The organism is Gracilimonas mengyeensis, from assembly GCF_900182705.1.
Taxonomy (GTDB): domain Bacteria; phylum Bacteroidota; class Rhodothermia; order Balneolales; family Balneolaceae; genus Gracilimonas; species Gracilimonas mengyeensis.
In genome coordinates, this window is sequence record NZ_FXTP01000001.1 from 460,352 (window position 1) to 575,694 (window position 115,343).

Below are 115,343 nucleotides of genomic sequence, written 5' to 3' on the forward strand. Positions count from 1 at the left end.
CTTCAGGATTATTACGTCCCAGCGCTGATACATTTACGGCATCACTTTTATACTCGCCAAAACTTTGCAGTACTTCAGCTATTTCGGCATCGTCGTTGATGGGATACTCGTTATTACCGCTGATGAAATACTTCTGGGCATCTTCGGTTGTCAGATATTCCAGAAAACGTACGGCATTTTGTTTGTTGGGTGAATTTTTGAGAATGCCTGCCCCGCTGATGTTGATGTGGGCACCACGCTCATCTTCGCCCTGATTTGGAAATACGAACTCAACCTGAGAGGCTGCTTCCTGATCCGCTTCATCACCCCCGGTGATCATAACGGCCAGGTAATAGTGGTTCGCAATAGCTACATCACAAACGCCGGCTGCTACCGCCCGGATTTGATCCCGGTCGCCGCCTTGAGGATCGCGGGCAAAGTTATTTACCAGTCCTGTTGCCCATTCTTCGGTAGCTTCGGCACCAATGGTTTCAACCATAGACGCTATCAGCGACTGATTGTAAATGTTATTAGAAGAACGCACACACACGCGGCCTTCAAATCGGGGCTCGGCCAGGTCTTCGTAATTCAATTCCTCATGGTTTTCCACTGCATCAGGATTTACAACCAGCCCTCTTACGCGCTTGGAGAGGCCAATCCAAAGTCCATCGGGATGACGAAATTCGGAAGGAACTCTTTCATTGATCACATCCGATTCAAAGGATTGTAAGATATCGGCTTCCTCAGCACGCCAGAGCCGGCCGGCATCCACGGTTATCAAAATATCAGCCGGAGAATTAATGCCTTCACTCCGTACTCGCTCAATCAGTTCATCGGAACCGCCTTCAATCAGATTGACTTCGATACCGGTTTTCTCAGTAAACTCATCATATAGTTGCTGATCCGTATCATAATGTCGGGCTGAATAGACATTCACCTCTTCCTGGCTGGAACAAGACATGAACAGCATCGCTACTGCAAATAGTGATAAAAGTGTGGACTTCATAAGTAATTTTGGGTTGATGAATATTGATAAACTAATTCGCCGTAAATTAAAGCTTAATTTAGATACATTCTAAATTAATTAATGAGCTTTAACATGCAGATTGTGCTCTCTCAATATCCAAACATATAGTTTCCGTCTTTTATTCAATCATTTATGATTTTCCGGATCCAGCCAGCGTAAAGTTTCCCATTGATACATGCCCGAATCATGTCCGTCACCCCAGGTAATCTTAATTGCATGATTACCCACCTGTTCAATATTTCTAATTTCTATGCGCATGGGGTTTTCCTCAAAAAAAGCTTCCGGTTCAAATTCTCCCATACTGCCATGTCCGCCCCTGCAGGTTACACAAGGGCAGTTTTTCCGCAGACCGGGAAGTGGAAATATCGAAGTATGTCCATCCTCCCATGAAATTTCCAGAACCTGATCTTTATTGCTAACTTCAATACCGGTTGGCGTAGTTGATGCGTCCATCTTACCTTAATTGTTAATAATGACTATAAATCCAACTAAAATTAATCAATGCTCTGGATAATTGTTTCTGCTTTTGCTGTTGCCTCTGTAAGTATCTGGCTGGCCTATAAGCGACTGTTATACCTCGATCAAATTACACCCCGCAATCTTTCTATTACCTTAATTGGGGTGTTACTGGTGTTCTTTGCACTTCAGTGGATGCACAGGGTCGGATATTTTCCCGAACACATAGCCGGAGCATTTATGGCCAATGTGTACGCATCCATTTTTGGTTTCTTTGCCGGAGCGGCCTGGCAACAATTCAATCAGAAGAAAGACAGTGGTAAAATCATTTATGTGAACCGCTCATTTTGGACGGATATGTTCCCTACCCTGGTTGCCATTGGCATTATTCTTTTTGGGATACAACGCACTTCTCTACTATCTGATCTACCCGTTACTCCTATTCGAATGACCTCCGGGTTATCTATCATCGCTATTGGCGCTTACAGCTTTACCATTCGATTGGTTCCTGAACTCAGAGAGGAAGGTCTCATACTGCTTGATCGCAAAATTAGCTGGGATGATTTTTTCACCTATTCGTGGTTTTCGGAAGAAGTGGTTGAAATCGAGTATAAGCTGAATGGAAATATCAAAAGCTTCAAAACCCTGATCCCTGAAGAAGATCAGCTTTTTGTAGAGAAGTTTTTAGCCAAAAAAGTGAAAGACAAACTCGAAAAAGAAGAATTCGACGAGTACGAAGAGTTGGATACATAGTGTTAGGGTGATATGGTGATATGGTGATATGGTGATATAGTGATATGGTGGTTGGGTGATATGGTGAACCAAAGACTGATTTTTTTGTAAGGAATTTGGTTTTCAACGCTCTTACTTTTATGAATCACAACTAAAAATCGTTACCATGAAATTTGAAGAGTGGGTACAGCTGGTTCCATTTGAAATCAAGAATGATGTAATTTGGAACATCGAAGCATATCAATTAGGGTTATTTATTTCGGATATTTGCTGGAAGGATTCCGAAAGTATAATGTCTAAAAGAAGGTTTTCTTTAGCGGATCAACTATATCGCTCGGTTGGTTCAATAAGTGCGAACATAACAGAGGGGTATTCCAGACTTTCTAACAAAGAAAAAGCCAGGTTCTGTGAAATTGCCCTTGGATCTGCCCGTGAAGCACGGGACTGGTATTTTAAAAGCAGACATATCCTAGGTGTTCAAATAGCAAACGAGAGAATCAGTATGCTTACATCCATAGCAAAATTACTACAAACTATGATTTCCAATCACAGAATTAGAAATCACTAAATCACTATATCACCCAATCACCATATCACTAAATCACTCCTCTCCCATCAAACGGTCATACTCCACCATAATGCAGCGGTTTTTGACATATGGTAACTCGTGCTCCTCTGCTATTTCCTCAGCCTCTTCGGATGAAACATCCAACTGAGTCCAAATCACCGGCTTTTGCCCTGTTTTTTCCTGCCATGCTTGTACATCGCGAACCGCATCCGCCGAATACTTCGAATTACGAAACACATTTACGATATCGATAGATATATTTTCAGAAATATCGTTCAAATTGTCGAAGCTTTTCTCATTATAAATGTTGTCCGCTTCAGGATTTACGGGGATTACACGGTAGCCTCTTTTTTGCAAATATTGAGCGGCGTAGTTACTGGTACGATACACATTTGGCGAGCAACCAATCATAGCAATGGTTTTTGCGCCTTTTAAAATTTCTCGAAGGTCTTTGTTATCGTTAATCATGCCAATAGTTCTTTACAATCCTCAAAAGTGATGAATATTACTTATATTTAGGGACAATATATTCACAATTAAAACAATATCTATAGTGTCGAAAGTAAAAGACGGTGACACCGTAAAAGTCCATTACACAGGAAAATTAGAAGACGGATCTGTATTTGACTCTTCTGAATCAAGAGATCCATTGGAAGTAACGCTGGGTGAAGGAAAATTGATACCCGGTTTTGAAAAGGCCGTAGTTGGTTTAGAAGTTGGGGATAAAACCACTGCAAATATCCCATCTGAAGAAGCTTATGGAGAGCGCAGGGACGACCTGGAAGTAACTGTTGAGCGTGATCAGCTCCCTGAAGACATTGAGCCAGAAGTTGGAATGCAACTTCAATTGAACCAACCAAACGGACAACCTGTACCCGTACAGGTAACTAAAGTGGAAGAAGAAAACATCATTATTGATGCTAATCATCCACTTGCAGGCAAAGACCTGACGTTTGATATCGAACTGATTGAAATTGTAAACTAATTTCGATTCTCGATAAGTAATTTATGATGGAGCCTCTCGCAAGAAAGGCTCCATTTTTTTTATCTCTTTGGCCTAAATCAACATTTGGTAGTTTTACCTTACTCTTCATCACGTAAACTTCCCTGCTTGGGCGGGGATTAAGGGGTGGGTAAATGGCGCCAATGGTTATTCTGTAACCTTCAGGAATTTTCTGATTTAGAACCTTCCATAACTTTAACAATTAAATACCAACACCCCTACATGGCCGATTTTTCCCAACAAGGCATAATTTCCATTACTTGCCCCAAGCGCATCACCCCTTACCTGAAAAAAGAACTCACGGATCTTGGTTTTCCTATTGAGAAAGAACGATTAGCCGGAGTTGAAACCAAGGGGTCGCTTAACGACTGTATGTTGTTGAACTTGTCACTCCGCACTGCTCACCGCGTACATTTCCGGCTTAAGGATTGCCGGCCTAAAGATGCAGATCAACTCTACAAAGAGCTGATCAAAATTCCGTGGGAAGATTATATTGATAAACATGGCTACGTGAGCGTGCAGTCTTTTATCAAGAACAAGACGGTAACCAACACCCAGTTTGCCAACCTTAAGGTGAAAGATGCCATTGTAGACCGCATCCGCAAAAAAACCGGCTCCCGCCCTGACTCCGGTCCAAACCTGAATAAAACCGTTGTGTTTATATTCTGGAAAAATGACCGAGCCCAGATTTATCTGGATACCTCTGGAGAATCTATTTCACGGCGTGGATATCGTACGGAAAGTCATACGGCCCCCATGCAGGAAACACTGGCCGCCGCCCTCATCATGGCCAGCAAATGGAAACCGGGGCAACATTTTATCAATCCCATGTGCGGAACCGGCACCATTGCCATTGAAGCGGCTCTGCAAGCGCTAAATAAAGCACCAGGACTGCTAAGACCTAACTATGGTATCAAGCATATCCTTGGCTTTGATGAAGAGCGCTGGAGTGATTTACGCTCTGATTTGAAGAACAAAGCCAACAAAGATTTTGAAGGCCGAATCATTGCCACCGATTATGATGTAAGGGCCGTGAATGCCACCCGGAAGAATGCCAGAACAGCTGGCCTCGATCACCTGATTGAAACCCGAAAATGCGATTTTAGCGAAACAAACATCCCGGAAGGCGATCCCGGCGTCATCATGCTAAATCCTCCTTATGGAGATCGTATAGGAAATGAGAAAGAACTGGAGCCGCTTTACGAAGGCATCGGTGATTATTTTAAGCAAGAAGCTACCGGCTGGTGGGGCTACGTGTTTACCGGGAATTTTGATCTGGCCAAAAAAATCGGGCTGCGGACCAATCAGCGCATTGAATTCTATAACTCTACCATTGATGCCCGATTGCTGGAATATGAGCTTTACTGATCAGTATCACTGATTTTTTGGATTGAGGGATTTCGCAGATTTTTCTTTTCCAGATTCTACTAAAGATACATAGGAAGGTCTTGGGGATTTGAATAAAGTAAGAGATCAAACCAAGATTCAAAAGTCAAACACATTCACAAAGTATCCAACCTTTTCAAGGTAAATAACCATATAAAATAAGACGAGGGCTTAAAAATCTTATAGGTCTAGTGCGGTCAAAACCACAACGAAATCTGTGAAATCCTTTAATCCCTTAATCAGTGACCCTAATCTGTGATCCTGTTCTTCGCCTCAATCCATTTACTCATAAAGCGGGTGCTGGCGGCGGTGTGATGCATCAGCATCTGCCCCGTAAAATTTTCTCTTCTATGAGAATCCAGCCTTTCCCTGATCTCCCCTAATTTCCTTATCAACTTATTACCCAACTCCCGTTTATCATATAACTGATTGATGATAGGTACCCCCCTTTCCTGAGCCACTTGCCATTTCATCTCATCCCGGTATAAATCGACTGCAGCTTGGGCAAACTCTTCCGGTTTCTCTCGGATTTCACCAGGCCAAGGAAAATCATTATGCATGGCTTCGGCTCCAATTGCTGTAGTTACAGATGGCGTACCACATTGCATGGCTTCTATAAGTTTGCCTTTGAGTCCTGCCCCGAAGCGCAAGGGTGCCAATAACACCCGCGCATTTTCGACTACTTCTTTGGCATCATCGGCCCTTCCTTTTACCAGAAATCCATCTCGTTCATTATGCAATTGTTCTACTTTTTGCGATGGATAGGCTCCGTAAATATGCAACTCAGCCTGGGGAAGTTCTTTTCGAATAAGCGGCCAAATCTCCTCTTTCAGATACAAGACCGCATTCCAGTTTGGCTCATGCAAGAAGTTACCAATAGAAATAAAGCATTGTCTTTTATCGCAAGGCTCCCAATTAGTTATGATATTCTCCTGAATATTATCTAACATAAAAGGTAGGTGGATAAGAAGAGCGTCATCCACATGAAATGCCTTTTTTAGAATCTTTATTTCATAGGACGAAATCATCAAAGAAAGATCGCTTCGGTAGATGCTGGCGATTTCCCGTTTTGCAATATCCAGGCTTTTTAAGTCAACCTCCTCTCCCTTTTTCCAGCTTTGATGACGAGCCTCCCGCAGACAATGTAGGTCCTCGGTATCCAATATCCGCAAGGCCTCCGGACATTGTTCTGCCACCCGCCATCCAAATTGCTCTTCCGTCATGAACCTGTCAAACAATACGATATCCGGACCTAACTCTGATACAAAATTATCAAAAGAAGCATCGTTTAACTTGATGCGTTTTGGGGTGATGCCCTTTTCCTGAAGGTTCACGGCAAAGCGACTTTCAGCTGCGGCACTCGCAAAAGTGATGTTCCACTCACGTTGCTGAAATTGCTCCATAAGCTGCATCATTCGGCTGCCGGCCGCAGAGGAGCCTGGCTCAGGCCAAACTTTACCAATAATCAGTACGTTCAAAATCTGTTTTCTTGAAAAATTAAAAACTGATTGAAGCTAAACCGATGAATACTACTTTCCAAAAGGAATGGTTACCCCCAGCCATGGAATTCCGATATAATCCATTTCATCTGTCGTACGGATTAGACCATAATCAATTGCAAAATTTTCGCCACCTGCCCGAATAGCTACAGACAAGATCCCATAATTCTCATTTCCTGCAGAGAAAATGTAATTCTCTGTAACCAAGGACATTTTTCTAGTCATCCGCAGCATCCCACCGAGACTAATATAGGGAGTCCGGGACCATTCTCCATCTGCAAAACCGTATCCCAAACCAAGGGAAAAGTTCTTATCGATATTACCGACAGTCATAATTCCATATCCATATCCGAAGCCACCCGTTTCTAATCCAATAACTTCCCCAAATAAACCTCCCGCAGCAATATGCAGATTGTCTTTTGCAAAAGGAATTGAAACTTTGGGCTGTACCCATATCGGAAATGATTCAGCCCCAATCAAAATCAGAGGAACGAAACCAACTCCCAATGATATATTCTCGGTTAAACCCGCATTAATGTTGTTAAAGAAAACCCAGGTATTTTGGAAATAATAAGATCCTTTCTCCTGTCTGATAGCATTTGTACCAAACAGATATCTGGTTGGATGAGGGTTTTCAAACCAATAGCCATCTGATTTGTTCTTGCCGGATTCATATTCTTCCATCTTGCTTATGTTGCTGCGCTGAATGGTGATTTCACCGAATTCTTTCGTTTTCAGCACTATTTCCAAAGCATTATCATCTACAATAGATCCCACAAAATGATTTCCGTCATTGGTAGTAATCCGATACATGGTGGAATCCTGGGCAAAACCTTCAACAGGCATCAACATGATTCCGGAAATAAGCAGTAAAATCCCAGTAAGACATTGTTTTATTTTCATTCAGTACCTCGTTAGTAATTTTTTGATTTTTGTTATCTCTCTGTACTCAATTATCCCCGAAATACACAGAGTGGTTTTATTCAGAAGTAAATCTATTCACATGGATTTATGATGGGTTCCTGCTGCTCAAAGCGTATATCCTCACCGGTCTTTGGAAATGAAACCAACCGGTAAGGTCGACTAATTGCTTGGGTGGTCATACAATTTGATCCCGGCTGTACTTCCGCATATTCTACTACTAAGCCTGTCGTATCTTTGCGGACCTGGAACCCATCAATATCAAAACCTCCCGAATTTTTAGACTCAAGCATTACTAAAATTACCATCTGCTCTTCAAAATCTATTTCTGGTATTTCCGGCATTGGACTCCTACCTGTGTGAACAGCCTCCCATGCGGAACGAAATTCTGCACTCGAACTAATCACTTTCTCTATTATTCCTTCTTGCGGATGATTAGAGTATTGGCCTGATTCAATCATATTTACACTTAACTGATCCTCTGTATTATCCTCAGCTACGTGTGTGCAACCCAAAGTCGTGCAAATCATCCCGGATAAAAACACCACAATTTGAAAATATCTCATACCAATTAATCCCTCTTATTTTCCAATTGACTCATCTTGAACAACATTCAATACTAAAATTTATTTCTTGCGGATTAAAGTAAGACCATCACGGATTGGTAGCAACACTTGTTCTACTCTTTCATCTTCCAGCACAAACCGGTTAAATTGATGCAAGGCTTCTGCTTTATAATCTTGGGGCTCCAATACGGTTCCATCCCACAGCACATTATCCGTAACGATCAGCCCGCCCTGTTTCAATAGAGGCAGGCTGTGTTCGTAATAGTGCTGGTAACTCAATTTATCGGCATCTATAAAAACCAGATCGAAATCCCCTTCAAGTTCTTGTACTATCTCCTGAGCATTCCCTTTCAAAAGGGTGATTTTTTTAGCGGTGTCATACTTGGCAAAATGCTTTTCGGCCAAATCCTGGTAACGAATATTCATTTCCAGGGTGATTACCTCCCCATCATCTGGCAAAGCCTCAGCCATAGCCACTGCTGAGTAGCCGGTAAAGGTGCCTATCTCCAAAATTCGCTTCGCTCCACTTATGTTAATAAGCATTTTAAGCAGCTGAGCCACCAGGTTACCACTAAGCATGTCGATATAGTCTAATTCTTCATCGGACGAGGCTACCAGCTCTTGAATGGACGCAGATTCCGGGCTGGTCATTTCAAGCGCATAGTTTTCAATTTGCCAATTGGTGATGTGAACGAAAGGTTTGTCTCTGTGCTTTTTCATGATAGATTGAAAGATAAGAGGCTTTCCCCTATCATCACCAAAAAAGATTTCATTTTGTCATTTATTCCCGCCAACGAATCCCGTTTTTTTATTTGGTTCTTTGACCGCTACACGCGCTGGGCATTAAAGCGCCGCTTTAAACAGCTCTGGATAAAACAGGAATATGAACCGGGACCGACCGACCGAACCGTATATTTTCTGAATCACAATTTGTGGTGGGATGGACTAATACCCCTCTACCTAAACAGGGAACTCTTCCAACAAAATGCCCGGGCTATTATGGAAGATAAACAGATGCAGCAGTACACTTTTTTCAGCAAAATCGGGGCCTTCTCTATCAATCTTGAAAATCCGCGGGCTGCCGTAACCTCACTTCGATATGCGCTGAAATCCATGGATCGGGAGCAAGCCAGTTTATTCATTTACCCAGAAGGAACCATCACTCCGCCCTCCGAAAAACGTCCCGATTTTAAACCGGGTTTGGCCTGGTTGTACCAGCAAACAAAAGAGGTAGATTTTGTTCCCATCGCCATTTATTCTCAAAATTTGCGCAGCAGCAAATCCGAATTACATATTTCCATCGGTAAAAAAGTTAATCACGATAAACTAATGTCTAAAAGCAAGTTAACGGGTTTACTTGAAGAAGACATTCACCAACTCTTGCTTCAAACCCGAAAAACAGCCGGATTTGAGGACGAAGGATTCTCCCATCAGTTTTAGAATTACCACGTCCACGGGTACATCAAGGCCGATTTTTGCACCCAATGCGGTTTCTGATGCACCTGCCTTAAGCGCATATGAACCAAAGGCCAGAACAGTTTATTGTAGATATTTTTTGGGTAAATATATTCTGAAATACCATGCGCACCATACACTTGCCCATTATACCTTAACACACCATTACCCAAAAAACGTTGGTAAAAAGGACCGTCATCAATCTTATCTTTAGATTGAATATTTACAGATACTTCACCGGAATTTAGTTCGATTTTTCGTGCAGAACGTAATCCGAAAGTATTTAGGGTAAAATATTCCAGTTTCACCTCATCAAATCGCTGCAGCACGGACTGATTTTTCTCATCAATAAGCCAAGCCTCAAATTGTTCGCCATCGTGTTTTTGCATCAGGTAGTACACCAGCGTTAATCCCTCAAAATGGTAGCGTCCCCAATACCAATCCCGGAAGCTTTCTTTCATCGGTTCATTACCAGTGTTATGATCGTGATATCCTTTCCCGCCAAATGCCAACTCTTCCCTACCCTCTTTTCCATCCACTAAAAAGCTCGCTTCAAAATCCAATGATGGCAGCAGCAAATTCCATCGATGCAAGTCAGAACTTTTACTCTTAATTAACTCACTGGATGGGCGGACGGCTTTGGCAGAAATCGCACCGTTTATGCTGTGGCCGGAAGCAAGCTTTTGGTTCAAGATCAGTTCGAGTTCCACTTCATTCTCTTCAAGCTTATAACGGAGCTCGTCCTTACCCAGCTTCAGACATAACGATTGCTCTTGCCAATCAAAATCACGCGCGGAGTATTCAAGGAAACTATAGTAGATGGTTTCACTGTTTTTATACACCGAAACACTAACCGCAGGATGCTCTGAGCCTGTCAGCTCGCGCTCATCGGTCTCCAGCTTTTTTATTTTTTGCGTTGAGAAAGGATTTTCATGATAGAAAATAATCACAAAACCATACTGTCCGTCTTTACTCAATCCATCCACATACCACCATTCGTATCCATCGTGGGTTTTGTTGGCATCGGGTTTTAAGTGTGCAAAATCTGTAGAAATATTCATATCCAAATAAACTAATACTGTGGGTGAACGGCAACGCCGGGCTACCTATCTTTCGTTCAATGGAATACCTGTTATTAATTATTTTAGCGTATCTCGTCTTTACAAGCCTTGTGTTAATCCGCAATTGGTTTGATTTCCGGGGAATAAACGATTTGGAATCAGCTCAGTCTTCCGAAGCCGATAGCCCGCTGGTTAGCATTTGTATTCCGGCACGAAATGAAGAGGTTGTGATAAAACGATGCGTCACTTCAGCGCTGTTACAAAATTACCCCAATATTGAAGTATTGGTATTGGACGACAATTCTACCGATCAAACTTCGAACATCTTGGCAAATATTGCCGCCCACAATACTGGTCTTAAACACCTTTCCGGAGAACCAAAGCCTGAAGGGTGGTTTGGTAAGCCCTGGGCTTGTCACCAGCTAAGTGAGCAAGCCCAAGGCGAATACCTGGTATTCATTGATGCCGATACCTGGCTGGAAAAAGAAACCATCTCTAATACCGTTAACGCCCTGCAATCAACAGACGCTTTAACCATATGGCCCCAGCAGCACTTTGGCAGTTTTTGGGAAAGGATGCAGATCCCTCTTATTTATCACGCCCTTTTCACGCTGTTACCAGCCAAATACGTTGAATGCAAACCGCGTTGGCTCCCCAAAAAACTCTACCCTCTTATGAAAGAAAACTTTGCGGCTGCTTGCGGGCAGTTTGTAGCTTTTAGCAAGCAGTCTTATAAAAAGATAGGCGGACACAAACAGGTTAGAGATGAAATTGTGGAGGATGTGGCCCTTGCGAGAAATCTTAGAGGAAAAGATTGCACACTAACCATGTATCACGGAGTAAATGCCGTACATTGCCGGATGTACCGCTCTCACAAAGAGCTGTTTGAAGGACTTCGGAAGAATTTCTTTGCCGGTTTTGGCAAACGCCCGCTTCCCTTTATCGCGATGGCTTTGCTGAGTCTTTTTGTGTTTGTACTGCCCTTCTTCCTCGTTTTCTCAGGCATTCCTTTTGTAAGACAATTAGCTCTGTTTTCAATTTTCATCATTTGGCTGCAGCGTTGGCTATTAGACTTTCGGTTTGGCTGGAACCCTCTTATCTCCTTCTTGCATCCGGTATCAGTATTCTGGTATCAGGTTTTGGGAGCCACCTGCCTGAGCGACTACTTTAAAGGTCGCCCGGCTAAGTGGAAAGGAAGGGACGTTTAAGGCAGCTTAAGCAGTAATTTTGGAGCTCTTAAGGCAGACCTCAGAAAAAGATTAGAAAATTTTATGAAAGCGCACACAAAACGTTTTCATTTTTGCGGATTGAGTGACATATTTCAGCGTATGAAACTATTGATTGAGAAATATCTGAAGTATCTGCGGGTGGAACGTAATGCTTCGGAACATACTATCATCTCGTATCGCAATGATCTGGAATCATTTCTCGATTTTACGGCTCATTACGAGGATACTTCTGCTGAGCAGATTGATATCACACAAATAAACAGGCTTTCCATACGCCTCTGGTTGGGAGACTTATCAGAAAAAGGACTTGCAAAAACTACGATAGCCCGCAAAGTAGCGGCTCTACGATCTTTTTTTAAATATTGCTTTAAACGCGGCCATATTGATAAAAACCCGGCTCACTTACTGGTAGTCCCCAAAAAGGAGAAAACACTTCCAAAAACAGCTACTGTTCAGGATATCGAGCGCATGCTGGATATCGTGGACACTGAAACTGTTCGCGGATTACAAGACCGGGCTATCCTGGAGCTCTTTTATGGAACCGGGATGCGTCTTAGTGAGTTAACCGGCTTAAACCTTAATGACATCAACCTTAAACAAAAACAGGTAACCGTAAAAGGAAAAGGAAATAAACAACGTATCATCCCCTTAGGTAGAACTGCAATTAGCATACTGGAGGATTTCATTAAAAAGCGGCAGAAACTATTTGGGAAAAAAACCGATGAGGACGCTAAAAAAGCTTTATTCCTTGCTGCCGGCGGCCAGCGAATATATGGACGAGCCGTCCGTTACATGGTTGACAAATATTTATCAAAAACCAGCGAAGTCACCCAAAAAAGCCCGCACGTATTGCGGCATAGCTTTGCTACCCACATGCTTGATAACGGGGCCGACATTCGCATCATCAAAGAGTTTCTTGGGCACGCCAATCTCGCAGCTACCCAGGTGTACACGCATACCAGCATGGAACGCCTTAAGAATGTGTATGAACAGGCACATCCAAGAGCAAAAAATTAATAACTAAAAATCACACTACGATAAGGAGTATATCATCATGAAAACAACATTCACAGCACGTCATTTCGAAGCAAGCACTGACCTTCAAAACTTCTGCAGAGACAGTGTTGAGAAACTCGAACAATTTTATGACCGCATTGTAATGTGTGATATAATTTTACAACCCACGCCTTCTGACGATAACCCACAACAGGCGGAGTTGATAGTTAAGGTGCCCCGTAAAATTCTAACTGCTAAAGAATCCGGCACTACCTATGAACAGGCCATGCATAACGCCATTGATGTTATCACCCGGCAACTGAAGCGTTACAAACAAAAAATGCACGCAACCAATTAATTTATAATTAAACATCTATGCCATTTTCCCCACAGGAGCCAATTCCCCGCAAACAAACCATTACCGTAGCGTACCTGGTTGAGAAATTGCGGGATCGGGTAAATTTAAATATTGAAGCCTGCGTGGCCGAAAACTGCAGTGGCGACAGAGATATCGTCGAGGCAGACTTACACCGGCCAGGACTGGCTCTTGCGGGGTATATTAAATTATTTACTTACCAGCGCATACAAATTATAGGGAATACCGAAACCCAGTTTTTGAGCAACATGGGTAAGGACAAACAGCTGGAGGCCTTTCGTAATGTTACCAAATTTGATATTCCCGTAATCTTTCTCACTAACAACAACGAACTGCCCTCCTATCTTTTACAAGAAGCGGCTGATGCAGGCATACCGGTTTATTCAACCGCGCTTGAAACCACGCATTTTATGTACATTTTGCGGGATTTTTTGGAAGACCAATTTGCTTTTCAAACCATGGTGCATGGTTCTATGGTTGATGTGTACGGAATTGGGATTTTAGTGGCGGGTAAATCCGGCATTGGTAAAAGTGAAGTAGCACTGGACCTGGTAGAACGCGGACACCGCCTGGTAGCTGACGATGTGGTAATGCTTACCAAGAAAAACAACATATTGATGTCGTCGGCTACGGAGATCAGTAAACATTTTATGGAAATTCGCGGACTGGGTATCATTGATGTGATGTCCATGTTTGGCATCCGCGGGGTACGCTATCAAAAGCGGCTCGAAGTCGTATTGGAGCTCACTCTTTGGGATGAAACCCGTGAAGTTGAGCGTACAGGCCTTGATCACGATTCAGTTAACATATTGGGCCTGGACATTCCGTTGATTCACCTCCCCATCACCCCTGGTAAAAATATTACCGTAATTGCGGAAGTGATTGCTATGAATTACTTACTGAAGCACTATGGATACGATCCTGCCCAGGCTTTTCAGGAACGCATCAAGTCTAATATCAGTGAGAAAACCAAAGGAAGAGACATGACACCTAAGCGGGCTATCGAATATTTTGAAGGAGATATGGAATAAAACCTCCTCAGAAATCCTCTGGGTTAGAATTTAGCCTGTTTTTTTGAATGTAAACATATGGTTACTATCTTTATCCAGTTTTAAACTAAGTTAGTATATGTCTATAGAGAACCACTATTACTACGATGAGGAAAACTGTGAATTTGTTCCCATACAGTATAATCAGCTGGAACAAGTAGTTTACAACCTTTCTATATGGATTTTAGCAGGTGTGATTCTTACCGGAATTGGTATTATCATGCTCTCCACTTATGTGGGCACACCGGCTGAACTGGCGCTCAAAGCTGAAAATGAAGCGCTTTACAGCCAATTGGAATCCACCAAATCATCTTTAAATGAATTAGATTCCCAGATTACTGAAATTGCTCAAAAAGACAACGAAATGTATCGTTCGTTGCTGGGGATGGAAAAGATATCGTACGACGAAAGAAAAGCCGGGATTGGCGGTTCCGATCCTTATGCTGAATTTGACGTTCACAGCCAACCCACTTCTGAACTTTTAAAATGGACGGCTAACAAGGTGGATAACCTGGAACGTCGTATTGGAATTCAGCAGCTTAGTTTTGAAGAAATTAAAAGTCACTACAACGCCAATAAAGAGAAAATGAGTCATATTCCGGCTATCAAGCCTACAGCCGGACTCTTACTAAGTGGCTTTGGTGTTCGTTACCATCCTATTCTAAAATATAACCGCCAGCATAACGGACTTGATTTCAGGGCTGATGTTGGAGATGCTGTTTTCACTACCGGTGACGGTAAGATTAAATTTGCAGGCCGTAAAGGTACTCTTGGCTTGGTCGTAATCGTTGATCATGGATTTGGTTACGAAACTTTATATGCTCACCTGTCGGGTTTTGCCAAAGGCATTAAAAAAGGCGCTACTGTAAATCGCGGCCAACAAATTGGCATGGCAGGCGACTCCGGGCTTTCCGAAGGTCCTCACCTCCATTATGAAGTGCACCAAAACGGAAATCCTATCAATCCGATTTATTATCTGTTTGCAGATACCTCTCCGGAAGAATATGCTATGTTTAAAGAGATTTCCGAGAACAACAAGAATTCTCTGGATTAAGAATTAACAGATCCTTTTACGAATTTTAAGCCCGGTTACTTAAAACCGGGCTTTTTTTATGGCATTGTACCCCGTTTTTCACTTTCTTTCCTGCTTTGTTAAACATTTCCTCTAATCCACTGCTATGAAATATCTTACCTCCCTTCTATGCTTCACTTTTGTACTAATGATTTCAAATTCTGCCCTGGGCCAATCCGTACTTACGGCGTCCATCACTGAAAATGCAGAAAACCTGATTACAAACGCTACAAGTAGTGATACGGGCTGGCAGCGCCTGACTTACATGGGAGATAAATTTGGACCACGGCTTAGTGGATCAGAAAACCTTGAAAATGCCATTGATTGGATTGCTTCTGAAATGAAGGCAGATGGTTTCGATAAAGTCTGGAAGCAGCCCGTTATGGTGCCCCATTGGGTACGAGGAGAAGAATCTGCAACCCTCTTATCACCCCGCAAAAAAGACCTTCCGATGCTGAGTATGGGAGGAAGTGTGGCAACAACTGGTGATGGCATAACAGCTGAAGTAATCGTGGTAAAGAGTTTTGATGGACTGGAACAGGTTAAGGACCAGGTTGAGGGGAAAATTGTGCTTTATAACGCCGCATTTACTTCCTACGGGCAGACCGTGCAATATCGCATGCGTGGGGCTATCGAAGCCGCCAGACACGGTGCAGTAGCCAGCCTGATCCGCTCAGTAGGACCTTTCTCTATGCAGACCCCACATACCGGAACGATGTCGTATAATGAAGACATCCCAAAAATCCCGCATGCAGCAATCACTTTGGAAGATGCCACGATGATTCAGCGCATGTATGATCGTGGTGAGACCATTGAAGTAAATCTTAAGCTAAATGCTGAAACATTGCCAGACGCCCAATCTCACAACCTGATCGCAGAGTACCGAGGCAGTGAACATCCGGAAGAAATTATCGTAATGGGCGGGCATATTGATTCCTGGGATGTAGGCACTGGAATGATGGATGACGGCGGCGGATGTGTAGCTGCCTGGGAAGCCGTACGTTTGATGAAAGAGCTCGGCATCCGGCCTAAACGTACCATACGGATTGTGTTATGGACGAATGAGGAAAACGGATTACGTGGAGCAGAGGAATATCACCGATGGGTTAAGGAGGAAGAACAATCCCTGGAAAACCATGTGCTGGCGATAGAATCGGACGGTGGAGTATTTGACCCGGTTGGTTTTGGCTTTTCCGGAAGTGAACAAGCATTTGAAGTACTTTCAGAAATAGGTTCACTGTTGGAGCCTATTGAATCCGGAGATGTCCGCAAAGGCGGAGGTGGTGCTGACATCGGGCCATTAATGCGGGATGGCGTACCAGGAATGGGGCTTATCGTGGATGGAAATTACTTTTGGTACCATCATACTCCGGCCGATACGATTGACAAGCTCAGCAAAGAAGAATTCGACCAATGCGTCGCCACCATGGCTGTATTTGCCTACCTGGTTGCGGATTTGGAAGAGACGTTACCACGTTAAGTAAAACCTGCAAATAGTAGAAGATTGGTTTTTTATTTAACCTGTGTTCCAAATAAGAATGAGGTTAAAAATAGGCTAGTCATTGCCCTCAGAAATCGGGAACGAAGCGATCCCCCAAACAACACTCAGATGTTTAATCCGGAAGATTGCCACAGGCTGTGCTCCCTTCGGTCACCGCTGCCTTCGCAATGACGGTTTTTTATATCAAACTCATTATTTAAGAGTTCTTTTCAAGAAAAGTCTTCTCCAGTTGTTCACCGGCTTTGATGGATTGCTTGAGCCATTCTAACCTGAGTTCATCTTTCTCTTCTTCGGAAAGATGCCAGTCAATAGCATCTGATTTTCGCATACGTCGGGTTAGATTATAGAGACATACTGCTGCACTCACAGAAATGTTGAAGCTTTCACTAAACCCAAACATGGGAATTTTCACAAATCCATCAGCCAGCTCTTTGGCCCGCTCGCTGATTCCATCCAATTCTGTTCCAAACACCAAGGCGGTTTTCTGCTGAATGGGCAAGTCGTTTAGGTTGTAATCGTCCTCGTGTGGGGTTGTGGCAATTACCTGGTATCCACTCTCCTTCAAATTCTGGATACAAGCTTCCGTGTTGTCGGTGCCCTCAGCATTATACCGATGCAAACTCAACCACTGATCAGCACCAATGGTAACCTGACTTGAGGCATCAAAGGTATTTTGGTTTTCGATGATATGAGCATCTTGTATACCAAAACCATCGCAACTGCGGAGTACCGCGCTGGCATTGTGCGACTGATAAATATCCTCTACAACCACTGTAAGATGACGAGTACGCTGTGCCAATACTTCATTCATCTTCTCCCACCGAGCTTCAGTGATAAAGTCTTTTAAATACTCAATTAACGCAGTTCTATCGGATGATGACATGTGGCTAAAATAAAAAAAGTCCTGCAAGCATAAAGCATGCAGGACTCAAAGATTAAATCGTTAGACTATTCGCACCTGAATACGAATCCTTTTTTGCGTATGGTTTCAATATAATCCACATCGCTGTGTTCACGTATTTTCTTTCTCAGGTAACTGATATACACGTTGATATAGTTGGTTTGGGTGTCAAAATGAATATCCCAAACTTTCTCAGCCAATTCTTCCTGAGTGATCACACGGTTTTTATTCTTCAGAAAATAAACCAAGAGGTTAAACTCGTTGTTGGTCAGCTGTACCTCTTCCCCATTGATGGTAAACCTGCGCTTCAGCAAATCAACCCGAAGCTCACCGCAGCTAAGCATTTGGTCACCAGCTTTCTCAGATCTCCGTTTGATGGCATCGAGACGGGCAATTAATTCTTCGGTGTTAAAAGGCTTTGTGAGATAGTCATCGGCACCCACTTTTAGCATTTTGACCTTCACATCAGTTTCTTGTTCTCCAGAAAGGATAAGTACCGGTGTGCTCACATTCTTATCGCGAATATTTTTGCAAACTTCGTAACCGTCCCCGTCTGGCAGACCAAGGTCGAGTATTATCATGTCAAAATCGTTTTCTACAGCACTTGACTCCCCCTCCTTTGCATTATCAATGGTAGTTACGGAATTACCGTTGTGTTCGAGTACTGCTTTCACCAATGTACGAACAGAAGGATCGTCTTCAATAACAAGTATTTTCATCGCCTGTTTATGGGTTTTGAGTGTAATAAAATGTGAGTGCTTAACATCTATGAACCGCTATTCAAATATTTTATTAAAACAACTTAACAAAGATTGCGGCTAAAAGTATAACAAAATTCATCAGGATTCAACGTATCCTGTTTTCTGTAACCACTTGTATGCTTTGGTTATATAGACCGAAGATAATTTGTGTGTAGCTTCTACGAGCTTAAAGTTTGCGTTAAACCCCTCTTCTTTAAGAAGTTCAATACATTCCTTTTGTGGTTCGGGATACACACTGGTATCGTCTTCACCATGAAGCGCTAAAATATTCAGGTGTTTTGCTTGTTTTCTGCGTCCTTCAAAGGCCTCGGTCTTAATTCGTCCACCTATCACAATTAAGTCTTTAACCTTCTTCCAGCGTGAAAAAGCAAAATAACCGCCAAGATATCCCCCCATGGAATATCCAAAAATGCACATCCGGCTAATCTGTACGGTATCGGTCAAATCATCCAAAATTCCTTCTATAAAACCGGAAGCAACTTCCATCGACTTTAAGAATTGTTCCTGATTGCCATCGTACAAATACCAGGAACGGCCCCATTGAGAAACATTTCTTTTTCCTTTTCGATCATAAATGGGATAAGGAGCTTGAATAAATAAATGGTAGGCCTTAATTGTCTTCAGCTTTTTAACCTTTTTTTCAAAAAACTCAATGTTCTGGTTAAAACCGTGCAAATATAAAATAAGCGGTTTTTCACCCTTATCCCCAGTTTCAATCAATTTGTACGGTACTTCGATCTCAAACGAAGCCTTTCCTGAAACGAGCACATCTTGCATAGAAGGAATGAATTGAGAGAGCAGTTGCTGAACTGTTTTTATTATAGCCTATGGCGGTGAAAATAGTATGTTTAAATATACTTTCCCACTGCTTAACAGAAATAATGCATATTATTTGCAATAAAAAAGGCATCCCCTGTTTAAGAGGATGCCTCAATTTGATTAGGCGTTCGACCTTTATTCTTCTTCGTCGTTACCCAACAATACTTTTCTGGAGAGACGAAGTTTATTGCCGGGCTCAATTTTGAGCAACTTAACTTCAATCTCATCACCCACGCTCATGTAGTCTTCTACATTTTTAACGTGCTTGTTGTCAATCTCAGAGATGTGCAACAGTCCATCACGACCGGGAGCAATCTCAACAAAGGCTCCGAAGTCTTTAATGGTTTTAACAGTACCTTTGTACACAGCGCCTTCTTCCAACTGACCCGTAATCGCTTTGATACGATCCTGAGCATCTTTGGCTTTATCCAGGCTGTCTGCGGAAATGGTAATCTGTCCTTTACCCTGGTCATCTTCTTCGATCCAGATTTCAGTATCTGTTTCTTTCTGGAGGGTTTGAATCACTTTACCGCCAGGTCCAATCACCGCACCAATGGTATCGCCGTCAATTTCCATCTTAATAAACTGCGGAGCGTACTCAGAAAGTTGCTCACGAGGTGTGGAAATAGTTTCAGCCATTTTACCAAGAATGTGCATACGGCCTACTCTGGCTTGCTCAAGGGCTTCTTCCATAACATCAAAAGAGATACCCTGAACTTTCATATCCATCTGGCAGGCAGTGATACCATCAGCGGTACCAGCTGTTTTGAAGTCCATGTCGCCCATGAAGTCTTCTTCGCCACGGATATCAGAAAGTACCACCTGGTCATTCTCTCCAACAATCATACCCATTGCAATACCTGCAACTGGTTTCTTGAGGGGAACACCAGCATCCATCAGTGCCATTGAACCACCGCAAACGGAGGCCATGGAAGAGGAACCGTTGGATTCGGTAATATCAGAAATCACACGGATAACGTATCCGAACTCATCAAAAGTCGGCATCATCATGCGGAGCGAGCGCTCAGCAAGGTGACCGTGACCAATTTCACGACGCCCGGGTCCTCTAAGGAATCCGGCTTCACCTACAGAGTATGGTGGGAAGTTGTAGTGCAGGAAGAACTGCTTGGCTTCTTCGTCGAAAAGCGTATCAACAGCCTGCTCATCCTTCTTGGTACCTAAGGTTACAGATACCAGAGCCTGGGTTTCGCCACGGGTGAAAATAGCAGAACCATGGGTACGGGCCAAGTAACCGGCCTGTGTCCAGATATCGCGAATATCTTCAGGAGCACGACCGTCAATGCGGCGTTTTTTCTCCAGAATCATGTTGCGAAGTTCTTCTTTCTCAACCGAACTCAGAATATCTTTGATGAGATCGAGCTCTTCTTCGTGCTCTTCTTCGAGTTCAGCAATTACGCTGTCTTTGGCTTCCTGCAGCTTGGCACTGTATTCTTCTTTGCCAAGACCAATATTTACTACTTCTTTAATTTTGTCGGTAGCCAGCTCACGAACTTTGTTTTCCAGCTCTTCAGGATTTTCTTCCGGAGTGAATTCCCGTTTTTCACGGCCAAATTCTTCTCTCAGTTCTTCCTGGAATTCACACAAGGTGATGATAGAACGGTGTGCCGCTTTAATAGCACCCAGCATATCGCCTTCAGAAATTTCATCCATTTCTCCTTCCATCATCAATACGGAGTCAGCTGTACCGCCAACAATCATATCGATGTCGCTTTCTTCCAATTCGGAAAGCGTTGGGTTGATAACATACTCGCCATCAACACGGCCAACTCGAACTTCGGCCATCGGGCCATCAAAAGGAACGTCAGACATGTGGAGGGCTGCAGAGGCACCAAATCCACCTAATACGTCTCCGTCGTTTTCTCCGTCAGAAGAAACAACGTAAGAGATGATCTGAGTTTCGCACAAATATCCTTTAGGGAAAAGCGGACGCAAACTGCGGTCAATTAAACGGCTTGAGAGTACTTCCTTCTCAGAAGGACGTCCCTCACGCTTCATGAAACCACCGGGGAAACGTCCACCGGCTGAAAAACTTTCTCTGTGATCAACAACTAAAGGGAAAAAATTCTGTCCTGGCTTGGGCTCTTTGGCACTCACTGCGGTACACAGTACCTGAGTGTCTCCCATTCTTACTACAACAGCGCCATCGGCTTGCTTGGCAATCCGGCCTGTTTCTACGGATAGCACCTTACCCGGTGCAAATTCTACACTTCTAATATCTTCTTTCATTATGTCTTGCTTTGTCTTTATTGATTTGCCTACCCTGCCGGCAACGGATAGGAAGAAATAGCGGCAGGATTAAGTGAAAAAGGCCCCACGATGGAGCCTTTTTATAGAATAAACTTACTTACGGATACCGAGTTCTTTGATAAGTTCTCTGTACTTCTCGATATCGTTTTTCATCAGGTAGTTCAGCAACCTTCTTCTTTTACCAACCATTTTCAGCAGGCCACGGCGAGATGCGTGATCTTGCTCATTTTCTTTCAGGTGGTCAGTCAGGTCGTTAATTCTTTTGGTCAGAAGGGCGATTTGTCCTTCGGTGGAACCCGTATCGGTTTCACTTTTACCAAACTTCTTAAATATTTCTTTTTTTTCTTCTGCGGTTATGCTCATTGCAATGGTTTAATTAGTACTTATATAAATCGATTTATAGTTTTGAAAGATAAAGGTTTTTAACCAATTGGACAATCATTCATTGCAATAAATATACGGCGGTTTTTTCCTACTTATACCAATAAAGGCCATTAATAAAAAGTAGCAGCTTCTTATAAGCACGAATGGGAGAAATTCCGTAACGATTGTTTTTTGAACTTAGAGTGCTTTTCAACATTTTGAAGAAACTATACTCGGGGAATTAGAGCGGGTACCTACCCCATTACACTTAATAAGTGCATACGCTATGAGTAAAACAGGATTGTTAATTCGGGAAGATCAACATGGACAGTCGCCAGCTGCCTATTCTGAAGTCTTTGACAGGTCACATTCTCCCGTTAGCTTCTCTCCCATACAAAAAAAGGAAAACAAAACGGGATTGCCCGATCAGTTAAAGTCAGGGATTGAACAGTTATCCGGTTATTCTTTGGATGACGTGAAGGTTCATTTCAATTCCAATAAACCAGCCCAGCTAAATGCTCATGCGTATGCTCAGGTAACGGATATCCATGTGGCCCCGGGACAAAATCGACACCTGCCCCATGAAGCCTGGCATGTGGTACAGCAAAAACAAGGCCGCGTACAGCCCACTATGCAGATGCCGGGAGGTGTAAAGGTCAATGATGATAAGAGCCTGGAGAAAGAAGCGGATTTTATGGGTGCTAAGGCATTGAGCACAGGAACACACCCGGTAAACTCTTTCCAAACTATTCAGAATTATAACTCAAATGCTTCCTCTGTACAGCAGTTTAAAACCGTAGTGCAACTTGGCTCAGATCCCATCGATGAAAGAGAAGGAATTCCTTTTAAATATGGACTAATTAAGGGAACCTATAGGCCTGCAGATAACACCGCAGACATGCATGTAGAACATAAATCTGCGGATGTTGCCTTTTCGCCTGTAGATGTATACAAGGCATTCACTTTTGTTTATGGTAAGATGGAAAGTACCCGAAGAAGAACGGATGTAAATGGAACTTTGATGTGGAATCCACAGGGAGCCGCTGTAATAAAAATGGTTGCTGAACTAATTGGGGAAGCATTAGGAGACCCTGAATTGGTTGGCTTGGCTCGCGAACTTAAGCGTGAAAGAAAAGCAGGACCTCCGCCTGCAACATCCCGGGATGAGGATGTGATATCACCCGATATAGTACCTGAACATCTACAGTATTTAGGTGCGGCCCGTGGAGCTGAAGGCATAGATATGCAGACGGTAATTCCCGGCAAAAATACAGCCAAAAATATAGAATCTAACATGTTGGAAAATAGTGAAAGAGGCAGAGCAAGATTTCAAAATTACGCCGAAGCGATGACAGAAAGCCTGCCTGTTTCTCTAAGAATCAGAATTTCACAAGCTCAATTGGGTAAATTAATTGAAACAATGGGAAGACTATGATTGGTAAAACTGCACCTGTTAAACAACAAAGTAAATTACCTAAAAGTAACGCAGATCGTAGCACATCAGTAAAAAGCTCAGTATCGTTCAAAATAAACGATAATCGCACATTTTCGACTGCCCAGCTTAAACAAATAAACATGCTTCAGGGCAGCCAGAGAGAAGCTACAATCCAACGTGCCGAACGCAAGACTTCCATATATAACCGAGAGCCTCAAACAAACAATTTTCATAAAGGAATGGAGATTGTGGACTCCACCAGTCCTGAAGCCTACGTACATATTTCAAGGGATGCCGCCCCTGGTGAACATACTGTTAACATTCAGGCAAACCCTCAATATTTCAATGCACTTCAGGAACCGACCAAGCGATCGCATGTTGAGCAAGCCGCTCCAGGTACCCATTTAGATCTTGCCAATTATACTTTGGGCAAGAATGCTCACGTAACGCTTGAGGGCCGGTATGCCTACGTCATGACCCAGCTTGCCGGTGGGTTTGCAGACCTCGCCGGCATCAAAAGTGGTCCGCCGGTAGTAGGTGATTTTGCTAATCTGAATTTTGGATCCTATGAAGACCATGGAGAAGTTCAAAAGTCAGAAAAGGATATTTTCACCTATATATCAAACTATGCCGAAGATGCTGCAGATATTGTAGGAAATAGAGAGGAACGGTTTGAAGGAGAGAAGGCAGAACTACTGAAGCAAATCAATGATGTAGAAAGTGAAACAGCATCTTTTACAGACCGGCTTATTCAAGGTAGTGCACTCAAAGATTTGGACGATGGAAACTTTGTTCATTATGGAGGAGAACCCTGGGACCCCATCATTCCGGAAGACCTTCAATAGAAACAAGTTTGGGACCTGATGTTAACTTTCCATTAATTTCACCTATTCTTCATATACCATTTGTAAACCGGTCCATAGATAGTTTATTTATTCAATAATCAGAGAAAAGAATACATTACTTAGATTTCATGGGTAAGAAGAAATGGTACGAATCTCTTTTTGAGAATTACGCCAAACAATACGATCAGGAAAACTTTACGCAAGGCACGCAGGGCGAGTGTGATTTTATTGAAGAAGAACTAAACCATGATACCTCCCTTTCTATACTGGATGTAGGTTGCGGCACCGGACGCCATACCATTGAACTAACCAAACGTGGCTATAAAGTGACCGGTGTTGATTTGTCCGAGTCACAACTCGAACATGCCAGAGAAAAAGCAACTCAAGCAAATCTTCAGATAGAATTCCAGCAAATGGATGCCCGAAAGTTGGAATTTACCGATCAATTTGATCTGGCCATCATGCTTTGCGAAGGTGGCTTCCCGCTCATGGAAACCGATGAAATGAATTACCAGATTCTGCAAAATGTAACCCAGGCACTTAAAAGTCCCGGAAAGTTCATCTTTACCACTTTGAACGGCCTCTTCCCCATTTGTCATTCGGTCGAAGAATTCTGTGCTTCACAGAGCACAGATGGCAATGCCACTTACTCGAATAATACCTTCGATCTGATGACCTTTAGAGATCATAACGTCACGGAAGTGGTGGATGACAATGGAAATAAAAAAAGGCTGGAATGTAATGAACGGTACTACATTCCTTCCGAAATTACCTGGCTGCTAAAATCCCTGGGCTATCACACAATCGATATTTATGGTGCAGAACTGGGAGCTTTTTCCCGCAATGACCGGCTCACACCTGAAGATTTTGAAATGCTGGTGATTGCTGAAAAATAATTCATAGTGCTAAATCATAAGCTCAAAACCTTATGTATTAAATAACGTCAGTTCGATATAAAACCCGTCATCATAAGCCGTTAATTTTGCCTAAAACCGGAGCAATATCATTGAAGAGATGACAGAATTTGTAATGGGAGTCATTGCGGGACCAGACCCGTGATCTCCTTACTACCGGCAACGCTGGGCAATAACGAGATAATGATGTAAACTACACCATGTATCCCGGTTCTGTGATTCCGTTGCGCTACATCTTGATCGGGATGACAGGCCTATTTTCGTGCCGTTCTTATATCGAACTCACGTTAAATAGGTTTTTTAAGAAACCAAGAATAACCATAAAATAATTGGATTCAGACCAGTCTCAGGTGAATTCAAATGAACGATATACAAATCATAAATTGGTTGCTTGACGGGGATATTTCTATACAATATCAGGTTTACCGGGATTTGTTAGGCGATGACAGAAAGGATCTGCAAAACCGGATTAGCGAGCAAGGCTGGGCCCGGCAGTTTTTATCCAAACGTAATCCAAATGGTTATTGGGGAGCTGGATTCTATCAACCCAAATGGATTTCAACCCACTACACCCTTCTTGACCTTCGTTATTTGAATCTCTCCCGTAACTATGAAAAGGTAAAAGAGACGATCGATTTGGTATTGGATACGGGTAAAGCTGATGATGGAGGTATTAAACTGGGACCTTCTACTGCCCACCGTAGTGATGTTTGCGTAAATGGCATGTTTTTGAATTATGCTTCCTATTTCAAAAGCTCAGAAAACAAATTGCACTCCATTGTTGACAGTATTCTGAATGAAATGATGCCGGATGGCGGCTTCAACTGCAGAACCACACGAAGTGGTGCTACACACAGCTCGTTACATACTACCATCTCTGTACTTGAAGGATTCGTTGAGTTTCAGAAATCAGGATCCCAGTATCGTAAAGTAGAAATTAAAAAAGCCAGAAAAAGTGCAGAGGAATTTATTCTGCTTCACAGGTTATACCTCTCTGACCACACCGGAGAAATCATCCACAAAAACTTTTTAAAATTGTCCTACCCAAGCAGGTGGAGGTATGATATTCTGCGGGCATTGGATTACTTCCGATATGCAGGCAGCAATTGGGATGAAAGAATGGAAAATGCCTTGAACGTAATTGATAAGAAAAGAAACAAAAATAACACATGGAATTTGCAGGCTGCTCATCCTGGAAAAGTGCATTTCCTCATGGAAAAAGCAGGTAAACCCAGCCGATGGAATACGCTAAGAGCTTTGCGTGTGCTATCACATTTCAAAAAGGGCAAGAAAACTCTCAACCATCAAAACTAAAATTATGAAACATCAAATTTACTGCCTGATTCTAACGGGCTTATTTCTGATCAGTATACAAGGAGTGACCTTTTCACAGGACCTACCTGAAGCATCGATTGATGAAATTAAGTCTGAGATTTTAAGGGCTTTTGATAAAAGCATTGAGGCAGGTGAGAAACTGGATGCTAGTGCTATTTCGGCTACTACTAATGATTATTATCAAGCTGGGTTTATCGACAACGGATTGTACTACTCCTCATTTGATGATTTGATGGTGAATTTTAAAAGAGGGATAAGTGGATTACAATCACAACGGATAAATGTTGATACCAAAAAAGTAACGGTACTTTCCAGCAACAAAGCTCTGCTAACGGCTGACGGAGATTTCTCGGCAAAATTAGCGGATGGACGGACTATAACCGGACGCTTTGCCTGGACTTTTGTATATGCTTTAATGGATGATGAATGGAAAGTGATCCATTCCCACATGTCAAACCCAAGAATTTAGATTAAGCTATTATGTGAATTCTTGAAAAGTATTTGTAGCCATTATAATTGACGTGCAGATTTACTTACCTTCAATGCAATCATGCATTGTTCAACAGGAAAAAACCAATACCCGACCAAATTCTTAGCAGAAACCGCGCTGATTGAGATCCACATTGAACGAAATTTCCCACCGGATCAAGGACCTCAGGATGTTTACAAGTGTGAGTTTTGCGGAGACTGGCATCTGACAAGTAAATCTCCAAGCCGAAATGAGCGATTGCAAAAAATGATCGATTCCGGCGAAATGCGTTTAAAACAACAGGCAAAACATTGGGAATAAACGGCTGACTGAAAGATGCTAATTCAGTAAATCCAAACTCCGCTGCTTATCCTCTCCTAATTGAGCTTTCAATGCTTCAATTCCATCAAACTTTTTCTCGTCTCTGATGCGATCTACAAAGCGAACCTGGATAGTATCCCCATAAATTTCCTGATCGAAATCGAAGATATTGACTTCCAGCGTTCGAATAGGGTCGTCAAAAGTTGGGCGGACACCAATGTTCATCATCCCACCAAACCACTCGTCTTTAACGCGAACCTTAACGGCATATACGCCATTTTTGGGAACCACTTTATTCTTATGCTCAGGCTTTAGATTAGCCGTGGGATAACCAATGGTTCGGCCCCGTTCATCCCCATGCATCACAATGCCGTTTAGCAGATACATGCGCCCCAAATATTCGGCGGCCTGTTTCACATCTCCCTCTTCAGCCAGTGTTTTGCGGATCATGGTACTGCTAATGGTCACATCTCCCATTTCCTGTTTGGAGACTACATAGGAATCAAAATCAAGTTCAGAACCAAGGCGTTCAATGGTCTCAATAGTCCCCTCACGGTCACGACCAAAATGATGATCGTAGCCGATCACAAACTCACTGACCCCGATCTTATCGTAAATCACATCCCGGATAAATTCTTCGGAACTGAGCAGTGAGAAATCACGGTCAAAAGGGATCACCAGCAGGATATCGATCCCCAGATCTTCCAGCACTTCGCAGCGTTCTTCGAGCGTAGTCAGTAGTTTGATGCCACCTTGTCCGGGATTTATAATTTCTCTGGGATGTGGGTTAAAGGTGACCACAACGCTTCGGGCATCCCGCTTCCGGGCTTTATCAACTACCGTCTCCATTAGTTTGCGATGCCCCAGGTGTACGCCGTCAAACGTACCCACCGTTACTACGGTATTTGGTTCTCGTGTGATATTTTTTAACTCAACTAACTTTCCCATATCTCCTTTAGTTGATCAGCCATTTCATGCGGATGTAAAGCGTCTTCAACCAAAAAATGACCAATAGACGTTCGTTCCAATCCACTTAAAAATCCTTTTGAATCCAGGGCTTCTCCTAAATCTCTCGCTAAAGAGCGGATATAAGTCCCTTTACTGCAAACAATCTTCAGAGTCAGTACAGGAGGGTCGTATTTTATAATTTCATGATTGTGAAACGTAACCTGCCGGGGTAAACGCACCACTTCTTCCCCTTTCCGAGCCAGCTCGTACAGTTTCTTCCCTCCGTATTTTAGAGCAGAATACATGGGCGGAATTTGTTCGACCGTACCGGTAAATTCTTCATCCAGCACCTGCTCTATTTTTTCCGGGGTGATATGCTCCCAGCCGGCTTCTTCGTTCACCTCTCCTTCGGCATCATAAGTAGTTGTAGCTTTGCCAAAGGTGATCTCTCCTACATAAGTTTTTGGCAAATCCTGAATCATGGAGATGGATTTGGTTGCCTTGCCACAGCATAGAATTAGCATGCCCGTAGCCAAGGGATCCAGCGTACCGGCATGCCCCGTTTTCTTAACCCGGATTCGTTTTCGCAAAAACTTCACCACATCAAAACTGGACCATTCCAGAGGTTTGTCAATCAGAAAGATGGCACCCTTGGTTAAATCGGTGTCTTTATCGGGCAGGTTATGCTTGCCGTAAACGGGTATTTCATCCAGCGGAAGTGCTCTGGCCATCAGTTGCTACTGTCTTGATCTTCAGAATCTTTTTCTGGGATATCTACCTTTTTGAAAAGCTGTTCAATCCGGTTCACATACTCTGCGGTATCATCCTGGTAAAAGTGAAGTTCAGGAATTTTACGAACCTGGTTTTTGATTTTGGAAGCCAGTTCATAACGAATCTCATCGATATGCTCGTTGATAAACTGATATACCGGCATGTCATCCCGGCCCGGAGCAAAAACACTTAAATACACTCTGGCTATTGACAGGTCATCAGTCATTTTTACACTGGTAACCGTTACAAAGGTCCCGTCAGGCTGATATGATTGCTGAATGATTTGGCCAAGATCTTTTTTTATGACTGCGGCCAATCTTTTTGGTCTGAAACCCATAGTACGTTTGATTTGGGATTCTAATTATCCACTAAATAATAAAACCTGTCTGGTTTGATTGCTCATTAGCATGAACAAAATACATGCAAACCGGACAGGCTTTTAATTGTTTGCTTACCCTGCGGAATCTTCGAGGGTTCGTTTCTCTTCAATGATCTTGTAACTCTCAATCTGGTCACCAACTTTGATATCGTTGTAACCCTGAATGCTAATACCACATTCGTAACCGGAGCTTACTTCTCTCACATCGTCTTTGAAACGTTTGAGGGCATCAATCTCTCCATCATAAATCACTACGCCATCGCGTACCAATCGGATTGGATTGTTTCGCTCTACCTTACCTTCGGTTACATAACAACCGGCAATGGTACCCACTTTGGATACTTTGAAAGTTTCGCGTACATCCACAACACCCATCATTTCTTCTTTCAATTCGGGTGACAGAAGTCCCTCAAGGGCATCGCGCACTTCATCAACGGCATCGTAGATAACGCTGAATAGTCGAATATCGATTTCTTCGCTTTCAGCCAGTTTTCGAGCCTGTGATGTCGGCCGTACCTGGAAACCAATGATAATAGCATCCGAGGCCGAAGCCAGCAATACATCCGATTCGGAAATTGCACCGGCACCGGTGTGAATGATGTTTACAGCTACCTCGTCGGTACTCAGTTTCTGGAGTGAACCGGAAAGGGCCTCGATTGAGCCATCCACGTCGGCTTTGATAATAATATTGAGCTCGGAAACTTCACCAAGTGCGAGACGCCGGGAAATATCATCCAACGACATATGCTTGGTTTTGCGCATGGCCTGCTCGCGGCGGATTTGCATCCTTTCGTTGGCAATATCTTTGGCCAGTTTTTCATCTTCTGCTACAATCAGTTTGTCGCCCGCCTGTGGCATGTCATCAAAACCCATTAGCTGTACGGGAGTTGAGGGCCCGGCCTCTTGTACTCGCTGACCATGCTCGTTTTCCATAGCACGAACGCGACCAAAACATGGACCGGCCACAAATGGATCTCCCACTTTAAGCGTACCACCCTGCACCAGGATGTTGGATACAATACCTTTTCCTTTATCAAGTCGGGCTTCCAGTACCACACCGTCTGCACGACGATTTGGATTGGCTTTGAGTTCCATCAGCTCGGCTTCAATCAATACTTTCTCGAGCAAGTCTTCAATTCCTTGTCCGGTATGGGCCGATACTTCAGCGTACTGCACCTTTCCGCCGTATTCCTCAACAATCACATCATGCTCGGCAAGCTGTGACTTGATACGATCGGGATTAACACCTTCTTTATCCATCTTGTTGATGGCAACCACAATCGGTACTCCGGCAGCCTTGGCGTGATTAATCGCCTCAATGGTTTGAGGCATCACGGAATCATCACCGGCAACAACCAGAATTACAATATCGGTAGCCTGTGCACCACGCGAACGCATAGCGGTAAAGGCCTCGTGACCCGGCGTATCCAGGAAGGTGATTTTTTGATTGCTGTGTACTACTTCATAAGCACCTACGTGCTGAGTAATACCTCCGGCCTCGCCGGCAGCTACTTTCTCTTCACGGATGTAATCAAGTAATGATGTTTTACCGTGATCAACGTGACCCATTACGGTAATAATAGGAGCGCGGTCTTCAAGATCTTCTTCATCATCCTCGGGAACGGTAAGGTCTTCATCCATTTCCTCGGCATCAATAAATTTCACTTCTTTGCCATATTCCTCGGCAACCAATTCAATGGTTCCCGCATCAAGGCGCTGGTTGATGGTGATCATCAAACCAATACTCATACAAACGGAGATAATGTCATTAACTCCAACATCCAGCAGGTCAGCCAATTCGTTGGCAGTGATGAACTCGGTAGTCTCGATAATATCGGACTCGAGCTCTTCCATCTCCTGCTGCTTTTGGAGTTCCTCCTCGCGTTCCTCGCGACGTTCCCGACGGCGTTTCTGGCGCTTACTACCCACCGTTTTAGAAGATTTCATCTTCTTGAGGGTCTCGCGCATCATTTTATCAACATCCGTCTCATCAACTTCAGAGCGACGCGACTTTTTCTTCTTGCGCTTTCTGGTCTTATTGTTGCTATCGGATTTCGACGAGTCGTCGTCCTTGCGATCTTTTCTGCGTTTACGTTTTTTGCGAGGTTTGCGATCTGCAATGTCGCTGGTGAAGGAAGCTTTACCTAAAACTTTGGTTCCTTTCAGTTTTCCTGCAGAACCACGGATGACATCATCGTCATCTTCTTCGTCTTCCTTCTTGTCAGATTTTTTAGTCTTCTTTTTCTCTGCTTTCTCTTCGTCATCAGATTTTGACTTAGACTCAGCCTTCTCTTTTTCTTCTTTCTTAGCCTCGGCTTTTTTCTTTTCTTCCTCAGCCTTCTTTTTCTTCTCTTCTTCAGCTTTAGCTGCTTCCTGTTTGGCCTTCTCAGCTTCTTTAGCTTCTTTTTCTTTCGCTTCCGCCTCGGCTTTAGCTTTTGCTTCTTCAGCCTCTTTGGCCTTCTGCTCTTCTTCTTTAGCCTTCTTTTCAGCCGCTTTAGCCTTTTCTTCTTCAGCTTTTGCTTCTGCTTCGTCTTCGGCAGGGGTTTCTTTTTCCTCTTCCGATTTGTCTGCAGTAGTTTCTTCTGGCTGCCCTTCCTCTTCCTGAGGCTCAAGAGTTGCTTCCGGGGAATCGTCCTCTGGTTCCAGATCCGTTTCCTCATCCTCCGGCTCTAAGCCCATGGAATCTTCGATAGGCTCCAGCACATTATCCAATGTAACGCTTTCGTTGCGCTGGCTTTTAATTTGATTGCGACGGTTTTCATATTCCTCACGAGCACGTTCGTGGTCCTCGCTTTTGGCTTTATCGTCCCCATATTCAGCACTCAAAACTCCGTACATTTCGGAGGTGATTTTGAAATTAGGGCGATTAGCCGCATCAAAACCATTTTCGTTCAACGTATCCACTATAGACTGTGTGGCTACATTAAATTCAGATGCAACTTTAAATAAGGGCTTAGGTCTTTTAGACGTCATAAATGGGTTTTAAAATGTGAGCTTATAAACTAAGAATTTTTAAGTGGAATTGCCCTCTACTGTTCGTCTTCAAATTCGTAGGCAATTACACTCATAATTTTCTCAGCAAGCTCGGGATCTATTTCTTCGTTCGTTCTGCTTACTAATTCTTCTTCACTCAGTTCCAATACGGCACGGGCGGTATCGCAACCAATGTCGTGCAGCAACTGAATGACATCTTCGCCAAAGTCGATGGCAAATTCGTCAATATCAATATCATCTTCTTCTTCAACTTCGCGATAAACATCAATTTCTACACCTGCCAGCTTGGATGCAAGGCGAATATTTACTCCACCTTTACCAATGGCTTTTGAAACTTCATCGGCAGGAACAAGCACATTCGCTTGCTTAGCTTCCGGATTGAGTTCCACCTTCAATACTTCAGCAGGCTGCAGAGCCCGCTTAATGAATTCGATGGGATCATCGGTGTAGTTGATTACGTCAATATTTTCGTTTTGCAGCTCTCGTACAATGGCATGAATTCGAATTCCTTTCATCCCCACACAAGCACCAACGGGGTCAACGCGCTCATCGTGCGACAATACTGCTACTTTAGAACGGTCACCCGGAGAGCGTGCAATTCGGACTAATTCAATAATACCGTCAAATACTTCCGGAATCTCATTTTCAAACAATCGCTCCAGGAACAATTCAGAAGTTCTGGAGATGATAACCGTTGGGTTACCATTGCGCATACGCACTTCCGTAACAACCGCGCGGATGGTATCGCCTTTGCGGTAACGGTCTTTGTAAATCTGTTCGCTTTTTGGCAACAACAACTCCACCCCGTTGTGATTCACCAGGATATCTTTGTTGTTGCGCACCTGGTACACATCACCAAGAATGATCTCTCCGATACGATCGGAGTAATCTTCGTAAATATTGTCTTTTTCAATTTCACGGATGCGCTGAGCCAGTTGTTGCCGGGCCATCGTTACAGCACGTCTGCCGAAATCGGTAATAGCTACTTCCTGAGCAAGCTCATCATATAATTCCACATCAGGATCCACTTTTTGCGCATCCTCCAAGCTGATTTCAGCTACAGGATCGGTCAGCTCATCAGACGGCACTACCTCACGTACGTGCAAGATCTGAATCTCTCCCCGATCGGCGTTGAGAATTACCTCAAAAGCGTCATCCGATTCATACTTCTTCCGGATCATAGTGCGAAATACATCTTCCAGGATCGAAAGCAGCATATCGCGCTCAATGCCCTTTTCATGGGCAATCTCGGCAAAGGAAGAGATAATCTGTTTGGATAGTTCGTTTTGCATCAGTTTGGCTTGCTTAAATTACGGGGATAATTTTTGTTTCTACAATCTTGTCAAACGGTATCAGTGTTTCCACTTCTTCCTCATCAGTGATTTCTACCGCTTCTTCTGTCACTCCGGTGATCACCCCGTCAATTTTGAGGTATTCACCTTCATCACTCTTGTATTTAACCGTAGCGACACGGCCTTCATTTTGGGGATATTGCCGGCGATCACTGAGCGGACGACCTAAACCTGGTGAAGAAACATTCAAACGATATTTCTTATCAAACAGATCGTGAGCTTCTATCAATAAACCAAGCTCTTTGCTGATTTCAGAATAGATATCAACGTTCACTCCACCCTTTTCACTGTCCAGAAGTATCCATACTTCTGGGATGCCGCTTCCGGTTTTCAACTCAACATCCACCAAAAACAAATCTTGGCCTTCTGCCAGCGGTATCGCTAAGTCTTTAATATTTTTTATTATATCAATGCTCATTTTTCCCAAATTCAGGTACAAAAAAAAGCGAGTGCCTTTCGACGCTCACTGCCTTCCAAAGGTAGCTCTATTTCGTCTAAATTTCAATGAAACAAACAGATTGAAGATAGATTCATTTTTGGTTTACTGGTTTTTGGACTAAATTTGGGTGCTATCAAGCAATCATTTATCCTCTTATTTATATGTATTCCCCCATGCGATTAGTTTTACTTAGTCTTATTATTTTAGCCAGCATTATATCCATTACTTCCTGTGCAAAAGAAAAATCCCAAACAAAAGAACCTCAAACCACTACCCGTCAACTCGACTATACCCGTGAGGTTACTTTTCTAAATGACAGCTCGGAGCCCATATCTACCGTTCGGGTGGCCGTAGCCGATGAGCCGGAAGAAAGAAATCAAGGCCTGATGGATGTAACCGAACTCCCCTCGGATGCCGGAATGCTTTTCATCTTCTCAGAAGAACAGGAACTTAGCTTTTACATGGCCAATACCCCTTTGCCATTGGATATTATTTACGTGAACAACGATAGTACCATTGTTCGGATTCATCACAGTACATCCCCTTTCAGCAGCAAGCAGCTTCGGTCCGGGCAGCCCGCTCGTTATGTAGTAGAAACCAATGGCGGATATTGTGTATCCAATGATATTAGAGAAGGCCAAAAAATACGCTTTTAACTTCTGGAGATAAGTTTAATAGCCACAAAAACTCCTAATATCAGGTTTGTAACCTGTAATCATATACCTTGGATATTAGACTGGGATGCACTCCTTTGGTTATTTTATTATAATAAGGAATGAATCTACTCAGATCTCTTCTTCTTATGTCCTTGATTGGGCTCTCCTACCCAACATCTGGACAAACAATATCTGGTCAGATTATTAATCAAGAAACGGGTTCTCCTCTTCCCTATGCCTCTATACTTCTGAAAAATACAAATGCAGGGACGGCGTCAAATAGTGACGGTGATTTTAGTTTAGAAACGGCCTCAAAAGCGGATACACTTGTTGTAAGCTATTTAGGCTTTGAAACCAAAGAAGTACCGCTCACTGGAAATTATATTCCGCTTACCATTTCTCTTAAACCGTCTGTAGTGGGTGAATCGGAAATAAATGTAACCGATGACTTCGAAATAGAACTGGTTGAAAAAGCCATCCAAAAAGTTAATGATAGTGATGAAGGCCGCGCTTTTGGGAGAGCCTTTTACCGACAGTTGACGAAGTCAGGGGCAGTGTACACTGAATTTGTTGAAACTTTTTACGATGCGGAAATCTCGCCAAACCACATTGAACGGTGGAAAGTTGATGAAGGTCGCTATGCGGTTATCCCCTACGATAGCCTGCGTTATACTATGTATCATCGTAACCTATCCATTTTTTCCCGGATTGAGCTTGTAGACCAACAGCCTTACCGCAATAGTATTATCTGGCCTCTGCGGGATGATACCCGGCAGTATTATAATTTCTATCTGGAAAGAAGCTACCCTGGCACGTCTGAAAATATCCTGGAGATATCTTTTGAGAAAAAAGACAACCTCCCAAAACCTGGATTTGAAGGAACATTGATAATGACCGATAGCACCCATCAGCTTCTTGAGCTCTCTGTTTATATCAACGACCCAAATTTCAATCCTATCAGTCCACTGGCCAAAAAGGCAGAAGTAAAAAATACCACCCTGGAAATTGTGTTTACAAGAACCTCAGTAAATAATGGACAACCATTTCCCAATAGAATTAGCGTAAACCTTGCGTACGATTACCTTAAGAAGAAAGGCCTTTTCGGGAAAACCGACTTCGAGAAAAGAATTGAGACACAGTCCATCTTATATTTTTATGACTATGAGCTTGATGGATTGTCTCAATATCTGACAGATGGCTATTTTGATGAAAACTCTGATATATCTGATTATAGGCGTATAGAAAAAACCGGCTATAACCCGCAATTCTGGGTTGATAATGCAGTTATAAAACGCACTCCGGTGCAACAGGAAGTCATTAACTCTTTTGAAGAGTATGGCTCTTTTGGGAAGATGTTCAATCAAAAGAAATAAGTGTTCTCCATCTCCTTCTTATCCAGATCATTAGTAAAATTCACTAAATCTGTATGGTAAGTGAATTCAGTGAATCACTTTTACAATTTTCATTTGATTTACCTCAGTTTTTAGCGTTAATTCCAATTAATCAAAAGCATTGATTAAATAGGAGTCACAAACAATAATGCTAAGCTAACCAACATGATGAGATCTGCTACCCTGTCTATACTTTTCTTTAGTTGTTTTCTTTTATCCCCTTTCTCAACCCTTACAGCCCAAAAATCTGACGAACATCCTTTGCCCTTCATTAGTGTTGACGGCAATCGTTTTGTAGATGAGAATGGGTATGAATTCCGCTTTCGGGGCGTATCTTCTTCTGATCCGGGTAAACTCAAAGAACAAGGCAAATGGACCTTGGAATACTTTGAGGCCATCAAAAGCTATAACGCCAATGTAGTTCGCTTCCCGGTTCACCCCAGCGCCTGGCGAGAACGCGGACAAGAAAACTACCTTAAATTATTGGATCAGGGCATTGAATGGGCTGGAAAACTCGGCATGTATGTAATTATTGACTGGCACTCCATCGGCAATCTTCGCACCGAAGTGTATCAGTCCGAAATGTACAACACCACCAAAACCGAAAGTTTTAGGTTTTGGCGAACTATTGCCGCACGGTATAAAGAAAATCCGGTCGTAGCTTTTTATGAGACCTTTAATGAGCCTACAACTTACCATGGACAGCTTGGGACATTGACTTGGGCAGAGATGAAGAAACTGCATGAAGAAATGATTGGTATCATTTATGCTCACGACAAAACGGTTATTCCTTTGGTTAGCGGCCTTAACTGGTCTTATGATTTATCTCCGGTAGTGGAAAATCCCATTAAATATCCCGGCGTGGCGTATGTGACGCATCCCTATCCCCAAAAAAGAGAACAACCCTGGGAAGAAAAATGGCAGGACGACTGGGGCTTTGTAGCCGAAACCTACCCCGTAGTAGCTACCGAACTTGGATTTATGAGTGAAGATGGTCCGGGCGCACACGTACCCGTTATTGGTGATGAAACCTACGGCAACGCTATCATTGATTTCTTTGAAGAACGCGGCATCTCCTGGGTAGCCTGGGTATTTGACCCGCAATGGTCGCCCCAGATGTTCAAAAACTGGGAGTACGAACCCACCATGCAGGGCAAATTCTTTAAAGAAAAAATGGGTGAATTGAATAAATAGGCGTAACTATGATTCGTGTGATGACGATGATGGACTGTGATAAGACTTACATCACAAAAAATCTTAATAATCACATGTATCACAGTTAAAAATTTATAAACACTCAATAAAAGACACTAAGAATAAAAGTTTACTTCAACTTTGGAAAAGTCCTCCCTTGAGGGAGGTGCCGGTTTTTAACTTGTTAAAAACTGCGGAGGGTGTTAGTGCCAGTGGCAACTATTAGAATATATCATAACCCATTACTATAACATCCATCCCGGCTAAAGCCCTCCGATTACTCGGAGCTTCAAAGAAAGAATTTCCCAAGTGACTAATCTGATTTGCCTGAAACATTATCAAGTATCTAAAACCAACCAACCATGAAGCCACTTAAAGCAATATTTCTCTTTTCATTCGCTCTATTGCTATCAGCCTGTTCATCCAACCCGGAGTCATTGACCATTCAGAAAGGTGATTACCTTGGTACCCGCGGGTTTGATGTCATTTTCTTTAACAACAATTATGCAGAAGGCAAGCAAGGAGGTATTGAACTGATTATCCACGACGACCGCATTGCCACCAATGGCGATTTGCGCCTGGAGCCCTCCCCCGGTCAATGGGCTCCCGTGCCTAAACTGCTTCGCCGCGATGCAGATAAGGAGGACGAATTATTGACTGCCAGACTGGTGTATCCTGATTCTTCCAAAAATGCCAAAGGCTTCAACCCCATTTACTATCCCAACCTTAATTTCTTTTATGACGTTAATATTGAGCCGGGCGAAGGCTCGTCTGTGATCATTTCGGTGGATCTGGATGAGCCGCTGCCGGAAGAATGGATTGGCAAAGTAGGCTTTAACCTTGAATTGTTCCCAGAGAAACTTTTTGGCAAGGGCTATTACATGGATAACACAGCTGGCACCTTTCCTCGTCAACCCGTGGGTGAAATGGAACCTGATGCCGAGGGGGAATTGCAGGCCAAGGCTATGGCTACTGGACAAAAACTCGTAGTAGCTCCTGAAGAAAAACTCGAACAAATCACGATTGAAAACCTTCAGGGCGAATTGACGCTGTTGGATGGACGCTTTATCCATAACAATGGCTGGTTCATCGTGCGCAGTTTGGTTGAAAGCGGCGCTACCGAGGATGCAATCCGATGGAAAATCACCCCAAAAATTGATACCGAATGGCAACGAGACCCGGTAGTGCAAGTATCGCAGCTGGGCTATCATCCCGCCCAAAAGAAAACGGCCATTTTTGAAATGGATACCCTGCACAGCCCCAGTAATACCGCGGAGTTGGTTAAGGTGAAACCGGATGGTACGGACGAAGTGGTGCTCAACAAAAACCTGGATGAATGGGGACAATTCCTCCGCTACACATACGATATTTTTGATTTTTCTGAGGTGGAAGAACCGGGTATTTACTACGTGCAATCCGGCGATATGAAAAGTCATCCCTTTCGCATTGATGCTTCCATTTATGATGATAAAACCTGGCAAAGCACGCTGGAGTACTTTCTGCCTGTTCAAATGTGTCACATGCGCATCAACGAAAAATACCGAGCCTGGCATGGCGTCTGTCACCTGGACGATGCACTGATGGCTCCCGCCGACACCAACCATTTTGACGGATATCTCCAAGGACCCTCTACCCTCACTGATTATGAAGATTTTGAACCTGTTCCTGGGTTAAATACAGGTGGCTGGCACGATGCCGGGGATTACGACCTTCGGGTAGAATCGCAAGCGGGAACCGTGCAGAAACTCGCATATATCTACGAAGAATTTGGACTGGATTATGATCAAACCATGATTGACCAGGAAGGACGTATCGTGGAAATTCACCAGCCTGATGGGCAACCGGATGTGCTTCAACAAATTGAACATGGGCTGCTTAGTATTTTAGGTGGATATGATAATCTGGGCCGGCTCTATCGCGGTATCATCAGCAACAAAAAAAGGCAGTATGTGCACTTGGGTGATGCGGCCACCATGACCGATAATGAAGTGTATGACGGCCGACAGGAAGGCCCACAGATGGACGACCGCTGGGTGTTTACCGAAGACAATCCCTGGAGGGCCTTAGGAGTTGTTTCCGGCCTGGCCGCAGCTGGTCGTGTGTTGGGTGATTACGATACAGACTTGGCTGAACGTAGTCTTACCGCAGCTACTGAAATCTTTGAGGAATACACCAATCCGGAAGAATCTTTGTATGGCCCCGGCATCAGCGCAGCTTCCGAATTATATCTGTCAACAGGTGATCAAAAATACTTGGATCATTTGCTGACAAGTCGCCAGGCCGTACTTGAAAGTGCAGATCAAACCGGCTGGTCTGTAAGCCGTGTGGTTTCTGAAATTGGCGATGAAGATTTTCAAGCGCAATTCCGGGATTCCTTAACCGTATATGCTAAGACTGTAACGGAAGCGATGAGCAAAAATCCCTACAATGTGCCCTATGATCCCGCTATTTGGGGAGCCGGCTGGACCATTGAGGAGCATGCGGTCAAGCAATTCTACTTGTTTGATAACTTCCCGGAGCTTTTCCCTAAAGAGAATTTCATCAACCCCCTGCAGTATGTGCTGGGTGTGCATCAGGGAGAAAACACGATGTCTTATGTTTCTGGTGTGGGTTACGACTCTCCCACTACTGCCTATGGTACAAACCGTGCCGATTGGTCATACATTCCGGGCGGAGTGATATCAGGCACCGGTTTAATTCGCCCTAATTTCCCGGAACTAAAACACTGGCCATTTTTCTGGCAGCAAACCGAATACGTAATTGGCGGAGCCGCCACCAATTTCATGTTTCTAAGCCTGGCAGCAGATGATGTACTGAATAATTGAAGTGAGTATGTTTTGAACCATGATTATAAGGATTTACCAGGATTTCCAAGATGATTAGTCACACTCTACAGCCTTACTAATCTTTATAATTTTGGTTCAATCCCTGTCAAACAAACGTTCAAAACCGTGGTATGGTCGCAAAGGAATAAGTTCGAATGAAATCAATCCTTCTTTTACCAAAGGCAAGGTGCCAAGCTTATCCCTGGCCTCTTCTTCGTCTTTGCATTCAAGAATTAATACCGCCTCCGGTTTATCATCCCGGAAATACATCTCACGAATGATCCCTTCTTTATATAATTCCCATCCCTGTCGGGCTTCATCCCTGAGGTGAGGTACAAAATCACGTTTGGTAAGACCTGGAGCCTCTTTTTCAATCGCAATAATTCGCATCGGTAAGTAATTTAATTTTCTCTTAACTCAAATAATTTTCCTATATAATAGAACAAAATTATCAAACTTCATTACCGTCTTTATAGAAGCAAAAAATGAAGTAAAATCAGCATCACATGCTAGTCAGAAGTTGAATTTCATTATTAAGTGTCGTATTTACACTTAGATGATTTATCCAGCATAAGTGACTGAAAGTATGGCTTGTAGCCAGTCATCTGTAACCATTAGTATCCTGTTGTAAAGATTCACCTCCTACTTGGGTATTGAATATTATGCGGTTTACCGGGATAGAAAAACCAACCACTATTCTAAAATTGGAGAAAACATGAGATACCTAAACAAAACTACTAACTATTTATTGGCTGCGGTGTTTGCATTGGCTCTTTCGATGCAAGTACAGGCTCAATGGGTGGATATTCAAGTTCACGATCCCGTTATGATTGAAGCTGAAGGCCAGTATTATATTTTTAATACGGGGCAGGGAATTGCAATGTGGTCCTCCCCTGACCTGGAAAACTGGGATTATGAAGGTCCTATCTTTCCGGAAGCTCCTGAATGGACCTATGATGTAAACCCAGAGTTCGAAAATCATATTTGGGCTCCTGACATCACCAAGCATGATGGTACGTATTACCTATTCTATTCAGTATCCGCTTTTGGGCGCAATCGTTCGGCCATTGCTGTTGCCACTAATTCTACACTTGACAAAGATGATCCGGATTATGAGTGGGTTGATCACGGACCAGTGATTAAATCTGTACCGGGCCGCGATATGTGGAATGCTATTGACCCCAACATTGCTTACGATGAAGAAGGTAATCCATGGATGAGTTTTGGTTCATTCTGGATGGGTTTAAAGATTTTCCGCCTGGATGAAAGCATGACCAAACCTTTGGAACCACAAACATGGCACACCATTGCTGCACGTCATCGTGACTGGACGCTGGACGAACGGGATGCCGGTGATGCCGCAAATCCTGAGCTGGATTACGATGAAATCTATGATGAAGAAACCCTAGAAAAAAATAAGAACATGGGGAATGGCGCCATTGAAGCCCCCTTTATCTTCAAGAAAAACGGATACTACTACCTGTTTGCCTCCTGGGATCGTTGCTGCCGCGGCTTGGAAAGCTCTTATAAAGTAATTGTTGGCCGCGCCAAAGATATTACAGGACCTTACCTGGATATGGATGGCAACAAACTGAAGCATGGTGGCGGAACCATCATCGCCAAAGAAAATGAATTATGGGCTGCTGTGGGACACCCTGCCGCCTATACCTTTGATGGTACTGACTATTTGGTAGCTCATGCTTATGCTAAGAATGATGAAGGTCGGCCAAAACTAATTCTGGCTGAAATAACCTGGGATGAAAACGATTGGCCCAGCGTTACGCTGAAATAGATAAGCTAAAAATTCAGACAAAAATAAAACGGTCAGACGCTACCAAGTTCGTCTGACCGTTTTTTTATTTAACGGATATCTGAAAAGCAGATATCAGTAAACTTTTTGTTACCGGTGATTACCGGATTCCTTTCATACTGCTGTAGTACACTTCATTATTTCGCAGATCACTTTTGAAGGTACGCAGATCGGTATCCTCATCAATAACGAGACACTCAATGCCTAACATTTCAGCTAAATCAATGATGTGCTGAACCGACAGTGCTTGTGAATATGCGGTGTGATGGGCTCCACCTGCCAATATCCAGGCAGTAGCTGCAACTTTTAAGTCAGGCTTGGCATCCCAAAGCACACGAGCTACCGGTAAATTGGGCAGGTCAGGTGTTTCTTCCGCTTCCAGTTTATTCACAATCAAGCGATACCGGTTGCCCATATCCATAAGAGCTACGTTGATAGCATCTCCAGGCTCACCGTTAAAAACCAGGCGTGCAGGATCAGCTTTACCACCAATTGACAATGGATGAACTTCCAAAGAAGCTTTTTCATTGCTGATAGATGGACAAATTTCCAGCATGTGTGCGCCCAATACCCGTTCTTTTCCGGGATTAAAGTGATAGGTGTAATCTTCCATAAAGGAAGTCCCACCGGTCTTGCCTTGCGCCATTACCTTGGCCACTCTTACAAGCGCTGCAGTCTTCCAGTCGCCTTCACCGGCAAAGCCATAACCTTGTTCCATCAGGCGCTGTACGCCAAGTCCGGGCAGCTGTACCAGTCCGTGCAAATCTTCAAAATTAGTAGTAAAGGCTTTGAACCCACCCTCATCTAAAAATGCTTTGATTCCCAGCTCAATTCTGGCTGCTTCTTTAATGGAATTTTGGAAATCCTCATCGGATTGATCGGCATCGGAAATAGTGTATGTTTCCTTGTACTCTGCAAGCAGTGCTTCCAGGTCTTCCTCAGAAACGGCATTTACGTATTCTACCAAATCGCCTACGCCAAAAGCTCTCACATCCATTCCAAACTGGAATTGAGCGGTCACTTTATCGCCTTCAGTAACGGCAACATTACGCATGTTGTCTCCAAATCGGGCTACTTTCAGGTGTTCCAGTTCGTGCTTGCCAATAGCGGCACGAATCCAGGTATCCAGCTCTTCGGTTATTTCGGCATCTTCCCAATGGCCTACAATTACCTTTCGGTCAAGGCCCATCAAGGCATTGATAAACCCAAACTCACGTCCGCCGTGGGCTGACTGATTTAGGTTCATAAAGTCCATGTCAATATCATCCCAGGGAATGTCCCGGTTGAATTGAGTGTGCAGGTGTACAAAAGGCTTATTCAGAGTTTTGAGGCCTGCAATCCACATTTTGGCCGGCGAAAAGGTATGCATCCACATGATCAGGCCAATGCATTCATTGGCATTATTGGCCTCTTGCATCAGTCCATGGATTTCATCTGAAGTGGTTAACACCGATTTAAACACGATGTCAGCCGGGGCTTCATTTTTCCGGGCCAGGTTTGTTGCTACTTCTTTTGAGTGTTCTTCAACTTGGTTCAGGGCTTCTTCACCATAAAGGTGTTGACTACCGGTTACAAACCAAATCTCTTTTTGTGATGTGTTCATAATAGAATTTTAGTGATTACCAGAAATAGATGTAGATTCCAAAAGTGACCAATATAATCACTATGGTGTGGAAGACATCCCATTTATCCCAGCTATTTTTCGTGTTATCCATACTTTCTTTTGTGGCGGTCCAGAATGTGAGGCCGGATAGTCGTTCATCACTCATTGGTTTGGTTGCCAATGAAATGATCACAATTACCGCAATACAGATGATGAAAAGAGCAATCTCGTAGTACAACCAGTTAGGTGCCAAGATCACTTCATACATTAATGAGTTTGGATCGATACTGCTTTCAAACACTTTCATGGCCAGTCTCAACATTCCCAGCACGAAACCCACAATCAAGCCCCATAGACCTGCTGCGGCTGTAGTTCGTTTCCAGAATACACCCAGTAAAAATACCGAAGCAATTCCCGGAGCCAACAGTGACTGTACGTCTTGCAAATATTCGTACAACACACTACCTATGCTCTTCATAATCGGGATCCAAAGTATACCCAAAATTACAATAACTGCGGTAGCAATTCGACCTACGATTACATAGTGTCGCTGCGATTCTTCAGGTCGATATTTTTGATAGAAATCAACCGTAAACAACATGGCTGATGAGTTAAACAAGGAGGCCAGCGAACTCATCAATGCGGCCACCAGGCCACCAACTACAAGGCCTTTAAGCCCCATAGGTAGTATTTGCCGGACCATAGCTGCAAAAGCTGCATCCGAGCTTACGAGTTCAATTTTACCCTGCTGGGCAAGAGCAAAAGCAATCATCCCGGGTACAAGAAAAAGGAATACCGGGGTCATTTTTAGATAAGCCCCAAAGATGGCTCCTTTACGCCCTTGCTTCTCATTTCCTGAGAGTACCCTCTGCACGATATATTGATCCGTACACCAGTACCAAAAACCAATAATAGCCGATCCAATTAACACGCCGGGCCATGGAAAGTCAGGATCACTCAAAGACCGGAACATACTGTTCATAGAATCTCCCTGTGGAGTAGTTTCAGCAGCGGTTATCTGCATCAATTCTCCCCAGCCACCTAATTCATAAAGGCCGAAGAATACAATAGCAGCAGAACCCAATAGCAACACCGGCGTTTGAATAACCGATGTGTACAGTACCGATTTCATCCCGCCAAAAATAGTATACAAACCAGTTATAATTACAAGGCCTATAGCACCAACCCAGAAAAAGTCGATGCCCAACCAAGTCTCGATTCCAAAGATCTCCTTAAATACAACACCACCGGCATATACCGTTACAGCTACTTTCGTAAGCACATAACTCACAATCGAAATAACCGACAGGAACGAACGTGCTTGCGGGTTAAACCTCTTCTCAAGGAATTCAGGCATCGTTGTTACCTTACTTCTTGAATAGAAAGGCACAAACACCCAACCAAGAATCAATATTATCCAAGCCTGAAGCTCCCAGTGAGCCATAGCCATACCACTTTCAGCTCCGGCCCCGGCAAGTCCTACCAAGTGCTCAGAACCAATATTTGATGCAAAAATAGAAGCACCAATAGCTACCCATCCGGCATTTCTACCTGCTAAAAAGTAGTCGTCCGTGGTTTCGTCCTTCATCCGGATTACCCAGACGACAATTCCAATCAACACTGCAAAAAACAGCCCCAGTACAATCCAATCTAATAACGCCATTTATTCCTTAATTATAGTTCTTATTTACTTTTATATATGCTATCCACTTATTCCTGTCCATAATAGGAATCGGAACCGTGCTTACGCTCCCAATGCTTGCGGATCAGGCTATCCTTGAGGCGCGGAGCCTCCGGGTTTATTTGTAAAGCCAGGTAGGCCATTTTGGCTACTTCTTCGAGTACGGCACTGTTATACACTGCCTTATCAACCGTTTTACCCCAGGTAAAGGGGGCGTGGTTACCCAGAAGCACCATCTCCACTTCTTCGTAAGAAAGGTCACGTTCCTCAAATACTTTAAGTATCTGATTGCCAGTTTCATGTTCGTAATTGCCCTGGATCATTTCGTCATCCATAGGCGGGGCACACGGAATATCAGTGGTTAGATGATCGGCATGCGTGGTGCCCATGATGGGAATATCACGCTGGCTTTGAGCCCAGGCTGTGCCATAGGTAGAATGGGTGTGAACAACACCGCCAATATTCTCCCAGTTTTTGTACAAAACAGCATGTGTTTTGGTATCAGAAGAAGGACGCATCTCCCCTTCCACTATATTGTTATCAAAATCTACAATAACAATATCCTCAGGCTTTAGATCGTCGTAGGGTACGCCGCTTGGCTTGATACCAAAAACCTCTTTCTCCCGGTCAACAGCACTGGCATTACCAAAAGTAAAAAGTACCAGACCCAGTTCAGGAAGGCGCATATTCGCTTCATAGACCGATTGTTTGAGTTCTTTAAAGTCACTCATTCTATCACTCCGCTTTTTTCATGATTCGTTCTTCAATGATTTCTCCGAAAGAGGAATAATCTTGATACATCTTTTGGTAGATCTCTACTTTATCAGCTTCTGGCTCATACACTTTCTCGAAACCGCTGGCGAGATTTTCTTTGGCTTCTTCTACCGATGAATACATTCCTGCAGCGGTTGCGGCAAATACAGAAGCACCCAGCGCACAAGTCTGCTCGGATTTAGAAATTCGGATGGGCATATTCAGCACGTTGGCGAGGGTCTGCATTACAAAGGGTGATTTTTTGGATACCCCTCCCATTCCAATTACGCCTTCAATACGGATGCCTTCATCAATAAAGCGATCCACAATTTTCTTGGAGCCAAAGCAAGTTGCTTCAACCAATGCTTTAAAAATCTTGGGAGCATCGCTACTAAGGTCAAGCCCTTCAATAGCTCCTTTCAGCAATTGATTGGCATCGGGAGTACGACGACCATTCATCCAATCTAATGCGATTACACCGGTATCGATATCCTCAATCTCTTGGGCAGCGTTGGTGAGATTGGCAATCAGCTTATCCTCGGCTTCTTCAATCAACGCTTCTTTTTGATCATCGTTAAGGTGGGCACTGCCGTTGATTATTTCCTTGTAAGGACCAAGCAGCATGTTTTTAAACCAGGCATAGATATCGCCAAAAGCAGATTGTCCGGCTTCAAGACCAATCATTCCCGGAATCACAGAACCGTCTACTTGCCCGCAGATGCCCTGCACCAGGTTATCCCCTACATCGCCTTCAGGGGCAACCAGCATATCGCAAGTTGAAGTCCCCATCACGCGAACCAGTTGATAAGGCTCAATACGTCCCCCAACGGCTCCCATATGGGCATCAAATGCACCCACGCCAATAATTACGTCTTCGGGGAGATCCAGTTTTTCGGCCCATTCTTTAGAAATAGTACCTGCTGGTTTATCAGAAGTGTAGGTATCTTCATAGAGTCGGTCGCGAAGTCCTCCAAGGAGCGGGTCCAGCTGGGTGAGAAAGTCTTCGCTTGGTAGTCCGCCAAATTCTTCATGCCACATGGCTTTATGGCCGGCAGCACAGCGACTGCGTTTCATTTCGTGCACATCATTTTTGCCGGTTAGTTCGTAAGGAATCCAGTCGCAGAGCTCAACCCATGAATATGCGTTTTCACGAATTTCTTCGTCTTCACGTAGCACGTGGAGAATCTTGGCCCAAAACCACTCAGAGGAGTAAATACCTCCTACATATTTGGTGTAATCTACACCGCCCCAGCTTCGGGCCAGTTTGTTGATCTCATCTGATTCTTTAATGGCCGTATGATCTTTCCACAAAACAAACATGGCATTGGGATTCTCTTCGAATCCCTCTTTCATGGCAAGAGGAGTTCCTTCTTTATCAACAGCTACTGGAGTAGAACCGGTACTGTCTACAGAAATAGCTTTGATATTTTTCCGCTCTTCTGCATCGAGTGTTTGAACTACCTCCTTAAGGGTGTCTTCCAAACCTTCCAGGTAATCCAATGGATGATGCCGGAAACGGTTTTCATCAGGATTCGAGTATTTACCCTGCTTCCACCTTTTATAGTACCATACAGATTCCGCTATTTCTTCCCCGTTTTCACTAACCAAAACGGATCTTACGGAATCGGTTCCGTAATCAACTCCAATTACATATTCCATTTCTCTGAAGAATTTTAAAATTATACAATAAACAGCCTTAAAAGGGCCGTCTTTAGTAAGGAAAACCCTTCCAAGAATTAATAAGTGTTAGATTAACACTTTTTTCCTGAGCATACAAATTTTTTAAAGCACTTTCTCCTTAAAAAGGCCTAAAAAATTTACGTGCTAAATAAATAAACAGAACTACTTAAGAGCGTAAAGGTTTGAAAACAAGACTATCGCCGTTGGTTACCTTTTCTGTGTATTTATCCTGATCAAACTTGTACAGAAAAGCACCTTTCTTTGAGTACTTTTTCTGTTTTTCGTCTGTTTTGATTAATACATCCATAGAAAGTATCCGTCTTCTGAAATTACGCTTATCAAGGCGGGTATCATAAATGCCTTCATAGAGTTTTTGAAGTTCGGGTAGCGTAAATTTTTCAGGCAATAGCTCAAACCCAACGGGTTGGTGAGAAGCTTTATATCTCAATCGCTTCAATGCTGCTTTAACCATCTCCTGGTGGTCAAAAATTAAATCGGGAATTTCATTGATGGGAAACCACGAAGCGCTGTGTTGCTCTACCAGTTCTTTGTCGTGAGTGTGCACATCAATGAGCGCGTAGTATGCCACAGAAATGGTCCGTTCTACGGGATCCCGGTCTATTTCGCCATAGGCATGAAGCTGTTCAAGATAAATATTTCGTAAACCTGTCAGATTGTTGAGGATTCTTTCTGCTGACTCGTTCAGGCTTTCATCTTTTCTGAGAAAGCCACCCATCAATGACCAATTCCCCTTCTCGGGTTCAAAATCACGCTTAATCAAGAGTAATTTTAGTTCGTTACGGTCAAATCCGAAGATGATACAGTCTAGAGCAACAAGTAAATGATCATGACTTTTATAGTGATCAATTTTCATATAAGAAATCCACCAATTATGATATTGTGAAAATATCTAATCCGACAGGTTCACAAAAATCCGAGATTATTATTAAAAATATTGGATTTAATAATAATCTCTTTCCTCTTCTCATTCAACACTTATTACAAGCACGGAATGTTTAGGTATTTCAAAGGTTAATATTCCATCTTCCAGCTCTGCATCGTTAAATGCTACTGGCTTTACATTCTCGGTATTATCAAAAGTATTAATAGCGTCAACACTACTGGCTGTTAACAGGCGACCGGAATTTCGTACAATGGTGCTCACATTTTTTCCACGTATGTCAATGCTAACTTCTTGCGACTCAGTTGGATGCGTATTGCTTACTGTGAAGTGAAGTACACCTTCCTCATCTTCAGAGGCAGTAGTGCTAATAATCGGAATTCCGGGTTCATCTCTGCGGATATCAAATCGTCTTACCACGCTTTCATCCCCTTCTCTAACAAATCGTTCCGTATCGCTATGTGAAGGAAGCAGCATAGAATTCTGATGCACTTTATACATGTGGAACACGTGATATGTTGGAGTTAGTACCATTTCATCATCATCAGTCAGAATCATAGCCTGCAGTACATTCACCATTTGCGCGATGTTAGCCAAACGAACACGATCAGCGTGCGAATTCATGATGTCCAGACTAATGGAAGCAATCAGGGCATCACGCATGGAATTTTGCTGCTCAAGGAAACCAGGGTTGGTACCGGCCAGAGGATCAGTCCAAATACCCCACTCATCAACCGCAAGGTTTACTCTTTTGTTTGGATCATATTTGTCCATTCTGTTAGAATGTTCTGTGATGAATTCATCCAAGAGAAATGCAGCTTTTAAGCCTTTGTAGTACATGTCTACATCAAAATCTGTAGAAGGTCCTTTGTTGCCCCAGCCTGGTCCCGGAATGGTGTAATAATGCAATGAAATTGCATCCATCATCCAGCCTGCTTCGCGCATCAGGGTTTCAGTCCAGTCGTAACGATCATCTGACCAACCACTGGCAATCTTGTAGATTTCATTGCCGCTGTAGTTTTTGGCAAAAGTCTGGAACTGTCGGTAAAGGTCAGCGTAATAATCGGCTGTCATGTTACCACCGCATCCCCAGCTTTCGTTTCCGATACCGAAGAATTTAATATCCCAGGGTTCTTCCCGGCCATTCTCGCGGCGCAGGTTGGCAAGGTCGCTGTCGCCATCATAAGTCATGTACTCAATCCAGTCTTTCATTTCAGAAGGAGTACCACTACCTACGTTAGCAGAAATGTAAGGCTCGGTGTCAAGCAGTTCGGCAAGGCGCAAAAACTCGTGCGTACCAAAGCTGTTGTCTTCCTCTACCATGCCCCAGTGGGTATTGATGCGAACAGGGCGTTCGTCACGGGGACCAATGCCATCACGCCAGTGATATTCATCTGCAAAACAACCACCAGGCCAGCGTACATTCGGGATATCCAGCTCTTGCAGGGCTTCCAGTACGTCGGTACGATATCCTTCTTTATTGGGGATATCAGAATCGGGACCTACCCATATCCCGCCATAAATGCCACGGCCCAGGTGTTCGGCAAACTGGCCGTAAATGTGTTCATTGATTTTATATTCTGCCTGATCGGCATTTACTATAATATTGGTTTGCGCAAATACCGTAGCACTTAACGGCAAAAACGCCACGGCAATGAGTACAAGTAGTTTCTTCATGATATGAGTTTTTTAGTCGTCGTTAGGTTTAGAATAATTTATCGAACCGAAAACCGGTAAGTGGTTTGGGTCTGATAAGTTTCACCTGGTTCCAGTATGGTAGATGGGAAATCAGGCTGGTTTGGAGAATCTGGATAGTGTTGTGTTTCCAGGCAGAGTGCACTGTATTGAATAAATGGAGTACCATCTGGTGCCTGCAGACTTCCATCCAGAAAATTGCCAGAATAAAACTGAATCCCTGGTTCTGTGGTGATCACATCCATTTGTCGTCCTGTTTCAGGGTCATACAAAGTGGCGATATTTTCCATGCCTTCCCCACTGCGGTCAAGTACATAGTTATGATCGTAACCACCTTCAATCTGGTCGATTCGGGCGCCAATTTCATGAGGCTCTGTGAAATCGAAAGCAGTGCCTTCTACCGGGGCAATTTCACCTGTTGGGATCAACTGCTCGTTTACCGGCGTGTAGTGATCGGCATCAATGGTTAGCATATGATCCAGGATTCGTGTTTCCGGATCTCCTGAGAGATTGAAATAACTGTGGTTCGTCAGGTTAACCGGAGTAGCTTTGTCAGTGGTGGCTGTATAGTCGATGTTCAGCCCATTATCTTCGGTTACGGTGAAGGTTACTGAAACTTCGAGATTTCCGGGATAACCTTGCTCACCATCTTCACTGAGGTAGCTAATTGTTAGCGAGTTATCCGTTACTTCTTCTGTATTCCAAAGCACTTTAAAGAAGCCTTTTTCACCACCGTGCAGGTGATTTTCACCATCGTTGATATTTAACTGGTATTCTTCGCCATTGAGTTCAAACTTACCCTCAGCAATACGGTTTCCGTAGCGACCGATGGTGGCTCCAAAGAATGGGTTATCAGCTTCATAGCCAGCCACATCGTCGTAGCCTAATATCACATTATCCATGTTTCCTTCAGCGTCAGGTACCACAATGGAAGTGACAGTACCTCCATAATTAGTAACTTTTACTTCCATCCCCTTGCTATTCTTAAGCGTGTACAAGTGAGCCTCACGTCCGTCTTCAAGTGTGCCGAAGCTTTCTTGATTGGTCACTGGTTTCTTTTCTTCTGCTTTTTGGCAGCCGCTTATAACCGTAGCTGTAGCAAACAGAAATATCATTGATCCTGCTAGTAGAGGAAGTAGTTTAAATCCGTTCATTATCGTCTGAGCCATTTCTATTGTCATTTAATTCTGATTGTTTATTAGTTTCTTCTTCAAACAGGATTACAAATCCCCCATTTGCTTCCACAGAAATTTCATGTATTTCTGAATCACTTAATGAAATTGAATCTTTCTGGAAATCAAAACGGGCCTCGCCGTCTGAAATTAAAGTTCCGGTTTTATGATCGGGTAAAAATGACAAATCTACGGATAAGTTTTTAGCTTTTTTCTCCCCGTTAATTCCTGCCACAAACCAGGTATCCCCTGCCCTTCGGGCAATAATCACTTCTTTGCCGGGATATCCGTCTATAAAGCGCATCTCGTCCCAGCGTACCGGAATCTTTTTAACAAAATCTTTTACATAATCAGGTACTTCTTCCATGCCCTCCGCCGTTTCAGCGTAATGCTGTATGCCGGACGTAAACAATACCGGCAACGCCAGTTCAAAACTGCTGGTCGTCTGCCTTTTCACATTAAATAATTCCGTCAGGCTCATCGGAGTGAAATCCATCGGGCTGAACACATTTCGGGTAAAGGGCAACAAAGTGCTGTGCTCAGCTTCAAGATCGGCATTTGGTTGTTCAAAAGTCACAAACTCAAAGCCTTTAACTGATTCCATCGTTACCAGGTTGGGCCAGGTTCTGTGCCATCCACGCGGCAAGGTGGTTCCGTGAGTATTAACCAATAAGTGATGATCTGCAGCGTCTTCGAAAATGTCGATATAGTATTGCATCATGGATTGTCCGTCGCCTGCAAAAAAATCTACTTTCACGCCTTTAATACCCATTTCCTCCAGACGTGCGAATTCAGCCCGACGTTGCTCTCTATCCAATAATTTACTTTTTGGGGTATACACCGTTTCATTCCAGCTGCCGGATGAGTTATACCATAAGATAAGTCCTACATCCTTAGTAGCCGCATAATCTGCCAGCTCTGCTATACGATCGTAGCCAATGTTTACATCCCAGTTTACATCCACCAGGGTGTATTCCCACCCCATATCGGCAGCATAATCTATAAACTCTTTCTGGGTGTCGTAGTTAACCGAAGCATCTTTTAGTTTAGCCCAACTCCAGGAGGCCCGGCCGGGTTCAATCCATGAGGTATCTTCTAAAGCGACAGGTTCAGCGAGGTCTGTCCCCAAAGTAGATTCGGTTATAGTTTTTAAATCTCCAATAGCCATAATACGCCATGGTGAAGTCCAGGGTAATTCTGATTCCGGAAGCAGCGCTCTATCCGGGAATTGTTCACCTTCCTGAGGGAAACCAACCTGGTAATTTCCATTTGGAGATTGTTGTTTTAAACGGGTTGCAGAATAGCTTCCATCCATGCCGGTTTCCGATATCAACACCCAGGTGTTTCCAGATTTAAAAAGCGCAGGATAAGCCCACCCGGCTTCATTGGGAGCGGGAGTTCCCACTTCTACATCAATAAAATAGTGCTCTTCGTAAGAAGGATTGGTTTGGGCAAAGCCGGTATTTACATTGGCAAGCGGTTGCAACCAGGCGCGTGTTTCAGCTGGAAAATTAAAATGCGTTTTTTCCTCACTTATGTGATGAAGCTGATCGCTCTCTCCCGGGAAGATATACCGAAAAGCCACACTTTCATCAGAAACCTGGAACTCGATGTTCATCTTCTGCCCGCTTTGGTGCTCCAGATAATACGTCTTCTTTTTTGCGTTGTATTTAATGTGAGTCTGTTTGCCGTGTAGCAATGAATATTCGTCTTGTACCCTGTTGGGTCCCGTAATTTCCCTGAGTGTCATATTCTTGGAAAAATCAGTTCCATCCATCACTAGCCCAAGCTGTGAAGTATCAACCACTACTTCATTATCAACTATCACCTGGTATGCGGGCTGATGATCATCCATCAACATAAAATTCATTGCAATTTCTGAACCTTCACTTTGAAGGGTATCCTTGTTATCAAGACCAGAACAACTTGTTGCAAAAAGAACAAGCAAGGCGATGTGGACTAAAGAAGTGATTTTCATGTACAGGATATCATCATTTAACCGCATAAGTTTAGGTTGTACTTCAAAAAATTTCTTACCTGGTGAGCCTTCAAATTTATGCGGTGAATTCTCCGAACCCACCAGGCAGAAATTATACTGTTTTGTTAGTTTTCAATTTCTCCAATTATCATCGTGAATGAATGAGCTGGAAAAGTATATTCAAAACTTTCTCCACTCACATTCAGATCATCTTTTCGGGTCGTTTTTACCCGCGTGTTATTGAAATCATTTCGTGCTTTGATATCGGGTCCGTTGACTTCATACACTTCAAAAGGACCATCAAAAATGCCTTGTTGCGATAAAATATCGGCTGTAATGGCTTCGTCTTTATGTCGGTTCACCACGTTGATTACTACTTTACCATCGTCATTATATGTTGCAGAAACATCCAGGTAAGGCACATCCAGCTGACGGGTAGCCGAATAACCGGCACCGCTATTATATACGTCTGTGTTGTAGGTTTCTGAATCCACATACACATCCAATGCGGTACCATGAGCATTTTGAGCGAATAGCTGTAAAGGATAATAAATGGATTGTAAAAACAGGTCTTCCTCGTTGGTAAAAATCGGGGCAATCACATTAACCAGCTGGGCCATGTTGGCCATTTTTACGATATCGGCATTACGGATAAAGCCGTTAAGAAAACCAGCCACTACCAGGGCATCTTCCAAATTGTATTTTTCTTCCAGTGCATTATAACCAGAACCTCCGGTTGCTCCGCGTTGACGGTACCACACATTCCATTCGTCCCATGCTATATAAATCATGTCGTCTTCAACGGTACGTTCCGGATCTTGCATGATCTCTGCAATCATTCCTCTAACCACCTGGGTACGGTCTTCCATCACCCGTGGACTGGCCATGAAGTCATAGTAATCGTCGTCCTCGTTACCTACATAGATATGCAGCGAGATGTAATCAATATAATCCTGAAGCTCATGCAGAATGGTTCTGTTCCAATGATCAGGATCGGCGTCTTCTCCATAATAATTCGAAGAACCGGCGGCAATCAGTTTAATGCGGGGATCGGTCCATTTCATCAGCTTGGCAGCTTCAAGGGCTTTCTTGCTGTAATCTTCAGCATTCAGGTGCCCCATTTGCCAATGCCCGTCCATTTCATTACCAAGACTCCAATACATAATATCGTGAGGTTCTTCGTAGCCGTGCTTTTTACGCAATTCGGCATAATATGGCCCCTCTTCTATGTTGGTGTATTCTACCCATCGGCGGGCTTCTTCAATGGTTCCCGTTCCAAGGTTTACAGCAAAATAAGGTTCAGTACCTACTTTTTTAGCAAACTCCATGAACTCATTGGTCCCGAAGTGATTCGTCTCCAAAACATCCCAGGCCAAATCCATGCGGGTTGGGCGATCTTCAACAGGTCCTACCCCATCCAGCCAGTGATAATTTGATACAAAGTTCCCTCCCGGGTAGCGTAAAATACTAACATTCAATCCTTTAACAGCTTCAAGCACATCTTCTCTGAAGCCATCTTCATCGGCCAGTGGAGAATCGGGATCATAAATTCCTCCATAAATATGTCGGCCAAGGTGTTCGGTAAAATTTCCATATAAATGCTCATGCACTTCTCCAATAGTTCGGTCTACATCAATTTTGATGCGTGCATTTTGAGCTTGTGCCTGAACTGTCAAAAACAGTCCTGCAATTAGCAATAGGGGTGAAAAAGTCTTTATAAATCTTTGCATGGTGATCATTCCTTTGGTGAGATTAATACATGCGGCCCTGTTTAATACTGTTTCTGGATAACCTCCAGTTTAGTTCAGTAGCTGCTTCAAATTTAAAATCGGGTTTATGTTGATAACAACTATCCCTGTTTGAAGTACGTAATCGTTTAAAAAATAGGCCTGCCGGCAGCTACCAACCGGCAGACCCTTTTATCCATGAGTAAAGGCTACTACTTAGTTATTAGCCGGATTCGGTTCAAGATTTGGATTCACATCCAGTTCATCCTGTGGAATTGGCAGGTATTGTTTACCTGGTGCCCATGAATCAAATTCTGAATCGCGTTGGCGAAGTTCTTCAACCTTAGCGGGATCATCAAACCATCCCCAACGGATGATGTCATGTATACGTATTGCTTCAATCGCAAATTCGAGTGCTCGTTCGTGTGCAAGCTGGTCTCTCATTTCTTGTTGTGAGAAAGCAGAAAATTCAGCTACACGGTCTGGTAATCCGGCACGATCTCTAACGCGTTGGATATACTGAGCTGCAACGGCCTGGTTACCCAATTCGTTTTGTGTTTCAGCATACATTAATAAGATATCAGAGAAGCGCAGTACACGGTAATTGATACCAGAATCTTCACGCAGTTCAGGTTGTGGTAACCCTTCGTTGGTATACTTACGGGGATAGATATCACCCGGATAGTTCCATTCGTGTCCATATACCGTTTCGTCATACTCACGAGACATGATAGTTGGTTGCAAACGTCTGTCGAATTCACCTTCTACCGTCATTTCCTGCTGAAATGCCTGGTAAATCCAGTCGGTCACGAGGAAATCCTCATAGCCTTCAGGAGAATAGGTAAAGGCGATAGATGAACGCTGTTGCCAGTTACCATTAGGCTCGCCACCATAGTTTGCAACAGAACCACCCACTTGTTCGATGCTTCCGAACTGCACTTCAAATAATGATTCTGCATTATTTTCGTGGTCTACATCAAAGTTGTGGCGGAAGTCTTCCATCAACTCATACACGGCATAAGGTCCGCCGTCAATAAGTTTTTCGAACTCGGTAGCAGCTTCGCTCCAACGTTCGCGGTACAAGTATGATTTACCAAGCATTCCGGTAGCAGCACCTACAGTAGCACGACCTATTTGTCCTTGATCAGGACCTGTTACGTCGTTATAGGATACTGGCAGACGGCTCTGTGCTTCCTGGAAATCACTGTGAATTTGTGCCCAAAGGTCTTCTTCACTTGCAGTTGGTACGTTGTATTCACTGGGCTCCTGGGGTTCAAGAACAAGTGGTACTTCGTAAAAGTTAATGGCCAAATTGAAGTAAGCGAGCCCTCGCAGGAAGTACGCCTGTCCGAGAAGGCGTTCTTTCAATTCAGGTTCTACATCCATTTCTGGAACATATTGCAGTACCTGGTTAGCACGATAGATAATGATATAATGACCGTCCCACACCCAAGCAACCGGTCCAGAAGTGGCCGGAATGTTGAATGCAGCAACCTGCCATAAATCAGGCCATGGAGTATCTGCTTTGAAGTCGTCTCCGCGACCGTCGGTTAATGCAGGAATCATCCGCATGTAGGTGCCATCATTAAGCAGCGCGGCATATATCGCCGTCACTCCCTTTACAGCATCTTCCTGGGTTTGCCAGAAAGTATCCGTTGTGGGCTCATTCGGGTTTGTCAAATTTAACTCATCACTGCAGCCCGCAAACAGAAAGAGTGTGAGAAAAAGTAGGGTTAATTTCTTCATGGTCTTGTTATTTAATATTCGTGTTAAGCTTGTGGTTAATCATTGATTAAGCTTTAGAAGCCAATTTCTAAACCAACCATGAATGATCGGGGTTTAGGATAAGAGCCATTGTCATAGCCAGGTTCAAATGTACCGGCGGTAAAATCAGGATTGTATCCTTTGTAGTGCTGGAAGGAATACAGGTTTTGAACCTGGAAGTACACACGTGTGTTCTTCACGCCAACCATTTCTCGTACACTTTGAGGCAGAGAATAACCAACTGCAACCGTGTTGATTCGCAAGAAGGTACCATTTTGCAACCACCCTTCACGATCCGAGTCACGACCGTTGTTATTCGGGTCATTTACTACCCTGCGCGGGATATTTGTGTCACGGTTTTCAGGTGTCCAGCGGTCTAACATATCTTCGTGATAGTTCAGATAATCACTGGTAAGCATCAGGTAGCGGTAAATACGGCTGTTAATCTTATGCCCTCCCATACCGGAAGCAAACACGGTGAAGTCAAATTGTTTGTATTGACCGGTGAAGTTCAATCCATAAGTATACTTAGGAAGGCCACTTCCCAGGTACGTACGGTCATCGGCATTAATCACACCATCTTCGTTGACGTCCTTAAACTTTAAGTCGCCAGGTGCAGTGCCGTTGTTCTGGAAAGCGTGGTTATCAATCTCTTCCTGGGATTGGAAGATACCTTCTACTTTATGACCAAAGTGACGGCCAATCTCCCCGCCTACTTCTGTTTTGGTACCTACACCGTAGATGGGCTCATCGTTACCACCAAGGGCCAGTACTTCGTTTTTCAGCGTGCTAAAGTTGGCTGAGATATCGAAGGTGAAGTCACCCTGCATTTTGTTGTAAGAAAGAGCTAATTCCAATCCGGAATTTCTCAGCTCACCCGCGTTAACGGTTGGCGGGTCAAATGCACCCGTGGTGTTTGGGATAGGCACTGCAACCAGAATATCTGAAGTTGTGCTTGAGTAATACTCAGCGGTTAGATCGAACATATTTTTCAGGAATCTGGCATCAATACCAATGTTGGCAGTAGTCTTGGTTTCCCACTGAATTTCAGTATTAACTACCTGAGTTTGCGTTGCACCAAACACTTTGCTGCCGTTCCAGTTGTAAGGGATACTGGTGTTGATGGTACCAATGTACTGGTATTCGCCAATACTTTGGTTACCCAGCTGTCCGTAACTGGCACGCACTTTCAACTGATTGATAAAAGAAGGCAGTGAAAAGAAATCTTCGTTGTGCAAGTTCCAACCTACGGATGCAGATGGGAAGTTACCATATCGGTTATCTTCAGGAAATCTTGAAGAGCCATCGCGGCGAAGTGTAGCAGTCAGCAGGTACCGGTCGTCGTAGTTGTAGTTAAGACGAGTGAAGTAAGATTCAAGTGCATTCGCGTTTTCTGAACCGCTTGAAGTCTTGGTATTACCATTATCCAGTACTTTAAAGTATGGTTTGGGGAAGCCTTCCGCATAACCATTTCGGAAAATCCCTCCACCTCTTTGGTAAGTATGTCCAACCAGTAAGGTAACATCATGATTTCCCTCAAATTCACGATCGTATGTTAAAGTGTTTTCAACAACGCCGGTGTAATAAGTATTCTCGCCGTCATTCAAGTCAGCAGCAGCATTACTGAAAAAGAAGCCTTGCACAAACTCAGGCACCCAGTTCACGTTACGTACGTTGGTACGATCGTAACTACCACTGATTTTGTAAGTCAGTGTTTGCTGATTATCGTCAATAATATCTACTTCACCATATGCGGAAGCAAATGTTCTGCTAACGTTCGTTTCACCTTCCAACAATTGATTGGTACAAGGTACGTTCAGTACAATCGCACGGTGAATCGTTTGATCTGTTCCTGCACATCCACCTTCAACAGAGGGATCATACAAGCCCAGCGTTGGAATAGCGGAAACCAAGTCAACAATCATTGGAGGACGACCACCCGTTAACTCAGAGGTATTGTAGTTTAGGGCTTTTTCGTTGGTATATGTGTAGTAGAACGACTGACCAAACTTAAAAATACCCTTTTCTGCAGTGGTGTTTAAGCGGGTTGAATAACGCTCATAATCAGGACCATGGCCAACAAGGGTTCCTTCAGAATCCAGATAATCTAAAGAGAGGTTGTAGGTCGTATTCTCGCCACCACCGTAAAAGGTCAGGTTGTGGTTCATTCTCTGTCCGGTTTTTAAACCTTCTTCCTGCCAGTCAGTGTTAATATCATCAATGTAAAGCGGGCTGTTAGGATCGTTACCAGCTACCAATGGCATTCCTGCATTTCTCAAGCCTTCATTAACCAGCATTTGATAATCTTCGCGTCCGGTAACGGGCATGCGTTGCCAAACTTCATCGATACCGAAGTATCCACTGTATTCAACCTGAAGCGGAGTATCTGTTGTCCCCTGTTGGGTGGTAATCAGTACTACCCCGTTTGCAGCCCTTGAACCATAAATAGCGGCAGCAGAAGCATCCTTCAGGATTTCAATAGAGGTAATATCGTTAGGGTTAAAGTCTCTGATGCTGGTACCTACAGGTACACCATCAATTACAAAAAGCGGAGAATTATTACCAAAAGTACCAACACCTCGAATACGGATATTTGGAGCGGCACCAGGCTGACCGTCACTATTCACCTGTACTCCTGGCACCCGACCTTGAATAAGGTCTGCCGGGTCGCTTGTTGAATATGATTTCATGTCATCCCCGTCAATACTGCTAATAGATCCGGTTAATTCTCGTCTTTGCTGAGTACCATACCCTACTACAACAATATCTTCACCCATCAAAGAAACGGGGGAAAGCTGAACGTCAATTTCCTGACGTCCGTCAATAGGCACTTCCACCGTTTGAAATCCGATATATGAGAATATCAGCGTATCATTCAGTGAAGGCGCATTAAGTTCATATTGTCCGTTTACGTCAGTAGTGGTACCAGTCATGGTTCCTTTTACGATGATGTTAACCCCTGGCAGAGTTTCATCATTGCTTTCATCCGTCACCACTCCGGTAACTTGCTGCGCAAGGACATTTCCCTGCCACAAAAGTACCAGTGAGAACATCGTTAGGCATGTAGCATAAAAAGTAGCTTTTTTCATATTACCTCTGTTTTAGATTTAGTTGAGATAGTTAGCTAGCTCAGTGGACTTGGTATAGTGATTCCGCATAGATAATAACTAAGCACCACTCACTAACTATTTAGATTAATATTCCGTCTTTCAATTAGAGAAGCCTGAAGTCCAACTTATTTTGAGCTCATAAATCATCTTATTTTCCCCAAAATCGAAAAGCGCTTCCACTTTTTACCCAAAAAACGGACACTTTCCTGATCGTGATATCAGGTAATCAATAATTGGTGTCTAAATGACACTTATTATTTTCAAGATTTAGCGAACAAGATGCAAGCGCTATTTATCATTTTTATCCAATTATTTTACAAAAAAACTGCTGCTTATTTTATTACGAAAAACCTAAATAAGCCTATTTAAGTTAGTTTATAATAGTTTATTTTTTAATTTTTTTAGGAATTAATGCTTTTTTGTCTGCTTTTATTTTTCTGTAAAAAGATGCAATAAATCAGGATTTTCTAATTTTTCCTAAGATGGCCGGAGAGTGAAACTAATTTTTTGTTAAATAATGAGCGTCGCGGGAATGGCTTTTCTGGAGTTTAAAAGGCATCATATTTTCGAAAAGTGCTTCCACAGAATGAGCAATTTATCCTCTGTTACGGTCTATTTTTGCTCAAAATATTGAGGGATCTTGCATAAAATTTCACAACCCTGCTATATTGGAAGATGCCTTTAGAACTATTTGCCCCACCCCATCTACAACAAAAGAATAGGTATGCAGAAGAGCCTTTTTTTCAGTTCCCTGCATTTTATTTCCCCCCATACCCTTTATTTATAAGTACTCATTATATAATAAGGCACCACATTGCTACTTTGAAGCCTTATAAGAGATCTGCTATTCTTCTAAAATCGCTTTCTTCGATTGCACTGTAAGTAGATTAAAGGAATCTCAAATTCCTTTGATCACAAAAAAGGCTTACCGGAAGCTACTAACCGGCAAACCTTTGTTCATCTAAGCAAACTGTATTTAACAGTATCAGTTAAAGCATTTGAGTAAACCTCTCTGCAAATACACGCTTGCTTTGGTATGTATTTGTTTAGATTGAAATGAAAACAGATGCACGTTCAACTTTACATCCATATTCAAATGGAATCCGCAACTTGATAAGTAATGCTACACCATCAGTCCTTCTCATCAAGATTCCAGTAAATGGTATAATGATCATGATTTACTTCATAGAACGGAGCAAGTCTAATATCATTGGCATCCCCTACATTGGTTAAAGTAAATTGCAACGGCTCTGAAGTTCCTTCAACCCACCCCTGCACAGAGTTGGTCTGTGGTTGTAAATCAGGTACATCTACCGTAGGTAAAGAAAAATACTCGTATTGTTCACTGTGGGCATATTGACTTTGAATGGGTATTTCTTCCCCTACTATGCCAGCTAGCAGAATGGGACCATGCATAAAGGCAATGGTATTCTCATCCCCGCTTAGGCTTTCTGTGCGGGTCTCCATTGGCAATGTTACTTCTATGGTATCACCGTTTTTCCAAATCCTGGCTATTTCTATATAGCTACTAGGCTCACTTCCAATTTCAATGCTATTTCCATTTACAGAAATGGCAAAATCCTCTCCTGCCCAATAAGGTCGACGCATCATAATGCTAAACTCTTTGGGTTCGTCAGTATGTATCGTGAAAGTACTTGATTCAGATTTTGGGAAGCTGGTTTCTTGTATCACACGTACCCCTTTCTCTTCCCAATCCAATTGTGAGGGGATAAAAAGGTTTACAAATAATTCGTCCTGGCCATGCATATAAATATAGCGTCCGTACTTGGTGTGATTTTCCATACCACTGCCCACACAACACCAGAAAGAATCATAAGGAGTACTAAATATTTTGTGGTAACCAGGCTCCATGGATATGTAGTAAGCAAACATCCCGGTTTGAGGATCTTGTGAAGCCAGAATATGATTATACAAGGCCCTTTCGTAATAATCGGCATATTGAGGATGAGCGCTCCACCGGGATAAATGCTGCGTTAACTTCAGCATATTATACGTGTTGCAGGTTTCTGAACTGGATTTGCTCAGTCGTTCAGATTTTATCTTGGGAGGTCCAAAGTGTTCACCATCACTGTTTCCACCGTTTACGTAGGTGTGATTTTCTGTAACCGTTTTCCAAAAGAACTCGGCAGCTTCTTTCATTTCCGTATCCCCGGAAACCTCATAAAGCCGGGCATCACCAATCACCTTTGGAATTTGAGTGTTTGCATGAAGGCCTGCAAGTCGGTCTTCATTATCAGCCAGGGGCTCAAAAATGCTATGATCGGTGAATTTCCGGGATAATTCTACATACTTTTCTTCTTGGGTGATGGCATATAAATCCGCCATCACTTCCTTCATCCCTCCAAACTCTGTCTTGAGGATTTCCTGAAATTGTTCTTCTGAAAACGAATTTGCCCATTCTACGGTCCAGTCAGACAGTTCAACCAAAATATCTAATGCGGCTTCATTATCTGCATATAGATAGGCGTCTCTGAGGCCTGCAAAAAGTTTATGGAGGTTGTACCACGGCACCCAGCTTCCATTCAGGGCAAAAGGTTCGGCTTCGATTTTTCCGGTCCGTACTTCGTTGAGAATCTCTTCTCCATTTGGGACCCCGCCAACATACCCCGTGCCAATAGCTTCTTGAGACCGCCTCAGCTCATTCACTACATAATCCAGGCGTTCCCCAAATTCTTGTTTGCCCGTTGCGGCGTAAATCATTGACAGAGCGGACACATAATGTCCCAGTGAATGGCCATCCAAACCATCTCCCATCTCACCCTGTTCTTCCCATCCGCCATAATTGGGAGCTTTGGGATCTAAACCCGCTTCTTTTAAAAAGGGAGCTAGTAAGCGATCAGCATCTAACTTTAGCAAGTATTTACCATTTAGTTCCATCGCTGATTTAAAGGGACTATCGAGCAGCTGTACATCACTTAGCGAAAATAACTGGTATTTAACCTGGCTGTCATCTCCATCCTGAGCTTTAGAAAGTGTTGAATTGCAAACAATCATTGCCAATGCAACTATTGAGACCCTCCACCAAAGATTCATCAAATATGTGTTATAGTTTTTGTTCGTGTATTTCATTGTTTAGATATGCCATTACTTTTGAATTAATAGCGGGCTGATCTGCATAGAACAGATCAACCCGCTGATTATTTATGTACTAATTATTCGCGCAATAATTAGTATCCCGGATTTTGACTAAGATTTGGGTTAGTGTTCAACTCATTCGTAGGAATCGGGAACAATACTCTATAGTCCCCATTCGGCTCATGAGAAAACCATGATTTCTCCGTAAACACGCCAAAACGGATTAAATCCTGACGTCGTCGTCCTTCCTGGTTAAATTCCCATCCGAGTTCATCCAAAAAACGGCCATACTGAATATCATCGCCACCTTCCTGAGTAGTTACGTTATGATCTCTGCGACCATAATCATATACACTACCCCCCATCAATTCAGCGCCAGTAACGATGGCTCTTCCAGGGTTATCAAAAGCTCGTTCACGTATTTGTGTAACAATGGTAGCCGCCTGATCAGCTGAACCTGTTCTCAACAATGCTTCGGCTTTCATCATTAAAACATCCGCATAACGGAACAACGGATAATCGTTATTCAGGATATTGGAGGACCCTTTGGCTATTTCGAATTTCCCCAAGCGTACTCCATGAATCCCTAAGGATTCATCTACACCAGGTACTTCGTTGATGTAATCCAGGGGTAAACCTGCACCCTCTCCTAAAGTAGCAAACAGAGAATCACCGCTGGAGGAATACTGCTGACCCATTATCCAGTTATCGGTATAGCGTGCATCAAGCGTATCATAAGTGTTGATGGCCTGGGGAATACCACACATTCCACCCCATGGACCTGATAACAGCTCATACGTTGCCTGACTTGCAGGCTGTAATGTTTGCATATGGATATCAAAAGCGTTCCAGTTGTCGGTATACTTTTCATCAATTGGAATCGCAAAAATGATTTCGCTGGAATTTTGATTTTCCGTCACGAATACATTTTTCTGAACAGGCTCTAAGGCATAACCAGCTCCTGAGTTGATGACAGCATTGGTATGCTCAATCACCTGATTCCAGGCTGGAGTGCCGGTATATACTTCAGCGTTCAGGTACACTTTTGCAAGTAAGGTATGAGCCGCCCACTTGTTGAATTTGCCGTAGGTAGTTTGGTTGTTTTCCTCACTGAGTAAGTCAATGTTTGAAGTAATTTCGTTTACTACAAAATCATACACCTCTTGGCGTGTGTTTTGCTCAGGCAAGAATCCTTCAGGCACATCAAACCTATCTACAATCGGAACATTACCATACAAATCAAGAAGTATGTAATAATAAGCCGCTCTAAGTACTCTTATTTCAGCAATAGCAGCTGCCTGTTCTTCCTGGGGAAGCTCAATGGCTCCAGACTCGATTTGATAGAGTACCCGGTTTGTAGTGGTAATAGCGGAATAGGTTCTGTCCCATACCGTAGAAGCTACCGCGTTGTCGGCCGTCCACCTGTGTTCGTGCAACCTGCGGTAAATTCCACCATCAACCCAGCCGTTGGGTCGCGCTGGGATCACAATTTGGTCAGCGGTGATTTCTTGTGCCCGCCAAAGGCCATTCCATTGTAATACAATGGCATTCCACGGTACATAAGCCTGTCCAATAATGGCAGTTACATCGTCAGCGCCAGCTTCAAACTCACTAACAATAATTTCGTTATAGCTATCATTTGCTAATTCGGTACATCCCAAAGGCAGCAGCAATGCTGCAAGAATGATCCAAATTCCTTTATGTCTGTTTAATTTGATCACTTTCATAATAAATCCTTTATCTAAAATTTGATGTCAATTCCAAGTGTAAATGTGCGGGTAGTCGGGTACTTGTCCCGGTAATCATTACCAGGAGCCAACCCATTACCGTCACCAAATAAGGTCACTTCAGGATCTATTCCTTTGTAATCTGTGAATACAGATGTATTCAGAGAAGAAGCGTACACCCTTATAGACTTGAAATACTTAGCAGCAGAGACCGGTATCTGGTAACCCAGGGTGATATTATCAACCTTCCAGTAGTCTCCGTCTTCAACATAGTAGCTGTTGAATTCAAGCGGCATATCAGAACTCAGTATCTCTCTGCCAAATACAGGATCATAAGCTGAACTCAGGCGGTTGTATTCCTGAATAGATGGGTTTTCATAAAACATGCGGGAGAAGTTGAGAATTTGGAAATCAAATGCTCCTCGCATGGCAATACTCAGATCCCAATTTTTGTAGTTGAAGGTATTATTCCAACCTGCATACCAATCGGGCAAACCGTTTCCTAATCGCTGTTTGTTTTCAAAGGAATGATTGAATTCACTATACGGAACGGCATTGCCGTCTGCATCTTCGTAAATCCAGGCTCCATTTTCATCCACATCAATAACTTTGTAGCCATAAAAATCACCGATATCATGCCCAACCTGTACAAGGTGGGTGAAGGTTTGAAGAGGCTCACCAGTATAACCTGTGGTGAAGTAATCGTTTGTGGCTTCGTATAAGTTGTTAGACAAGCTTTTAAGCTTATTGGAATTCGTAGAGAAGTTCATGCTTGAAGTCCAGCTGAAGTCTTTGGACTGAACCGGGATAATTTCCAGCAACACTTCTACCCCTTTATTCTGCATGGTACCTACGTTGGCACGGGTGGTACCATAAAGGTTTGGAGGGCTAGGAACCGGGTAGTCATACAGCAGACCGTTGATGTCACGAATGTAATAATCCACATTACCGCTTAAACGACCGTTTAACATCATGAAGTCAACACCAAAGTTGAGCTCTTCTTTTTCTTCCCATTGTAAATCCGGATTAGGATTCTGGGTTGGAGTCAGCGTACGGTTCCATGCTCCGTTCGTGTATACATAATCCTGATATCCAAGCTTGGCTAAACCCAGGAACAGGTCTTCTGGCTGTGTTCCTGTTACCCCGTATCCTACGCGGAGCTTGAGGTCATCAAAAATGTTCTGTTCAGACATAAATGATTCAGCCGTCACTCTCCAACCTGCAGAGATGGCTGGGAAAAGTCCCCAGGGACTATCAGTACCATATAACTGGCTGGCAGCTTCATACCTAAGACTACCCATCAGCAGGTATTTATTGTCGTAATCGTAATTTACACGGCCAAAAAAGCTGATCAGATTGGTTACATGCTTATAGCTGTAAATGTCGGTCAAACCTTCTTTAAAAGCTTTACCTATACCAATATTGTTGTAGGTGAAAGCATCAGTTGGAAAGTCCCAGTTCTGCATCCAGTTTTCTTTAAACATATTCTCCTGGTAACTATAACCGCCTAATACATCGATGTCATGAGATCCGTAAAAGGTGTTAGTATACTCACCGGTTAGCTCAAGCAGTTGCTCGGTACCTTCCTCTGCCCCGTTGGAGGCAAATCCATTCAAACCATCACGTACCGTCCTTGGATGTTGTTTGGTTTCATAATAGCCCCTGGTTTGATTGTACTTGCTGAACGAGCCAACGGCTTTCAGTCTTACATTATTTACAGGAGTATATGTGAGCGTTCCGCTTATTCGTGAATTTTCATTATGGTTTTCACCATCTGTTTCTTCAAGTCTTGAAAGCGGGTTTTCGTAGTTGAAGTTACCCAACTGCTGATACCAGGTGCCATCATCATTCTTCACGGGAGAAGTCGGATTGTAAATAATCGCCTGCCGGTAAGTATATCCGTTAAAACTGGCCCCGTCTCCGGTAGTTACGTAAGTATTTCTTGAATTTAAGGCGCTAACATTCAACTTCACCTTGTCATCAAACATCAAATGATTCACTTCAGCTCTCAGCCTCAATGTCTCATTGTCTGATTTTTTGAAAATACCTTCTTCATCCTGGAAGTTTACATTTGCATAGTAATTGGTGCTGATTGTGCCTCCGCTAAACGAAATGTTATGCGTTTGACTTATAGGAGTCCGGGTAACTTGGTCCAACCAGTCGGTAGAACTTCCCTTATCCCAGGAAGCATCTCTTAGGCCGGCATCAATTTGATTTCTGTAATCTTTGGCTGTTAATACATCCAGACTATTTGCAATGGTCTGAGTGCTAACCGTACTTGAGAAAGTAACTGAAGGCTCAAAATCTCCCGTTCCTCCTTTTGTGGTAATGAGAATCACTCCATTTGAGCCACGGGTACCGTAGATTGCTGCCGCAGAACCATCTTTTAGAACGTTAATGGATTGAATATCCTGTGGAGCTACCGTTTCCAGGTTACCAGGGATCCCGTCAATCAGAATAAGCGGATTGGGGTTGGCACCCAATAAGGTGGTATTTCCACGCAGTTTGATTTCAGAACCGCTGGTAGGATCTCCACTTGGGGATGCAATGGTTAAACCTGCCACTTTACCTTGAATCAACTGGCCGGCATCCTTCACATTCCCGGTAACAAAATCATCAGAATTAATTGAAGAAACCGAACTGGTTACTTCATCCTTGCTAATGGTTCCATATCCTACTACCACAATATCTTCTCCTGTTAGGGACATGGGCGATAGTTCGATATCTATTTCTTCCCTTCCATCAATAGGTACTTCTAAAGTTTCGAAGCCTATAAACGAAAAAATCAGGGTGTCGTTAAGTGAAGGGACTGTCAATTGGTATGTACCAGTTAAATCCGTAGTACCCCCCATGGTGGTACCCTTAACTTTTATATTCACACCGGGCAAAGTATCGTCGGTGCTTGCATCTGTAACAACGCCAGATACTTGCTGTGCGATCACGGTCCCCTGCCAGAGAAGTACCAGCGAAAACACGGTTAGGCACGTGGCATAAAAAGTAGCTTTTTTCATATTACCTCTGTTTTAAATTTGGTTGAGATAGACAGTAGGCAGACCAAAATTAACCCAGCTACACCGCACAATAACTAGTTAAGTACCTCCTACTAACTGCTCATTTGTTTTTATTCCGTTTTCAATTAGAGAAGCCTGAGTCCAACATATTTAGAGCTCAAAAAATCACCCGATATGTCTCCAAAAAACAAAAGCGCTTCCAATTTTTTCCAAATAAAAAGCATTTTTCGATAGCAGAATCAGACAATCAATAATTGGTGTCTATTTGACACTTAATATTTTGGAGAAATACCCTGTAAGATGCAAGCACTATGCTAAAATTTTTTTACTAATCTTTACAGAAAGAGCTTTTCTTAAATTTTTGAACTTTAAATTTTTAAAAACTTAAGTTTTTAACATTTTAAATCATTACGCCTCATTTATTTACGGATGTTATTTTATAAAAAGCTTTTTCTTTTGTAATTGCATGCATGAAAACTCTCCTATTTTTTTAGGCTTTTTGTATATCAGAGAGCGAATGACTTAAATCCTGAAAACTTTTAATTTCTTAAATAACGTGAGTTCGATATAAAACCCATCATCTTGAGCCGTTATTTTTGACCAAAACCGAAACAATATTATTGCAGAGATGACAGAATCTGTGATGGGTAGTCATCGTGGGACCAGACCCGCGATCTCCTAACTACCGGCAACGCTGGGCAACAACGAGGTAATGATGAGTACTACGCCATGTGCCGGGAGATCCCGGTTATGCGATTCCGCTGCGCTACATCTTGACCGGGATGACAGGCCTATTTTCGTGTCATTCTTATATCGAACTCACGTTGAATAGCCATTTATGACATTGATAAGCAGGTAATATTTGCACGAAAATGCAGAAAATGCTTCCAGTAATTTATCGATTTTGGAATTTGTATCAAGAAGAGCTCAACCAAGTTTCACTCATAGGATCAATCTGAGAATGGAATAAAAAGGATGAGAATTAGGCCTGCCTTACTCTGGTCCCAGCGTCCATCAAAACCAGTATAAGGAGTTGGCTCTTCATCCATGCCCTGGCATCCCAATTTTCCAGCTCAAATAGATAGAGCTTAACGACATCTCCTGATGGCCGAACCGAGAATTTTAATTCTGGCTCTGGTTGGACTTTAGGGAGAATAGCCACAAACAACTGTCCCTATGATAAGGGCCGTGATAACTTTTTTTATGGCTATATTATTTCAGGTGTTAGCCGCTTATGTATTCCATTATTCTTCCTCGAGAAACAAACTCAGATCAATAGCTTCGGCAATCAGGCGGTGCCCGGTTTCATTAGGGTGAAGATGATCACCGGTATCACCTTTAGGAAGTAACTGGGTTGGATTTTCTGGATCTCCAAGCGCCTTGTCCAAGTCTATAACTGCATCAAACACCCCGCTGTTTCTAATCCAGTCATTTACTTCCTGCCGTGCACGTTCACTTTCGGGCCGATCGTAAAATGATTCTCCAAACGGCATCAAAGTAGCCCCATACACTTTTATATCTTCCTGATGAGCCTTTTCAACCATTTCCTTATATGCAGCTTTTAAATCACTCACTACCTGATCTGCATGTTCTTCGCTTCTCACCCCGCCAATATCGTTGATACCTTCCAGGATAATCAGCCATTCTACGCCCGGCTGATCCAGCACATCTCGTTCAAAGCGATCTACAGCTGCGGGTCCAAGGCAAGCTTTTAATACGCAATTACCGCCTATCCCCTGGTTCAATACTGAAATATGATCGGTGCTATCATTTGCCTGCAGACGTTTGGCTAATTCATCGGGCCAGCGGTTTTGTTTATTGGTACCCGAACCACGTCCGTCGGTGATGGAGTTGCCCAACACAGCTACAGCAGCAAAATGCTCCGGAGCTTTTACATCAATAGCATCAATTAAATACCAGTGATTCGTCTGGGCCGCATTGGGCATATTTTCGGCAGAAACTGCATCACCATTTACAATATATGAAGTAGTCCGAGAGCCGGGGTGCCCCGTTAAATCAGAGGATACACTATCTACATGCATAGTTATAGACAGCCTGGAAAGTGCCTCCAGATCAAACGAAAATGGTTCACTAAAAACCCGTTCACCAGGCTGAATAGTAACGGAAGACTCTCCATCAAAACTGAGAGCCAAATCTGTACCGGCGTCGATGGCACTGCTGTCGGTAGACTGTGCCACGTGTACCGAGTGAATAGCTACAGGTTTAGTTCCAAAAGCATTGGAAAGACTCAGGCGAAGCGTATCCCCTCCCATATTTACCTGTATCACCTGCCGGATGGTATTGCCAGACAAACCGGGTTCAGGTGGCATATTTCGTGGTTCCACCAGCTGTTGGGCCGTACTCCAGGCCCCCAACCATTCCATTTCTTCTCCCGTCTGTTGAGTTTGAGTGCATGCGCTAAATCCTATCATTGCCATCAAACCAATCAAGACTACAACGGCAGTTGATGATTCCATTCTGATCTTTATCATAACTATGTATTCCTTTTGCTTATTTGATCAACATCATTTTCCGGGTTTGCACCAAACTCCCGGCTTGGAGCCGATAAATATACATACCGCTGGATAAACTTGAAGCATCAAAACTGGCTTGATGTGCTCCAGCTGATTGTCTTGTATTTACCAAGGAAGCCACTTCCCTTCCCAACATATCAAACACTTTTAATGAAACTTCACTGCTCACCGGTAACTGATAACTAATAACTGTAGAAGGGTTAAACGGGTTTGGATAATTTTGCTTAAGCTCAAAAGAAGTCGGCTTTCCCTGTTCCTTCTCATTGGAAACCGGCAAGTAATCGGCTACAAGAGTAGTTACCGTTCCAGAGGGCATACTAATCGTAAATTGTCGTCCTGAAACTTCTACATCTTCCAGTTGCTCTACATTTTGTGATACACTACTACGGTACTGCTCCAAGGTCATAGGTGTACCATCCTCTACCTCAAAAGTAAGTTCTTTGTCTCCGGGTTCATCATTGATGGCTACAATAACCAGTTTATCGCCATCTTTATACGCTGTGGCATACACCCGGATCAGCCCCCTGCCAGCCGGCCCAAAAGAATGTACTCGCTCAAAACCAGGACGGATAAATCGTGAAAAGTGAGAAAAAGCATATCCTCGTTTTAGAATTTCACCGTCGGTTGTGCCTTCATCCCCATCTCCGATAAAGGAATAATAACGCTGCAGGTACCACCAGATGTAAGCATTCCAGTTGTTTCTCATAGAGCTATTAATGGATACCAGCATATCAATGGTTTCTTCCCAGATTTCAGCCTCACTATACGAACTCCAGGAATCGGATCCTGAATTACCTGTTCCGAGGTTCATCAGGTATTCGGTCATCCAGATTTCCTTACCTTTTTCTTCGGCCAAAGGATAACGGGCATTTCCTCCCCCATAAATATGTCCGCCTAAAATATCCAGGTTAGCAGCAGCCAGTGAATCATTTAGAATAGGATTAGACATCTCCCTTCTAAACTGAAAAGACTCCGGGGCAATAACCCTGGTAGCTTCAATGGAGCTGGCATGATCACGCATAAAATTGGTCATCTCCTCTGGCGTCCAATCACAGGACTCATAGCTTACCTCTATATCCGGTTCATTTTGAATAGAGATGCCATAAAGGGGCGCATCATTTTCTTCCATATATATTGCAAAACGGTTCAGAAAATCCGCATAGTCGGCGTAGGCGTCTTCTCGCAAGTGCCCGCCTACCAGATCGCCATTGGTTTTCATGTCGGACGGCGGGCTCCAGGGAGACGCTATAATCTTAATTCCCATTTCATGAGCTTTTTGAGCGGTTGCCAGATTGCTACTCCATTGATTTTCGTTTGGTGGTATACGAATACGCAGAATAGATAAACCAAGCTGACCTTCCTCCATCCCAAAAGCCTTCTCCACCTCTTCTTCCGACAAATCAGGACGCCACCCTACAATATTGGCGGCTCCAAATCCCCGGATGAGCTGGGCTGTACTATCCATGTACACAACCACATCTGCATTTGATTGCGCCGAAGCATTTGAAGGATAAAAACAAAAAGTAAACAGACTGAAAAAAGTTAAAGCAAGTGTTAACAGTTTATATAGACGAGTGATCATTATTTAAAACAATTTTTATGAACGGCTCTTTTTTTAAAAATCAGCCGAATGAGTGAGGTTTTAAGAAATAAAAGCGGTTTCAACAATATAAATTTTAATTGTAATTTATACACTTAATTTTGGTGGATTATAGGAGTTAACAAAAAACAGAATAGGAATAATTATGGAACGATTAGTAAAACTTTTCATCTGCTTAATTATTTTAATGGGGGTCTCCTATACGGGCTTTGCACAAGAACATGTTCCCGGCGAAAATCCTATCATACGTGATGTTTTTACGGCCGATCCCGCGCCACTGGTTTATCAGGATACGGTGTTTCTTTATGTTGGACATGATATAGCCACCGGGGATGAGATGTTCAATATTGACGAATGGCTGGTCTACTCCTCTACCGATATGAAAAACTGGGAAGCCCACGGTCCGGCCATGCAAGCGTTGGACTTCGATTGGTCGGAAGGTAATGCCTGGGCTTCTCAGGTTATAGAAAAAAATGGGAAATTCTGGTTTTATACTACCACCATTGATAAGAATACCGAAGGAGATGCCATTGGTGTGGCGGTTTCCGATAAGCCTACCGGCCCTTTTAAGGATGCCATTGGAAAACCGCTGGTGGTAGATTCCATGACTCCTACTCCAGAAGATCCCTACGATTGGGACGACATCGATCCCACTGCTTTCACAGATGATAACGGTACTACCTGGATTGCCTGGGGCAACCTCCATCTGTACCTGGCCAAGATGAAGCCCAATATGACTGAAATTGATGGAGAAATACAGGAACTCTATCTACCCAATTTTACCGAAGGTCCGTGGATACATAAACGTGAAGATATGTATTATCTGAGCTATGCCTGTTTTGCCCATCAGAATATGTGGGAAAAAATATGCTATGCTACCGCACCCGAAATCACAGGCCCCTGGACCTATCGCGGCATTATCACCGACCGAACAGAGCATAGCTACACCATACATCCCGCTATTATTGAATTTGGAGATCAGTGGTATTTCTTTTATCACACGGGGCAATTAACCATTGGGGATGAATCCGGAGCCATTGGCCGGCGTGCGGTTTCTATTGAGTATTTATACTATAATGAAGATGGAACCATAAAGCCCATCGAAAAAACAATGGAGGCGTTAAGTATCCCGCCAAATAAGCCTTCCGAATATGTAGCTCCGGTTTATAATCCTGATGATTCATTGGTTACCGTTGATACTGACATAAAGGTGGTTCAAAATGTTGCCACAGCAGCTACAAGCTGGCCAAATAAAACGGTTCTGCAAACTGCCGACAATCCATACCAATCCGGCACTAACTCAACAAGCTTCAATGCGGAAAATGGAGTTAGCAGCATGGGACAGACCTTCACGCCCGATTCTGACTTCAAACTCGAAGAAATAGGCATTTACGCCGGGGATGGATTTGGTACCGGGGCAAACAGCAAGGTTAATATTTCCCTGTACCAACTTGAAATGGACACTGATACTACCTACACCATTACCGATAATTTATTAGGGGCAAAAGAAAACCTTTATATCAATTACAAGCCGCAGGCTCCGGGAGTACTTCATTTTGAATTACCAGAGGATCGTCGGCCTGTGCTGGAAGCCGGCCAAAGCTATGTATTTGAACTTCAAGGCGTATCGGGTTCTGCTCCGGTATTATGGCGGCACAGTCAGGGAGATATCTATTCAGAAGGTGCTGCCTGGATGAACCGTAAGCTGATGTCGGACGAAGAAGGCAATTCTTACAGTGATTTCATCATGGCTCTTTATGGCAATTGAGCTTTATAAGACTAGCTAAGCTTTTATCGGTCTTTTCTTTTTTACCTTGTATGTTTGTGCAAATGAAAATGACCTTCCCTTACAGACTGAAGCCACCTACAGTATTGTTGCTTACTTTGGGTTGTCAGCGATAATGAGTGACTATAGTAGCAATTATCTTCACAAAGGAGGCTCGTCGCATAATAGAAAATAAAAAGCCTTTAACTTTCTCCTGTTCCCCGAAAAGCTTCGAGGAATTTTTGGAGTAAGGTTAAAGGCTTTTATTACATCCTCAATATTATGATTGTTACTTAAGCACCGTCATCTTCTTAACGTTAGTAAAATCACCAGCACTTAAACGATAAAAATAGGTTCCGCTGGTTAGACCGGAAGCATCAAAACTAATCATGTGTTCTCCGGAAGCTTTCACTTCATTCACCAATGTAGCAACCTCCCTGCCCAACATATCAAACACTTTCAGGCTCACTTCACCACTCACTGGCAACTCATAACTTATCAATGTGCTCGGGTTGAAGGGATTCGGATAATTTTGCTGCAGTTTGAAATCGATCGGCTGATTGGAACCCTCAGCAATGCTGGTAGCCTGCTGAACAGCGGCAGTTGTGCTAATGCCATCATACAGGGTCTGTTCGGTATCTACCCGGTCCCTTGTATCCGATCCAACTTCAGCAGCATTGTCGTCGATATAAATGGCATAGCTCTCGCCAGCTACCGCATCAATACGCCCCAGATATGCCTGGTAGAGATACATGTTGTCACTGTCTACCAAGAGTGCAGAGGCATAATCCTCAGCATTAACAGATTGGGAAGCCATGTGGCGGTAGGTTTGCATCTCCTCTACAGAAAGCCCTGCTTTAATGCGCCAATCGTGGTTTGGGTCTGCCCAAAAGTTTACCCAAACATCATGCATCCCAGATTCTTCAAACTCAATGGTAGTCATAAGCATTGGAGCATCTTCATCTCCACTTTCGGAGGATATAAATACCGAACCTCCGTTGCCTAAGCCGGTTAATTCCTGCCAGAGGTTATCGGCCCGTCCTTCCGGTTCTGAAGAGCTTTCTACGAAGGCCTCTTCGTTGGAGTCAACAGGTTCGGTGTTTGCCCGGTTGGCATCCAGGTAATTCATGAGTGGGGCTTCTTTGTTTTCGATAACCATCCCCACAATGGCCGCATCAAAGTTATGAGCTGCATAGTAGGATCCTCTAAACCAAAGCAATGCTGTATTTTCATTATTCCATTGAGGAATGATCGGGCGAAAATTATCCCGGGTAGAATTTTGGGTGATGGCAGACCACTCCCAGGTTTCGCCTCCATCGGCAGTCACTCCTTTAAAAATCTCGTGTACGCCCAAATCGGTATCCTGATCTCGAGGATCGAACGGTGTAGAGATATAAATGGTGGTTGGATCATTGGGATCGAGAGCTCCCAGTCCCGTATAATCCTGCTCGCTGCCGTACATTTTTTTACCGGCTTTGCCTAAATAGGTATAGCTCCATTCCGTTCCATCAAAACGGCTGTAGAAGAAGGCATGATCCGGATCATTCGAGTTCAGATCATTAATGCGGGTTTTAATTAATGCCGCAACAGTCCCGTCATCATAGGCCATCAGATCATTATTCCACACCTTGTTCATATCGTTGCCGTTCACTTCAGTTCCGGCGGCAAACACGGTAGTGTAATCAGCAGGTGTGGGTGCACTTTGATCAGTGATATCAAAATCCAGCGTATCTCCAAAAGAATTGAAGGTCATCCCTCCTTTTATATATCCGTGGTACATACTGGTGTTAAAATCTCTGGGGTGATATTCCGTAGCGATGAAATCAATGCGGTCTTTGCCATTGCCCCAGTATTTGAAGTAGCCATTTACATAGCCCACTTCTTCCCCTTGATAGGGTTCCGAAAGTTGACCGCCGTAGCTCCAGGTATCGCCCTGATTCTGCGATATCATCATATGAGGATTCTTGCGATCGGCACGGGAAAAGTTATAAACACGCTCTTCATCCGACAGATAATACAAATTGGAATAGGTTTTGTCATTAGATACTTCCGGCCACGTATAATGTTGCTCCTCTCCCCATTCGCCGTTTTCGTAAATACGGTATCGGCTTCTATTGTCATAGTGATCACAATACATGGCCATGTATTTTCCATCCGGACGAATCAGAAAAGCTGGTACGTTATGGTCATCTGTGTAGGTATTCCTGAAAACCGTTCGTTCCCCCTGCCGGCTGGCCAGATCAAAAACGACGCCCTCTACCTGACCGTTTCGGGCATTGCGGCCGAAGCCATCACCGCTGGCAATAGATCCGAGCACCATCTTGCCGCCAACAGTATCGATTACTGCACGTTCGTCCTGGTACCAGCACCAGGCTCCGTTGTCATTAAATTGTATGAGGTTACCATGAACCACATCGGGTGTTTGTGCCTGCAAATTTGAAATGCTATAAGTAAATATGAGTGCAAAAAAACACAGATAGCAGGGTTTTAAAGTACTTAGTAAGCAGCTTACTTTTTTCATTGAATTGCGATTTTAGATGAGCGGGTTTTACAGTTAGGAGAGTTTTAAGACCTGTATATTAACCTTGCATTTTTCTGTTGATAAACCCCGAAAAGAGTATGACTATCAACAAAAATAAAAAATAAGGAGGAGCAATACTCCTCCTTACTTAGTTATGGTAACCACACCAAATGATTACTTAATCAACATCATTTTACGTGTCTCCACGAAAGAACCGGCCTGCAGACGGTAAATGTACATGCCGCTGGAGAGGTTTGAAGCATCAAAACGTGCCTGATGCGCTCCGGCTGCCTGTCGGCCATTCACCAAGTCGGCCACTTCACGTCCCAGCATATCATACACCTTAAGTGAAACTTCACTGCTGGCAGGTAGCTGATACTTAATGGTAGTACTTGGGTTGAAAGGGTTGGGATAGTTCTGCTCCAACTGATAAGCATTAGGGGCTTCAACCAACTGCTCATTTGATACTACAATGTCAGAAGACACAAAAGTGGTGATACTGTTGGCAGGCAAGGTTGTCATGAAGCGGTTATCTGTAGCTTCAATACTTTCCAACTCTTCTATATCCTCCGTTTCACTGGTTCGGTATTGGTTAAATAGTTGAGCATCTGCACCATCTACAATAAAGTTGATATCTTTGTCAGCATTTTCACCATTAACGGCAACGATAACCAATTTTGAGGAAGCAGAGTCAATAAAAGCAGTGGCGGTAACCCTCATCAAGCCTCGTCCTACGGGCTCATCATTATGTAACCGGATATACCCCGGGCGGATAAACTTGGAGTATTGTCCCATAACATAGCCACGTTTGGTGATGGTGCCACTTCTTGCATCATCCTCGTAACTGTCGGTATCGGCATCTACTCCATCATGAATGGGACTGTAATATCTTTTTATCTGCCACCAGATGTATGCATTCCAGTTTGCTTTCATAACCTGCTGGATTTCATCACCAACCCCAAGAGCATCCGGCCATATGTTGGCAGAACGGTCGCTGGTGGTATAATGCTCAGTCATCCAGATTTCTTTACCCTTTTCTTCCGCCAACGGATAGGCAGATAAGCCGCCGCCATAAATATGGCCACCAATAATGTCGGTGTGGGCTAATGCGAGGGAATCATTCAAGATTGGATCGGAATAATTTCGTCTGAACTGAAAAGATTCGGGTGCAATAATGCGGCTGTTGATTGAAGGGGCATGATCTCTCAGGAAAGTCACAATTTCTTCAGGTTCCCATTCTGTCCAGTCATCAGCATAGTCCGGTTCGTTTTGTACCGATATGCCATATAAAGGTACTCCGCGTTCCTCCATGTAGACATTAAAGGCTTCAAGGTGCTCTGCATACTCTGCATACTTTTCGGGATCTACTTTACGCTGAGGACTACCATCCGCTTCGTCATAATAAATAGCCATTGATTCAGGCGGATTCCATGGAGCGGCCCAAATCAGGGCACCCAGTTCATGAGCACGTCTTGCGGTTTCAACCTGATTGCCGTTGTCCCAGTCGTTAGGATTTGGGCTGATTCTAAGGCGTAAAATATTGAACCCAAGCTGACCTTCGTCATTGCCATAGGCCATCTCTATTTCTTCCATGGTTGGATCGTTTCCGTACCAGTCCACGATATTGGCTGCTCCAAATCCTCTGATGAACTGTGCCGTACTGTCTACATAAACAACGACATCTCCATCACCGGACTGAGCAAAAATTGTAGTAGATGATAAAACCACTACTGATACCGCAAATAAAAACCGGAACAGCTGTGGATATTTTCTAAATAGTAACTTTTTAAAAGGCATTAATCTAATTGTTTGAATTGTGATTGAGGAATTAAGTTTTTTGTTAACATCTAATTATGATGGAAAAGAGCTGAAATACTGGAACTTTCTGCTATTTTATCAACATCATTTTACGTGTTTGTATAAAGGAACCTGCTTTCAGCCGGTAAATGTACATGCCGCTGGAGAGGTTTGAAGCATCAAACCGGGCTTGATGACTACCAGCCCCTTGTCGATGATTTACAAGTTCAGCAACCTCCCGACCCAACATATCATACACCTTGAGCGAGACCATGCTGGTTTTGGGTAACTGATAGCTGATTTCGGTAGTTGGATTGAAAGGATTTGGATAATTTTGCTGTAGTTTATATCTGTCCGGGGTTCCTGAAAAAGTATCTTCATTTGATGTAGCCAGCGGTACTCTCTTGGGAGTGAACCGGAACTGCTTCAATCGGAATAATTCTTCTCCTTCATTTCCGGTAAAATACAAATATACGTCGTGCCGGCCGCTAATGGAGTCCACCTGGGCAGTGAATTCAATCCAGGTATCCCAGCTGCCGGTGTTTTCAATCGTCTGCTCGGCAATTTTCTGGCCCGTACCGATGGAATCCAGCCATACTTCAATTGTTCCTCCATTGCTGGCGCTGGAGCCTTCAATTTTTAATTCGTCAGGCGTGCGCTGATAATCAAAACCGGCTGAAGGTGGGGTTTCGTCTCCAAATTCCACACCGGCAAAAAGCGCCCAGTCGCCATTATGAATCTCTCCAAGGTATTCCGACTCTTTTTCTACTCCCGAATGATTAACAGGATGCCGGGCATCAATAAAGGAGTAGGCATCGCGGTATATATAGAGATCAAAAAAGGCCTCATTTCCGTACACATACAAGCCCTGCTGGTTACCTGTAAAGCTGTTAAAGTCTGTTTGTTCAACATTTAATTCGGTAGCATCAATGCGATTGCCGACCTGAAACCAGGTATCGCCATCTTCACTAAAAAAACCGTACATGTCATGTTCATCACGTTCAAGCTTCAGCCATAAAGTGGAACCAATGGTGTTTTCTTCCTCATATTCACGGCCATTAAAGCTGAATCGAACCACCTTTTCTCCATCTGTATTGGTCGAACTTACCAGCTTCACCTGCAGGTCTTCAGGACCATTGAGAATCCACAAACCAGCTTCATGCAAACGAGATGTTGCCTCAAAATCAAGTCGGGTAATCAGGCTATATTGATGCTCCCCATCATTTTTAATAACCGTGGTTGAGGACCGGCTGCTGGGAGACAAACGAAGCCAGCCGGGGCGCTCGCTAAGGGAATGATAAGAATCAGGAGTTCTACCCAGGAAAGACCATTCCGGATCCAGGGTTTCTGAATTAAACATATCCGACTTGGGAACCATCCAGGGCGTTCCTCCACTTGGAAGGTCAGGAGCATCCGTCGCTGAATCTTGCGGATATTGAAATACAGGGAATCCTTCTTCATCATACGTAATTTCAAGCAGTAAGCCCTGCCGGCCCTGGGTTACCCAGTCTTGATGGTAACTGTGCCCAATCACCCAGCTCGTTCCGTCATCCAGCTGCACTGCCGGTGAGATGTGATTTGGCGTATTGAAATGGTAGCGGGTTCCATATTGCATACCTCCGTCTTTAATCGTCCAGTCTTCCGGATCATCACTGAGCGTATCACTTTTCATCACATATTGTACGCCAGCCAAATGCTGGGCCACGCTATAATAGTACCAACCGTCTCTTTTCCACATCACAGGCCCTTCAGCCCATCCATAAGGATTATCTTCGGCATCAGGATTCATCCAGGTTAGATCCAAAATTTCACCGGTTGGCTGTCCCTCATCATTTAACTCCACAATGTGATTATTTTCACGGCCGTGTTTGGCCAAGAGGTACCACTTGCCATATTCTTCATCAATAAAAATTGAATTATCCACACCAAGTGCAGATATACCATCAGGTACTTCAACTCGTACCGGCTCGCTCCAAGGGCCTTCGGGCTCATCCGCTTTTACATAATACATGCTACCGCCTCCCCGACCAAAAAAGTGCCAGTAGCTGTCGTTATACCAAACCATATGGCCACCCCATATTCCGCCTCCTGCATTATCTCCATATACCGACCAGGTAGGAGAAACCGGTTGGGCAATGACTTCCCAATGCACTAAGTCGGTAGAACGGTAAATTTTCGGAGTTGGATTAAATGATGATCCTGAGGTATAAAAATAATCACCGATTTTGGTAAGTGTAGGATCGGGATGATCCCCGGGTATTATCGGATTTACGTAGGTGTCAAAAGAAGGAGACTGTGCGTGGACTTCAAAGGACAAAAAAGCTAAGATTCCTGCGCAAACGATGAGTAAGATTTTCTTTATCATATCATTAATTCTTATTCCGGTAATACAATAACCAATGGAAGTATAAAAAAATTTAAAAGCGCTTCCTTTATTTTGTTGCCTTTATAAAATGTAATTTTTACACTTAAAAAACTATTTAAAATTTGTTTCTAACCATTTTTCGTGTTTAAGCTTCCTTTATCTGCTTGGCACTCATTAATTTTGGAAAAAATGCTGCATAAAAGTTTTTGGGATCTGTTTTTAAACAAAATTAGAGAAATATCTGGTGCTCATTTTTTGCTCCTTTTTTTGATCATTCCAGCGCAAATTTTTGCTCAGACTAATACAAATGGGGCTACAAATCCTCTCATTTGGGCCGATGTTCCGGACATGTCGATGATCCGCGTGGGAGAAAATTATTACATGAGCAGCACGACTATGCACATGAATCCCGGCGTTCCAATTATGAAATCTACTGACCTAGCAAACTGGGAGATTATAAGTTATGCCTACAACAAGCTGGAAGATATTGACGCCACTTTGTTAAAAAACGGCAAGGAAATGTATGGAAGCGGTACCTGGGCAAGTTCGCTGCGCTACCACGAAGGCACCTTCTATCTATCCACATTCTCGAGTACCACAGGCAAAACCTATATTTTCACCACAACCGATATAGAAGATGGAAATTGGACGCAACACAGTTTTGAGCGCTCTTTGCATGATCACACGCTCGTTTTTGAAGATGATAAAATTTATATGATTTGGGGAAGCGGTACCTTAAGGATTATTGAACTCAAAAAAGATCTCTCCGGCATCAAACCGGAAACAGAGCAAGTTTTTATTGAAAATGCCACAGCTCCATCCGGAGATGACATCATGCTGCCGGCGGAAGGCTCCCAATTGTTCAAAGTCAACGGCAAATATTATCTGTTTAACATTTCCTGGCCCCGAGATGACATGCGTACCGTTATCGTGCACCGCTCGGATAGTTTGATGGGACCTTATGAAGGACGCGTGGTGCTTAAAGACCGGGGTATAGCCCAGGGAGGTTTAATTGATACGCCGGAAGGCGATTGGTATGCCTACCTGTTCAGGGATTATGGTTCTGTGGGACGCATCCCTTACCTCACGCCCGTTAGCTGGGAAGATGGCTGGCCGGTATTAGGTATTGACGGAGTAGTTCCGGATACCTTAAAGAATCTTCCAAAAAATACAGGGCTGAAACCTGGCATCGTAGCCTCCGATGATTTTGAACGGGAGAAAGGAGAAGCTGACTTACCCCTGGTTTGGCAATGGAATCACAATCCGCTTGAGAAATACTGGTCGTTGACAGACCGCCCCGGATACCTGCGATTGATCAACGACCGCTCCGACGATACCTTTCTAACTACAAGAAATACACTTACCCAGCGCACCATTGGGCCAACTTCTACCGGTGAGGTGGCCCTTGATATTAGCAGTTTAAAGGATGGAGATGTGACTGGTTTAGGAGCCCTGCAGGCAAATTATGGATATATAGCTGTGAAAAAAGAAGACGGGGAAACCTCTATCATCATGGCAAAAGGAACACCCGAGGAAGGAGAGCATATTGTTGAAAGTGCTCCTCTTGATCAGAATGTAGTACACCTGAAAGCGGATCTGGATTTTGAAGATTTAAGGGACATTGGGACTTTCTCTTACAGTCTGGATGGCGATGAATGGAAACAGCTTGGCAATGAATTAGAGATGTCCTACACCCTGCCCCACTTTATGGGCTATCGCTTTGCGTTGTTCAATTATGCCACAGAATCAGCGGGCGGTTATGCTGATTTTGATTATTTCGAAATTTACTGACTCACATTTTTTACCTCCATAGCCATCCGTCAAAACGTGGCTCTTCTGATTAAGTTTTATGTTTAACCTGTTTTAATTAAAGCCAATAACACTCACCAACCAAATCATGGACACCCTCAATCACGCCAATCCTTTTATCCTGAAATCCATAAATTTTCCAGGACTTAATGCATTATTTTATTTACTCTTGGCCTCTTTGCTTTTTATTGGAAATGCTTGTTCAACATCCCAATCTAAAGAGGCCTCCTCAAATCCAACTTTTGACTGGTTCACCTATCAGGGCAACGATCCCATTTATGAAGGCCTTGACGTTGCCGACGACGAATACATCAATCCCATAAACGCCGGATACTACCCCGACCCAAGCATTGTTCGGGTTGAGGATGATTACTACATGGTGCATTCTTCTTTTGCTCATTATCCAGGCATCCCCATTTTCCACAGCACTGATCTGGTAAACTGGGAACAAATCGGGCATGTATTGGATCGTCCATCACAACTGCCGGTTGATAGCCTGGGTATGTCCCGTGGAATTTTTGCCCCAACCATTGAATACAACAATGGCACATTTTACGTGCTTAGTACCTTGGTAGATGCCGGAGGTAACTTCATGGTGACGACGGATGACCCGGCCGGAGATTGGTCTGAATTGAAATGGCTGGATAACGTGGGTGGCATCGATCCGTCTATCTTTTTTGATGATAACGGGAAAACCTATGTACTCAATAATGACGCCCCGGAAGGCGAACCTCTTTATGAAGGCCACCGCGCTGTTTGGATTCGCGAATACGACGTACCCAACAACAAGAGCATCGGTGAGCCTAAAGTGATCATCAACGGAGGTGTAGACATTACTACTAAACCCATATGGATTGAAGGACCGCATCTCATACAAATGAGTGATGATGAATACATTTTGCATGCCGCAGAAGGCGGAACCGGCCCGCAACACTCACAGGTGGTTTTAAAAGGCGATAATCCTTTAGGACCTTTCACTCCCTATGAAAACAACCCCATTTTAACGCAGCGGCACATCGACCCGGATCGTGAATTTTCTGTGGAATACGTTGGCCATGCCGACATGGTGGAAACCGCAAATGGCGAATGGTGGACCGTTTTTCTTGGTGTACGTCCTTATGACGGTGTTCATTTCAACACCGGACGTGAAACTTTCCTGCTGCCAGTAGAATGGAAAGACGGATGGCCGGTTATTTTGGAAGGCGAAGAAACCGTTCCGGTTAAACTGAAGCGTCCTGACCTCCCCTATGCCGAAGAGCCCACACCTCCTACCCATGGAAACTTCACCTTTACCGATGATTTTAACGATTCTGAATTAGCCGACTACTGGGTGATGATGAGAACTCCTCACGAAACCTGGTGGGATTTATCCGAAAAAAGTCAATTGCAGATCGAAGCTCGTTCTGAACACATCAGCGGACTAGGAAATCCATCCTTTATAGGTAGACGGCAGCAGCATGCCTACGGTTCTGCATCCACCAAAATGACTTATAATCCCGAACAGCCCGGAGACCTGGCCGGTATGGTAGCCATTCAGGGTGGGCAGTATTATTACTTGATGGGTGTTAGGCTGAATGAATCCGGGCAGAAAGAGATGTTTGTGGAAAAATCGGTGGATGGAGAAGCTGAAATTATTGCCACAGAGGTGTTAGAAGATGAATCCGCGACAGAGTTTTACCTGAAGATTGAAGCACGCGGAGCAGAATATAATTTCTCCTATGGCCTCAGCGAAAACGAATGGCAAACTCTGCATGAAGGTGCGGACGGGACCATCTTGAGTACCAATGTTGCCGGTGGGTTTGTAGGAACCTTATTTGGCATGTACGCCTATTCTCCTGAATAATTTATGTAAAATTGATATTCAGGCCCTTAATTGTGATTAAAACACTCACATGCTTTTGAATCAACTACAAAAAGGCTATACATGCGTTATATAATTTTTTTAATGGGGATGTTAATAGCATCCCCCACCTTCGCACAAAATAATGTGGAGGTTGCCAGTCCTGATGGAAACCTGAACATAACAGTGTCTGTCCAACAGGGCAAGCCGGTTTATGCCGTATCCTATAAAGGCAGAATAATGCTGGAAAACTCCCCTTTAGGACTAACCACCAATGAAGGAGATTTCAGTACTAACCTAAGCCTGGTCAACTCAGAAACCGGAGAAGTTGACAAGCAATACACCCAGCGGAAAATAAAACAATCGTATGTGGAGTATACGGCCAATACCCTGACCGTAACCTTCGAAAATGCTGATGAAAAACAAATCTCCGTCCGGTTTCAGGTAAGCAACAACGATATCGCGTTCAGGTATGAACTGCCGGTTTGGGGTGAAACTTTGTCTGCAGTAGTTGAAAAGGAAGCTACCGGTTTCAGGTTTCCATCCTCTACAAAAGCTTTTCTTTCCTCGATGATGGAACCTATGACGGGTTTTGCCCGCACCGCTCCAAGTTACGAAAGCGGCTATGTGGCTGATGAAGCGTTGGAAAATACCACTGCTGAGTACGGTTATGTATTCCCGGGGCTTTTCCGTGTGGGAGATGACGGCTGGGTTTTACTCACCGAAACAGGTGTAAGTAGCCAGTATAATGCTTCTCATCTAAGCAGCCACCATGATGGTGTGTATAGGGTTGAATATCCACATCCTGAACAAAACAATGCCTTTGGCAGTACAGGAGCACAAATCGGCCTGCCGGGCGTAACGCCCTGGCGAACCATCACCGTTGGCGAAAGCCTGAAACCCATTGTGGAAACCACTATCCCCTGGGATGTAGTAGAACCGCTTTACGAACCTTCCCAACACTATGAGTTTGGGCGCGGTACCTGGAGCTGGATCATCTGGCAGGATAACAGCATGAACTACAAAGACCAGGTGACCTACATTGATTTGGCTGCGGCTATGGACTTTGAGTTTATCCTGATTGATGCCTGGTGGGATGCCAACATTGGCTACAAAAAAATGGAAGAGCTCATTCGCTATGCCCGGTCGAAAGAGGTGGGTGTATTTCTGTGGTACAATTCCAATGGCTCGGTGAATGACGCTTTTCAGACTCCCAAAGACAAAATGCATACTTCCATTGCCCGTAAAAAGGAAATGAAATGGTTGCAGGAAGTTGGCGTAAAAGGCATAAAAGTTGATTTCCTTGGCGGTGACAAGCAAACCACCATGCGGTTGTATGAAGATATTCTTTCAGATGCCAATGATTATGGCCTGCAGGTCATTTTTCACGGCACCACCCTGCCCCGCGGCTGGGAACGTATGTATCCCAATTTTGTAGGGAATGAAGCGGTACTTGCCTCAGAAATGTTGGTATTTGTACAGGATGTCCGCGAAAAAGAAGCATTCTATGCCGCTCTGCATCCGTTTATTCGTAATTCCGTGGCCAGCATGGAATTTGGTGGTGTAGTACTGAATAAATATCTGAACAAAGGAAATGAAGAAGGGCAAGAAAGACTAACCACCAACGCTTTCCAATTGGCCACCGGCGTACTCTTTCAAAACCCGGTGCAGATGTTTGCCCTCACTCCTAACAATCTGGATGATGCTTCCGGGCATGAACTTAACTTTATGCGAGAATTACCCACCACCTGGAATGAAACCCGGTTCATCGACGGATATCCCGGAAAATATGCCGTTATAGCCCGAAGAAGCGGACAAAGCTGGTATGTGGCAGGTATCAACGCAGAAGACGAACCCAAGAAACTAAATCTTGATTTATCCTTCATTTCCAAAGAGAATGGAAAGATGATTCTTGATGGTGCCCAGGGCTTGTCTTCCCGGCAAAAAGACATCTCGCTCTCCGATGGAACCATTGAGGTAGAGGTTGATCATCGTGGAGGATTTGTGATGAAATTTTAAAAAATATGTATCGAACTCCGTTCGATTTACTAACCAATGCAGCCTTCAAATTAATATTCACTCATTAAAACAAAGAAATACGGGGATGACTCACCAATCTATACAAAACCATTACCAAACCTTTTCTGGAATAACTTTTCTACTAAGTGTATTCCTTTTTCTGATTCTTTTGACCCCAAACAGCCAGGCCCAATCCACAAACTGGGTAGGCACATGGACCACCTCACCCCAGCTAACCGAACCCCATAATAATCCTCCGGAGCCCGGTTTAAGCAATAACACCATCCGGCAGATTCTGAAAGTTTCTATTGGCGGGGATACTTTGAGGATGCGTTTCTCTAACGAGTTCAGCAGCGAACCGGTAACGATGCAGCAAGTACGCATCTCCGTTTCTACCGGGCTGGATACCATCCTTCCTGAAACCGAGAAAGCCCTGCTTTTTGATGGAGAGCAAGAAGTGACCATGGAAGCCGGAGGTGTGGTAGTCTCCGATCCTCTCGCTTTTGATTTGGACGCTCTGTCCACCCTGGCCGTTACCATTTATTTTGGGGATACTTCGCCCGATGTGACCGGACATCCCGGTTCCAGAACCACTTCCTACATTTTAGAAGGCAATGCGGTTTCTGAAACCAATTTTGACGGCGCCGTGACTACCGACCACTGGTACGTTATTAATACCATTGATGTGGTTGCTTCCGACTCTGCAGCAGCCGTTGCTATTCTCGGTAACTCCATCACGGATGGGCGTGGTTCAGGAACCAACGAGCAAAACCGCTGGCCTGATGAGCTTGCCAAACGCCTTCAGGAAAATCCAGAAACCCAAGATGTAGGGGTACTGAATGCTGGTATCGGCGGAAACTGCGTGCTCGGTTCCTGCCTGGGTCCCTCTGCACTGAGCCGTGTTAATCGCGATATTTTTCAGCAAAGCGGTATTCGCTGGATGATCATCATGGAAGGTATTAACGACATCGGTTACGGTGGACCGGATACGGGAGAAAACCTGATCCAAGCCTACCGACAAATCATTCACCAGGCGCACCTGAACGGCATTTATGTATATGGCACTACCCTCCTGCCTATGAAAGGATCTGGCTACTACAACGAGGTAAGCGAACAACAACGACAAATCGTAAACAACTGGATCAGAACCACTGATATGCTGGATGGCGTGATTGACATGGATAAAGCGCTCCAAAATCCGGCTGATACGCTAAGCCTGCTCCCAGAAGCTGATGACGGCGACGGTCTCCATCCCAGTGAACAGGGACACCGTATGATGGCAGAAGCCGTTGATTTGGATTTATTTGTTGGACGGGATTCCCTGGAATACACCGATAACAGCGTAACCTTATACTACGAACCCGAATGTGCAGAAGTAGGCAGTGACTGGCTCATTCAGTCTGACGAGCAGGCCTCAAATGATCAATATGTGACCGTTACCCCCGGGACCGAAAGCCTGGAAGAAGCATCCACCAATGACGAGAATGTTATTAAGCTCTCTTTTTCTGTGGATAGTGCTGGTACCTACTCTGTTTTTGCCAGACTTAACAACGCTACCTACAACGATGATTCTTTTTGGATTCAAATGGATGAAGGCAGTTTTGACATGTATAACGGTCTGGTCACCAGTGGCTGGCAGTGGTTGTCGATTGATGACTTTGACCTGGAAGCCGGTGAACATACCCTGACCATCAACTACCGTGAAGACGGGGCTCAGCTGGATAAAATTGCCGTTTCCAACTCTCCCTTTGCCCCTACTGAAATGGGTGGAGATGCCGAAAATACATGTACCCCTACCAGCAATGAATCAGAATCAGGCATTCCACAGGGACATTCACTCCAGCAGAATTATCCCAATCCTTTTAATCCTACTACAGTGATCCGTTATCAGTTAGCAGTGAACAGTGCTGTTTCTTTGAAGGTATTTGATATGTTGGGACGAGAGGTGGCAACGCTGGTTAATGCCAGGCAATCAGCCGGGGAACATGCCGTACAATTTGATGCCTCCGGACTTTCCAGCGGTATCTATTTGTATCAATTAAAAACCTCTGCCGGTGTTCTATTGAATAAGAGCATGGTGCTGCTAAAATAGCTTCACATGCATGATCAACTGCAGGCTTTTTTTGAGTCTTCTAAGAGTCTGCAGTAATTTTCACCTCCATCTGTTCGCAGCGATTAATGCTGTTGTTGAAAAATAAAGTACTGTTGGAAATTTAAATAGTTAACCAAAAAATAACGAAGTAGCCATGAAACGTATTTATGTACTTATCACGTGCGTCTTTGCTTTCAGCAATATTGCATTTGCACAAACAATCTTCCAACAAGCCCCGGTAGGTTTTGATGTTGAAAAACCCGAAATAGCTCACGGTACCGTTGATACACTTTCATACCCTTCTGCAACGGTGGGAAATACACGCCAGGCTACTATTTACACTCCTCCCGGTTATTCTGAAGATGAAAAATACCCGGTTCTGTATTTGCTGCATGGTATTGGCGGCGATGAATATGCCTGGCTTAAAAACGGGCAGGCAAATGTGATCTTGGATAACCTGTATGCCCAAAACAAACTTCAGCCTATGATTGTGGTGATGCCCAACGGCCGGGCGATGGAAAACGACCGGGCCACCGGTGATATCTTTGCACCCGACAAGGTACAGGCTTTTGCCACTTTCGAACAGGATCTGCTGAATGATCTGGTTCCCTTCATCGAAGAAAATTACCCCGTACATACTGATCGTGAAAACCGTGCCCTCGCCGGACTTTCCATGGGCGGCGGGCAATCGCTGAATTTTGGTTTAGGAAACCTGGATCACTTTGCCTGGGTGGGCGGTTTTTCATCCGCCCCAAACACTAAACCTCCAGCTGAATTGGTTCCCGACCCTGATCAAGCCAAAGAACAATTAAAACTGCTCTGGATTTCCTGTGGTGATGAAGACAACCTGATGAATTTCAGCCAAAGAACCCATGAATATTTAGCGGAGCATGAAGTACCGCATATCTTTTATGTAGAACCCGGCGGCCATGATTTTGAAGTGTGGAAAAACGACCTGTACCATTTTTCGCAGCTGTTATTCAAACCCGTGGATCACTCCTTGTTCAATCATTCTAAATAACTGGTACGCAAGAAATATGCTCTTTAAGATTTCAAAAATAGTATTTATTGCCGGCATTCTGATTCTGTCCACCACATCTCCCGTAACGGGACAAAATCCGTTTATAAAGGATCAGTTTACAGCCGATCCTACCGCAAGGGTTTTTGAGGGTAAAATGTACGTCTATCCCTCCCACGATGTGGACTGCGGCACCGACTGGTTTTGTATGAAGGATTACCATGTATTCTCTTCTGATGATCTGGTGAACTGGACCGACCACGGCGTGATTCTCCATCAAAATGAAGTGGCCTGGGTAGATACCAATGCCAATGCCATGTGGGCCCCGGATGCGATAGAAAGAGAGGGCACCTATTACTTTTACTTCCCTGCTATCGCCGATACGAATACAGGGTTCAGGGGACGGAAAATTGGAGTCGCAACTTCCAATACCCCTTACGGTCCCTTTAGCCCGGAAGCGGAACCTATGGAGGGTGTGGATGGCATCGACCCCAATACTTTTATTGATGAAGATGGGCAGGCCTATTTGTACTGGTCGGGCCGTGGCATTTGGGGATCAGAACTAAACTCCAATATGCTGCAAATAGAGTCTGAACCTGAGAGATTAGATGAACATCATCCGCAGTCCGGTTTACGCGAAGGCCCTTTTATGTTTGAACGAAATGGTACGTATTACCTAACCTATCCGAGAGTAATTGAAAACACCGAAGCTCTGGTGTACGCAACAAGTGATCATCCTTTGGGCCCCTTTGATTATCAAGGTGTATTTATGGATGAGCATGAGTCCGGCTGCTGGACCAACCATCACTCCATTGTACACTATGAAGGCCAGTGGTACCTCTTTTATCATCATAACGATTATTCTCCTGATTTTGACAAAAATCGCTCTATTCGGGTAGATAGCCTCTTTTTTAACCCGGATGGAAGCATCCAAAAAGTAGAGCCAACCTTTCGGGGCGTGGGCCTGACCGAAGCCACATCACACATACAAATTGACCGCTACACAGCCATAAGTGATGACGGTGCTCATATAGAGTTTTTGGATCCCTCCTCTCCCTTTAAGGGATGGAAAACGATGCTTTCTGGAGATCATGCATGGGTCCGATATAACAGTGTGGATTTTGGGAATGAACCACCTGAGCGATTAAAGGTACGGGCTCAATCTGTTTCCGGAGGTACTATTGAGATCAAGCTAAATAGCCTTGAAGGACCTGTAATTGCTGAAATTGATATTCCGGAATCGGGATCATGGAATATTTATGAGACCTCATTGGAAATACAGCAAACAGCTGTCCATCATCTGTTTGTAATACTGAAAAATGGAGGCCCCGTTGAGATAGACTGGATGAGTTTCAAATAAACCTTCAGCCTACAAAATGAAACTAAAACACAAGAAAACCCAAGATCATGAAAAATAGCATCTTAACTCTGTTAGCTATGTTTGCGTTCCTAACATCTTTTTGCATAGCCCAAGACACTACCTATACACCATCAAGTGCAAATCAACCCGGTAAAGAGTACCCGATGGTAAATGCAAAGGGACAGGTTAAGGCCAAAGTTTTTGCTCCTGATGCCAATTACGTACAGCTTGATATCGGTGCGGTTAAATACGATCTCAAAAAGGATAAGCAAGGATACTGGATAGGTGAATCCGCTCCTCAGGATGAAGGTTTTCACTATTACCAATTAAATATTGACGGTGCTTCCGTGCCCGACCCGGGAAGTAAATATTTTTACGGTGCAAGTCGCTGGGGAAGTGGAGTTGAAGTTCCTGCTCATGATGAGGAAATATATGCGTTGAAAGATGTACCTCATGGCACCGTTAGAGAACATATTTTTTATTCTGAAATCAGTGACAGTTACAAACGAACATTTGTTTATACTCCGCCAGGCTACGAAACTAACACCGATAAAAGCTACCCTGTACTGTATCTGCAACACGGCGGTGGCGAAAACGAAACCGGCTGGTCGCGTCAGGGAAAAGCAAACCTGATTATGGATAACCTAATTGCTGCAGGAAAAAGTAAACCCTTTATAATTGTGATGAGTGACGGAAACTGGACGTTTCGCCGCCCTCCATCTCAAAACGAAGCGGATGAGGAGGATGGGCAACGGCAATGGCCGCCCAAGGGATGGGCCGATGAATTCATGAATATGCTGCTCAATGAAATTATCCCGATGATTGATTCAACATATAGAACCATTGCAGATCAGGATCACCGTGCTATGGCAGGTCTATCTATGGGCGGAATGCAAACCCGCGTCATTACCCTTGCTCATCCTGAAGTATTCTCCCGTGTAGGCATGTTTAGTGGGGGCAGCATCAGCCCGGCAGATGTTAAGGAACATCCCAATTTCATGGATCAAGTTGATCTCCTTTTCATCAGCAATGGTAGTCTCGAACTGGAAAATGCAGGAAGGTTTGGAGGCGATCCTCAGGAAAACACCCAAAAACTAGATGAAATGGGAATGAATACTCACTTTTATATTTCCCCTGAAACCGCTCACGAATGGCAAAGTTGGAGACGAAGCCTGCATCAATTTGCTCAATTAGTTTTTCAAGACTAAACCGATTTCACGATGAAACATCTCACTATTTTTACGATACTTGTCTTTCTTAGCTCGATAAGTGCAGCACAAGATTTAAGTGAAAGCAATGCGAGCAAAACGAAACAAAACTATCCTTTTCAAAATCCTGAATTAAGTTCTGAAGAGCGAGCAGAAGATCTGATTTCACGCTTAACGCTCGAAGAAAAAGCCTCTCTCCTTCAGGATCAGTCACCGGCTATACCGAGACTGGGAATTCCGAAATTCAACTGGTGGAGTGAAGCGCTTCATGGCTTTGCTAATAACGACAGCGTTACGGTATTTCCTCAAAACATTGGTATGGCGGCTTCTTTTGATGATGAGTTGGTGTACGAAATCTTTAGTGCCACTTCCGATGAAGCGCGGGCCAAATACAATCAGGCCCGCATGAGGGGCGAAGAAAACCGTCGCTTTCTGAGCTTATCCGTCTGGACACCTAACGTGAACATTTTCAGAGATCCGCGCTGGGGACGTGGACAGGAAACTTATGGTGAAGATCCATACCTGATGACCCGCATGGGCGTGAATGTGGTTAAAGGGCTGCAAGGTCCCGAAGATGAGAAGTACCTGAAACTGCTGGCTGGCGCCAAACATTATGCAGTGCATTCAGGACCGGAATGGAGCCGTCACTCTATCAATCTGACCGATGTTGATCCGCGTGAGTTATATGAAACCTATTTACCGGCGTTCAAGGCGCTGGTAGAGGATGCAAATGTCCGGCAGGTGATGTGTGCATACAATCGGCTGGATGACAATCCTCTTTGCGGAAGTGAGCGCATGCTGGAAGAAATTCTCCGGGAGGCCTGGGATTTTGAATACCTGGTAGTGGCTGATTGCGGTGCGGTGCACGATTTCTATACCACGCACGATGTTTCCACCGATCCGGTACATGCCGCGGCAAGAGCCGTTCGTGCCGGGACTGATTTAGAATGCGACTGGGAAAATTACACCTATAAAACCCTCCCCGAAGCTGTAAACCGTCATCTGATACGGGAACAGGATGTAGATCAGGCGTTAAAGCGAGTGCTGGTTGGCCGATTTGACCTCGGTGATTTTGACGACGATTCCATGGTGAAATGGGCGCAAATTCCGCCTTCCATCTTAAACAACGCTGAGCACCGGGCACTGGCGCTGGAAATGGCCCGTAAGTCCATGACGCTGCTTCAGAATAAAAACGATGTACTTCCGCTCAGCAAAGACATCGACAAAGTAGCGGTACTTGGCTCAAATGCCGACAACGAAGTCATGCTTTGGGGAAATTACAACGGAACACCGGTTCGAACCATCACCATTCTGGATGGCATCAAATCCAAGCTTTCAGAAGATCAGATCTATTACAGTCAGGCCATTGACTTGGTGGAAGACAAAGTGCTCGAAAGCTATTTTGACGGACTTTCTTTTGAGGGAGAAAAAGGATTTAAAGCCACCTACTGGAATACGCCCGACTGGAGTGGTGAACCGGTGAATACCGCACGGGTTGTGAACCCTATGAAACTCACGGTAGCAGGTCAGCATCAGTTTGCACCCGGTGTGGCCCTTGATGGCTTCTCAGCCAAATACGAAGGTGAATATACCGCCAAGGAAGACGGCAAGCTGGTATTCCGTTTTGGGGCGACGGGATTCTTTGAATTGTTTGTGAATGGGGAATCACTGGAACAATATACCAACTGGCGAACACTGCCCTCCCGTGCAACCTACCCTGTGGAAGCCGGTGAAACCTTCGACATTGAAATTCACTACGCCCAAAGAGAAAACTGGCAGGCCAACCTGGAGTTTAACTTTGGAAAAGAACTGGATGTCACCTACGATGAAATCATAGAAAACCTGGACGGCATCGAAACCGTGATTTATGTGGGCGGACTTTCCACTCTGCTTGAAGGCGAAGAAATGCCAGTTAACTATCCCGGATTTAAAAGCGGAGATCGTACCAATATCGAACTCCCGGCGGTTCAAAGAGAATTCCTCAAAGCTTTGAAAGCAGCCGGTAAAACCGTGATTTATGTAAACAATTCCGGTTCGGCCATTGCCCTTACTCCCGAAACCGAATCGGCGGATGCCATCCTTCAGGCCTGGTATGCCGGCGAATCGGGCGGACAAGCCGTGGCCGATGTGCTCTTTGGAGATTACAATCCCGGCGGAAAGCTACCGGTTACCTTCTACAAACATTCCGATCAGCTGCCGGATATTGAAGATTACTCTATGAAAGGCCGCACCTATCGCTACCTGGAATCAGAAGAAGCGCTCTTCCCCTTCGGATTTGGGTTGAGTTACACCACGTTTGATATAGGCGAAGCCGAAGCCAGCAAAACCTCCATCACCCCGGATGAAACCGTATGGCTTACCATTCCGGTGTCCAATATCGGAGATATGGCGGGAACCGAAATCGTACAGGTGTACGTGCGCAAAGTGGATGATGTGGAAGGACCGATCAAGACCCTGAAAGGATTCAAGCGTGTGGAATTAAATCCCGGAAAAAGTACTGATGCAGTTATTGAGCTGCCCCCTACTTCGTTTGAATTTTATGATTGGGAGCAGCGAAAAATGGCCATTACTCCCGGCAGATATAAGATATTTTATGGTAACAGCTCGGACCAAAAAGACCTTAAAGAAATCATAGTAGAAATACTTTAATGGTTTCTCCTAAAACTGTCATAAGAGAAGCCACGCTGAGTTAGCTGTGTACCTTGAACGAACGGTAACTTTTATCAGTAGAAAATTATCGCTGAAAGTTTTTTGTGTTGAAAACTGAATACCATTGTGGCATATCTCGGTGGCCATTTTTAACTAAAACAAAAGCCCTGTCGGAATCCACCAACGGGGCTTTCTATCCACCTCACAGGACTACAACAAATCATCAAGTGGCTACCGCGGCATATTCCTCCAGGTACTGCATCACGGTTTCTACATTTTTCTTTGAACCGATATAAATCGGAGTTTGCTGATGGATAGCATCCGGCTTCAACTCCATAATACGAGTTTCCCCATCGGTTGCCATCCCACCGGCCTGTTCAATAATAAAGCTCAGTGGGTTACACTCATACATCAGGCGCAATTTACCATTCGGATATTTTTTGCTGTGTGGGTAGATGAAAATGCCGCCTTTGATCAGCGTGCGGTGGATATCTGCCACCATAGAGCCAATGTAACGAGCCGAATATGGGCGTCCGGTCTCAGGATCTTCCTCCTGGCAGTATTTGATGTATTTCTTCAAGCCTAAATCCCACGAATTATAGCTCCCTTCATTAATGCTGTAAATAGCGCCATGTTCAGGAATCTCAATACCGCGTTCACACAAAATGAACTCCCCGATACTCGGGTCCAGCGTAAACACCGATACCCCAAGACCTGTTGTATAAGTCAAAATGGTACTGGAGCCATACAGCACATAGCCAGCTGCTACTTGTTTGATTCCAGGCTGAAAGGCATCCTCTTCCCGAAGTTCGGGATTATACCGGGCCTCGCGCATATACACCGAAAAGATGCTCCCTATGGATACATTCACATCGATGTTTGACGAGCCGTCCAACGGGTCGAGATACACAATGTACTTTCCGCCTTTGCTGCTCAGTTTTACGACTCCATCGTTTTCTTCAGAGATTACCATACAGGTAATCAGTGAGCGGTCTAAGGCCGAGATAAGCTGTTCATCTGCAAACAGATCCAGCTTTTTAACCGATTCTCCATGAATGTTTTTGGAGCCATCGAGCCCTAAAATATTCGTAATTCCTGCTTTATTAACCTCGCGGGAAATAATTTTGGCGGCCAGACCAATATCCCGCAATAGCTGCGAAAGTTCTCCGGTGGCACCCGGAAAACGGTTTTGCGACTGGATTATATACTCCTCTAAAGTAACCAGCCTCTTGTTGTTTATATCTATCATCACTCATAAGTTTTATTTGGAAAGGCTGTGGCGAAACTAAAGCGAATGAGTGAGAATTTCTCCAGTGTAGGAAAATTCTAATTAGTCAATTTGTTTGATTTTTTTGAGGATACTAAAGGCCTTGGTTTTCAGCTCTTTCAGGCTTCCATCGTTCATCACTACAAAATCAGCCAGATGGGTAAGTGATTCAAAATCAGGCTGTTTGTTCATGCGTTCTTCAATTTTTTGGTGTGATGATTGGTCTCTCTCCAGGGTTCGTTCCACCCTCAGGTCTTCATCAGCCATAAGCAGGATGACATAATCCAGGTTTTCGGGCCGGCCGTCATTCAACAAAATAGCAGCCTCTTTGGCAAAAACGTTAATCCCCTCCTTCTTTTTCTCCCTGATAAGCTCTTCTGTCCGTTTCCAAAGCACCGGATGAACCAGTCCGTTGAGTTCCTCCACCCTTCCCTTTTCAAACGCTTCTGTCGCCAGATATGGTCGATTTAAATTACCTTCTTGATCATAAGATTCATCCCCGAAAGTATTTTTTATCTGTTGGATGAGCTCCGGGTCAGTTTGCATGAGTTCTTTGGCAAAATCATCGGCATAAAGTACAAACACATCCTCCTGTGTTTCCCACTCCTTGCAAAAAGTGGTTTTGCCTGAACCGATACCGCCTGTTATGCCAACTGTGATCATTTAAAAGTCTGGTGTATCTTTTCGATTATCAAAAATAGAAAGAATTATAACCTCATTTTCTTTTTCATTAATTTCATAAAAAATAGACACTTCCTTTCTGATTACAGCCTTGTGTATATTTTTAGCTTTATCAAAAACTGGAAATAAATGAGGATTAACTGATATCAATGACAAGCTACCCAAGAACTTTTCACTAAAAAAATTGAAAACCTGTACCCCAAATTCACTAATCAAATAGGTTTTAATCTGCTGGTAATTTTCCTTGGATTCCTCGGTAAGACGAACAGAAAAGTTATGATCATCCATGCTCTTTCAGATATTTAAAAGCATCCGAATGTCTTCCGGCTTTGGCATCTTCCTTCCCCCTCAGAATTGAAGCCTTGGCTGCCTCCGGCAACTCTTCCCATCCTGACGAGCTACGGTGACTCTCCAAAAAGACTTCAATCCATATCAAATGCTTACGGTTTAGTTCATCCAACATACGTCTCAGATCTTCTTTTTCTTCCTGCTCCCTTTCCAATAAATACTCTTCCTGATCTTCCCGCACAAAACCATATTTCTCTTTAAGACTTTTCCAGAGTTCCTCCGAACTTATCATTTCAACCTCTCCGTGCTCAATTTCCTCTGCTCGCCTTTTAATTTCCTCCAGTTGCTCATCGGTTAGCGGAGGTGGCGTCCAGGAACCTTCTGTCCAGTTATAAATGAACATTGAAATGTATTGCAACAGATCTCCCTCAAGTTGCTGTATTTCCTCTTTAAGACGTTCTCTTAGTTTTTCTGTTTCCATGATGCAATATGATTTTAAAAAGAAATTAATGCAACCATTACATCAACCCTGGAAAGGTTTAAACCCCTTCCAGGGTTCGGGGTAATTCTAACAAAAAATTGTTACCGTATCAGAGAGATTCTTCTCTACGCTTTTTCACTTCGTTTCAAAAGTCTTCGTTCAGAATGACATTGCTCGAAAGTGTATTCCTTTGCCGTTCTTTGAACGGACATTACTTTTCAAGTAATCTTCTAATTCTCAGATCTTCCCTTCCCAGGCTTCGATAATCTTATCCATCCGTGCATTGGTCTCGGGATCAACTTTCATGCGCTCTGGCTCGGCTTCAAACCAATCCAGTGTCCGGCGGATGCCTTCCCGGAATGGAATCGTAGCCTGGAAGCCGGGTACCAGTTTCTTGATTTTGGAGTTATCAAATACGGCACAATGTGATTTATCGCCCAACAAACCGTCTTTTTCTTCAGGGGCTACTTTGGCAATGAAATCGGAAGAAATATGAACAGCATTGAGCTCTGCCCCGGCCGCATCGGCTACGGTTTGGTAGATTTCGTTCCAGGTGAGTACTTCATCTGAAGTGAGTTGTACAGCCTGACCGATGGCTCGGGGATGTCCCAGTAATCCATTAAATCCTTTAGCAAAATCCTCGGAATGGGTGAGCGTCCATAGAGACGTACCATCGCCGTGAATAATTACCTTCTGCCCCTTTTTCATCCGGTCGATGACGGTGTATTCTTCCCATCCGCCAATGGCTACGGGAATACGTTTGTCGTAGGTATGCGAAGGACGTACAATGGTCACTGGAAATCCATCTTTTCGATAAGCATCCATCAACAGGTTTTCGCAATCAATTTTATCCCGGGAATACTGCCACCAGGGATTGTGCAGCGGCGTGGATTCATCAATCATAAAACCCGTAGCTGGTTTCTGATACGCAGAAGCCGAGCTGATGAAAATGTACTGCTTGGTCTTGCCGGCAAAGAGATCAATATCGGTTTGCACGTGCTCCGGGGTGAAGGCAATCCAATTCACCACCACATCCCACTCATGCTCCGCCAGCTTATCACGAATGGTTCCGGGACGGTAGATATCCCCGGTAATAACTTTAGCGCCTGGAATATCCACCTTAGTTTTACCGCGGTTCAACAAAAACAAATCAATGCCCTGCTGAACGGCTAAATGACTTACTGAGGTGCTGATATTTCCGGTGCCACCAATGAAGAGTACTTTCATGGAGAGGTTTTAGGTTCAAGGTTTTAGGTGCAAGTTAATGGTACGAAATGTGTGGCTTAGTCTCACAAAAAGCTTGAAAACTCGAGAACTTTGTAAGTTTCATCATTCGGCTCATTCATAAAAGGATAATAAAGCTGATTTACACCAGAGGCAGGTGATGGAGTTTGGCCATAGGACGTTATAAAAATTCAGCCAGTTGAAGTCATACGCTCCCATCCATTACCCCATTTCTCACCAAAAAAAATTAAGTGCCCTCGTTTATGGAAAACGGAATGATGGATTCTACAGCAGCTCAAATACTTTCTAAGAACTCAAAACTAAACACTAATAACTAATACCTCATCACCCAATTACGGTAGAAACAACTTTATCCGCTAACTCAGTATAATCGGTCGTATAATGCAATCCGCGGCTTTCTTTTCGCTGCAGGGCTGACCGGATAATCAGGTATCCCACACAAATCAAATTACGCAATTCACAAAGAGGCACACTTACTCGCGTTCGGTCGTAGAAGTCTTCCACTTCATCATTCAGTAGCTCCACCCTGCGCATAGCTCGCTCCAGGCGGAGGTTACTGCGCACAATGCCTACATAATCCGACATCACACGACGAAGTTCCTCCCTGTTATGAGAAACCAGCACCCATTCTTCGGTATTCTCCGTACCACTTTCATCCCATTCTGGTATTACTTCGTTTAGACGCAGTTTTCCAATTTCCTGAATAGCGGTATCTACCGCACGGTCTGCGAATACAAGTGATTCCAATAAGCTATTGGAAGCCAAACGATTTGCTCCGTGCAACCCCGTGCAAGCGACTTCCCCGCATGCATACAATTGAGCGATGGAGGTTTCGCCCTTCAGGTTCGTAGAAACGCCACCGCAAGTGTAATGAGTAGCAGGTACCACCGGAATTTGGTCTTCGGTGATATCCAGTCCATACTCTAAACAAGTTTCATAAATGGTAGGAAACTCTTCTTTCACCGCTTCTGCATCCAGATGGGTGACGTCGAGAAAGACATGGTCCTCGCCTCTTTTTTTAAGCTGATCATCGATCGCACGGGCTACTATATCACGGGGAGCCAATTCCTTGCGTTCATCGTATTGCTCCATAAAAGCAACCCCATCCGCATTGCGTAAAATGCCGCCAAATCCTCTCACTGCCTCGGAAATCAGAAAAGAACCGGCTTCCGGAATAGCCAGGCTGGTGGGATGAAACTGAACAAATTCCATGTTCTCAATTTTGGCTTTGGCGCGGTAAGCCATCGCGATGCCATCACCTGTAGCCACTGGAGGATTAGTAGTATGTTGATAGACCATTCCGGCTCCCCCGGCGGCCAATACAGTGACTTTAGCCAGTATACGGCGGACTTCATCGGCTTTTTCATCCAGCACGTAGGCTCCAAAACAGTGGATTTGATCCAGCTTTTTTACTTTTTCGCCCAAGTGATGTTCGGTCAGCAATTCCATCACAAAGTGATGTTCATGAATCTCAATATTGGGATGATTCTTCACCTTACGCACCATCACCGATTCAACCTCGAAACCGGTGGCATCGGCAGCATGTACAATACGGTTTTCGGAATGACCGCCTTCGCGTCCCAAGTCCAGTTTTCCATTTTTCTTGGTAAACTGTACGCCGTGATCGATCAGCTCATTGATCAGGCGCGGACCTTCTTTCACCACCAGCTCCACCGCTTCCCTGTTGCAAAGCCCGGCCCCGGCTTCCAGCGTATCGGCTATATGTTTTTCAAAAGAATCGTGCTTAGTCAGAACACCGGCTATACCACCCTGAGCGTAGGCTGTGTTAGCCTCCATCATTTCTTTTTTGGTGATGATAGCTACGCTTCCATGCTCGGCGGCCTTCAGGGCAAAAGTTAGCCCTGCGAGGCCGCTGCCGATGACAAGGAAATCGTACTTATACTTGTTCTGCATCCTGATCTTGCAAGAGATAGGCTTTAATAAATTCGTCCAGATCTCCGTCCATCACTCCGTCTACATCGCTGGTTTCGTAATTGGTACGGTGATCTTTAACGCGCTGGTCATCAAACACATAACTGCGTATTTGAGAACCCCACTCGTTTTTGCTTTTGGATCCTTCCAGTTTCGCCTTTTCGGCTTCTTTAATTTCTTTTTCCAGCTCGTAAATGCGGGATTTTAGCAACACCATTGCTTTCTCGCGGTTCTGCAACTGAGACCGCTCCTGCTGACACTCGGCCACCACTCGTTCCGTGCTTCCATCGGAAAGTTCCCCTTCCCATACTAATCGAACACCGGTTTCCACTTTGTTTACATTCTGCCCGCCGGCTCCACTGGAGTGGAAGCGCTGCAGCTCCACCTCGCTTTCATTGATGTTCACTTCAATGGTATCATCAATAAGCGGCGCTACAAATACGGAACAAAAAGAGGTATGACGACGCGCATTGCTGTCAAATGGGGAAACGCGAACCAATCGGTGCACCCCGCTTTCCGCTTTCAAAAATCCATAGGCATTATCACCCTGTACCTCAATGGTGGCGCTTTTGAGTCCGGCTACATCGCCATCCTGGTAATCTACGACAGCAACTTTGAAGTCGTTTTTGTTGGCCCATCGGGTGTACATACGATACAGCATTTCGGCCCAATCCTGGCTTTCTGTGCCGCCAGCCCCGGGGTTGAAAGTCACAATGGCATCCCGGTGATCGTCTTCTCCGCTCAACATATTGCGGAGCTCCATTTCTTCGAGGTGCTTTTCCAGGTTTTTCACTTCTGCTTCCAGCTCAGCATCCACTTCTTCTCCCATTTCCTGGAATTCGAAATAAACGTTGATGCTTTCGCGAAGCTCATCTAGTTTGTCCCAGCCTTCAACCAGACTTTTTTCATGGTTGAGCTGTTTCATGATGGCTTGTGCTTTATCGGGATCATCCCAAAAAGCCGGGTTCTGTGTTTGTTCGGTAAGCTCTATTATACGGACTTTTCTTTTTTCGTAGTCAAAGATACCCCCTGAGCGCGTCCACACGCTCGAAGAGTTCGTTTACATGGTCGGTATTAACTGCCATTATAGTTACTTAAAGATGAAATAAATATTTGGTCTGCTGTATTCATGATAGAATACAAATCCATTTATTCAGTTTGGGACATTGTTCTACACATCTGATAAACAGAATAAAAGGCGGTGAGAATATCTTAATTCACCGCCTCAATTTCACATGTGTTTAGCTAATTATTTTCTGGTGATCAAAGCACCAATAACCAATCCTGCTGCAAAAGCAAGACCGAGTCCTTGTTCAGGATGTGCGCGTACATAACGACGGGCGTTGCGATATTCATGCTTTAATTCCCGCTCCAGTCCGTCGCGTTCGTAACGCAGCCGGTCAAGCAATGCATCATACGTTTGTTCGGCTCTTTCCTGTAAAGCCTCGGTTGTATCATAAATGGTGTCTTCGATATCTTGTTTGGTCTTTGACTTATTTGTTGAGGCAGCCATAATTACACCTTTGTTTTTTAGTGAGTTCCTATTAAATATTTTCTTACTGTTTTGCTTTCATTAACACGGTATCACCGCATAATTGTTCCATTAAACGTACAATTGCTTTCATTCCTCGGTATCGAGTTCTCTTATCCAAATATTCCGATAGCTTACTTCCGAATTATGATCCTGCAGCCGGATAGGTCCCGCTCCATGGGCTCCATACTCAGGTAACCCAATGTACGGCGTATGGCCTTTGATTTCCGTATTGTTTTGCACCACCACACCATTCCAGATTACAGTGATACGGGCAGGAGAATTCAAGCTTCCGTCTTCATTAAATTTCGGAGCTGTATATGAAACATTGTAGCTTTGCCATTCGCCCGGCTTTTTGGCAGGATTTACCAGAGGCGGTGTTTGCTTATAGATGCTCCCGGCCATTCCATTTACATACGTTGGGTTTTCCCAGGCATCCAATACCTGCAGTTCATAAATGTTCTGAAAAAAGATTCCACTATTGCCCCTGTCCTGCCCCTTGTGATCCAAATTTCCGGGAGATCTCCATTCAATATAGAACTGTACACTTTTGAAAGAGTTTTTAGTTTGAATGTCACCCGTACCCGTTTTAACTGTGAAGTGATCGCCCTCTACAATCCATGCGGCCTCACCACCTGCTGAGGATTCCCAGGCATCTAAATTATTACCATTAAATAAAATGATAGCATCTGAAGGAGGCTGCAGGAAATGGGTTTCAGCCGGCGTTACCTTAGCAGGAACCGGTTCATACCATTCGGTGTCTTCCGGACGCATATCCACAGAATCCTGTGCATATATATTGGATTGAACCATCCATAAACCCATCACCAACAAAAAAATTAAGCGCATAACCACGTTTACTCCGCAATTGTATAAAGATAAAAACAAAAGAGCTTTTTATATCCAACCAAACCTTTAAGGCTCAAGCCCTTTCACTAAGAAGTAGTTAGCTAATATTCAACTTCCAATCAAATCAAAGCACTCTAAAAATACCTTCTCTCGAAAACTCATTCTATTCGAAATTTCAGGCGCAAATGTGACGAATATTTATGGTATCGGTAACATCATCTTTGGAAGAAACATCATCGCTACTCATGTCAAGTTTCTAAAAACTTGTATGCCATAGCTTTATAGATGCTTAATGATTTTACACCGTTCCATTGCTCAGTTAAGAAACTGCCTCTTAATGCCGATAAGAAGTAACAATGTTAGGATTTCAGTTCCACACGTCCTGAATCCCATCGAAAAACAACATAATTACATTAAAAAGATTGGTTTAATGAAATCATTACAAAATACTATCAAAACTTTACTTCTTATACTTGTAGTGGGGAGCAATGCAGTTTACGCGCAGAGCATTTGGGAGCCACAGACTAATATTACCGGATACGTATCCACCGAATTTAACTATTTCGATGATCTTGACGGTTATAATTATAACTATGGGGCCTCTGTTTCAGAAGCGGGATTGCTTATCTCTTATCGTGCTACTTCTGCTTTTACTCTAAAAGGGGTTTTTGTATATCGCCCGGATTATGAATTCGATAAAATGTTAAATGAAGCTTACGGACAGTATGCTGTATCCTCAGCATTAAATATTAAAATAGGGCGTTTTCTAACTCCGCTGAGTCCAATGAATACTTACTACTATGCACCGGTTAACACTAGTGCAACTTTGCCAATGATTGTAACAAACAACGAGAATTTTCCACTAAATGTTGATGGAATCTCACTCAATGGATTCTTTGGTGATACTTTCAAAATCAAGTATGATGCCTTTGCAGGTGGATACACAAATTCTACCTGGAAGAAATCCGGAGCTATGGGCTTTTTTGGACGGGAAGTGCCCTACTTCAAAAATCAAATAAACTCGCGAAATACTATTGATGATTCTTACAGTGGTACATACAATGTTGGATTGGGGGGCAAAATTGGGCTCTCTTATAAAACTATTGCAGAAATAGGTGCTGGTTATTTTGCTCCAAAAAAAGAAAAAGTACCTATTAGTGTTAGCCTTCCTGAAAATGCCTTGTATCCGGGTTCGCCGGCTACTGCTATTGTGGCACCCACCGGGTTTGAACGTCCTGCCTGGGGATTAAATGGAAAAGTTCAGCTTAGAAACACGACTATTGATGCCGAATACTGGACCGGCAATCTCAAAAATGATGCGATAAAATTTGATTTCACCGGAGATGGTAACAAAACGTTGCTCTCAGAGGGAGGCGATGTAGAATTGGAAGGTTTGTTTGTGCAGGCAAGTCAGCGTATCAAAAAATTCACCCCTTACGCCCGTTATGAATATCAGCACACCAACGATGTAGAGTATCAGCGGTATTCTGCCGGATTAAATTATAAGCCAAGTTTTGAGCGTACCCTCAAGCTTGAATACATGCTTTACAAGCACGATGACTCTGATACCAGCATCAACGGGTTGGTTGTTGCATATATATTCTCATTCTAAGACTGCTTCAGTGGAGATCATTATGAAGTACTTACTTTCATCAATAACTATGCTGCTTTTAACTGTTTATTCGGGTACCGCAACTGCTCAGGAATTTAAACCTGTCATAAATAAACCCATAATTGCAGAAAGTATCTCCGAAGAAGATCTATTTAATAATTTTCTGAAAGTACGAACGAAATGGGGTGATAAAACTAAAATCACCCCTAAAGACCTGGAAGAAAAAGAGCTTAGTGCAATAGCTGTATATAACTATTGGCAACAGTCGGTATTTCCTGTTGTAAGAACTACGGCACTTAAGTGCTACGCTGGTGATTCAGATTTCATTGAGCTTATTATGATAGCTCCTAATGCGGTTGATTCTTTTACTTCTCCAGCAGGTTCTACCAAAATTAAAGAGCCTGAGATTTAATAAGTATTAACTATTACAGAAGGGCTAAATAGGCCGGTGGGTAAATTCTTAAAAGAATTTGACCTCCCGGCTTTTTTTTGAACGATCAAAGCATTTTCTCAAAACTCCTCAATTCACAGTTTTTAAAAAATAGAGTCTACAAAATCCATTCTACAGTAAATCTGTTATTGAAGGTGAATACCATTTAAATCAATACACAGAATCAGCTCTCCTCAAAAATAATTTTGCTCAAAACTGTACATAGTTGCTTTAAAAATAACCGTATTCAAGAATATGAATATTCAGTTAAGAAAGAATACAATCCTGCCGATAAACTGAATAATCTTAGGATTCAGCGACAAAAAATAAACGGGAATATTGATACAAGCACACTAATACTACACCAAAAAAGGTGAGTCAATACAACTGTTAGCTAAAACAAACATAACTTAACAAAACTCTCACATGGCAAACTATAAATTTACCATCATCGCATTTTTATGTGCATTCGTACTCGGTACAAGCAGTACATATGCACAAACGGTATGGGAACCACAAACCAACATCACCGGATACGTATCTACCGAGTTTAATTATTTTGATGACCTTGAAGGGTACAATTATAACTACGGGGTTTCTGTGTCAGAAGCAGGACTACTCATTTCGTACAAAGCCACTTCCAAATTCTCATTAAAAGGAGTTTTTGTATACCGTCCTGATTTTGATTTCGACAAAATGTTGAATGAAGCTTATGGGCAGTATGCACTATCCAATAAACTGAACATAAAAGTTGGGCGATTTTTATTACCGCTCAGCCCTATGAACAGTTACTACTATGCCCCGGTAAATACCAGTGCAACACTTCCAATTCTGGTATCAAACCATGAATTCTTTCCCCTTAACACCGATGGTATATCTGTGAATGGTACGGTAGGAAATGACTTTCGGTTTAAATATGATGTATTTGCCGGAGGATATCGTAATTCTACCTGGATGAAAACCGGTCCGGTTGGTTTTTTTGGCGATGAGGTAACTTATTTAAAAGAAATCATGGGAAATCCGGTAAGCATTGATCCTTCTTATAACAAATCATACAACCTTGCGGTTGGTGGGAATGTAGGAATTTCATACAAAAACTTTGTTGATGCCGGATTTAGCGTCTTCAAGCCCAGAGATGAGAAACTACCTATTGGCGTAAATCTACCTCCTGACGCTCTATACCCTGGTTCTCCCGCTACCTATGTAGTACAGGAAGTGAATTCAGTGAAAGCAACCTACGGTATCAACGCTAAAATTCAATACAACAATACCAAAGTTATTGGCGAGTATTGGTTCTCTGATTTAGAAATTGACAACTCAACTATTGACCTGGTAGGATCTTTTGTGGAGTTAAGTCATCGTATCAACAAATTTACCCCATACGCCAGGTACGAATCCCAGATAACCGACAACGTGGACTATAATCGTATTACGGCTGGTATCAACTATAAGCCAAGTTTTGAAAGAACCCTTAAGCTTGAATATATGCTGTACAAGCATGATGACAGTGACACCAATATCAACGGATTGGTTGTAGCATATATATTCTCATTCTAAGAATTAAAAGATATTACACTATTATGAAGTACTTACTTTCAACATTAAGCATATTTCTGTTAACCATTACTTTAAACACTGCTACTGCTCAGGAATTTAAGGCTGTAGTAAATAAAGCTAATGCTGCAGAAAGCATCTCAAAGGAAGATCTCTCTAAAATTTTCTTAAAAGAGCAAACCAAATGGGCGGATGGGACTGCCATCACCCCCATTGACTTAAAGGCGCAGTCTGCAACACGCGTAGCTTTCTCTCTGGAGGTTCATGGACGCAGCGTAGGCGCTATCCGTAGCCATTGGCAGCAAGCAGCTTTCTCTGGTGCCGGCACAGCCCCCCTGGAGCGCTCCAGCGATACAGACGTTATTGAATTTGTTAAAGCCAATCCTGGTGCCGTAGGCTATGTTTCTGCTGCCGCAGATATTTCAGAGGTTAAAGAACTTGCTATCCAATAAATAGCATCTCTGTAAAGCAAAACAGGCCGGCTGGTTTATTCTAATAAGAATATTACCAGCCGGCTTTTTTTATTTCTTGTATTTACATAAAAAATCTGATCCTGCCGCTTTTCCTCCTCATCTTCACATAGAAAAACCAATCTAGATTCTATGCTAAAAAACTCAGTTTATTTGAGTCAGAAATGAAGTTTACCTCATACCCAAAATCAGTTTTTATTAAGATAAATTTTTGCGCAAAATTGGACAAAATTGCTCAATCAAGAGTTCAGCAATCTTACTCCCCTTTTGTAAAGTATTAAAAATATAAAGCTAAGGGCTGATATATTTTTTATTAAAAAACTCTAATATTTCTGTTAAGTAAGAGCAATAAAATGCCGATAACTAGCACAGATTAGGATTTCAGCAAAAATAATAACCAACCATTGATACGGAATACAAGTACACGACCTACGTGTGTGTATCAATCTAACTGTTAGCTAAAACATAACTTAATACAACACTCTCATGGCAAACTATAAATTTACCATCATAGCATTCCTATGTGCATTCGTCATCGGTACCAGCAGCGCTTTCGCACAAACTGTTTGGGAACCACAAACCAACATTACTGGATATGCATCCACCGAATTTAATTACTTCGATGACCTCGAAGGATATAACTATAACTACGGCGTTGCTGTTTCAGAAGCTGGTATTTTGATTAACTACAAACCCCTTTCAAATCTTACTCTTAAAAGTGTATTCGTATATCGTCCGGGATATTCTTTTGACAAAATGTTGAATGAGGTTTCCGGTGAATATGTACTTAATCCCTACTTAAATGTTAAAGTGGGACGTTTCTTACAGGCTTTAAGCCCTATGAATACCTATTACTATGCTCCGGTAAACACCAGTGCTACACTACCTATTTTGGTGAGTAATAATGAATTCTTCCCACTCAACATTGATGGAATTTCATTTAACGGTTCTCACGGACAAGATTTCAAATTCAAGTACGACCTTTTCGGTGGTACCTATACCAACGCCCTTTTCAAACAAACAGGTGCCTTAGGTTTCTTTGGCAACGAAGTGAACTACTTCAACGCTTTGAATGGCGCAGAACCTATTGAGTTTCCAGATTTTAGAAACATGGCTTATGCCGGTACGGTCGGGTTCTCTTTTAAAAACTACGTAGATGTAGGCGTTGGATTTTTTAATCCAAACAACGAAATCGTTGATTTCGAGATGACTTTTGCAGCGGATGAACTCTATCCTGGATCTCCGGCTGGTACCCAAGTATTTACAATTGAAGTGGAAAAAGTAACTTATGGTGCGAACCTTAAACTTCAGTATAACAATACCAAATTGACTGGTGAAATTTGGAAAGCTGAGTTAAGTACACCCCAAGCTGATATGCCAGACTACACCACCTTCTATACAGAATTGAGCCATCGTATCAATCGAGTAACTCCTTACTTCCGATACGAAAACCAGGATGCTGGTGCTCTTGAATATGAGCGACTTACAGCAGGATTAAACTACAAGCCAACATTTGAAACAACTTTCAAAATTGAATATCTCAATTACTTAAATGAAGCTGATGATATTCATGGCCTTGTTGCTGCATTTATCTTCTCATTCTAATCATATTACAGGACTCAGACATGAAAAATTTATTATCACTAGTATTCTTTTTTGTTCTTGCCGCTTCTATAAACGAAGCCTATGCACAGTCATTCCAGGTTATTGTGAATGAAGCCAATGCAACCGAAAGCCTCTCTAAGCAAGAGGTATCTGATATCTTTTTAAAAGAAAAAACAAAATGGGCCGACGGAACCGATATTACCCCTATCGACCTGAAAGCCCAGTCTGCAACCCGTGTTGCCTTCTCAGTAGAAGTTCACGGACGTAGTGTAGGCGCTATCCGTAGCCACTGGCAGCAAGCAGCTTTCTCTGGTGCCGGCACAGCCCCCCTCGAGCGCTCCAGCGATGCAGACGTAATCGAGTTTGTGAAAGCAAACCCTGGTGCCGTAGGATATATTTCCGATGGCACTGCAGCTGATGGTGTTAAAGTACTTAACGTACAGTAATAACATCTCAGCATCTATTCTATATACTGATTAAAGGCACTGTGGCGGGTCAACCAATCCGGTCTCTACGATAAAGATGAGAAGTCTTATCGGGCCCGCCCGGCCTTATTAATCACCCGGCAGGAGGCTCCTGCTCCCCCTCTCTCCTCTATACATTATACACACCAGGTTTCACTTACAAAGGTTTAGACATTTAAGGATTTTAGGCAATGAACGTTTTTAACAATATTAGGCTCAGATACAAGATTCTTGTATTTCCAGCCATTTTTACATTAGTAGTTGGGGTTATTTACTATACCACCCAATGGAGTAACGAAACGATCAGCAAGGAATTAGATACAGTACAATACTCGTACCTACCCTACAATGATTATACTAACCGCATGATTTCTACCCAGGCGGCCATCCAAAAAGCATTACAAGACGCGGTTTCTGCCCAGGACGAAATGGCCGTGGATAACACCCAACCCCTCGCCGACCAGTTTATTATGCTTGCAGACAGTGCAAAAAAAGTAAAGGCAGATAAAGACTATGCCGTTCTCGACAGCACAATTCTGACTTTTAGTTCATATTACGATTATGGAGTAAAAGCTTCAAAATTGATGATTCAGCAGGACTTCTCTGAAGATGTTAGTACCAACGTTCAAGCTATGATAGCGGAACAGGAAGTACTCAAAGGTCTGCTGAAGAAAGCTTCAAGCCTGGCAGTAAGCCAGTCATTTGAAAATGCACGTGCACAGCTTGGTAACCTCTCGCAAACCATCAACTCAGTTCTGTACATAAGCCTTGCCCTCTTTATTGGGATTTCCTTTTTACTTTCCCAGGCTATATCGGGGGCATTACGCAAAACCGTAAATAAAATATCCAATCTTTCTGACGGTGACTTGGGAGTTGAAATCCCCCAAAAATATCTCAAGAGAAAAGATGAAATTGGAGATATATCACGAGCCGTTGATAATCTCACAAGTCGATTACGTGAAGTGATTGTGGGCGTACAAGGTGAATCTGACCAAATATCTGAAATCAGTCGCCAGTTGGAAGAGACATCCAACCAGATGGCGCGTGGTTCTAATGAACAAGCGGAGTTTGTGGAGGAAATTTCCAGTACCATGGAACAGGTTTCTGCCAATATCCGACAAAATGCGCAAAATGCACAACAGACCAACCTCATTTCTGGTGAGGCTAATACTCGTCTTAAAGATGTTGGTGAGAAATCAAAAGAATCGATCGCCGCTAATAAAACTATCACTAAGCGAATCAACCAGATTAATGAGATCGCATTCCAAACCAATATCCTTGCACTTAATGCTGCTATTGAAGCCGCACGTGCCGGTGAAGCCGGTAAAGGTTTTGCCGTGGTAGCAACGGAAGTTCAAGATCTTGCCGAGAAGAGCAAGACGGTAGGTGAAGAAATTGTGGAACTCACGCAAATGGCCTATGCCCTCTCTTCTAAAGCCGGAGAGGTTATGTTTGATACCATTCCCAAGATGGAAGAGACTTCTAAGCTGGTGCAACAAATATCCCATGCCAGTGATGAGCAAAGTGAGGGTGCAAACCAGGTTAACCAGTCCATTCAGCAGCTAAATGAGCTGGCTCAAAATAGTGCTGCCTCCAGTGAAGAGCTGGCAGCATCTGCAGCCCAGCTACTGAACCAGTCAGAGCGCCTCAAGAAATCCATTGCCTATTATCGTATAGACAGAGAACACCTACAGGCTGATATGGACGATAATGACTTTTCAATGCCTCCGGTTCCTAAAAAAACACTTCCTAAACGTCCTAAGCAGGTAAACGGGCATCGTAAGCCAGAATTTAGCTTTTAAGCAAATGTTTTAGTCCGCAGGTTCAGCTTATAAGCTGCCTGCGGCTTTTCGATGGGCCATTAGATTTCTCTGCAACTGGAAATGATGCAAGGTTACTCGTATACCTGCAAGTCATCATCAGGAAAGAAGGAGTCTAATGGTTTTTCTTTTTGAGTTTATTTTTCAGAATGTGCAAGATGAGTTAGCAGGAATTCTGGTTCAAACACCCTCACCAATTTACCCCCTACCGCAAGCGTCCCGCTTGTGGTAATGTTGTAAACGAACATCTTTGTGAATAGAATAATGATCCAAGCGGGACGGTTGAACCAGTCTATGCGGTACTTACCCAATTAGTGAGTTCGATATAAACGCGTTATTTAGAGACAAGCTGATCTTTGTACTGCAATTCATATAGCTTCTTGTAGATGCCTTTGTCCTTAAGGATAAGCTCCTGATGACTACCCGATTCACGGATTTCCCCTTTGTGCATCACCAAAATAGTATCGGCATGCTGTATCGTCGAAAGCCTGTGGGCAATCACAATGGAGGTGCGCCCTTCCATCATCAGGTTACTGGCTTGGGTTACCAGAGCTTCCGTTTCGGAGTCTACGCTGGACGTCGCTTCGTCCAGTATCAAAATTTCAGGATTGTACACCAAGGCCCGAACAAAGCAAATAAGCTGCCTCTGTCCCATTGATAAAGACGCCCCACGTTCCTGAAGCTCATAATCATAGCTGTTTGGTAATTTTTCAATGAACCGGTGTGCTTCTACTTTGTGAGCAGCTTCAATAACCTCATCACGGGTAATATCCGGATGGCCAAGGGTGATATTGTCAAGGATGGTTCCCGAAAATAAGGTATTGTCCTGCAATACTAAGCCAAAGTGAGATCGTAATTCATAGAGGCTTAACTCGCGAATATCAACGCCATCCAGCTTAATGCTTCCTTTTTCTATATCGTAGAAGCGCAGCAAGATATTTATGATAGTGGTTTTTCCAGCCCCGGTAGCGCCAACAATAGCAATATCATCTCCCGACTCAGCAGTGAAAGAAACATCTTTCAACACATAGTCTTCATCAGGATTGTACTTAAACCAGACGTTTTCAAATTCGATTTTGCCTTGTGGATTTTCAATTGTTTTGGGATTCTCGGTTTCCTTCACCTGCGTTTCGGTATCCAATACCCCAAATATTCGTTCGGAAGAAGCCAATGCAGATTGCAGCGTATTGAACTTTTCAGATAAGCCCTGAATCGGCCTGAAGAACTGCCGCGCATATTGAATAAAGGCCAGCAATACACCAAAGGTAACCCCGTCCATAAGCGCCCTCGCGCCGCCATACCATACAATTAGTGCCATAGCCAGGCTCGCAGTCACTTCAACAATAGGCCAGAATATGGCAAAGTAGAAAATGGTTTCTATATATGCGTCACGGTGACCGGCGTTAATCTTCTTAAACTTCTCCTGCTGTTTTTCCTGGCGATTGAACAGCTGTACGACATCCATTCCATTGATATGTTCCTGCACAAAAGAATTTAATTGGGAGATCTTATCCCTCACTTCAAGAAAAGTGACCCTAACTTTGGCTTTAAACCAGAAGGTGGCGTAGAAAAGAATGGGCAACACCGTCAGGGTAACAATACTCAGTTCCCAGCTCATGCTGAACATGAAGTACAGGATAAAGATTATCCGGAACAGGTCGCCAATGATGGTAACTACTCCATCAGATAATAACTCACTGAGCGCTTCAATATCACTAGTGGTTCGGGTAATCAGGCGTCCAATGGGGTTCTTGTCAAAAAACTGGATGTTTAGTGACTGTATTTTTTTAAAAACGGTATTACGAAGCGAATAGAGTGTATTCTGGCCAAACCAGCGCGTCAGGTAGGTATTGAATACCAACAGTATAAATTCGCCAAGTAAAGCTCCTCCCAGCAGCGTTATGATCCACCAAAGACCTTCGTAATCGTCCGTTTTGATATATTCATCAACCGCAATTTGGGTAAGCTTAGGACGGATGGTTCCCAGGTAAGAAGCTGACAACGTAAGTGCTATGGCCAACAGCACATACCAGCGGTAGGGTTTTAGAAAAAAATAAAGCCGCCGAATCAGTGTGGTATCGACGGCTTCAGATTGTTTTTTACTCACGTAATTTTAGTCTTAGAATCTGTCAAAATCATCATAGGATGATCTTGGAGTGATTTTTCGATGGTTTGAAGTAGAATCGTCATCTTTATCTTTTATTCCAGAACTATAGGTGCTGCTTCCGTAAGTTTTGCGCTTGTAGTTATCACTTTTACCACGGCTGCTGCTTGACCGGCTGGAACTGCTGCTTCTGGAGCTGCTTTTTCCTCGGCTGGAAGAACTGCCACTGCTTTTACGGCTGCGGAATTTCTTCTTCTTGTTACTGCTGCCGCCTTTATGGTTTTTCTTGCCACGGTAGTTACTGCTGCCGCCACCACCTTTCTTGTTCAGCTCTTTCAACTCAACTTTGGCGCTGATAATTCCACGCTCATGCATTGGATCGGTGAATATTGGACGCAATTCGTTGGCAAGCCATGCGGGATAAAATCCTTCGCGCGCTTCCTTCAATAAGTCATGAGCATTGGTGTAGCGTGCCGAGAAGTGCCCGATTACCAACAATTTGGTTTGAGCTTCGGTAGCTACACGAGCAGCATCGGCAGTTGAAGAGTGACCGGTTTCACGGGCTTTGTCTTCCAGATCTTTTCCGAAGGTTGCCTCATGATAAAGGATGTTGGTATTCATAGCCAGTTTCACCGCATTGGGGGTGTACTTGGTATCTGTGACGTAAGCGAAACTATCGCCAGGACGAGGATGCCCAACAATATCATACGATTTAACCACCGTTCCGTCATCCAGAGTGACATCATTTCCGGCTTTGAGCTCTTTAAACTGCTCATCTTTGTTGATACCCATCTTTTCAGCTTTATCAGCATCAACTTTTCCGGGTTTGTCTTTCTCCTGGAACCGGTATCCCACACAAAACTTAGTGTGGTTCAGAGGGCGAGCCTCTACATAATATTCATCAGCATCTAAAACCTTTTCCGATTCAATATCTTCATCAATTTCGTTGTAATTGATGGTATAGGTAGGATCGATGTTAGCAAATTTCAGATTGTATTCAACATACTCCTTAATGCCTTTCGGACCGATGATATTTAAGTCCTTGTCTCTGCGTTGCAATTGCAGGGTAGCCAAAAGTCCCAGAATGCCGGAAAAGTGGTCTACATCAAAATGTGTTATAAAAATAGCTTCTATTTTTGACCTCTTGATGCCGGCTTGCAACATGCGCATTTGGGTATTTTCGCCACAGTCGAAAAGAAAGACACTCCCTTCTCTCCATAAAGCTACTGAGGGTAAATGGCGCACGGCGGTTGGGGTTGCCGAGGCTACTCCTAAAGGTACTACGATCATTGTTTTATCTCCCGTAATGTATCATTTTTAAGGGGCTTTGCTATCATACAAACAGCCCCGGTTGTTTTTATATTTCTGCCAATTCTTCTTCAAGTAATTGTTTGTTATGCATGGCACTATATCGGCCGTTTTCAGCCAGTAATTGCTCGTGTGTGCCAGACTCCACGATACGTCCTTCTTCTATATAATATATTTTATCAGCATCTTTTATCGTTGAAATCCGATGGCTGATCATAATGGTAGTTCTACCGCTGAGCTCTTGCCTTAAATGCTTTAAAATTGCTTCTTCTGTTTTCGTATCAACGGCACTTAGCGAGTCATCGAAAACCAAAATACGGGGATCCTTAATCAGAGCTCTTGCGATGGCCGTGCGTTGTTTTTGGCCACCTGATAATGTAATACCCCGCTCACCAAGCATAGTCTTAAATTTTTTCTCAAATTCCAAAATATTCTCTTTTACCTGTGCCTTTTCTGCCGCATGTTCAATTTGCTTTTCATCGGCTTCATTTACACCAAACGCTATATTATCTCCTATAGTGTCTGAAAATAAGAATGTTTCCTGAGGAACGAAACCCACAGCGTCCCTAATTGCTTCTAATTTCCACTTTTTAAGATCTTCCCCATCCAAAAGGATTTTTCCCTCAACCGGATCAAACAAACGTGGAATGAGCTGTACCAAGGTAGTTTTTCCAGAACCGGTACGGCCTACTATAGCAATATTCTCCCCTGATTTTATTTTAAAACTGATATTCTCAAGTACTTTTTCATCAGAACCGGGGTATGAAAACGATACGTTTTTGAATTCAATATCTCCGTTAATTTCACCATCCACACTGTGTTCGTCGTCTTCGATGTAGTTCGGTTCATTCATTAGCTCTTCAATGCGGTTCCATGAAGCGAGCGAACGCTGAAAGCGATTGGTAGTATATCCCAAAGCGGCTACAGGCCAAATCAGGTAAGCCACATAAATCAAAAACTCAGCAATGTTACCAACAGTTAAAGTGCCTTCGATTACCATGCCCCCTCCCTTCCAAATCACAATAATGAGGGATAGCCCAATCAAAAAGTTCAGAGCAGGATGAAACATTGATTCAATAGCATCCAGCCGTAATTTTTTCTTGCGATACTGTTCACTTTCTTCTTCAAACAATTTTTGTTCGTGATCGGTACGGTTGTAGG

At 43.6% G+C, this 115,343-nt stretch carries 89 protein-coding genes (2 of these 89 running past the window's edge); 38 read left to right on the forward strand and 51 right to left on the reverse strand.

The features are described from left to right. Together FN815_RS01865 and FN815_RS01870 are read right to left on the reverse strand one after the other, a co-directional pair. Positions 1–985 carry the 5' portion of a Fe(3+) ABC transporter substrate-binding protein gene (locus FN815_RS01865; RefSeq protein WP_142452890.1) on the reverse strand. Its footprint begins 35 nt before the window's first position, so 985 of the gene's 1,020 nt are visible here — the first part of the coding sequence; its start codon is at positions 983–985; its stop codon lies off the left edge, out of view. Between the two features lie 147 nt (positions 986–1,132). Beyond that, positions 1,133–1,459 (reverse strand): gamma-butyrobetaine hydroxylase-like domain-containing protein, encoded by a 327-nt coding sequence (locus FN815_RS01870; RefSeq protein WP_142452891.1) that lies wholly within the window; start codon positions 1,457–1,459, stop codon positions 1,133–1,135. Between the two features lie 48 nt (positions 1,460–1,507). Between FN815_RS01870 and FN815_RS01875 the strand changes: the two genes are divergently transcribed. Continuing rightward, on the forward strand, positions 1,508–2,215 hold the full coding sequence (locus FN815_RS01875; RefSeq protein ID WP_142452892.1) for a hypothetical protein: 708 nt from the start codon (positions 1,508–1,510) through the stop codon (positions 2,213–2,215). A gap of 145 nt (positions 2,216–2,360) precedes the next feature. After that, positions 2,361–2,762, forward strand: coding sequence for a four helix bundle protein (locus tag FN815_RS01880; RefSeq protein WP_142452893.1), 402 nt, complete (start codon positions 2,361–2,363; stop codon positions 2,760–2,762). Between the two features lie 33 nt (positions 2,763–2,795). Here the strand turns inward: FN815_RS01880 and FN815_RS01885 are convergent, their stop codons facing one another. Next, positions 2,796–3,230, reverse strand: a complete 435-nt coding sequence (locus tag FN815_RS01885; RefSeq protein WP_142452894.1) for a CoA-binding protein — start codon at positions 3,228–3,230, stop codon at positions 2,796–2,798. 85 nt (positions 3,231–3,315) lie between these two features. Here FN815_RS01885 and FN815_RS01890 point away from each other — a divergent pair, with 85 nt between their 5' ends. Further along, positions 3,316–3,747, forward strand: a complete 432-nt coding sequence (locus FN815_RS01890) for an FKBP-type peptidyl-prolyl cis-trans isomerase (protein ID WP_142452895.1) — start codon at positions 3,316–3,318, stop codon at positions 3,745–3,747. A 240-nt stretch (positions 3,748–3,987) separates the two neighbouring features. Further along, complete coding sequence (locus FN815_RS01895) at positions 3,988–5,133, forward strand: THUMP domain-containing class I SAM-dependent RNA methyltransferase (RefSeq protein WP_142452896.1); 1,146 nt, start codon at positions 3,988–3,990, stop codon at positions 5,131–5,133. Positions 5,134–5,399: 266 nt separating this feature from the next. On the opposite strand, the gene FN815_RS01900 is transcribed toward FN815_RS01895, so the two are convergent. From FN815_RS01900 to FN815_RS01915, 4 genes are all read right to left on the reverse strand, one after another. Beyond that, entirely contained in the window at positions 5,400–6,629 is a 1,230-nt protein-coding gene (locus tag FN815_RS01900; RefSeq protein ID WP_246075104.1) for a glycosyltransferase, read from the reverse strand. 51 nt (positions 6,630–6,680) lie between these two features. Then, positions 6,681–7,553: a hypothetical protein gene (locus FN815_RS01905; RefSeq protein ID WP_221930207.1), complete on the reverse strand. Its 873-nt coding sequence runs from the start codon at positions 7,551–7,553 to the stop codon at positions 6,681–6,683. A 92-nt stretch (positions 7,554–7,645) separates the two neighbouring features. Further along, positions 7,646–8,137 (reverse strand): protease complex subunit PrcB family protein, encoded by a 492-nt coding sequence (locus tag FN815_RS01910; protein ID WP_142452897.1) that lies wholly within the window; start codon positions 8,135–8,137, stop codon positions 7,646–7,648. Positions 8,138–8,197: 60 nt separating this feature from the next. Further along, positions 8,198–8,857, reverse strand: coding sequence for an O-methyltransferase (locus FN815_RS01915; protein WP_142452898.1), 660 nt, complete (start codon positions 8,855–8,857; stop codon positions 8,198–8,200). 54 nt (positions 8,858–8,911) lie between these two features. On the opposite strand from FN815_RS01915, the gene FN815_RS01920 reads away from it, so the two are divergent. Further along, positions 8,912–9,577: a lysophospholipid acyltransferase family protein gene (locus FN815_RS01920; RefSeq protein ID WP_142452899.1), complete on the forward strand. Its 666-nt coding sequence runs from the start codon at positions 8,912–8,914 to the stop codon at positions 9,575–9,577. Positions 9,578–9,579: 2 nt separating this feature from the next. Here FN815_RS01920 and FN815_RS01925 read toward each other — a convergent pair whose 3' ends face one another. Then, positions 9,580–10,653 carry a hypothetical protein gene (locus tag FN815_RS01925; RefSeq protein ID WP_142452900.1) on the reverse strand — a complete coding sequence of 358 codons (1,074 nt, stop codon included), beginning with the start codon at positions 10,651–10,653 and terminating at the stop codon, positions 9,580–9,582. 59 nt (positions 10,654–10,712) lie between these two features. On the opposite strand from FN815_RS01925, the gene FN815_RS01930 reads away from it, so the two are divergent. The 6 genes from FN815_RS01930 (at position 10,713) to FN815_RS01955 (ending at position 16,855) form a co-directional block, all read left to right on the forward strand. Further along, positions 10,713–11,861 carry a glycosyltransferase family 2 protein gene (locus tag FN815_RS01930; RefSeq protein ID WP_142452901.1) on the forward strand — a complete coding sequence of 383 codons (1,149 nt, stop codon included), beginning with the start codon at positions 10,713–10,715 and terminating at the stop codon, positions 11,859–11,861. A gap of 63 nt (positions 11,862–11,924) precedes the next feature. Next, positions 11,925–12,899 carry a tyrosine recombinase XerC gene (gene xerC, locus FN815_RS01935; protein WP_246075106.1) on the forward strand — a complete coding sequence of 325 codons (975 nt, stop codon included), beginning with the start codon at positions 11,925–11,927 and terminating at the stop codon, positions 12,897–12,899. Between the two features lie 37 nt (positions 12,900–12,936). Further along, positions 12,937–13,236 carry a ribosome hibernation-promoting factor, HPF/YfiA family gene (hpf, locus tag FN815_RS01940; protein WP_142452902.1) on the forward strand — a complete coding sequence of 100 codons (300 nt, stop codon included), beginning with the start codon at positions 12,937–12,939 and terminating at the stop codon, positions 13,234–13,236. Positions 13,237–13,253: 17 nt separating this feature from the next. Then, positions 13,254–14,285: an HPr(Ser) kinase/phosphatase gene (gene hprK / locus FN815_RS01945; RefSeq protein WP_142452903.1), complete on the forward strand. Its 1,032-nt coding sequence runs from the start codon at positions 13,254–13,256 to the stop codon at positions 14,283–14,285. A gap of 97 nt (positions 14,286–14,382) precedes the next feature. Next, positions 14,383–15,357, forward strand: coding sequence for a M23 family metallopeptidase (locus FN815_RS01950; RefSeq protein WP_142452904.1), 975 nt, complete (start codon positions 14,383–14,385; stop codon positions 15,355–15,357). Positions 15,358–15,481: 124 nt separating this feature from the next. Continuing rightward, positions 15,482–16,855, forward strand: coding sequence for a M28 family metallopeptidase (locus FN815_RS01955; RefSeq protein ID WP_142452905.1), 1,374 nt, complete (start codon positions 15,482–15,484; stop codon positions 16,853–16,855). A 217-nt stretch (positions 16,856–17,072) separates the two neighbouring features. Here the strand turns inward: FN815_RS01955 and FN815_RS01960 are convergent, their stop codons facing one another. The 5 genes from FN815_RS01960 to rpsO form a co-directional block, all read right to left on the reverse strand. Then, positions 17,073–17,759 (reverse strand): TrmH family RNA methyltransferase, encoded by a 687-nt coding sequence (locus FN815_RS01960; RefSeq protein WP_142452906.1) that lies wholly within the window; start codon positions 17,757–17,759, stop codon positions 17,073–17,075. 65 nt (positions 17,760–17,824) lie between these two features. Beyond that, the gene (locus tag FN815_RS01965; protein ID WP_142452907.1) at positions 17,825–18,496 is read right to left on the reverse strand and encodes a response regulator transcription factor; all 672 of its coding nucleotides are present in this window, start codon (positions 18,494–18,496) and stop codon (positions 17,825–17,827) included. 120 nt (positions 18,497–18,616) lie between these two features. Continuing rightward, positions 18,617–19,315 (reverse strand): alpha/beta hydrolase, encoded by a 699-nt coding sequence (locus tag FN815_RS01970; RefSeq protein WP_142452908.1) that lies wholly within the window; start codon positions 19,313–19,315, stop codon positions 18,617–18,619. A gap of 177 nt (positions 19,316–19,492) precedes the next feature. Then, entirely contained in the window at positions 19,493–21,604 is a 2,112-nt protein-coding gene (gene pnp, locus FN815_RS01975) for a polyribonucleotide nucleotidyltransferase (RefSeq protein ID WP_142452909.1), read from the reverse strand. Positions 21,605–21,718: 114 nt separating this feature from the next. Then, complete coding sequence (gene rpsO / locus FN815_RS01980; RefSeq protein ID WP_142452910.1) at positions 21,719–21,988, reverse strand: 30S ribosomal protein S15; 270 nt, start codon at positions 21,986–21,988, stop codon at positions 21,719–21,721. Between the two features lie 286 nt (positions 21,989–22,274). Between rpsO and FN815_RS01985 the strand changes: the two genes are divergently transcribed. From FN815_RS01985 to FN815_RS02010, 6 genes are all read left to right on the forward strand, one after another. Beyond that, the gene (locus tag FN815_RS01985; protein ID WP_142452911.1) at positions 22,275–23,423 is read left to right on the forward strand and encodes an eCIS core domain-containing protein; all 1,149 of its coding nucleotides are present in this window, start codon (positions 22,275–22,277) and stop codon (positions 23,421–23,423) included. A 248-nt stretch (positions 23,424–23,671) separates the two neighbouring features. Beyond that, positions 23,672–24,268 (forward strand): hypothetical protein, encoded by a 597-nt coding sequence (locus tag FN815_RS01990; protein ID WP_221930208.1) that lies wholly within the window; start codon positions 23,672–23,674, stop codon positions 24,266–24,268. 128 nt (positions 24,269–24,396) lie between these two features. Further along, a complete protein-coding gene (locus FN815_RS01995; RefSeq protein WP_142452913.1) occupies positions 24,397–25,164 on the forward strand; it encodes a class I SAM-dependent methyltransferase in 768 nt (255 codons plus the stop codon). A 378-nt stretch (positions 25,165–25,542) separates the two neighbouring features. Continuing rightward, positions 25,543–26,496 (forward strand): hypothetical protein, encoded by a 954-nt coding sequence (locus tag FN815_RS02000; protein WP_221930209.1) that lies wholly within the window; start codon positions 25,543–25,545, stop codon positions 26,494–26,496. Positions 26,497–26,500: 4 nt separating this feature from the next. Next, positions 26,501–26,986, forward strand: coding sequence for a nuclear transport factor 2 family protein (locus FN815_RS02005; protein ID WP_142452914.1), 486 nt, complete (start codon positions 26,501–26,503; stop codon positions 26,984–26,986). Positions 26,987–27,067: 81 nt separating this feature from the next. Next, a complete protein-coding gene (locus FN815_RS02010) occupies positions 27,068–27,307 on the forward strand; it encodes a hypothetical protein (RefSeq protein ID WP_142452915.1) in 240 nt (79 codons plus the stop codon). A gap of 18 nt (positions 27,308–27,325) precedes the next feature. Here FN815_RS02010 and FN815_RS02015 read toward each other — a convergent pair whose 3' ends face one another. The 6 genes from FN815_RS02015 to FN815_RS02040 form a co-directional block, all read right to left on the reverse strand. Beyond that, entirely contained in the window at positions 27,326–28,255 is a 930-nt protein-coding gene (locus FN815_RS02015; protein ID WP_142452916.1) for a bifunctional riboflavin kinase/FAD synthetase, read from the reverse strand. Then, positions 28,243–28,986, reverse strand: coding sequence for a tRNA pseudouridine(55) synthase TruB (gene truB, locus FN815_RS02020; protein ID WP_142452917.1), 744 nt, complete (start codon positions 28,984–28,986; stop codon positions 28,243–28,245). Before truB ends, FN815_RS02015 begins: the two co-directional genes overlap by 13 nt. Beyond that, positions 28,986–29,363: a 30S ribosome-binding factor RbfA gene (gene rbfA, locus FN815_RS02025; protein ID WP_142452918.1), complete on the reverse strand. Its 378-nt coding sequence runs from the start codon at positions 29,361–29,363 to the stop codon at positions 28,986–28,988. The genes truB and rbfA overlap by 1 nt, the downstream gene beginning before the upstream one ends. 114 nt (positions 29,364–29,477) lie before the next feature. After that, complete coding sequence (gene infB, locus FN815_RS02030; protein ID WP_142452919.1) at positions 29,478–32,378, reverse strand: translation initiation factor IF-2; 2,901 nt, start codon at positions 32,376–32,378, stop codon at positions 29,478–29,480. Between the two features lie 56 nt (positions 32,379–32,434). Further along, positions 32,435–33,691: a transcription termination factor NusA gene (gene nusA, locus FN815_RS02035; protein WP_142452920.1), complete on the reverse strand. Its 1,257-nt coding sequence runs from the start codon at positions 33,689–33,691 to the stop codon at positions 32,435–32,437. A 13-nt stretch (positions 33,692–33,704) separates the two neighbouring features. Next, entirely contained in the window at positions 33,705–34,169 is a 465-nt protein-coding gene (locus FN815_RS02040) for a ribosome maturation factor RimP (protein ID WP_142452921.1), read from the reverse strand. Between the two features lie 194 nt (positions 34,170–34,363). On the opposite strand from FN815_RS02040, the gene FN815_RS02045 reads away from it, so the two are divergent. The 4 genes from FN815_RS02045 (at position 34,364) to FN815_RS02060 (ending at position 40,256) form a co-directional block, all read left to right on the forward strand. Then, the gene (locus FN815_RS02045) at positions 34,364–34,846 is read left to right on the forward strand and encodes a DUF192 domain-containing protein (RefSeq protein WP_142452922.1); all 483 of its coding nucleotides are present in this window, start codon (positions 34,364–34,366) and stop codon (positions 34,844–34,846) included. A gap of 119 nt (positions 34,847–34,965) precedes the next feature. Beyond that, on the forward strand, positions 34,966–36,219 hold the full coding sequence (locus tag FN815_RS02050; RefSeq protein WP_142452923.1) for a carboxypeptidase-like regulatory domain-containing protein: 1,254 nt from the start codon (positions 34,966–34,968) through the stop codon (positions 36,217–36,219). A 183-nt stretch (positions 36,220–36,402) separates the two neighbouring features. Next, the gene (locus FN815_RS02055) at positions 36,403–37,431 is read left to right on the forward strand and encodes a glycoside hydrolase family 5 protein (RefSeq protein WP_142452924.1); all 1,029 of its coding nucleotides are present in this window, start codon (positions 36,403–36,405) and stop codon (positions 37,429–37,431) included. A gap of 362 nt (positions 37,432–37,793) precedes the next feature. Continuing rightward, positions 37,794–40,256: a glycoside hydrolase family 9 protein gene (locus FN815_RS02060; protein WP_142452925.1), complete on the forward strand. Its 2,463-nt coding sequence runs from the start codon at positions 37,794–37,796 to the stop codon at positions 40,254–40,256. 96 nt (positions 40,257–40,352) lie between these two features. Here FN815_RS02060 and FN815_RS02065 read toward each other — a convergent pair whose 3' ends face one another. After that, positions 40,353–40,646: a superoxide dismutase gene (locus tag FN815_RS02065; protein ID WP_142452926.1), complete on the reverse strand. Its 294-nt coding sequence runs from the start codon at positions 40,644–40,646 to the stop codon at positions 40,353–40,355. Between the two features lie 325 nt (positions 40,647–40,971). On the opposite strand from FN815_RS02065, the gene FN815_RS02070 reads away from it, so the two are divergent. Then, positions 40,972–42,048, forward strand: a complete 1,077-nt coding sequence (locus tag FN815_RS02070) for an arabinan endo-1,5-alpha-L-arabinosidase (RefSeq protein ID WP_142452927.1) — start codon at positions 40,972–40,974, stop codon at positions 42,046–42,048. A gap of 118 nt (positions 42,049–42,166) precedes the next feature. Here FN815_RS02070 and araA read toward each other — a convergent pair whose 3' ends face one another. From araA to FN815_RS02150, 16 genes are all read right to left on the reverse strand, one after another. Further along, on the reverse strand, positions 42,167–43,672 hold the full coding sequence (gene araA, locus FN815_RS02075) for an L-arabinose isomerase (RefSeq protein WP_425461068.1): 1,506 nt from the start codon (positions 43,670–43,672) through the stop codon (positions 42,167–42,169). A 13-nt stretch (positions 43,673–43,685) separates the two neighbouring features. After that, positions 43,686–45,332: a sodium:solute symporter gene (locus tag FN815_RS02080; RefSeq protein ID WP_142452929.1), complete on the reverse strand. Its 1,647-nt coding sequence runs from the start codon at positions 45,330–45,332 to the stop codon at positions 43,686–43,688. A gap of 47 nt (positions 45,333–45,379) precedes the next feature. After that, positions 45,380–46,081 (reverse strand): L-ribulose-5-phosphate 4-epimerase, encoded by a 702-nt coding sequence (locus FN815_RS02085; protein WP_142452930.1) that lies wholly within the window; start codon positions 46,079–46,081, stop codon positions 45,380–45,382. Positions 46,082–46,085: 4 nt separating this feature from the next. Beyond that, positions 46,086–47,762, reverse strand: a complete 1,677-nt coding sequence (locus FN815_RS02090; protein WP_142452931.1) for a ribulokinase — start codon at positions 47,760–47,762, stop codon at positions 46,086–46,088. Between the two features lie 187 nt (positions 47,763–47,949). Next, positions 47,950–48,657: an NUDIX hydrolase gene (locus FN815_RS02095; protein WP_142452932.1), complete on the reverse strand. Its 708-nt coding sequence runs from the start codon at positions 48,655–48,657 to the stop codon at positions 47,950–47,952. Positions 48,658–48,768: 111 nt separating this feature from the next. After that, entirely contained in the window at positions 48,769–50,361 is a 1,593-nt protein-coding gene (locus tag FN815_RS02100; RefSeq protein WP_142452933.1) for an alpha-N-arabinofuranosidase, read from the reverse strand. 38 nt (positions 50,362–50,399) lie between these two features. Continuing rightward, on the reverse strand, positions 50,400–51,548 hold the full coding sequence (locus FN815_RS02105; RefSeq protein ID WP_221930210.1) for an aldose epimerase family protein: 1,149 nt from the start codon (positions 51,546–51,548) through the stop codon (positions 50,400–50,402). Continuing rightward, entirely contained in the window at positions 51,520–53,556 is a 2,037-nt protein-coding gene (locus FN815_RS02110) for a glycoside hydrolase family 97 protein (RefSeq protein WP_221930211.1), read from the reverse strand. Before FN815_RS02110 ends, FN815_RS02105 begins: the two co-directional genes overlap by 29 nt. A gap of 98 nt (positions 53,557–53,654) precedes the next feature. After that, positions 53,655–55,259 (reverse strand): alpha-N-arabinofuranosidase, encoded by a 1,605-nt coding sequence (locus FN815_RS02115; protein WP_221930212.1) that lies wholly within the window; start codon positions 55,257–55,259, stop codon positions 53,655–53,657. A gap of 213 nt (positions 55,260–55,472) precedes the next feature. Further along, the gene (locus FN815_RS02120) at positions 55,473–57,002 is read right to left on the reverse strand and encodes a RagB/SusD family nutrient uptake outer membrane protein (RefSeq protein WP_142452934.1); all 1,530 of its coding nucleotides are present in this window, start codon (positions 57,000–57,002) and stop codon (positions 55,473–55,475) included. Positions 57,003–57,055: 53 nt separating this feature from the next. Continuing rightward, positions 57,056–60,109, reverse strand: coding sequence for a SusC/RagA family TonB-linked outer membrane protein (locus FN815_RS02125; RefSeq protein WP_142452935.1), 3,054 nt, complete (start codon positions 60,107–60,109; stop codon positions 57,056–57,058). Positions 60,110–61,261: 1,152 nt separating this feature from the next. Then, entirely contained in the window at positions 61,262–63,220 is a 1,959-nt protein-coding gene (locus FN815_RS02130; RefSeq protein ID WP_142452936.1) for a glycoside hydrolase family 127 protein, read from the reverse strand. A 98-nt stretch (positions 63,221–63,318) separates the two neighbouring features. Beyond that, the gene (locus FN815_RS02135) at positions 63,319–64,953 is read right to left on the reverse strand and encodes a RagB/SusD family nutrient uptake outer membrane protein (protein WP_142452937.1); all 1,635 of its coding nucleotides are present in this window, start codon (positions 64,951–64,953) and stop codon (positions 63,319–63,321) included. Positions 64,954–64,967: 14 nt separating this feature from the next. After that, positions 64,968–67,964, reverse strand: a complete 2,997-nt coding sequence (locus FN815_RS02140; protein WP_142452938.1) for a SusC/RagA family TonB-linked outer membrane protein — start codon at positions 67,962–67,964, stop codon at positions 64,968–64,970. Between the two features lie 1,244 nt (positions 67,965–69,208). Continuing rightward, on the reverse strand, positions 69,209–70,456 hold the full coding sequence (locus tag FN815_RS02145) for an SGNH/GDSL hydrolase family protein (protein WP_142452939.1): 1,248 nt from the start codon (positions 70,454–70,456) through the stop codon (positions 69,209–69,211). 19 nt (positions 70,457–70,475) lie between these two features. Continuing rightward, positions 70,476–72,080: a T9SS type A sorting domain-containing protein gene (locus FN815_RS02150; protein WP_142452940.1), complete on the reverse strand. Its 1,605-nt coding sequence runs from the start codon at positions 72,078–72,080 to the stop codon at positions 70,476–70,478. A gap of 163 nt (positions 72,081–72,243) precedes the next feature. On the opposite strand from FN815_RS02150, the gene FN815_RS02155 reads away from it, so the two are divergent. Then, positions 72,244–73,866, forward strand: a complete 1,623-nt coding sequence (locus tag FN815_RS02155) for a glycoside hydrolase family 43 protein (RefSeq protein WP_142452941.1) — start codon at positions 72,244–72,246, stop codon at positions 73,864–73,866. A 286-nt stretch (positions 73,867–74,152) separates the two neighbouring features. On the opposite strand, the gene FN815_RS02160 is transcribed toward FN815_RS02155, so the two are convergent. From FN815_RS02160 to FN815_RS02170, 3 genes are all read right to left on the reverse strand, one after another. Further along, positions 74,153–76,297, reverse strand: a complete 2,145-nt coding sequence (locus FN815_RS02160; RefSeq protein ID WP_185957136.1) for a T9SS type A sorting domain-containing protein — start codon at positions 76,295–76,297, stop codon at positions 74,153–74,155. 261 nt (positions 76,298–76,558) lie between these two features. Next, positions 76,559–78,181, reverse strand: a complete 1,623-nt coding sequence (locus FN815_RS02165; RefSeq protein ID WP_142452943.1) for a T9SS type A sorting domain-containing protein — start codon at positions 78,179–78,181, stop codon at positions 76,559–76,561. Positions 78,182–78,272: 91 nt separating this feature from the next. Continuing rightward, the gene (locus FN815_RS02170; protein WP_142452944.1) at positions 78,273–80,546 is read right to left on the reverse strand and encodes a family 43 glycosylhydrolase; all 2,274 of its coding nucleotides are present in this window, start codon (positions 80,544–80,546) and stop codon (positions 78,273–78,275) included. 189 nt (positions 80,547–80,735) lie between these two features. On the opposite strand from FN815_RS02170, the gene FN815_RS02175 reads away from it, so the two are divergent. The 8 genes from FN815_RS02175 (at position 80,736) to xyl3A (ending at position 94,541) form a co-directional block, all read left to right on the forward strand. Next, complete coding sequence (locus tag FN815_RS02175; RefSeq protein ID WP_142452945.1) at positions 80,736–82,337, forward strand: glycoside hydrolase family 43 protein; 1,602 nt, start codon at positions 80,736–80,738, stop codon at positions 82,335–82,337. Between the two features lie 106 nt (positions 82,338–82,443). Further along, positions 82,444–84,198: a glycoside hydrolase family 43 protein gene (locus FN815_RS02180; RefSeq protein WP_142452946.1), complete on the forward strand. Its 1,755-nt coding sequence runs from the start codon at positions 82,444–82,446 to the stop codon at positions 84,196–84,198. Positions 84,199–84,279: 81 nt separating this feature from the next. Continuing rightward, positions 84,280–86,214: a glycoside hydrolase family 97 protein gene (locus FN815_RS02185; protein WP_221930214.1), complete on the forward strand. Its 1,935-nt coding sequence runs from the start codon at positions 84,280–84,282 to the stop codon at positions 86,212–86,214. 85 nt (positions 86,215–86,299) lie between these two features. Beyond that, positions 86,300–88,306 (forward strand): GDSL-type esterase/lipase family protein, encoded by a 2,007-nt coding sequence (locus FN815_RS19080; protein WP_185957137.1) that lies wholly within the window; start codon positions 86,300–86,302, stop codon positions 88,304–88,306. Between the two features lie 154 nt (positions 88,307–88,460). Continuing rightward, positions 88,461–89,327, forward strand: coding sequence for an alpha/beta hydrolase (locus tag FN815_RS02195; protein ID WP_142452947.1), 867 nt, complete (start codon positions 88,461–88,463; stop codon positions 89,325–89,327). A gap of 16 nt (positions 89,328–89,343) precedes the next feature. Continuing rightward, positions 89,344–90,684 (forward strand): family 43 glycosylhydrolase, encoded by a 1,341-nt coding sequence (locus tag FN815_RS02200; RefSeq protein WP_142452948.1) that lies wholly within the window; start codon positions 89,344–89,346, stop codon positions 90,682–90,684. Positions 90,685–90,731: 47 nt separating this feature from the next. After that, positions 90,732–91,892 carry an alpha/beta hydrolase gene (locus tag FN815_RS02205; RefSeq protein ID WP_142452949.1) on the forward strand — a complete coding sequence of 387 codons (1,161 nt, stop codon included), beginning with the start codon at positions 90,732–90,734 and terminating at the stop codon, positions 91,890–91,892. A gap of 12 nt (positions 91,893–91,904) precedes the next feature. Continuing rightward, positions 91,905–94,541: a xylan 1,4-beta-xylosidase gene (xyl3A, locus tag FN815_RS02210; protein WP_142452950.1), complete on the forward strand. Its 2,637-nt coding sequence runs from the start codon at positions 91,905–91,907 to the stop codon at positions 94,539–94,541. A gap of 223 nt (positions 94,542–94,764) precedes the next feature. On the opposite strand, the gene fbp is transcribed toward xyl3A, so the two are convergent. The 9 genes from fbp to FN815_RS02255 all read right to left on the reverse strand — a co-directional run bounded on the left by fbp (position 94,765) and on the right by FN815_RS02255 (position 102,815). After that, positions 94,765–95,790 (reverse strand): class 1 fructose-bisphosphatase, encoded by a 1,026-nt coding sequence (gene fbp / locus FN815_RS02215; protein ID WP_142452951.1) that lies wholly within the window; start codon positions 95,788–95,790, stop codon positions 94,765–94,767. Between the two features lie 81 nt (positions 95,791–95,871). Next, positions 95,872–96,471 carry a dephospho-CoA kinase gene (gene coaE, locus FN815_RS02220; RefSeq protein ID WP_142452952.1) on the reverse strand — a complete coding sequence of 200 codons (600 nt, stop codon included), beginning with the start codon at positions 96,469–96,471 and terminating at the stop codon, positions 95,872–95,874. Continuing rightward, positions 96,472–96,777: a type II toxin-antitoxin system RelE/ParE family toxin gene (locus FN815_RS02225; protein ID WP_142452953.1), complete on the reverse strand. Its 306-nt coding sequence runs from the start codon at positions 96,775–96,777 to the stop codon at positions 96,472–96,474. Beyond that, positions 96,770–97,258, reverse strand: a complete 489-nt coding sequence (locus FN815_RS02230; RefSeq protein ID WP_142452954.1) for an addiction module protein — start codon at positions 97,256–97,258, stop codon at positions 96,770–96,772. The genes FN815_RS02225 and FN815_RS02230 overlap by 8 nt, the downstream gene beginning before the upstream one ends. A 237-nt stretch (positions 97,259–97,495) precedes the next feature. Continuing rightward, a complete protein-coding gene (locus tag FN815_RS02235) occupies positions 97,496–98,485 on the reverse strand; it encodes an SDR family oxidoreductase (RefSeq protein WP_142452955.1) in 990 nt (329 codons plus the stop codon). 342 nt (positions 98,486–98,827) lie between these two features. After that, on the reverse strand, positions 98,828–100,417 hold the full coding sequence (gene nadB, locus FN815_RS02240) for an L-aspartate oxidase (protein WP_142452956.1): 1,590 nt from the start codon (positions 100,415–100,417) through the stop codon (positions 98,828–98,830). Continuing rightward, positions 100,401–101,520 (reverse strand): peptide chain release factor 2 gene (prfB, locus tag FN815_RS02245; RefSeq protein ID WP_142452957.1). Its coding sequence is split into 2 segments (ribosomal slippage): positions 100,401–101,453 and positions 101,455–101,520, totalling 1,119 coding nucleotides; the frame shifts between segments, so codons are not numbered across the junction. The genes nadB and prfB overlap by 17 nt, the downstream gene beginning before the upstream one ends. A gap of 164 nt (positions 101,521–101,684) precedes the next feature. Further along, complete coding sequence (locus FN815_RS02250) at positions 101,685–101,948, reverse strand: glycine zipper domain-containing protein (protein ID WP_142452958.1); 264 nt, start codon at positions 101,946–101,948, stop codon at positions 101,685–101,687. 108 nt (positions 101,949–102,056) lie between these two features. Beyond that, positions 102,057–102,815, reverse strand: a complete 759-nt coding sequence (locus FN815_RS02255; RefSeq protein ID WP_142452959.1) for a 3-keto-disaccharide hydrolase — start codon at positions 102,813–102,815, stop codon at positions 102,057–102,059. 430 nt (positions 102,816–103,245) lie between these two features. On the opposite strand from FN815_RS02255, the gene FN815_RS02260 reads away from it, so the two are divergent. The 7 genes from FN815_RS02260 (at position 103,246) to FN815_RS02290 (ending at position 110,752) form a co-directional block, all read left to right on the forward strand. Further along, positions 103,246–104,427, forward strand: a complete 1,182-nt coding sequence (locus FN815_RS02260; protein ID WP_142452960.1) for a hypothetical protein — start codon at positions 103,246–103,248, stop codon at positions 104,425–104,427. 22 nt (positions 104,428–104,449) lie between these two features. After that, the gene (locus FN815_RS02265; protein WP_142452961.1) at positions 104,450–104,839 is read left to right on the forward strand and encodes a hypothetical protein; all 390 of its coding nucleotides are present in this window, start codon (positions 104,450–104,452) and stop codon (positions 104,837–104,839) included. A 444-nt stretch (positions 104,840–105,283) separates the two neighbouring features. Continuing rightward, entirely contained in the window at positions 105,284–106,414 is a 1,131-nt protein-coding gene (locus FN815_RS02270; protein ID WP_142452962.1) for a hypothetical protein, read from the forward strand. Positions 106,415–106,437: 23 nt separating this feature from the next. Beyond that, positions 106,438–106,863 carry a substrate-binding domain-containing protein gene (locus FN815_RS02275; RefSeq protein ID WP_142452963.1) on the forward strand — a complete coding sequence of 142 codons (426 nt, stop codon included), beginning with the start codon at positions 106,438–106,440 and terminating at the stop codon, positions 106,861–106,863. Between the two features lie 504 nt (positions 106,864–107,367). After that, complete coding sequence (locus FN815_RS02280; RefSeq protein ID WP_142452964.1) at positions 107,368–108,486, forward strand: hypothetical protein; 1,119 nt, start codon at positions 107,368–107,370, stop codon at positions 108,484–108,486. Between the two features lie 20 nt (positions 108,487–108,506). Continuing rightward, positions 108,507–108,932 carry a substrate-binding domain-containing protein gene (locus FN815_RS02285; RefSeq protein WP_142452965.1) on the forward strand — a complete coding sequence of 142 codons (426 nt, stop codon included), beginning with the start codon at positions 108,507–108,509 and terminating at the stop codon, positions 108,930–108,932. Between the two features lie 209 nt (positions 108,933–109,141). Beyond that, entirely contained in the window at positions 109,142–110,752 is a 1,611-nt protein-coding gene (locus FN815_RS02290) for a methyl-accepting chemotaxis protein (RefSeq protein ID WP_142452966.1), read from the forward strand. A 352-nt stretch (positions 110,753–111,104) separates the two neighbouring features. Here FN815_RS02290 and FN815_RS02295 read toward each other — a convergent pair whose 3' ends face one another. The 3 genes from FN815_RS02295 to FN815_RS02305 form a co-directional block, all read right to left on the reverse strand. Continuing rightward, on the reverse strand, positions 111,105–112,877 hold the full coding sequence (locus tag FN815_RS02295; RefSeq protein ID WP_142452967.1) for an ABC transporter ATP-binding protein: 1,773 nt from the start codon (positions 112,875–112,877) through the stop codon (positions 111,105–111,107). Between the two features lie 12 nt (positions 112,878–112,889). After that, the gene (gene rnz / locus FN815_RS02300; RefSeq protein ID WP_142452968.1) at positions 112,890–114,164 is read right to left on the reverse strand and encodes a ribonuclease Z; all 1,275 of its coding nucleotides are present in this window, start codon (positions 114,162–114,164) and stop codon (positions 112,890–112,892) included. Between the two features lie 67 nt (positions 114,165–114,231). Next, positions 114,232–115,343, reverse strand: partial view of an ABC transporter ATP-binding protein gene (locus tag FN815_RS02305; RefSeq protein WP_142452969.1) — the 3' portion only. 631 nt of this gene lie beyond the right edge of the window; the window shows 1,112 of its 1,743 coding nt (coding positions 632–1,743); its start codon lies beyond the right edge, outside the window; it ends in the stop codon at positions 114,232–114,234.

Coding starts and splice junctions, on each gene's coding strand:
- FN815_RS01875 (WP_142452892.1), top strand. CDS start 1,508: ATGCTCTGGATAATTGTTTCTGCTTTTGCTGTTGCCTCTGTAAGTATC.
- FN815_RS02105 (WP_221930210.1), bottom strand. CDS start 51,548: ATGGCTCAGACGATAATGAACGGATTTAAACTACTTCCTCTACTAGCA.
- FN815_RS02250 (WP_142452958.1), bottom strand. CDS start 101,948: ATGGCTGCCTCAACAAATAAGTCAAAGACCAAACAAGATATCGAAGAC.
- truB (WP_142452917.1), bottom strand. CDS start 28,986: ATGGCCAGAGCACTTCCGCTGGATGAAATACCCGTTTACGGCAAGCAT.
- FN815_RS02275 (WP_142452963.1), top strand. CDS start 106,438: ATGAAGTACTTACTTTCAACATTAAGCATATTTCTGTTAACCATTACT.
- FN815_RS01885 (WP_142452894.1), bottom strand. CDS start 3,230: ATGATTAACGATAACAAAGACCTTCGAGAAATTTTAAAAGGCGCAAAA.
- rnz (WP_142452968.1), bottom strand. CDS start 114,164: ATGATCGTAGTACCTTTAGGAGTAGCCTCGGCAACCCCAACCGCCGTG.
- FN815_RS01965 (WP_142452907.1), bottom strand. CDS start 18,496: ATGAAAATACTTGTTATTGAAGACGATCCTTCTGTTCGTACATTGGTG.
- FN815_RS02175 (WP_142452945.1), top strand. CDS start 80,736: ATGCTGCATAAAAGTTTTTGGGATCTGTTTTTAAACAAAATTAGAGAA.
- hprK (WP_142452903.1), top strand. CDS start 13,254: ATGCCATTTTCCCCACAGGAGCCAATTCCCCGCAAACAAACCATTACC.
- FN815_RS02135 (WP_142452937.1), bottom strand. CDS start 64,953: ATGAAAGTGATCAAATTAAACAGACATAAAGGAATTTGGATCATTCTT.
- FN815_RS02090 (WP_142452931.1), bottom strand. CDS start 47,762: ATGGAATATGTAATTGGAGTTGATTACGGAACCGATTCCGTAAGATCC.
- FN815_RS01870 (WP_142452891.1), bottom strand. CDS start 1,459: ATGGACGCATCAACTACGCCAACCGGTATTGAAGTTAGCAATAAAGAT.
- FN815_RS02115 (WP_221930212.1), bottom strand. CDS start 55,259: ATGCAAAGATTTATAAAGACTTTTTCACCCCTATTGCTAATTGCAGGA.
- FN815_RS02145 (WP_142452939.1), bottom strand. CDS start 70,456: ATGATAAAGATCAGAATGGAATCATCAACTGCCGTTGTAGTCTTGATT.
- FN815_RS02205 (WP_142452949.1), top strand. CDS start 90,732: ATGAAAAATAGCATCTTAACTCTGTTAGCTATGTTTGCGTTCCTAACA.
- rbfA (WP_142452918.1), bottom strand. CDS start 29,363: ATGGGTTTCAGACCAAAAAGATTGGCCGCAGTCATAAAAAAAGATCTT.
- rpsO (WP_142452910.1), bottom strand. CDS start 21,988: ATGAGCATAACCGCAGAAGAAAAAAAAGAAATATTTAAGAAGTTTGGT.
- FN815_RS01895 (WP_142452896.1), top strand. CDS start 3,988: ATGGCCGATTTTTCCCAACAAGGCATAATTTCCATTACTTGCCCCAAG.
- nusA (WP_142452920.1), bottom strand. CDS start 33,691: ATGCAAAACGAACTATCCAAACAGATTATCTCTTCCTTTGCCGAGATT.
- FN815_RS02265 (WP_142452961.1), top strand. CDS start 104,450: ATGAAGTACTTACTTTCATCAATAACTATGCTGCTTTTAACTGTTTAT.
- FN815_RS02110 (WP_221930211.1), bottom strand. CDS start 53,556: ATGCGGTTAAATGATGATATCCTGTACATGAAAATCACTTCTTTAGTC.
- nadB (WP_142452956.1), bottom strand. CDS start 100,417: ATGCAGAACAAGTATAAGTACGATTTCCTTGTCATCGGCAGCGGCCTC.
- FN815_RS01955 (WP_142452905.1), top strand. CDS start 15,482: ATGAAATATCTTACCTCCCTTCTATGCTTCACTTTTGTACTAATGATT.
- FN815_RS01925 (WP_142452900.1), bottom strand. CDS start 10,653: ATGAATATTTCTACAGATTTTGCACACTTAAAACCCGATGCCAACAAA.
- FN815_RS02015 (WP_142452916.1), bottom strand. CDS start 28,255: ATGGGAAAGTTAGTTGAGTTAAAAAATATCACACGAGAACCAAATACC.
- FN815_RS01995 (WP_142452913.1), top strand. CDS start 24,397: ATGGGTAAGAAGAAATGGTACGAATCTCTTTTTGAGAATTACGCCAAA.
- FN815_RS01915 (WP_142452898.1), bottom strand. CDS start 8,857: ATGAAAAAGCACAGAGACAAACCTTTCGTTCACATCACCAATTGGCAA.
- FN815_RS02055 (WP_142452924.1), top strand. CDS start 36,403: ATGATGAGATCTGCTACCCTGTCTATACTTTTCTTTAGTTGTTTTCTT.
- FN815_RS02150 (WP_142452940.1), bottom strand. CDS start 72,080: ATGATCACTCGTCTATATAAACTGTTAACACTTGCTTTAACTTTTTTC.
- FN815_RS02130 (WP_142452936.1), bottom strand. CDS start 63,220: ATGAAATACACGAACAAAAACTATAACACATATTTGATGAATCTTTGG.
- FN815_RS02185 (WP_221930214.1), top strand. CDS start 84,280: ATGCGTTATATAATTTTTTTAATGGGGATGTTAATAGCATCCCCCACC.
- FN815_RS02140 (WP_142452938.1), bottom strand. CDS start 67,964: ATGAAAAAAGCTACTTTTTATGCCACGTGCCTAACCGTGTTTTCGCTG.
- FN815_RS02180 (WP_142452946.1), top strand. CDS start 82,444: ATGGACACCCTCAATCACGCCAATCCTTTTATCCTGAAATCCATAAAT.
- FN815_RS01930 (WP_142452901.1), top strand. CDS start 10,713: ATGGAATACCTGTTATTAATTATTTTAGCGTATCTCGTCTTTACAAGC.
- FN815_RS02270 (WP_142452962.1), top strand. CDS start 105,284: ATGGCAAACTATAAATTTACCATCATCGCATTTTTATGTGCATTCGTA.
- xerC (WP_246075106.1), top strand. CDS start 11,925: ATGAAAGCGCACACAAAACGTTTTCATTTTTGCGGATTGAGTGACATA.
- FN815_RS02225 (WP_142452953.1), bottom strand. CDS start 96,777: ATGGATGATCATAACTTTTCTGTTCGTCTTACCGAGGAATCCAAGGAA.
- hpf (WP_142452902.1), top strand. CDS start 12,937: ATGAAAACAACATTCACAGCACGTCATTTCGAAGCAAGCACTGACCTT.
- FN815_RS02005 (WP_142452914.1), top strand. CDS start 26,501: ATGAAACATCAAATTTACTGCCTGATTCTAACGGGCTTATTTCTGATC.
- FN815_RS02060 (WP_142452925.1), top strand. CDS start 37,794: ATGAAGCCACTTAAAGCAATATTTCTCTTTTCATTCGCTCTATTGCTA.
- FN815_RS01960 (WP_142452906.1), bottom strand. CDS start 17,759: ATGTCATCATCCGATAGAACTGCGTTAATTGAGTATTTAAAAGACTTT.
- FN815_RS02260 (WP_142452960.1), top strand. CDS start 103,246: ATGAAATCATTACAAAATACTATCAAAACTTTACTTCTTATACTTGTA.
- FN815_RS01970 (WP_142452908.1), bottom strand. CDS start 19,315: ATGCAAGATGTGCTCGTTTCAGGAAAGGCTTCGTTTGAGATCGAAGTA.
- FN815_RS02000 (WP_221930209.1), top strand. CDS start 25,543: ATGAACGATATACAAATCATAAATTGGTTGCTTGACGGGGATATTTCT.
- pnp (WP_142452909.1), bottom strand. CDS start 21,604: ATGAAAGAAGATATTAGAAGTGTAGAATTTGCACCGGGTAAGGTGCTA.
- infB (WP_142452919.1), bottom strand. CDS start 32,378: ATGACGTCTAAAAGACCTAAGCCCTTATTTAAAGTTGCATCTGAATTT.
- FN815_RS02050 (WP_142452923.1), top strand. CDS start 34,966: ATGAATCTACTCAGATCTCTTCTTCTTATGTCCTTGATTGGGCTCTCC.
- FN815_RS02170 (WP_142452944.1), bottom strand. CDS start 80,546: ATGATAAAGAAAATCTTACTCATCGTTTGCGCAGGAATCTTAGCTTTT.
- FN815_RS02120 (WP_142452934.1), bottom strand. CDS start 57,002: ATGAAGAAATTAACCCTACTTTTTCTCACACTCTTTCTGTTTGCGGGC.
- FN815_RS02095 (WP_142452932.1), bottom strand. CDS start 48,657: ATGAAAATTGATCACTATAAAAGTCATGATCATTTACTTGTTGCTCTA.
- FN815_RS01880 (WP_142452893.1), top strand. CDS start 2,361: ATGAAATTTGAAGAGTGGGTACAGCTGGTTCCATTTGAAATCAAGAAT.
- FN815_RS02235 (WP_142452955.1), bottom strand. CDS start 98,485: ATGAAAGTACTCTTCATTGGTGGCACCGGAAATATCAGCACCTCAGTA.
- FN815_RS01985 (WP_142452911.1), top strand. CDS start 22,275: ATGAGTAAAACAGGATTGTTAATTCGGGAAGATCAACATGGACAGTCG.
- FN815_RS02100 (WP_142452933.1), bottom strand. CDS start 50,361: ATGAAGAAACTACTTGTACTCATTGCCGTGGCGTTTTTGCCGTTAAGT.
- FN815_RS02290 (WP_142452966.1), top strand. CDS start 109,142: ATGAACGTTTTTAACAATATTAGGCTCAGATACAAGATTCTTGTATTT.
- xyl3A (WP_142452950.1), top strand. CDS start 91,905: ATGAAACATCTCACTATTTTTACGATACTTGTCTTTCTTAGCTCGATA.
- FN815_RS02080 (WP_142452929.1), bottom strand. CDS start 45,332: ATGGCGTTATTAGATTGGATTGTACTGGGGCTGTTTTTTGCAGTGTTG.
- FN815_RS02070 (WP_142452927.1), top strand. CDS start 40,972: ATGAGATACCTAAACAAAACTACTAACTATTTATTGGCTGCGGTGTTT.
- FN815_RS02280 (WP_142452964.1), top strand. CDS start 107,368: ATGGCAAACTATAAATTTACCATCATAGCATTCCTATGTGCATTCGTC.
- FN815_RS02155 (WP_142452941.1), top strand. CDS start 72,244: ATGGAACGATTAGTAAAACTTTTCATCTGCTTAATTATTTTAATGGGG.
- FN815_RS02165 (WP_142452943.1), bottom strand. CDS start 78,181: ATGCCTTTTAAAAAGTTACTATTTAGAAAATATCCACAGCTGTTCCGG.
- FN815_RS02010 (WP_142452915.1), top strand. CDS start 27,068: ATGCATTGTTCAACAGGAAAAAACCAATACCCGACCAAATTCTTAGCA.
- FN815_RS02200 (WP_142452948.1), top strand. CDS start 89,344: ATGCTCTTTAAGATTTCAAAAATAGTATTTATTGCCGGCATTCTGATT.
- FN815_RS02285 (WP_142452965.1), top strand. CDS start 108,507: ATGAAAAATTTATTATCACTAGTATTCTTTTTTGTTCTTGCCGCTTCT.
- coaE (WP_142452952.1), bottom strand. CDS start 96,471: ATGATCACAGTTGGCATAACAGGCGGTATCGGTTCAGGCAAAACCACT.
- FN815_RS02195 (WP_142452947.1), top strand. CDS start 88,461: ATGAAACGTATTTATGTACTTATCACGTGCGTCTTTGCTTTCAGCAAT.
- FN815_RS01910 (WP_142452897.1), bottom strand. CDS start 8,137: ATGAGATATTTTCAAATTGTGGTGTTTTTATCCGGGATGATTTGCACG.
- FN815_RS02125 (WP_142452935.1), bottom strand. CDS start 60,109: ATGAAAAAAGCTACTTTTTATGCTACATGCCTAACGATGTTCTCACTG.
- FN815_RS19080 (WP_185957137.1), top strand. CDS start 86,300: ATGACTCACCAATCTATACAAAACCATTACCAAACCTTTTCTGGAATA.
- FN815_RS01905 (WP_221930207.1), bottom strand. CDS start 7,553: ATGAAAATAAAACAATGTCTTACTGGGATTTTACTGCTTATTTCCGGA.
- FN815_RS01950 (WP_142452904.1), top strand. CDS start 14,383: ATGTCTATAGAGAACCACTATTACTACGATGAGGAAAACTGTGAATTT.
- FN815_RS02230 (WP_142452954.1), bottom strand. CDS start 97,258: ATGGAAACAGAAAAACTAAGAGAACGTCTTAAAGAGGAAATACAGCAA.
- fbp (WP_142452951.1), bottom strand. CDS start 95,790: ATGATAGATATAAACAACAAGAGGCTGGTTACTTTAGAGGAGTATATA.
- FN815_RS02255 (WP_142452959.1), bottom strand. CDS start 102,815: ATGCGCTTAATTTTTTTGTTGGTGATGGGTTTATGGATGGTTCAATCC.
- FN815_RS02085 (WP_142452930.1), bottom strand. CDS start 46,081: ATGAGTGACTTTAAAGAACTCAAACAATCGGTCTATGAAGCGAATATG.
- FN815_RS02045 (WP_142452922.1), top strand. CDS start 34,364: ATGCGATTAGTTTTACTTAGTCTTATTATTTTAGCCAGCATTATATCC.
- FN815_RS02065 (WP_142452926.1), bottom strand. CDS start 40,646: ATGCGAATTATTGCGATTGAAAAAGAGGCTCCAGGTCTTACCAAACGT.
- FN815_RS02040 (WP_142452921.1), bottom strand. CDS start 34,169: ATGAGCATTGATATAATAAAAAATATTAAAGACTTAGCGATACCGCTG.